Raw genomic sequence first — 115343 nt, forward strand, 5'->3', positions numbered from 1 at the left:
AACACAGACCTGTTCTGAATTTAATTAAGCTATCCTTAACTGAATAAGCATAGGATATAGGGCAGGGCGGACATGAATAAGCCGAGTCAGGTCCGGGGAGTGATATTATCAACATGCATTGATAGTTGTCTGTTAAGCACAAGGCATGATATCAACCGTATAAAGCGTGTAGGTTATTTATATTTTTGATCTTTCAATTAGCTGTACCTAATCTGAAAAGTGAGTCTTAATATATGTATTTTCCCGTTGCAGGAATTGAAGTAAATCCTTTTATTCCACCATTGGTGGCTTTTGTTGTTTCTTTTTTTACTTCCATGGGGGGCGTTTCCGGAGCATTTCTGCTGATGCCATTTCAGGTTTCATTTCTCGGTTATACTTCTCCGTCTGTTTCAGCGACAAATCAGCTTTTCAATATTGTAGCTATCCCGTCAGGAGTTTTACGGTATATTCGCGAAGGGCGCATGGTTTGGCCTTTGACTGTGGTCGTTATTGCGGGAACTTTGCCGGGCGTACTTGTCGGAGCGATCATTCGTGTTAAATGGTTACCTGATCCGGCTGCATTTAAGCTTTTTGCTTCAACAGTATTGCTGTGGATCGGAATTAAATTAGTTTTAAATATATTCAGAAAAGACAAGAGCCGTAATAAAGATGCCGAAGAAAAGTTTCAGCAACTTGTTAAAGACCACTCCAGTAAAAGTGAGGAAGGTGTAAAGCTTCCGACTGTGCGGGTGCTTAAATTTTCAACGACTCGTGTCAGTTATGAATTTTACGGTGAAGTTTACGACTGCTCGACTATCGGGCTGATGTCGCTATCGTTGATAGTCGGAGTAGTAGGCGGTATTTACGGCATCGGAGGCGGATCAATAATTGCGCCGTTTTTTGTAACTATCTTCGGGCTGCCTGTTTATACCGTAGCCGGTGCCGCTCTTATGGGAACTTTTGTTACTTCGGTGGCTGGGGTAATTTTTTATCAGGCTATTGCGCCTCTTTATCCCAATATGGTTATAGCGCCTGATTGGATGCTGGGGATTCTTTTCGGTATCGGCGGGATGGCGGGTATGTATCTTGGCGCACGATGTCAGAAGTTTTTTCCTGCCAAGAGTATCAAATGGATGCTTGCAGCCGTTATTCTGTTTACAGCCTGTAAATATATTTCTGAGTTCTTTTTGAAGTAACCCGTTGCCGCTTGCTAACCTATACGTCTCAAGGTAATTCTTTTTCATGGGACATATCATCGGAAAAGATATTTATCGGCAGTTAGGCCAAAAAGTAGATAACACCACTGTTCGCATGCCTTGGTCTGAATCCTTGCATGTGCTCCTGAAATCTCTTTACTCACCGGCCCAGGCGGATATTATTGTCCGTATGCCTTATCGCCCTTCAAGTCTTTCCCGCATTGTAAAACTTACAGGAATTGATCAGAAAAAGCTTCAGCCCATGCTTGAAGATATGTGCTGTAAAGGGCTGATTTGCGATATGTGGGAGAAAGATGAATATCTGTATATGATCAGCCCGTTTGTGATCGGATTTTTTGAATTTACCATGATGCGTACCGGCGGAAATCTTGATTCCAAAAAGTGGGCGGAGTTATTTCAAAGCTATATGTTCGGCGATAGATCTTTTATTGACGCAAATTTCGGTGACGGTCAGCAAATTTCAGTAATGCGCGCATTGCCGCATGAAGAAACTATCCGCGATGTAGATCACGTTGAAATTCTTGATTATGAAAAAGCTTCAGCTCTGATTGAACAGCAGAATCTGTTTGCAGTCGGGCTATGTTCATGCCGTCATGAAAAAATGCATCTCGGCAAGCAGGGGTGTGATGTAACTCTTGAGACTTGTACCTCAATGGGCGACGCTGCTCAGTTTTTAATCCGCAATAAGTTTGCCCGTGAGATTTCGCGCTCTGAAATGGAGGATATTCTGGCCCGTTCTAAAGATATGGGATTCACTCTTTCTACGGATAACGTCAAACATAATGCAGGATTCATCTGTCATTGCTGCGGATGTTGTTGCAACCTTATGCAGGGGATAAAATTTTCCGGCTATCCGGGAATGCTTGTTTCTTCCTCCTTTATTGCAAAATGTGATCTTGAAGGTTGCGCTGGTTGCGGGCTTTGCGCCAGCGCATGCCCAATTGATGCGATTACTATGATTGAAAAATCTGACTCTGACTCAGCCTCTTCCTCTAAGATAAAAAAATATGCTGAAATCAATCAGAAGCTTTGCCTTGGCTGCGGGGTCTGTGCTTTAAAGTGTAAGACCGGAGCGTTGCAAATGGATAAACGTGCACAGAAAGTTATCCATCCTGAAGACAGTTTTGAGCGTGTAATCCTGCAATCCCTTGAACGTGGAACCCTGCAAAATCTTATTTTTGATAATCCTAACAGTCGCAGTGAATCCTTTATGCGCGCCGTCCTTGGAGGTTTTCTTAAACTTTCTCCAGTCAAAAGAGGACTTATGAGTGAAACTTTGCGATCCCGTTTTCTCAACGCCCTCAGATGTAAAAAATAAATTTAAAAAAAGTGCGAAAGGCTTTGCTTTTCAACTTTCGATATGCAACATTATGAACTATAGTGAATCTAGTTTTTAAGGTTAGATGTTCAAAATTGAACATCATACTGTTTTTTCTCCAACTCTTTTTCTTTTTTTGAATGCAATGTCTGGCATGCTATGCTAGATTGCTAATAATGAAGTTTGACGTGTTTTAAAGATTGAAGCGCCGCACTCTTTTAAGTCGGTCTTTTTTAAGAAATTTAAAACAAGGTAGGTTTGAGAAATGGGTAAAACCAGACTCTACAAAGCGATTTATGAGATTACCAGAGCCATTAACTCCAGCTTGGAACCTAAGAAAGTTCTTTCCAGGATAGCCGAAAAGGTTGCCACGGAAATGGAACTGAAAGGATGTTTCATTCGTTTGCTTGATCGTAGTGGAGAGATCCTCTTAGCGGATGCTTCATACGGCCTAAGTGAAAGATACGAGAAAAAAGGGCCTGTTGAAGTTTCTAAAAGTCGTATTGATCAGGAAGTTTTGAAGGGCGCAATTTTAAGCATTGCCGATGTTCGTAACGATGATCGTTTCCAGTACCCCGAGGAAGCAGCAAAAGAAGGACTCGTTTCTTTGGTTGTTCTTCCACTGACTGCTCGCGGTGAAAAGGTTATCGGTGTGCTCAGAGTTTATTCAGCTGAAAAACGTGAGTTTTCAGACGATGAACTTGATTTCCTTAGATGCGTTGCAGATCTTTCAGGGCTTGCTTTGGAAAATGCGCGTATGTTCCATGCACTCAAGAGAGCAAGCGAACTCGCTAACGATTACATCTACCGGGTCGACGACTGATCCGTTCCTTTTATGAGGATATTGATATGAGTAAAGTAAAAGTAGGTATTAATGGATTCGGACGAATTGGTCGTCAGGTTCTTAAAACCATTTGGGAAAGGCATCGGGATACTATCGAAGTTGTTGCAGTAAACGACCTTTTCGATATTAAAACAAATGCACTTCTTTGTTCCAGAGATACAAATTACGGTAAATTTCCGCCTGAAATCACTGTTGATGGTAACATCATGCAGGTTGGTGACGATTTTACCATTAAGAACTTTGCAGAACGTGATCCTCGCAAAATCCCTTGGGGAGAATGCGGCGTAGATGTTGTTATTGAGTGTACCGGTATTTTCAGAACCGGAGAAAAAGCCGCTCAGCATCTGGAAGGCGGAGCAAAGAAAGTTATTATTTCCGCTCCGGCATCCGGAGAAGATATCACAGTCGTTATGGGCGTTAACCATAAAGACTATGATCCTGCCAAACATAATATTATTTCAAATGCATCTTGTACAACCAACTGCCTTGCACCGATTGTAAAAGTTATGCATGAAAAGTTCGGTATTGAAAAAGGTGTTATGACCACCGTTCATGCCTACACAAATGACCAGCGTATTCTTGACCAGCCGCATAAGGACCTTAGACGTGCCCGCGCCGCTGCATGTAATATGATTCCTACCTCCACAGGAGCAGCTAAGGCTGTTGCTTTGGTTATTCCTGCAATGAAAGGCAAGTTTGAAGGGTACTCCGTACGTGTTCCTATCCCTACAGTTTCTCTTGTAGACTTTGTTGCAGTGTTGCAGAAAGACACTACAACTGAAGAGCTTAAAGCTGTGCTTAAGAGTGCTTCTGAAGGCGAACTTAAAGGAATTCTCGGATATTCCGAAGAACCGCTTGTTTCTTCTGATTACCTTGCTGACCCACGCTCCAGTATTGTGGAAGCTGATTTCACAGTTGTTCAGGGCGGAAACCTTGCTAAAGTATACGCATGGTACGACAACGAGTGGGGTTACTCCTGCCGCGTTGCAGACCTGATTGATTACATAGCTAAGTGCGGACTGTAAAAAGTAAGTACTGCTAAGTTAAGCTTATTAAAAAATCCCGTTGAAGTTCGCTTCAACGGGATTTTTTTGTTTTATATTCCTGCTTACAATCCTAACTTAAATCCCACTAACCCCACAATACTACCCAATATAGCAGACATCACTAATATTATAGGCACTGACTTTTTATCATTCTCCATTACCAGTATTGCTATCGGCAACGCAAAAAGTACCGCAACGACAAGCCCGTTCAGCCAGCTTGTCAGTCCGAACATACTTGTATTCGGAATGACAAGACCTAGAACGACCCACTGAGCAAAAGCTGAACATATTGAAAATTTACTAAGCTTTTGTTTAATCATCGGGACAATATCAATTATTCCAGCGGCGCATCCTATCAGCAGTGCGATTAAAATTTCATTCATAAAGATCCTATGCATACTCAGTTAATATTACGTTTAACAGTATAGAATTGATTGCTTTTACTGAGTGATTAATATTTATTTTTATAAATTAAAAGAATTTTTGCCAAAACACCATCACCCGGACATGAGTCGGCTTATTCATGTCCGCCCTGCCAGTTACTTTCCTGTTTCAACAGTGGTTTTATTAATATTTAACATGTTAACAGGAGAGTAACGGATGCCTAAAATTTCAGCAGGTGGTATGGGTAAATTTTCAGCTAAGCAGGGGCGAAGTGATATTCTGGGACCGGATGGCAGATCAAGCCGTGTCAGTCCTGAGGTTGAGTTGTTGCTTAGCAGGAAGGACATAGCTCCTGAGCTTATAAGGCGTGCTCATGACCGGCAGGATGAAGAACGGGACCTGCGTGTGCTGGAAGCTTATAATTCCTTTGAGACGGGATTACAGGAGATTCTAAATTCACCGAAAACAGGTGTTATGCAGCAACAGGCAGATGCTGCGCAAAACGCAACTAATGAAGTGAATGACTATTTCTCAGAAGAAGGCGGAAAGTTGCTTGATAAACTTCCAGATGACGAAGCACGCTCAAGGCTGACAGCTCTTTTGAATTCCCGAAGGAAAACAGCGATTAACCTTGTTGCTCAGCATCAAAGCCAGGAATATCAGAACTGGAAGGATAAAACCGCGCGCGATACCATTGACTCCGTGCTTAAATCAGTAAACCTCAGTCCTGATTTTGCCACCCTTGCGCATGGCGAACATCTTTTGGAAGGTGCGGTTTTGAGACTTTATCGTGGCAGTGATCCCGAAGTTCTGAATCATCGTTTAAGCAGTGCAAAGCAGGCGATGTTTGCCGGAGCAATTGAATCTATCGGGTCCAAAGACCCCATCTCGGCTTTAATAGTAGCAAGTAGCTGGCAAGACCGTTTTTCAGAGGAAGCTTATGCACAGCTTGTGGAAAAACTTAAACCGTTAGCTTGGAATCAGAATCTTAAGCAGGAATATGCGTCGTTAAGGGGATTATCTGACGAAGAAGTCGCCGCAAATATTGAAGATATTGTTGATCCTGCAATGCAGCAGGAATTGGTGGAAATGCTCCGCGCGGATAAGTTTCAGCAAGAAGCAACGGCTAAGAAGGCAAAAGATGCAAGGCTGAGCATATTAAATCGGAATCTATTTCAGCAATACAGTGATGGAAGCTTAACTCCTGAAGTTATAACCGATTCGGGGCTGCCTGTGCAATTCAGGCAACTATGGCGGCGTGTTATTGAACGTGAAGATACATCTGGAGAAGATGGCCCGTTTATAGCCGTTGTTGACGGTATTACTTCCCATACAATAACCGCTGAATACCAAATATATTCACTGATGGCTGTAGGGCTTGGAGCAGGTGATGCCGCCATGCTCGCAACGTTGTTCGGGGTTAGGGATAATCCACAGGCAAAGCTCATTATGAATTGCCTCAAAGATCTTGCGGAGGCGAACCAACAGGCCGGCGGTGAAGTAGAAGATTACGCTACGGCTATTCGTGATCTGCTTAATCGTATTCTGTATCTTTTACAGAAGGGTGAAGTCTTTAGTATTACGGCAATTCGTAATGAGGTTAGCGACGATTATTTTGGTAAGGATCAGCAGTTGTCTAGAGAGTCTGATTCCCCGGCAACTGATTGTGTTAAAAGCGAAAAACCGCAAACTGACGAAGACGAAGGTTTGAAAAGTAGAACTGATGCCGATGAAACTGATGAGTGCGGGATAAATGACGATGTCTTTGAAAAAAGCGAAGGAAGTAAACCAGACTTGAACGGTGATGAAGCTGATAAAATTAAAACCGAAGCGTAAATAATAAAAGAGCACCTCTTTACGGGGTGCTCTTTTCAAAACTGCCTGTACGAAGTAATGTGAAGATGATTCTACATTCATTCATAGGTAAATAAGGAGCTGTCATGCACCGAAAATTTAGCGCATTTATCAGTGTGCGCGAAGACATGCTTGCGCAATAGCTTTAAAAATATTTACCAAATATGTTTAACAGGTTCGCTCTCATCAGTATAAATGCGGCTGAAGTCTTCAAATGCCGCTAAAGCAGCAGTTGCTCCCTGTCCTGTCGCTGTAATAATCTGACGGACTCCACCTGTTACATCTCCAGCAGCGTAAACTCTTTCAAGGTTAGTGCGCTGAGAACTGTCTACTTCTATGAATCCGTCATCGCGAAGTTTAACACCTAATTTCTGTGCGAGAACAGTATTCGGAGTTTGTCCTATTGCAACGAAAACGCCGTCTGCTTCTTTCTCAAATACAGAGCCGTCTTTTGTGTTTTTAATTTTTGCTCCAACAACGTGATCCTCTCCGAGTACTTCAGTGATGACGCAATTCCATAAAATTTCAATTCCTTCCTTTTTTACAGCATCCTTTAGCACTTTTTCGCCTCTGAAAGAGTCTCCGCGATGGACTATGGTTACTTCGGCATCGAGATTTTTCAGGTGGAGAGCGTCCGTCAGGGCTGTATTTCCTCCGCCGACAATGAGAATTTTTCCGCCGCGATAAAAATTGCCGTCACACATGGCACAATAGCTGACTCCATGCCCGTAGAATTTGCTTTCACCGGGTACTTCAAGCATGCGTACTTTTACCCCGGTTGCGAGCATGATACCTTTAGCGTGGTAAGTTATTTTGTCAGTTACAATTTTAATAAGTTCTCCGTATTCAATATCCAAAATTTCAACAAATTGTCTTATTTCAGCATATTCACGTGCATGGGCACTGAGTATTTCAACAAGGTCTAACCCTTGAATACGCGCAAATCCGGGATAGTTTTCGACTTTTGGAGTTAAGGCGATTTGTCCGCCTACGCCTTGTTTATCAATGATTACGCAATCTAAACCGCTTCTCTTAGCGTATATCCCTGCACTCATTCCTGCCGGACCGGAACCTATAATTACCAAATCAATGTAGACTTCATCCTTTTCCTGCTTCGATTCGTTCCCATTTTCGCGTTGTTCTTTAAGTATGTCATCCAGTGGTTTAAGGAAAAGCAGCTGAGTCATAAATTTTTCTTCGGCTTCAAGGCCTATGAAAGAAATTTTGTTATTAAAATCAGTGTGCGGCACTGATCCTACTTTGTGTTTTTCAGCTAAATCAGTGTTTTCCATGGTCGATATGCACCATGCAGATATTTTATCAGGTTTGGCTACAGCGGCTTTAAATGCGTTTATGGCTTGTCCGGGGCAGTAGGGGCAAGCAGGGCTGGTAAATACTTTAATCTGTCGGTCAGAATCCAGCTTGGCCAGAATTTCTTTTGTACTGTCTGAAGCAGCAGACGGCCCTAGCGAAGCAAGGTGCAGTGATTCAATAAGGGCCCTGCCCTCTTCACCGGCGGGGGCTCCTAAAAATCTGATATCATATAATTCTGGGGATATCAGGACTGTCGGAGTTGTATCCACGCTCCGCTTGCGAGCCATGTCAGAATCCAGTGAATATTCATGCAGTTCAATCTTATCCGTAAAAACATCGAGAGCACGGCACAGATCAAGAGTAAACTTGTTGTAGTCGTCATGAAGCCCTTTTTTAGTGTAAACTTCAATTGAAACAACTTTATCAAATTCGGAAAATAATTTTTCCAAATAATCACGGCTTTCTTTGGGAATATAATTACGGTATTTTTCTTCTGTTGTAAGCGCACTCATATTAATCTCCTGTTACTTTAAACTATATTAACCCATTGAATCGGTTTCTGAAAGAGCTAATCAATGAATTCTGGGCAAGTAGTAGCTTGGGATTATTAACAGGAATAATTGTTAATAAGAAGTATAAACATTAAAAAATTTTATACTTTTTAAGTATAAAATTTAAATATATCTTCATTACTGAAGCTACTGTTGTCTGGGGTAATTTTAAATTGTGCGTAGAGCGGCTTAAGAGAACCTTTATGCCCCCAGAATTCTCCAGAGTATTTCGATGGAATAACAATTTTTTTTAATTTTGAATTTAAAGAAGCTAAATTTTTTAAAATAAATAAATATAGTGCTTTAGATCGTATTATCTGCCCAAGCGCAGGGTGCGCTGGGCCTGCTATTATATTACTTTGAAATCCATCCTCAGAAGCAACTCCTAATCTGATGACATGAATTTTATGAGTCCAAAGTTTTAATAGTGCGGTTGACAGCTCTTCTTCTGTTTTTTCTAAACTCCAAGGGGCGTATTTGCCTGCGTTGTATAGTTTCTCTAGCGCAGTCCCTTTTACAGTGAGGCAGGGGTAAATCCTTACAGCATCCGGGGAGAGAGAAATAGTTTTATCAATATCAGTTTGAAAATCACCCTCTTTGGAACCTGGCAAACCCGGTAAAAGTTGAATGCCAAGGGAAAGTCCGGCTTTTTTGACGGTTTCACATGCTTTGACAGCTGTTTCAGGAGTGTAGTTTCTACCTGATCTCTTTAGTGTGTGAGCTGAAAAACATTGAATACCGAGTTCAACCATATCCAGTCCGCATTCAGAAAGTGCTTTGAGGCTATCAAAATCGATGCAATCCGGTCTGGTGGAGCATCTTACTTTTGTGATGAAACCTTTTTCTTTAAGTTTTTTTGCAGCGTTTAAAAATCGAACCTGCCATTCCATAGGAAGAGCAGTAAAAGTTCCGCCGAAAAAAGCTAATTCAAGAGGTTTACGGTTTGAATTTGAAAAAAAAGATGGTATTTCTTCGGTAATAGCTTGATATATTTTGTTTAATCCCTTAGCGGCAGTACCAGTTTGTCTTTCTTGTGAGCAGTATACGCAACGTGCCGGACAGCCCATAAACGGCATAAAGATAGGCCAGATACGGGTTTTCGGGCGGTTCGGTTCGGGGTGATTTAGGCGAAGACAACTCATTTTTTCGGGTGTTCCTTAAAAAAAAAGCGTTAATCATACCTTTATTTAATAAATTAGCTTGATTAAAAAAAGATGGTTAGGTAAATATTTAATAAAATTATCTGTGTGAAGCGAGGTGTACTCGTTTAAGATGATTTCTCTTAACACGCAACACATGTATTTCAACATTAATTAATATGAACAATCAAGACTGTATTTTTTGTAAAATCGTTGCTGGCGATATCCCTTGTTTTAAAATTTATGAAACTGGAAATATTTTGAGTTTTTTGGATATAGGGCCGGTTAACAAGGGGCATGCTCTGGTTATCCCTAAAAACCATTATAAGAATATTTGGGATTTTCCAGCAGAACTCGGGGCGGAAGTTTTGACGGCTGCGCAAGTGGTCGGTGATGCTATTGTTAAAGCTACAGGAGCCGATGGAATGAATATTCTCATGAACAATAACGCCGCCGCCGGGCAGCTGGTTTTTCATGCTCATTTTCATCTCATCCCTCGTTTTAAAAATGATGGATTTAAGCTTTGGAAACAAAGTGAATATGATAATATGGATGAAGCTTCGGCTCTTGCCCAAAAGATAGAAAAGATGATAAGATCAGTAAATTGATAGTTAATTTATCCTAGAGATATCGTTTTAGCTAGTATCGCTGCTGTAGGAATACAGTGGACAACTTAAAAACCGCCGCCCCTGACCACACAGGGCCGGGGATACCGGAGGAGAGGAAATGGCTAACGGAAACACTCTTACTAAAGCCAGTGTAGTTGATTACATCTATGAGAAAACCGATCGGAATAGAGCGGAAATCAAAGATCTGGTTGAAAGCATCCTTGACATTATGAAACAGGCTATCAAAAGCGACCATGCAATGCTGGTCAGCGGTTTTGGAAAGTTTGAAGCTTATGACAAGAATGCAAGAAAAGGGCGCAACCCTCAGACGAATGAATCAATAACCTTGCCGGCGCGCAAAGTTGTTGTTTTCAGACTTTCCCGCAAGTTCAGGTCAGAACTTAACTAGCAACCGTTTTTTCAGCTGCTGGTAGGCGGTCTTGCCTCTTACAATTGAATAAGGGTCCCGAACTAATAATTCGGGCCCCTTAACTTGTTGCTTTTTCTATTCAGTAACGATGAATAAGTCTGAAAATTCATTTCTAAGAGAATTCAAAGCCTCTTCTGCTGCGTTAAGTGAAGCAAAATGTCCTGCCTGAACTCTTATATACGTTGCACCGTTCACAGTGACTTCCATCATTCTTGATTCATTGTAGCCTTCCTTGCGAAGACTTTCCAGAATGGACTCAGCGCGGTCCTGTTCAGTAAACGAACCAACTTGAATGAAGTAGCTTGCATTCTGTGCAGGTGTTTCTGTCATAAAAATATCAGCAACTGCAGGTTCAGCCAGCAACGTTTCTTCCCGCACCGCGGAAGCAAGAGGAGCCGCTGTTGAGGCTACTATTTCAGACGCGTTCATCGGTTCCGCATTAACATCATTAATGGAGCGGAGTTCTACGCTGGTAATCCCTTTATTGCTGATTCCGAGTTTTGATGCGGCTGCGTAGGAAAGGTCTATAATTCTTCTGTCCGGGTCGGCAAACGGACCGCGGTCATTAACGCGTACAATAACTTTTTTGCCGGTTTGAAGGTCGGTAACTTCCACCATGCTGCCCATCGGCAGAGTTCGGTGCGCTGCGGTCATTGCATACATATTGTAAGTTTCACCGTTGGCGGTAGTGCGACCATGAAAATCATCTCCATACCATGAGGCAAGCCCGACAGCTTTATATCCCTTGGAAGTGAGGTGCGGTACGTAAGTTCGTCCGTCAATCGTGTAAGGATCAATTTTCAGCACTGGATTAACTCTGTTCGGAGTATCCCTGTGCACAATTTTAGGTTGTGACAGCGGCCGTGAAGAGTGGATTATCTTTTTAGCACAACCTGCTGTGAAAAGAAGCAGTACCGCAGAAAAGCAGACTATAAAATTTTTCATTTGATCCTCCGGAAAAGAAAAAAAGTTATTTCCAATGTACAGCTTAGCTTATCTTATTCAGGACAAAGGTTTATGTTTCATAATTGCTGTATCTACTTAAGTCCAGCCTGACAGGCTGCAAAAGTTTAAGTTTATATTATTGTGTGGCTATAAAACAGAGAAACCCGGTTTCCGTTTAACGGAAACCGGGTTTTACCAACAGAATAAAAGCTATCTTCGAATTAGAGATAACCGAGAGCTGCTTTCATTTCGCCTGGGACAACTGCGTCCTGCTTAGGCTCAAGAGCTTTCCAAGAAGCACCTGCTTCTTTGCGAGCTGCTTTAACTTCATCAAGGCTGTAACCAGTGCGGGGAACTTCAAGAGTCTGTCCTGCATAAATCAGGTCAGGGTTCTTGATCTGATCTCTGTTTGCTTTATAGATGAGCGGCCACATGAAAGGATCATTGTAAACCTGCTGGTATTCAGCGATCCACCAAAGGCATTCACCTTTTGTAACAACATGAGAAGTAGGAAGCTTACTGTATTCAGCTTCATAAATTTCCATTGGAGTCGGAGGCACTGCTTGATCCTCAGTAACTACAACTTCAGTTTCCTCAACTACAACAACATCATCCTGGGCAACCTGTTTTTTAGCACAGCCTACTGACAACATCAGGCAAACAACTGCGGCTAGCAAAATAAGTTTTTTCATTTTTAGAGGCCTCCTCTACATGATAGAAATTTAAACACGTTTTCTTTAATTTCAATTGAGTTAAACTTTAACTCTTTTTGTCCAATTATCAACTATTTCTTTTTCTTGCAATACATTGTGATTTTTTGGGTTTAATTTATATGCCTGTTTTGTTGCGTCAATCGCTTTTTCCATCCATCCGCCGAGTCTTAAGCTTCTTGCAGCAAGAACATAAAGCATTTCAGGCTCTTCTGCATAAATTGTTTCTACAAGGTAATCGTATTCGTCGCGGAAAACCTCTCTTATAAGATGATTTTGTGAGTAAATCAGTCTTCCTAACAATGCATTTTCTTTATGATCTTTAAGAAATATAGGCAAAAGTTTTCTGCATCTGGCTATAATAAATCTGATGCGGCTGATTTCACGCTCCATACTTTCTTCAGTTTGTTCAACAACTTGAACAAAATCCTGTCCGATTGAAGATTCAGGCAGAGCAATATCTTTTCCTCTCAGGTTGGAAAAAAGAGGAGCATAGTTTAAATTTTGATAAGAATCCTCTCTGAGCTTGAAGGCTTCGTGGAAAATATATCCCAGCCCCCAATCCAGAAACCTGCCGGACAGCGGATCTTCAGGCGTATTGCGGAAAAGTAGATGGGCAGTGTCTTTGAGCCGCCAAAGAAGACCTTTATTCATTGCTGTTCCGATCAAATCGTTCAGAACTTCAAAACTTACGCTGCGTTCCCTGTCGAAAGTTTCAAACTGTTCTTCTAGAGCACTGCCTGCCAGACAGAAATCCCTAAATGTGTCGCGAACAAATTCCGGCATTTTCGCCTGTATCCATGAGTTGGACATAGGAGGTTCCTATACTTTAAATTGTTTATATTGATTTACATTCCGACCTGCGTGCTATTTCGGCAAGCTCTGCAAGTCGGTCATCAGCTTTACGGTAAAGAGATCCTAAAGGAAATTTCCTGCCGTGGCTGATTTTACCAATTTTAACACCGGTTAAGATTGATAAAGCTTCTTCAATGGTTTTTACCGGATAAATATGAAATTTACCCTGCTCTACAGCTTCGACAATTTCATGTCTGAGCATGAGGTTTACTACATTATCAGCCGGAATCAAAACACCTTGTTCACCACTGAATCCTCGGCGGCGGCAGACTTCATAGAATCCTTCGATTTTCCGGTTAACTCCGCCCACAGCCATGATAGAACCTGTCTGACTGACAGCTCCGGTGAATGCGTAGTTAAATTTAATGGGCACTCCAGAAAGAGCCGAAAGCAGTGTCGCCAGTTCTGCTCCGGATGCGGAGTCGCCTTCGATTCCGGCGTAGCTTTGTTCAAAGCAAAGACTTCCAGTCAGAACAATGGGCTTATCCTGTGCAAAAAGCCCGACAAGGTAGCTTTTAATGATCATCATACCTTTTGTATGAATGGGACCGCCCATGCGTGCTTCACGCTCAAGGTCGATAATGCCGCCATGACCAACGCCGACGGTACATGAAATCTGATGCGGCAGGCCGAATTCGTAGTCGCCGAACATTGTTACAGACAACCCGTTGGCACGGCCGACACCCTTGCCGGATGTTTCAACTTTAATAACTTCACGGTCGTATTCGGTCATGAATTCATCTTCGTAAAGATTTGATCTGTAATCGCGCATTTCTATAGCTTCATTTAATGATTCGCGGTCAACGATTTTTTTACCGTCAAGCACTGCTAAAGCTGAAGCTTCAACCATTACTTCTTTCATGAACGGGATACCGAGTGAAATTCTTTTCTGATCTTCCGCAAGTCTGCTTGAGTAGTCTACTAAACCGGCAAGAGCTTCTCTGTTGAACGGGATAAGTTTAGTATCATGAATAACTTTCCCCAGTACTTCAACAAAGCGGCGGATATTGGCAGCATTTCTCTCTGCAGTAAGTTGCATGTGAGCTTTAAGCTTGAAATATTTTCCAAATCTTTCATCATTATAAAGCAGGATCTCATAAGTTTCTTCAGATCCTATTAAAATAACGGTCAACTCAAGCGGGATAGGTTCCGGTTCGAGTGATTTTGTCCGGATCTGATCACCGTCACCGGGATCTTCCAGTTTTGCTTTTCCGGTGCGCAATGCTCTAAGCAGTCCTTCCCATGAAGAAGGATTTGTCAGAACATCCTCCGCATACATAATAAGATAACCGTGGTTAGCCTTATGAATAGCTCCGGCTCTGATAAGAGTGAAATCTGTATACAGAGCACCCATTTCAGATTCGCGGTCAATACTGCCGAGAAGATTGAAAGCCGTCGGATGATCAGCCATAACGACAGGGGCTCCCTTCGTTGTGCTGTTATCAACCAAAAGATTAACATCAAAGCGTGAAAAAAGATCTTCAGTCGGCGAAGAGTCAGGAATATGCAGCCCTGTAGGCAAAGCTATAGGCTGAGCTTCTTTCGCCATGAAAAGGTCAATGTTGTCGAGTAGTTCTTCTTCAACATCTTCCAGATATGTTTTAATTTTTTCATACTGGTTAAAATTTTTATGCAGCGGAGCCATAATATCTTTTAGCAGCTCTTTTGCAGAGTCCTGATGAAGTTTACGTTCATCTTTGCGGAATCCTTCCTCGGTTTTGCTTATTTGGCGCAGAATAGTTGTTACTTCTGCAAGCAGATCATCTGCCGAGTTGCGAAGAGTTTTTTTAAACTCCTGATCAAGTCTTTCGAATTCTTCATCGCTTAAAATACGGCCTTCTATGAGCGGGATCAATGTCAGCCCGTCATGATCGTCAACCTCAAGGCTGAAACCATTTCTTTTTGCGAGCTCTTCCATGTCAGAGACCAGATCATCACGTTCATCCTGGAATGTCCGCGAAATTCGCTCGTGAGCTTTCAAATGAGGCTCGCGCTCAAACCACGCCGGAAGCTTCTCTTTGATGAGTGTAACTGCGTCAGACAAGGTTGTTTTAAATTTTTTGCCGTTGCCTGCGGGTAGAGAAACGGCAATAGGCTTATCCTCATCAGCAAAATTATATAAATAAAGCTGATCTGGAGGAACAGGCTGCTTGGCGGCTCTCAGTTCAAAATATTCGCGGGCGAAATAGCTTCTGCCTAAATTGGATTCACCTGAAAGATATACGTTATGACAGCTTCCTGATATAGCGAGAGCCATCCGGAAAGCTTGTAATGCTCTAGGCTGAAAAGGATCGTATGTCCCTGTCGTAATGGGTATTTCTGAGCTGTCGGCAAACTGGATTTTTTCCGGGTCCAGTTTTGATCTAAGCTTTGAAGGTGATAGCTGTTTTGCAGTCATATTATTGTGTTTCCCTGTATATTCAAATCTTGAGCATAAGCTCATAGGTTTATGTTTACTTTGTTACGGGAGAATTGTCACTTGGCATAAGCAAACAAGTTTGTGAAAAAATATACAAATGGCTGCACAAATATAAGTTTCTCCAGTTGAATATCAAATGAACAAAGGAAGTTTATATTAAAAATACTTTTGGTAACAGGTTGCAGCGACAGGTTGGAGCTGTTTTTTAAAAGATTAAAAAAACTTCTAAAAACAATGCTTCTTGGAAAGAATCCGTTGACGCACATCAAAAGATTGTGCTAGACGAAACTCACTTGTGAAGGTTTGCGCAAGGTCAGTTTGCGTCACAAGCCGCATCTCAAGTCGACAGGAAAAGTAGAACAATGTTCGCGTTCAAAGGAAATAAAGAAGCTCTGGATCTACTCGGCAATGCCGCGACAATCGGAATCCATCTTGTTTGTTCTACTTTTGTTGGGATGGCTATGGGGTGGTATCTTGATAAATGGTTGGGAACAAAGCCTTGGTTTCTTCTTATTTTCTTGTTATTTGGAATTGTTGCCGGCTTCAAGAATGTTTACGATGAAGTCCAGCGCATTCTAAAAAAGGATCAGGGGATAGGTCCTAAAAATGACGATGAAAATAAACCAAAAGATTGAAACATTTCTCCACAGGCGAGGCTTTACTCATCCGGACGTACGCAGTTTGGTACGCAACCAGTTGTATCTTACTGCCGGAGCATTTCTTTTTGCTGCTGTAGCCTTCGGGTTTGCCCATTGGGCATTGGCTTTAGCAGCCGGAACGGCTCTGACTACGTTCAATTTCTGGTCGCTGGCTAAATTTGGTCAGCATCTGGCGTATATGCGCAGGGGCGCGGTGGTGTCTTTGCTGGTTCGTTTCTACGGGCGGATGATTTTATCCGGACTGGTCATATATGGACTTATCGTCTGGGGGCAGTGTTCAATCACCGCTCTTTTGATCGGGCTCAGCTCCGTAGTAGTGAATGCAATATTTTGGGGCGTTGCCGGGTTTCGGCAAAAAGTGAAGGAGGCATAAGGATCATGGCTGCAGGGTTACCACATCCATTAATATTTATGACAGAGCTGAACAATGCTTTGGGAACTCACATCCCGATCCATGTATGGTATACATGGGTAGCAATGCTCATTCTGTTCACTATCGGATTTCTAGTTTCCAGAAAACTTAGTCTAGTGCCGGGAGGTCTTCAAAATCTTGTCGAAATAATTGTCGGCGGGCTTGAAGATTTTGTCGTCTCGAACATCGGTGAAAGCGGACGTACAGTCTTCCCTTTCATGTGTACTTTGTTTGTTTACATCCTTGTGATGAACCTTTTAGGCCTTGTTCCAGGTTGTGATGCTCCTACTGCGAACGTCAACACCAATGCGGCAATGGCTGTTTGTACTTTCCTTTATTACAACTACATCGGTATCAAGCGTCATGGCTTCGGCTACATTAAACATTTTCTGGGGCCTGTTCCACTTCTCGCTCCATTGATGTTTATTATTGAAATAGTTTCGCACATTTCTCGTCCGCTTTCACTTACCCTACGTCTGTTCGGTAATATCCGCGGTGAAGAAATTGTTCTCGTACTATTGTTCATGCTTGCTCCTGTAGTTTCTACCTTGCCTATGTACTTCTTGTTCATGCTGGCGAAGGTAATCCAGGCATTCATCTTCTTCATGCTTACCATGATTTACTTGAAGGGCTCTCTGGAACACGCTCATTAGAATTATTGAGCACTAATACTTGGGGAAATGGTCTAACGACTACTTTATATAAACTTACATTTTTGGAGGATTTTACAATGCGTAAAGCTCTGCTTATCGTTCTGAACACAATGGCTCTCGTTCTTGCTGCCGGTGCAGCATTCGCTTCCGGTGTTGCTCCTGAAGTTGCTTCCGCTACTGCTACTGCTACTGCTATCGGTATGGCTATTGCTGCTGCCGGTTGTGGTATCGGTCAGGGTCTCGGACTTAAAGCTGCTTGTGAAGGAACTGCACGTAATCCAGAAGCTGGTGGTAAAATCACAGTTACTTTGATTCTTGGCCTCGCATTCGTAGAATCCTTGGCTATTTACGCACTTGTTGTTAACCTCATCCTTCTTTTCGCTAACCCACTCATCGGTTAGTTTTAGGATTTGGAAATATTTGAAGGGGGTCTTCGGACCTCCTTTTTTCTGTTTATAATTGTTAATTTTTTCACATGCTGTTCAGCTTTTGCAGGAAATTTTAATTTGTAATAGTCTGTAATTTAAGAACAATTAAAAAAAATAGTTTTGGGGGTATCGGAAACAGACTGCTATAGTATATAGTCTTTTTCGATTGAAGGTGGTTACTATGGTTGATTTTGACTAATCAGTTAATAATTTAAAACCAGATGTGCTAAGGCCGTTATTGAATCAGCCTTTTGCTGTCTGAGATTCCCAACATTTTATTTTCATGGCTATGCGGGACATGAAAAATAGGTACTTATTGTGAAAACCCAGAATATCCCCAAAGCGACAATCAAGCGACTCGCAGTTTACATACAAGTTCTTACGGGGCTTAAGCGTGATGGCGTAGAAGTTGTTTCATCAGAGAAACTAGCCCGCGCCTGTTCAGTTAATCCTTCCCAGATTCGTAAAGATTTAGCTTATTTTGGCGAATTCGGCGTGCGCGGTGTCGGTTATTATGTGCACGAACTGATTGCTTCAATTAAACATTCTCTTGGTGTTGACCGAGTTTGGGGCTGCGCCCTTGTCGGAGTCGGTAACCTTGGACGTGCTTTGCTTCGTCATAAAGAGTTTGCCTTAAGAGGCTTTTCCATCAGGGCTGCATTTGATTGCGACCCTTATAAAATCGGTGAAATTGTCTCTGGACTTGAAGTTGTATGCACGCGTCAGCTGAAAAGCAGAGTAGACGAACTTGGACTTGAAATAGGAATTATTTCTACGCCTCCTGAAAGAGCCCAGAGAGCAGCCAATTACCTTGTTGAAGGCGGCCTCAAAGGGATTGTTAATTTTGCACAGGCAAGAATCCAAGTTCCTAAAGAAATCACAGTTGAATATGTAGATTTCACACATCATTTTTATTCAGTAGCATTTAATGTGAGCTCATCTGACTAGCTAGCTGCTGAATAATTTTGCAAAGATTTTTTTGTGAGAAAGCCCTCAAAGCGTATGCCTTGAGGGCTCTTTCCAGTTGGGCAAAAATCAGGTGATAACTAATTGCTGAAAAAAGTTTTCTTAATGTCGTGTTTTTTTAGCAGAGCGTATATTCTGGAATTTGAAAGCCCGGACACCTGAGCTGCTTTTTTGATATTGCCGTTGCAGTGAAGGAAAAGACTTTCCAGATAGAGCTTTTCAGCCTGATCAAGGGCTTGGTCTCTATATTCTTTCAGAGGGGGAAAATCTTCATTTAAAGGCGGCTTGTATGGTGATATTTCAGCTTCTTTGTTTAATTGCTTTTTTGTAGTCTTATGCCCTTGAATGACGGTCAAAACTGGTTTGTGGTCTGTTTTAGGTAAGACTGAGTGTTGGGCGGCCGCAATCCTTATACGGACAGGCAGGTGAATCGGCAAAAATTCTCCTGCTTCCGGATTAGTGGCGAAAACCTGCTCAAGGATATTGAAAAGCTCTCGGATATTTCCGGGCCATGAGTATGCCTCCAACGCTTTAAGAAACTCATTTGAAACAGGAGTCGGTGCTGTATTAGAATCTGCGCTGAGCTTGTTTAAAAAATATCTGCTGAGTTCAGGGATATCTTCTTTGCGCTGTCGCAGTGGCGGAAGTTCAATTGTAAAAGCCTGCATACGATACATAAGATCCTGCCGGAATCTTCCGGTTTGAACCAGTGCTTCAAGGTCGCGATTTGTAGCTGTAACCAGTCTGAAGTCGCTCTTGATTTCTTTGGGGTCGCCGACTGGACGAAATGTGTGCTCTTGAAGAACCCTTAAGAAAGATTTTTGAAGTGCCAGCGGAAGTTCGCCGACTTCATCAAGGAAGAGAGTTCCTCCGTCCGCTTTAGCAATCAAGCCCTGATTGGACTCTTCCGCACTGGTGAAAGCCCCGCGCTTGTGCCCAAAAAGTATGCTTTCAACAAGATTTTCAGGAATTGACGCGCAATCGACTGCGACAAAAGGTCCTTTTCGGTGAGTACTGTTATCGTGTACGGCCTTTGCGAAAAGTTCTTTTCCTGTTCCGGTCTCACCTGAAATTGAAACACTTACATGGCTTTCAGCGGCTTTGGCTGCCTGTTCCATACACCGCATAATAGCTTTAGAGCGTCCGACAATATTATGATGCCCAAGCTTAGGATGAGAAGCTTGTTTTTCAGTCCTGTATTGCAACACACGTTGCATATGCAGAAGGTACTGCTCCGCAGTGGCTGGCTTGCTTATGTAGTCCCATGCACCGGAGTTGATAGCCAGCTCTGCTCCTTTGGTGTCTCCTTTGCCTGTTATAATAACTACTTCTGGAGAGTTTTTTAATATTTGCAGTTCCGGCAGAGCGTCAAGCCCGTTACCGTCCGGAAGAACGACATCAAGAAATACGATATCGAAACGTTCTTCGCGCGCTAGCGCGATACCTTTCTTGAGTGTAAGAGCTTTATCTCCACCGTGACCAAGGTGCTTGGCAAGTACAAGCAAAAGGTCACCTATGTGCGGGTCATCGTCGATTATTAGAACATTGGCCATAAGTAGTTTTTTATAGATGCTAAAGTTGCAAAGAGTATCGTCTTCAATTTGGCTACAGCATAAATCAGAGCACACTCACATTCAGCTTGCAACACTTTTTATGTTTTTATGCGTTAAAAATAGAATAAGCTTTATGCTAAATATAATGCTATATAATATTATAATGCGGTAAATGTTTATATCCGGGGCTTAGAAAGGCTGAGAGTTTATTCATACTAATCGGGATTTATGTGTGCCGGAGTCAGAATATTCAATTGTATTTTCGAGAGTTGACATCCGCCTTGTGATATATTAGTTGACGTATCAACAGTTGTTTTGTCAACTGTTGATACGTCAACTCCAGTTGTCAGGAGATTAAGATGCATGAAAATATGTCATTAGGATATTTAAATACGCAGATTACGCGCCTTCACAGGGCCATTGTTGAAGATAAATTAAGCGCACTAGGTATTACTTACTGTCAGGTTGGTTTTGTCATGACGGCTCTTAACCATCCGGGATGGAATCAAGAACAGTTGTCGCATTTTCTTGTTGTCGATAAGGGATCTACCGCAAGATCCGTTGCAAAACTTATTAAGCTTAAATTTCTATACAGAGAAGAGAACCCTCAAAACAGGCGTGAAAAATTAGTTTATCCAACTGAAAAAGCGGAAGAAATAAGAGAAGATCTTCATAAGGCTTTGCAGTCGGCAAATCAATTGATGATGTCTAACCTTAGAGAACCAGAGAAAGTAGTTTTGCTGGAAATGATGAAACGGATGATTGATACAGGCCGTAATTCGTTAGGAATGTCATCAATCTGGCAAAATTTTTAGATATTACAAATTTTCAATCTGTTTAATATTCAGTGCTGAATTTTTTTAAGAGGTTTTTATTATGGATGATGCAAAAAAAAGAGCGGTAATCTTAGCCGTTTCAGTAACTCAATTTGCTATACCGTTTATGTTTTCAGCGGTAGGGGTTGCTCTGCCTGTGATAGGGCGCGAATTCGGCGCAAGCGGTCTTGATCTAAGTTTAATTGAATCAATGTATATAGGCGGGGTTGCAGCTGTACTTCTTCCTTTTGGAAGGTTTGCAGATATGCACGGGCGCGAGCCTGTTTTCAGGCTTGGAGTACTGCTTTATGCCATATTCACTCTGCTATTGGGATTTGCGCATGATATCAATGTGCTGACTTTGCTTAGAATGGGGCAGGGTCTTTCAGGGGCACTGACAATTGCTACCAATATGGCTTTGTTAACCGATTCTGTCCCGCCTAGAGAGCGCGGCAGAGCAATGGGTATTGCCGTTGCTGCCGTTTATGTAGGGCTTTCCATAGGGCCGTATCTCGGCGGGCTTATAGCTACCGAGCTTGGATGGAGATGGATTTTTTACCTTGGAACAATTCCTCTAGGAATCAGTTACATAGTCAGCCGTATCAATTTGAAAGGTAAGTTTCATTCCTCAACTGAAAAATTTGATTATGCCGGTAGCGGGTTAGTCATATTTTCTGTAGCCGCGTTTGTTTTCGGCGGGACAAGCTTAAATACCGGATGGCCGGGGATTGTTTCATTATCAGCCGGTCTGCTCGGATTCATAGTTTTTATTTTTATGCAGAGCAGGACTGAATATCCTCTTGTGGATTTAGCTGTTTTTAAGGAAAGATTAGATTTTTCTGAAGCGGCTCTTGTGCAGTTTATAAGTTATGCCGGAACATTCGGGATTGTTTTTCTTTTCAGCTTATACTTGCAGAGTATTAAAGCAATGACCCCGCACGAGGCAGGAACGGTGCTTGTTGTACAGCCGCTTATTCAAGCAGTTTTGTCGCCCCTGGTGGGGAAATGGGCTGATATTTACTATCCGCGTGTAATTGCGATGATGGGGATGGTTGTCTGCACAGTCGGGTCAATCATGGGAGCTCTTGTCGGCCCTGAAACTTCGCTTTTCTACTTATATTCCATGTTTGTTATGCTTGGAATCGGTTTTGCACTTTTTTCTGCCCCTAATATGATAATACTTATGGGAAGTGTTCCACCTTCAAAATTTGGATTCGCTTCAGCCATCACAGGCGCATTAAGGACTATCGGTATGGTTTCGAGCATGGTGATAATCGCAATTTTCCTATCTGTGTATATGGCTGATGCACCTGTTTCGCATGAAACCGGCGTGGCATATATGAAGGTTATGCACGGTGCGCTGATTACGCTTTCCGGGTTTTGCGTGTTCGGAGTTTTAATCTCACTTCGCTCTGTTTACAGACGTTTTTGCGGCAGCGGCAGAGTTGCCAAATAAGATCTTTATATGCAATCTGCGGACAACAGAAAGGAGAAATAGATGGCGACATCAACTATCAGCGGCGTGGATATATTAGGAGCTGCTATTAAGGCTAAAAGAAAGCTTGAAGACGATACCAGCCTTGACCAAGGGTTTATTTCTTCAGCAGATCAGGCGCGTGTTTTGGCCTATTATGTTAATTTGCTGGTGAAGTGGAATAAATCCATGAATCTGGTTGGGCCGAAGAGCTGGGATGAAATTTTTCATTCTCTCATAATCGACAGTTTACATCTGGCTGATTTTTTAAATGATCTGGAGCTTCCTGAAAATCCGGTGACACTTGATCTCGGCGCCGGCGCCGGACTTCCGGGGCTGCCGCTCAGAGTAGTTTGGCAGAAAGGAACTTATCATTTGGTGGAATCGCGTGAAAAGCGTTCAATCTTTATGCGTACAGCCCTGCAAATGATGAAACTTCCACGAACAGTGGTTTTTCAAGGCAGAGCTGAAACTTTTCCGCATGAAAATCTCCCTGCTGATCTCATCCTCAGTAAGGCTTTTATGCCATGGAAAGAACTTCTGCCGTTTGTAAGACCCATGCTGGCGGAAACAGGGCGGATTGTTGTCTTATCAAACGACTGCGCTCCGGATTCCGCTGAAGTCAATGAATGCGGCTATGAACTGGAATCCACAATGGAATATAAGGCTGATAAGAAAACTCATTATTTCTGGTCACTGTTGCCGTCAAGCTGACCTGGCAGGCTACCTTTGAAAATAAGTTTAGTGGCGTATTCATCAGCTATCTCAGCGACATCCATCAGTTTTTCCAAAAACTCGAGGATTTCAAATCTTTTTTCTTCTGTTCCGTTATCGAATTCAAACTGCATGTCGCCTGAGGTCATATAGAGTTCGAGTTTTTCAAGGTATTCCGGTTTGATCATTTTTGTTCCTCAGTATTTTATTTTTCAGCAGGGTTTTCCAATTGATTTCAGCTGTGCACTTGAGCTTATACGTGATGGTAAGGAGATCCCTTCAAAATAGATGCCGCGCGATAAAGCTGCTCAAGAAGCATAGTGCGGGCCAATTCATGAGGCAGAGTCATTTTACTGAGTGAAAGCTTTATTCTGGCTACTTTTGTAACTTCATCAGACAATCCGAAAGGGCCGCCTATTATAAAACACGGCGTAAGATTCGGATCTTCGGTCCATTTCTGTAAATGTTTTGAAAGCTCAACCGAGGTCATTTCTATACCTGTTTCATCAAGGCAGATGACCATATCTGAAGAGCGGATTTTCTCTACAATGGATTTACCTTCGCGAAGTACTTTGTCTTCCGGCGGAAGTTTGCCCGGTGCGTCTTTCAGAATAGTTTCATCAAGCTTGTGAAACCTGCCTAATTTTTTTGCATAATGAGCACAGGCTTCATTGAAAAATGGTTCTTTAAGTTTGCCTACCCAGATGAATCTTAACTTACCCATAAAATGTTAATTCCCTTTTAGAGCTGCTTCAAGTTTTCCGTCTTGCAGTGTTATCAGAACATACCCTCCACCGGACGCCATTCCCGGATTGAAAATACGTGATTTCCCTATGATATCTTCACCGCTTGATTCGTGGATGTGTCCGCTGACTACGATGTCAGGCTGAACTTTTTCAATAAAATTCCGAACTGAACGGCTGCCTACGTGTTGACCGTTTGAAATTACATCCAGCTTGGTATTATATGGCGAGTCATGCACAGCTAAAATCAGTTGATCGTAATCACCGATTTTTGCGTAAGTTTCTTCAAGCCATTGTCCAAGCTGTTCGTCGCTTACTTCGCTTGGAGTTCCGAACGGCGTTGGAATAGAATATCCAACTCCCATAATTTTGATACCTTTGGCAAGTTCGCGCGTTTCCAAATGAAGATTAGCTTCTTTGCTTTTAAGAAAATCTGTAACATTTGCGCGGTCCATATTTCCGATTTGAGCAAGTATGTTAGGATTTTGATCGTGAATCACTCCCCAGACCTTTTCAACTGCGCCTTGCGGGGAATGGTTTGTAATGTCTCCGGTGATAATGACCCCATCGGCTTTCTTAATTTCAGGAATTATTGATACAAAACTGAGGCTTTGGTGGATATCGCCGAGGGCTATCCATTTCAGTATATTTTCAGCCATATTATCTCCAGCTGGTTTGCGATATGATTGCAAAGGGTTATTTAATAACATTAATGATTCTAAAAACCAATCAGGGCAGAGCAGTACACCGCGATTTTAAGTTTTTCTCGAGTATGTCTAAGTTTTCTTTATCGTATGGGAATTATTGTGTAGATTCATATTCAATTCAAGTGAATAATTTTGAAATGATCTTTATGGTTCGTCTATGCCGGAAAAACAAAAGTGATGAGACAGGGTGATAGATTTGGATAAAAATGAAATAAGGTCCAGCCTGCTGACACAGAGAGGAAAGCTCTCTAAGTCGGAAGTTGAGTCTATGAGTCGTAAGATAGTTTCTTCAGTTCAGTCACATGCGGAATGGAAAAATGCGGCAGAAGTTCTGCTGTATTGGCCTATCAAAAATGAAGTGGACGTAACTCCGTTGTTTCGTGACGCGCTTGAGTCCGGTAAGAAAGTTTATATGCCCTGTTGCCGCAGAGATGAGCCGGGGATTATGGATTTCGGTGTCGTAAGGGCGGAAGAGGATCTTTTACAAGGATCATTCGGGATAAAGGAACCGTGTAGAAGTAAGTGTGAATTTCCTGATGCTATTTCTCCTGATGTGATGATAATTCCAGGTGTAGGTTTTGACCGTAAAGGGTATAGAATAGGATTCGGGGGCGGATATTATGATAGATTTCTTGCTCATCCGCAGAAAGCCGGATCTTTAGCTGTGGGAGTCTGTTATTATTTTCAGCTTGTTGATAATATTGCGGTTGAAGAATGGGACAAACCGGTGCAGTTAATATGCACAGATAAGGATGTTATATGGCCAAAATAGATTACATACCGTTTGCTTTTCCGGGGCTTGATAATATTTCGTGCGCATTCACAACAAGAATCGGCGGTGCGTGTCAGTCGCCGTTTGATGAAGGCAATCTGTCGTTTGATGTAGGAGACGATCCTTACGCCGTGAGAGCTAACCGAACCGCTTTGGCTGCTTCTCTTGGGGTAACTCATTGGCATGAGAGCATACAGGTTCACGGAGACGTTATACATTTTGAACCGGAACCACAGTCGCCTGAACAGCCTCCGCATATTGAAGGGGACGGACTCACTTCGGCAGAGAAAGGTCATGCTCTTGTTGTCAAAACCGCAGATTGTCAGCCGATTTTAATTGCTCATAATAAAGGGCATTTTGTCGCCGCATTGCATAATGGCTGGCGTGGTAATTCCATAAATTTCCCAGGCAAGAGTGTTGCGCAGATATGTGCCCATTACGGATGCGCTCCTTCTGAGCTTATGGCCGTCAGGGGACCTAGCCTCAGCCCTGCTATGGCTGAATTTGTGAATTTTAATTCTGACTTTGAGCCCGGGTATGAAAAATATTTCAATAAAGACAGTAACACTGTAGATTTATGGAAGTTGACCAATGACCAACTGACAGGCGCAGGAATTGAATCCAGAAATATTTTCGGAATTGATATGTGTACCTACAGTATGAAAGAAACTTTTTTTTCCTACAGGCGTGATAGAAAAACAGGACGGCAGGTTTCCGTAATCTGGATTAAGTAGTCTTAAAAAAAATTGGCATAAATATAAACCCCTCTTTGATGCATCAAAGAGGGGTTTATATTTGACTGTGGAAATTATTATGACAGTAAATTACTGTTCAGCGTGCTTTCTTTCAATCAGCTTGAAAACTCTTTCAGCTAACTGATTAATTTCAGCTTTTGAAATCTGGTCATCTGCGCCAACTGATTCACCCTTATGGAAGAGTGTGTCAGTGATGATGGAAGAGCAAAGCAATACTGGCAGATGTCTGAGTTCCGGATCATCCTTAATTCTTTTGGTCAGATTATGACCGTCCATGACCGGCATTTCGATATCTGTGACAACGATGTCGAGGAAATCATCAATGGTTTTTCCTTCGTCTTTTGCCTTAGCACGCCATTCGTTGATCTTATCCCACGCAGTTTTACCATTGTGCGTTCTGGTTACCTTGAATCCGGCATCTTCGAGCATTTGCCCGATCATACGGCGGATCATGGTTGAGTCATCAGCAATGATTGCTTTGAGTTGCTGTGTTTCAATTTTCTGGACCAGAGAAGCATCAGGCATTTCTGTAAGATCCATGCCCGGGTTAAGGTCAGCAACAATTTTTTCAAGGTCCAGCAGGAATACGATGCGCCCTTCAAGCTTAACAACACCGGTAATGGAGTTGGCTGTAAGGGACGAGACCTGTTTGCTTGGAGCTTCAACCTGTTCCCAGCTTATGCGGTGAATTCTTGTTACACCGGAAACAAGGAAGGCTGTAGAAATTTTATTGAATTCTGTAACGATAACTTTAGGGGCTTCGGTTTCAACTCGGTTTTTACCGACACGGCTGCTGAGATCAATTAAAGGTATTATTTCAGATCTGAGATCAAAGGCTCCAAGGACGGCTCTGTCTGTCGCATCAGGCATATCAGTCAGTTCCGGAAGGCGAATAATTTCAACAACTTTAGCGACATTTATGCCGTAATAGTTACGTCTGGTCGCTCCGCCATGGACACTGTCAGTTTCATCAATAAAAAATTCGACGATTTCAAGCTCATTAGTGCCTGATTCAAGAAGAATATTTGTTTGGGACATTTTCACCCTCCCCTAAAATTCATGTGAAGTCAGCAATCAAATAGTGTATTTGCTTTGCTCAGTTTGAGATTAGCTCGAAAACATTGTTTATGAAAGAAATTTTTCAAGATTATAATAAGGCTCGGCCTTTTCACTCAAGTATAAAGCATAATGTTGTCAATCAAATTAGATGCAAATTCTTAATCGTTAAAATAAATTAACACAATTAACTAATTTAGGTCTAGTCGTGAATATACTTTTTTATAGTCTTTAAGCATCCTTATCTGTGAAAACTTTTTTGAACCGGTTTGAAAGGCTGAGACCCCAAGTTCTTTGGAGACACGGGGTGCTAAAAGCAATGTTGAAATGTTTTCGACTAGGTCTTTTTTATTATAAGGTGTTACGAGTATACCGTTTGTTCCGCTTACAATCTGCTCAACAACTCCTCCTACGGCATAGCTGACGGACGGTAGTCCTTTTGACATGGCTTCAAGTATTATCAGCGGATGGTTATCAGCCAGAGTAGGATATGCAAGGACATTTGCCGCTGTCATAAATTCGCCTAATGTCTCTCTGTCCACATAGGGGATAGTTATGAAATCACCATCTCTGGAATTTTCACTTCCGCCGATGGCAAAGCCGATTGCGTCTGGAACTTTCTTTTTGATTCCTTCCCAGTAAGCAGCCCACTGCGAGCCTGATTTATAGGCCGCGTTAACGCCTCCGTGAGCAATGAAGAGAACTACTTTAGCTGCAATAGGTACCCTTAATTTTTCTCTGGCTATTTTCTTATCTCCAATCGAATCCGGCCATGGTATGCCGTTTGGAATAATTTTCACTAAAAGGCGCGGGTCTGCAATTTTAGCCTGGTTAGCCAGCCATTTAGATGGAGAAATTAAAACAGCCTCACGCTTTAGTAGTGTTTCGATGCTGGTTCTGCGAACTTCTTCGGAGTCGGCAAAGCCTCTAGGGCAGGGATTCAAACATTTTTTTTTAAAGTGAGTACAATCTAAAGGGTGTGAACATCCACCTGTGATCATTTGAGAATCATGAAGAGTAACAATAAGGCGTACCGTTTCCGGCAGTGCTGAAATAAATTTTGCAGGATCAGCAGAAGAATGAAGATGTACTACGGTGTTGCCTGGAATTTTCATTGCTGCTTCTTCAGCAGAGATTAGCGGGTCAAGTGGATTTTCAGATGCTTCATATGAGTGAAGTGTGGTATATCCTGATTCTTCAAGTCCATTGAGAATCAGCAGGGCCACCCTTGTAGCTCCGCCGCTTTTTTTAAGAGCTGTATGGTGGATGACTGTTCGCGCTAACATGGTTTTTCCAGAATATCATGTTTTAAAGACCATAAAATATGGAATTCAGCTTCCCGGCTGCTTAATCCCGGAGCAATGGATTTTATTTTGGCACAGAGCTCTAAAGTAGTAATGGGCTTGCGGGCAAAAAAAGATATTTTACGGATAACTTCCTGCTTAAGGTGTCTTTCAATTCCTTGATATACGAGCGGGAACTCTTTTCCATGATAGATAGCCTGCCCTGTAGAGCCTGTTACGACCTTTGTTTCGTCGTTTATAACTGATGTCGGGTAGTGAGAAAAAACTTCGCCGAATCGCACCTGAGCAGGATGTAGTATTTCCGAAAGTCCTTCTGTTTCAACAGGAGCATTATTCAGGTTTTGCCACAGCTCGACATGCTGACGGATTACTTCTTTCCATGTAAATTTTTTGTTTATTCTCGCAGCTCCGGCACGCCCCATAGAAGACCGTAATTGCGGATCTCTTATCAGCTGTTCAAGCCCTTTTGCCAGCTTCGGAGTATCTACTGCTGTTTGCTGGGCAAGGAGCAGGTGGTATTGATTGTCATAACACAGCGGGGCCATAAGGTCTTCAGCAGGTGTTGCCGCCGGTCCTATGGTTTCGATCAGTAATCCTGTTTCGTTATGCACAACCAGATCTTTATATCCGTCGTAGTCAGAAGCGATGACGGGAAGCCCCATAGCCCCGGCTTCAAGTATGGTCAGCCCGAAAGTTTCCTGCGGATTATCTGAAATGGAGACATAGATATCTGCCGCGCGGTAAAGATCAAGCTTTTGAAGATCGGTCGGCCTTGCAAAAATAGATAATTCAAGTCCCATGTTGCGACTCAATTCTTTCAATGTCTGCGGAAAATCGTCTCCGTCGTCCATCCATCCGGCTAGAATGACCCGCACATCTTTTCTGTCTATTCCGGCTGCGAAAACACGCTGCATAGCCCTCAACAGGGGCAGAATATCCATTTTGGAATAATGGGCGATGCGTCCGAAAACTAAAATATTAACCCTGTTTTCGTCTGGATTCAGTTCTAAGTTTTTTAAGGCTACCAGTTTTTGCTGAGCGGTCGGCACCGTGAATGCTGACGGATTGATTCCAAGTGGTATTTTCCTGATTTGCGGAGATGGGAATTTCTTCTCATCAAGTTCAAACCCTTCACGCAGATGCATAATATATTTTTCGACAACCTGCATGCCGGGAGTGGACGTGGCAACAATGCAATCTCGTGCAGTTGTGCCCTTCCATATATAATTAAGAAAAGATGATCCGTAATTGCTGTAGCTAAGCGAGTGAGTGGTTCCGGTGATAGGAAATATGTTCTTTGCGAAAGCGTTTCTTACACGTGCAAGGTGGGGAGGATACACTATGCAGTCGGATTGATGAAAGCAAAAGTATTCCTGCTTGCTTATATATTCAGGCAAATCTCGCCGATCCAAAATTTTGACTTTATTATTCTCTAATAATTTAGAAAAGTTAGTGCTTATAAAGCTGCTTAAACTGGCATGAATATTCCCGCCGCTCAGAAAAAAATGATATTCATCAAAAGGGTCTTCGGTCAGCAGTCCATTTAGAAAACCAATATTCGCGACTTTGCGTCCAAGAACCGGCCCTGTTTCGTAAAAGGGGTCCAAAGTTCCCCATATTCTTTGAGTTTTCATACCATATTTCAAGCCATATTTGGGCCTGCTTTGTCAAAGGATTTTATTTCCGAAATATATGCAGGTGACAAAAATCCGGCACAGTTTTCCTGTTTGTTGTTTTAAAATCAGGCCAGATCTCCAGCGTTCTGAGCTAACTTAAAATTTATAACACGATTTAAAGTCTTGTCTTTTTATTGCTAACATCTTGTAACTTGGCGTTTTTTGAAATTCTTATTTTGCTGTGATGTTTAAATCAGTTTTGCAATCCGTTGGTTAAAAAATATTATTCGAGTCTTTGGTCTTTATTTTGCAATAAGTTAGGTCAGTAAACCCTTCTGACAGTATTTGGAATGCACAAGGAGACCCCGATATGAAGAGAGGAGAAAGGCCTGAACTGCTTTGGGGGTTCGGTCTAAACAGCATAGAAGCCGGCAAAATAGAGGATTCTCTCGGGCCGGGATTTTTCTTAAGGAATTTTTCCGAAAGATCCCTTCCCGGTGATAAAGAATTACTTCAGCCTGAAAAGCCTTCTGCTACATGGATTCCGCTACGGGTTTGGAATGAACTTTCTGAAGCCCGTCGTGATTCTTATCGTAAGCTCGAATCTACTCAGCGTATTCTTATACAGGATGATTCTGAAAAGAATGTTGATCTTGAGAGTGTTCTTGAAGACGGATTTCTTGCAGTAATAAGTTCGCCGTTAACAACCTCTAAGGTTCAGGATGCTCTTTTCAGAGCAAAGGAAGTCTCCGGTCTTTATGGAGACCTCTATAGAATGACTGAAGAGATCATAATGGAGCGGGAGCTTCTTTCCCGCAAAACAGAACAGCTCATGTTCCTTAATACTGTCCTCTCCAACGCTACCGAGCGTCTTGAAGTTTCAGATATTCTGGGACAGGCTGCAGAGGATTTAAAGCTGTTGCTTCCGGTTCTTTCTGTTCAAGGCGTTTTTTGGGATGTTGTCCCCGCCGGAGCGAAAACAGAAGCTGAAATTTTTATTAATCCCGGTCTCATCCCTGCTGTTCAGGGAGAATGGATCGAGTTTATGATTGGCAGTGTTACAAAGCTCAGCGGAATAGAAGTCGGCGGATATAAAATTTCTGAAACCACGCATGCTGGTGACGTTGCAATGTGCTACGGACCGACCGGCGGAAGAGTGCTTGCCCTCCCTTTGATTACACGAGGCGAAAAGTTCGGTTGTCTGGTTATGCTTTGCGATAAGTCGGTAAGGCTTGCAAAGGATCAGGTTAACACGCTTAACGCTGCTGTGAATCATTTGTCGCTTGCCCTGAATAACGCTTTGATGTTTACCAAGATCAAGACCCGCGCGGATCGTGACGGACTTACCAGAGTTTACAATCGTCGCAGTTTTGATGAAAGGCTGGTTGAAGAACTCAGACGCCATCAGCGTCACAGCATGGATCTGTCGTTATTGATGATTGATCTCGATTATTTCAAGAGTGTAAACGATACTTACGGGCATATGGCGGGTGACCTTGTTCTTGAAACAATAGCAAGAATTTTTGAAGAAACATTCAGAACTACAGATTTTATTGCCCGTTACGGCGGAGAAGAGTTCGTTATTCTGCTCCCTCATACCAAGGTTGATCAGGCTGAGATGCTTGCTGAACGGATCAGGGAAAAGATAGAATCTCATACTATGTCTTATCGTGATGAAAATTTTAAGATCACAGCAAGTATAGGAGTTTCTTCTGTCCGCCCCGGAAGCCTCGCAAAAGGTACTGAAATAGTACGCAAGGCTGATGATGCCTTATACAAAGCTAAGGATCAGGGACGTAATAAAGTCGTTGTCTCCGATTCTCATGCAAGGCTGAAGGTAGTATAAATTTAAGGGTTTCCATAGGTGTGTTACTGTCAGTGCTTACGGAAAGACGGTGCGAATTGTTCGCACCGTCTTTTTTTTGGACGTTATCCGTCATGCTTGACCTAACTTCGTAATGGTGCAAAGCCACCAAGTCCGGTTTGAAGTTCAGATAAAAATTCGGTTCTGTGGCCGGTGACATAGTAATAATGGCTGATATTTTTCGGGCCTTGATTAATGAATGTCATTAATTAAGGTGGCATATCCGTAATTATAGAAATTGCTGGATATAGTAATCATTTCGACAGATAGCGTTTTGACTGTTTTCAATGCCGCTACTGGGGAGTTTAAACTGATGAATGAGATTCTTTGGATTGGATTTGCTCTACTTGATTTGAGCCTTGTGCTTGTTGTGTATAAATTTTTCGGAAAAACAGGCTTGTTCGGGCTGATAGTTTTTAACCTGATACTTTGTAATATTCAGGTGTTAAAAACTATTCAGCTGTTCGGAATGACCACAACGCTGGGTAATGTTCTGTATGCCAGTGTTTTTCTTTCAACGGATATTTTAAGCGAGTTTCATGGAAAGAAGGAAGCACAAAAGGCGGTCTTTCTGGGTTTTATGATTCTTGTGATGGCCGTTGTCTATATGCAACTGGCTTTGATGTTTACTCCGTCAGCTGAGGATTTCGCTCAGCCTCACCTTGAAGTTATTTTCGGTTTTCTGCCTAGGCTTGCACTTGGAAGTCTTTGTGCTTATCTTATTTCACAGCTTAATGATGTTTATATTTTTCATAAGATTAAAGACAAGTATGGCGAAAGACATCTCTGGCTTAGAAATAATGCCAGCACGCTGCTAAGCCAGCTTCTTGATTCAGCTGTTTTCTGCTTTATCGCACTGTGGGGAGTCTTTCCTGCAGATGTATGGCTTGAAATATTTTTCACCACCTATCTTTTCAAAGTAATTGTGGCGGTTATGGATACTCCTTTTATATACCTTGCGCGCAAAATACGCTGCCGTTCATGATGATCACGATTGTAAGGCTTGACGAATTCTATCGTGGGTTTAATACTATGGGCTTAATAAGTCATATTTCAAGAGAGGCCATATATGAGTCAGATGTTCGGTAAAGCCGTTCCTTTTTATAAGATGCAGGGTTGCGGAAATGATTTCGTTATAATTGATAACCGTAAACTCGGAGTTCCCGTTGAAAAAATGCCTGAATGGGCTGAAAAAATTTGTAAGCGGGCTTTCGGGGTATATGCTGACGGACTGCTTTTTATTGAAAAGGGTCCTGATGGATCAGGATTAGACTTCAAGTGGCAGTTTTATAATTCAGACGGATCAAGGGCTGAGATGTGCGGAAACGCTTCCCGCTGTGTCGGACGCCTTGCTCATGCCTTAGGCATTGCCGGAGAACAGCACGTTTTCGGATCTGATGCCGGGCCTATCAGAGTGCAGGTGTTTCCGTTGCAGGAAGAGGTTAAAGTTCAGCTGACTGATCCAGTAGATGTAAAACTTAATCAGACAATTGAAGTTGACGGCGAGAAATATACTTACCACTTTGCGAACACCGGAGTACCTCATGTTGTTGTGCAGGTCGCGGATGTTGATAAGGTAGATGTTAAGAAGCTTGGAAGCGCATTCAGGTATCATAAAGATTTCGCTCCGGCAGGAACCAATGTTAATTTTGTTCAGATTGATGATAATGACAGCCTTATCGTGCGCACTTATGAACGCGGAGTTGAAGATGAAACTTATGCTTGCGGTACAGGTGTAAGCGCAGTGCAGGTAACCTTGCAGAGACTGGGACTTACCGATGCGGCGGTGCGTGTCAGAACTTCCGGCGGTGAAATCCTTAAAGTTATAATCGAAGGCGAAAGTGTTTTCCTTCAGGGTGGCGCAGAGCTCACTTTTTCCGGGGAATTGTTTTTGGAATCATTGGATATTGATTTTTAGATCATTTATGATTAAAGGTTAAGGGGTGTTGCGTGGCAACAAATCCCCTTAATTTTTTGCGATAATTTCATACTAAAATAGAATAAAATATATATTGATTATATCTATGCTTGCAAGAGGTAAGTATTAGCTGTATAAACGTTTTACGTACTCAGTGTGATTTTTAGGATAATGTTTATTCTTGTTTCACAGTAAATTTTACTGTTTCGCAGTATAGTTTAAAGTAGGGTATTTTGGTTAGTTGGTGTAAGTATGTATGATCTTTGAATTAATTTTTACGGGTTATTTTATACTGAAATGGCATGATTTTAGCTTACCTATTATAAGTTTAAATAAATATATTATAATACAGTCGAGGAGACACACTATGGGAAATAATGAACTTACTAAGCTTTTGCAGGACGTTGTACTTAAAAATGAAAAGCCTGCCCGTGACGTTGCAACAGAAATAAACAAACCTTACCCAACACTTCTTCGTGAAATCAATCCTGAAGATAAAGGTGCTAAAGTAGGTATTGAAGAGCTTGTTCCTCTCATGAGATCAACAGGAAGCATTCGTCCGCTGACCAGACTTGCAAATATTATGGGTTACGTTCTCGTTCCTATGGATATTAATCCTGGTGATCCTGATGAAGCAAACTACATGGCTCTTGATTTGATGGATGGTTTTGGAAGATATTCCAAGGCTCTTAAAAGTGCGTTGCAGGCTGATCCTAAAGAAGATTTGGTCAGCATTGTCGAGCAGGAAGGCTTTGAAGCTATCACAGCAATTTTAACAATGGTTCATTACCTACGTAAGAGAGCTGAAGAAGAAAAGACTAAAAACGCTCCCCGTCTTGCTCAGGTAAGCTAGTTTTTTAGTTTAAGTGCTCTTAAGAAAGAGCAGGTGTTTATGCAAGCCCCCGGTTACCAATGGTAGCCGGGGGCTTTTTGCATTAGTGAAAAGTAAAGTCTTTGAATTAGCAGTTATGAACGTCTTTGTTGATATAAAAGCATAAATCAAAAAGGTTGTTGACCATCTGCTCTACCAGGTGATCTTGTTCAGGAGCGGCATTGGAACTGATTACGGTCTTGTTGATGATTTTTGCAAATAGCGAGGATACCAGCTCGTCATCCTTGCTGGTCCAGTACTTGTTGGCAGATACAGTTTTATTATCAAATCCGTGATAATACATACACTCCTCCATGAGTGGAAACATTCATCCGGCGTGGAAACGGTTTACAAGGTCTTAATTTAGGTATCGGCTGAAATGATCAATCACTTTACAGGTAAAAAAATATTTTAAAATAAATATGATTAGATCCTGCTTATCGTTGATTTAATCATATAAAATAAATAGAAAGGGTTTATGAGTGTAGCCGAGCCTTACTTGTTTTGTTATGTTTAAAAAAATATCTGTAATCTGTAATAAAAAAACTCTCAGCCATTCTTTTTCAGGCGAGATGACGGGAATTTCCTGATGCGCTTTTCCTTAAGAAAAAAGATTATAACGATTGCCTGCGGAGCTGCGATTATCCCAATTGTCGCTATGCTTATCCTTACCCATCTTTTAGAATCAAGCTTAAGCGAAAGTGTAGCTTCGGAGATTCACACTCTCATAACTTCACATGTTTCACAGGTTACCAGTGATCTTTACGATGAATGCAGAACTTCGAATGACTCGCTCATGCGTGAAACTAAACGCGCTTCAATGTCTTTGCAGTCAATGCTGGATGACAGCGGAGATATCAGGCTTCTTGAAAAAGAATCGACGTGGACCATTGTTAATCCTCTGATAAAAGATAAAATCATTTCAGTTCCTGTGCTTATGATAGGTGATTACAGCTTAACCTTTGATAAGCGGAAAAACGAATCACTTCCTTTTCTTGCAGAGTCTTCCGAAATATCAGGCGCGTATTGTACTGTCTATCAGCGTCTTAACCAGACGGGAGACATGCTCGTTGTCGATACCACCACTGAAGCCGGCAAAGAAAATATGGTGATCGGTGAAATTTATTATTCGCTAAATGATCAAGGTCAGCGTGAATCTGTTATCGATGAGATCCTTGCCGGGCAGACTGTGAGCAGGCACTGCGAAGACAGCGATGGCATCAAGTTCATTGTTTACTCCCCTTTTAAGGATAAAAGCGGAAATATTGTCGGCATGCTCAGTGTCCAGATGCATGATGATATTTCTGATAATATGCATAGATCTGTCCTTAAGACTTCTATTAACAAATCCGGTTTTGTCTGGATTCTCGGGGCTAAAGGGCAGAATAAAGGGAAATATATTTTATCACGTTTCAGCAGTGCCGAAGAACAAGTACAAGCGAAAAAAGGGACGTATGACACGGCCTTAATTGATCAGTTGATTTCAAAGGCAGTTAAGGCCGGAGAGGGGAAGCTTTTAACCGAAGAATATCTCTGGAAGCTGGCACCGGATGATACAGGACGTATGAAACTTTCTGTTTATACATATTTTGCTCCATGGGAGTGGATTATAGGTTCTGGAGTTTATCTTGATGAATATAACGGTATTCGGGATCGTCTGACCGGAACAGTCGAAAAACTTTCTCATTGGCTTGGCCTTACAGGGGTTATATTGCTGGTATTGACCATTGTAATTTCAACAACCGTAAGCGGGCTCATTGCCAATCCCATCATTCATATGGTCGATATTGCCAAATTGATTGCAAACGGTGATATCTTCGGAGCCAGACGTTCTATTGAAACTCTTGAAAAGATATGCCCTAATGCCGGCAATGCTGCCCAAAATGCCGATCGCCAAGATAGTCTTGATGAGACTGGGCAGCTTTATCTTGCGTTCAGGAATATGGTTGAAAGTTTAGGTTCTCTTGTGGGGCAGGTTCAACGTTCCGGTATTCAGGTAACAACTTCTTCTACAGAGATAACAGCCTCGGCCAGACAACTTGATATTACCTTTAATCAGCAGGCTTCAGCAACGACTCAGATAAGTGCTACCAGTCTGGAAATCTCAGCTAATTCAGGAGAACTTGCCGGAACAATGGGTGAAGTCAATGCTTCTGCCTCAAAAATGGCGATGCTGGCGCAGGAAGGGCAGGACGGGATAAAAACCATGATCCGGGTTATGGATGACCTGAGTGTTTCAACCTCAAGTATTACTGATAAATTAGCCGGAATCAATGAACGGGCAAATTCTATTGAAGGAATTGTCGGCACGATCACAAAGGTTGCGGACCGGACGAATTTACTTTCGCTGAATGCGGCGATTGAGGCTGAAAAGGCCGGAAAGTTCGGGCAGGGGTTCTCGGTTGTGGCAGGAGAAATACGCAGGCTTGCAGATCAGACCTCCGTTGCGGCTCTTGAAATTGAAACGACGATAGAAAATATGCGTGTTGCGGTGGATTCCGGTGTTGTTGAGATGGACCGTTTCGCGGAGGATGTACGCTGCGGAGCCGGAAAAGCTGCAAGAATTGGTAAGAAGCTTGAAGGTATTATGGTAGGTGTCAAGGATCTTAATCCAAGGATCGAACTGGTTAATGACGGTATGTCTGCGCAGGCCGAAGGGGCTGAACAAATCAGCGAGGCCATGGGGCAACTTTCAGATACTGCAACTCATACTGCCGAATCCCTTAAAGAGTTTAACCGGGCGGCTTCTCAGCTTAATGAGGCTGTTCAAGGTCTTAGAGATGAAGTTTCGCGCTTCAGGGTGAGTGAATAATGCTCGTTCTTACTTTTCAAATCGGGCAATACGCTTACGGTCTTGAAGCCAGACTCGTTGCGGAAGTTGTCCCTCCTACTGTGTATAAGGAACTTCCGCGTTCTCCTGAGTACATTAAAGGGATATTCAATTATCGCGGCATAATTACTCCTGTAGTCGATCTTTCAATTCTTGCAACCGATAAGCCTTGCAAGCCTTTAATGAGTACCCGTGTAATTGTTCTGGATCTTGCTGATTTAGATCCTGCCGAAGAGCGCGGCAAAAAATTTCTGGGGATGATTGCAGAAAATATTACTGAGACTGTGAAAATTTCGGATTCAGATTTTGAATCCTCGGGGCTGGATATTCCTGATGCCCCTTGGCTTGGCAGGGTTGCGAGAGTTGCAGGCGGTATGCTCCAGCTTATTAAACCTGGCAAACTGCTTTCAGATGAGTTGCGGACGGTTCTTTTTTCCAAGGAAGAAATAGAGCAGGTTAACAGGTAAAGTATGAATCTTGAGCCGTTTCAAGAAATTCTTAAAAATGCTATGGGGCTTGCGCCTGATTCGCTTGGTAAGTCAGGTATTCAATACGCCTTGCAGGTAAGAATGCGGGTTACAGGTTGCAGTGAAGATGAGTATCTGACTTTGGTTCAAAATGATAAGCTGGAACTTTCGGAGCTGATTGAAGAAATAGTTGTGCCTGAAACATGGTTTTTTCGGGATGCAAAACCATTTGAACTGCTTTCAGAAACTGCTGTAAGTTGTATGCATAAAACTTATAAAGTGCTCAGCGCGCCATGCTCTACAGGTGAGGAACCATACTCGGTTGCAATGTCTCTCATGGGAGCGGGTCTTTCGCCTGAGCGTATTAAAATTGATGCGGTGGACATCAGCAAGCGGGCATTGATGAAAGCCAAAGAAGGGGTTTATGCAGATAATTCGTTTAGGTCAAAATTACCTCTTTATGCTGAAAATTGTTTTAACAAGTGCGAGCAGGGTTTTAAGCTGATAGATCGAGTTAAGAGTGTTGTGAAATTTCATTCAGGTAATCTGCTTGAAGGCGGGCTTCCTGCAGGTCCATACGATGCGATTTTTTGCAGAAATCTGATCATTTATCTCGATGACAGTTCCAGAGATTGTTTAGTCCAGATGTTTAGTGAAAGGCTGAAACAGGATGGGTTGCTTTTTGTCGGACATGCCGAAGCTCTGCCACTGTTCAACAGGTATTTTACTCCGGTAAGAAAGGCTGGAACTTTTGCTTTTAAAAAGAAAGATAACATTAGTGACGACAAAGTAATTAAGACTTTTGGCTGTCTAAAGAGCAAACGTGATGTTCAGCCTGTTCGCAGCGTAAAAAGCCCTTTTGAAAAGCGTATAAAAAGAGTTGTAACTAAGTCTTCGGTTGATTTTAGTGATCTGCAACATGCTGAAAATAAAAAGACTTCATTGGAAGATATTAGATATTTGGCAGACAAAGGACAAATCGGAGAAGCTTTATCGTTATGTCAGGAGCTTTTGAAGGTTGACGGTCCCGAGGCGGATCTTCTGCATTTGTGCGGTTTGCTCTATGAGGCACAGGGTGAGCCTGTGAAAGCTGAAGAGTATTATGGAAAAGCATTATATTTGAATCCGCAGCACGTGGATTCTCTGGTGCATCTTGCCCTGCTGGTTGAAACCAGAGGTGATGAACGCAAGGCCAGCCTTCTCCGTAACAGGGTACTGCGGGCCGAAAAGCAAAATGAGGCAGGCTGATGCTTGATAGCTGCTGGAATGAAATAGGGTATGTCGGGGACAGGTCATGCATTGAGCTCTCAAAGTGGAGCCATTGCTATAATTGCCCGCAGTTCGCCAAGTCCGGTCTCAGCCTGTTACATAGAGAGCCGCCTGAAGGATATCTGGCTGAAAATGCCGAGGCTATTTCGATAGTTAAAGATGAAGAAACAGCAGAAACCTCCGGAGCTGTTGTGTTCAGAATCTCAAAAGAATGGCTGGCTCTGTCCTCTCTTGTATTTGTTTCAGTGCTTGAGCTTAGAAAAATACGCCCTGTTCCACATAGAAGTGGAAAATATTTTAAAGGGTTATCAAGCCTTCAGGGGCAGATAGTACCTGTTGTTTCGGTCCGGGAACTTTTGGGACTTGATAAAGAATATCTGACTGAAGAAGAAAAAGGGTTCAGAGTATATAGCAGATTTATCTGTTTAGACCGTGGTACAGGTCGATGGATCTTTGAGGCTGATGAAGTTTTAGGGGTGCATCACTATTTAACTGATTCATTGCTTGATGCTCCGGCTACAATTTCAAAAGCTCCGGCAGCCTATACTAAAGGGTTGTTTGATCTTGATCAAAAGCGGGTTTCTCTTCTTGATGAAGAATTGTTATTTGAAGCGTTTAACCGCATTATAAAATAGTGGTGGAAAATTTGGACAGCCTGACATGGAGTATTTAACGTGACGCGCGATATGGGTGATCTTTCCATGCTTGAGCTTTTTCGCATGGAAGCTGAAAACCACACCAAGGTGTTATTCTCGGGTTTGCCTAATCTTGCAAAAGATCAGTCTGCCGATTTGGTTGAGCCGCTTATTCGTGCAGCTTCTTCTATTAAAGGGGCAGCTCGCATTGTCGGTCTGGCTGACGCAATAGACGTTGCAGGAACTCTTGAATCCACACTGGAATTATGCCGGAACGGGGAAACAGCAGTTTCACCGTCTTTTATTGAAGCCATGCTCTCTGCTGCTGAATTTCTATCGAATCTTGCCGCTGTTGAAGTTGAGGAAATGGATAAGTGGCTTGAAGATAACAGTTCCGTCCATAAGGATATCCTTACCTCACTGCAAAAAAAAGAAGCAGCCGTTCCTGAACCGGCTGCGAAGGGCGAGTCAGAATCTGTCTTTGTTGCAGAATTTGTGGCTGATCCTCCCAAAGAGTGTGTTTCGCTTGCTGATGCGTCCATGCTCGACCTTTTCCGGATGGAAGCGGAAAGTAATTCGCAGTCTTTATCATCCGGCCTGCTTGACCTTGAAAAGGATCAGTCTCCTGAAAAAGTTGAACCGCTTATGCGCGCCGCCCACTCTCTGAAAGGTGCGGCCCGTATTATCGGCTTGAATGGCGTTGTCGCACTGTCCCATGCCATGGAAGATGTCCTAGAAGCCTGTCGTAAAGGTGAACGGGTATTAGTTTCCGTGGATATAGACAGGTTGCTTGCCGCAACGGATTTCTTTTCTGAAATGGCTAAGACAGACGCTGATAAACTCGAAGCATGGCTGTCTGACAATTCGTCTTCCATGCAGAGTGCTGCTCTGGAATTTGCTAAGCCTGTGTTGTCTGAAGTTATAGTCGCTGAAATTCCTGATGTGGTGTTCGCAGAGCCTTTGCTCGTAGAATCTCAGGCAGAACAGGTTGTTTCTGTTGCTCCAAAAGCAGATATTCCTCTTGCGGATTTATCCATGCTCGACCTTTTCCGTATGGAAGCGGAGAGCCACTCGCAATCGCTTACAGCAGGGCTTTTAGAACTGGAAAAAAACCAGTCTGCCGACAAGGTTGAACCTCTCATGCGCGCGGCCCATTCAATGAAAGGGGCCGCCAGAATCGTGGGTTTGACGGACGCCGTCGATCTTGCTCATGCCATGGAAGATTTATTGGTTTCCTGCCAGAAAGGGGAAATTAAGCTTACCGCCGATCAGATAGACCTGCTGCTCGCAGCAACTGATATTTACGGTGAGGCTTCACATCTTGCTACAGACGGGATTCAGGGTTTTCTGGCAGCTAAGAAGCCGGTTATGGACAGGCTCGAGAAAGGGCTTCGTGGTGATGCGTCAGAGGTTAAAAAGATTCTTTCTGAGATTAAGCCTTCTCTTGTTAATATTGCTGTGGAGATCGAAGCAGAACCAATTTCTTCTGAATTAATAGGGAAAGTTGTTTCTGACATAAAAAATGAGCCTGCAACTGACGACTCTTCGCATTCTGTAAGCAACCAGCCAAAAAATGACGCTGCCGTGGTCAGAGTTTCTGCCGGAAACCTTAACAGGCTGATGGCTCTTGCCGGAGAGAGTCTGGTTGAGGCCGGAAGGCTCGGTACATTTGCTTCCTCTCTTTTAAGGCTGAAAGCCGGACAGCGTGATCTTATGAAAGCTATTGAAGATTCCGTAGAAAGAATAGCTAAAGGAGAATCGCTGCCATATATAATCAGCGAAATAAAAGCGCTTGTGACAGAGAATCAGAAACTGCTGGCAACGTATGCAGTAGATTTTGAAACATATCGCAGGCGTTCAGATAATATTTCAGGCAGGCTTTATAATGAAGTTGTGGCCAGCCGGATGAGACCGTTTTCCGACGGCGGGCTAGGTTTTCCACGTTTAGTGCGTGATCTGGCTCGCTCCCTTGGAAAGAAAGTTGATTTTGTGGTTGAAGGTGAATCCACCGCTGTTGACAGAGACATCCTTGAAAGGCTTGAAGCTCCGCTGAATCATATAATCAGAAATTCGGTTGACCACGGTATTGAGACTGAACCGGAGAGAATTGCTGCCGGAAAACCTGCGAAAGGAACCATTAAAGTTATTGCCGGACACAGAGCCGGGATGCTTTTTATTGAAGTACGTGATGACGGCAGAGGGATAGACCCTGAACGCATCAGAGCTAAAGTGGTAGAAAAGAAACTTGCTCCCGGCAGAATGGCGGCTGAAATGAGCCGTTCCGAATTGATGGAATTTTTGTTCCTCCCCGGATTTTCTACAGCCGGTAAAGTCACTGAAATCTCTGGGCGCGGTGTAGGGCTTGATGTTGTGCACGCCATGGTTCAGGACGTAGGTGGTACTGTCAGGGCTGATTCTGTCCCCGGTGAAGGAATGTCTTTTTCCATGCAGTTGCCGCTGACACTTTCAGTAATTCGAACTCTCTTGGTCGAAATTTCGGGTGAACCTTTCGCTCTGCCGCTTAGCCGAATCAGCCGAATTGCTTCTATTTTGCCAGATCAGTTGAAGCTGGTCGAAGACAGGCAGTATGTCTTTCTTGATAACAGCAATGTCGGGCTTATTCCTGCTTCCCAAGTTCTTGGAACAGAAACCTCAAAAAATGAAGAAGAGACTGTTAAAGTCGTTGTTATCAGTGACCGTATGAATAAATACGGGCTGGTTGTTGATGATTTTATGGGCGAACAGGAGCTTGTAGTCCGTCCGCTTGACCATAGATTCGGGAAAGTTCCTGATATCAATTCTGTAGCCCTTATGCCAGACGGCTCGCCTGTGCTGATTTTAGATGCTGAAGACCTTGTCCGTTCAATTGATAATCTTCTTTCCGGCGGAAGGCTCAGCAAAGTTGGTAGAGATGTCGTAGAGAAAGGCCCTGTACAGCATATTCTGGTCGTTGATGATTCATTAACTGTGCGGGAAGTTGAGCGCAAGCTTTTAGCCAATCATGGATATGAAGTAGGTACCGCTGTTGATGGAATGGATGGTTTTAACGCACTTGTTACAGGTAACTACGATCTTGTTGTTACGGATGTTGATATGCCCAGAATGAACGGTCTGGAACTGACTAGAAAAATTAAGGCTGACTCTAATTTGAAATCGATTCCGGTCATGATGGTATCATATAAAGACCGTGAGGAAGACAGATTGCGCGGACTTGAAGCCGGAGCGGACTATTATCTTACAAAGAGCAGTTTTCACGACGAAACACTTCTGACAGCTGTAGAAGATTTGATCGGCGGGGTTACGAAGTGAGAATAGGCATAGTTAATGACATGGCCATGGCCGTGGAAGTCATAAAGCGGATTGTGGTGGGAGCCGGATTTGAGGTGGCCTGGATTGCCTTTAACGGTGAAGAAGCTGTTGCCAGATGTTGCCAGGATGTTCCTGATCTTGTGTTGCTTGATCTTATTATGCCTGTGATGGACGGAGCTGAAGCGACACGGCGCATAATGAAAAGGTGTCCCTGTTCAATCTTGATCGTTACGGCCAGTATTGAGAGTAATGCTTCAAAAGTATTTGAAGCAATGGGAGCCGGAGCTCTCGATGTTGTGACAACCCCTGAGTTTGGAATAAACGGTGAGCTTGACGGGGCGAAGAATCTTATTGCTAAAATTTCATTGATCAGAAGATTACAGGGGGTCGAAACAGTTAAAGAGGTTAAGCCTGCTGCAGTTTTTTCTGACAGTCCACCGAAACTGCTTGCAATTGGAAGTTCTACAGGCGGTCCGACTGCTCTGGCAATTATTCTCGGAGCTTTGCCCGCTGATTTTCCGGCAGCTATTGCCATCATCCAGCACGTTGACGGAAGTTTTTCTGAAAATCTTGCTAATTGGCTGAACAGTCAGACTAAGCTGGAAGTAAAGTTGGCAAAAAGGGGTGATGTTTTAAAGGCCGGCAAAGTTCTGCTGGCCCCGGGAAACAGGAACATGCTTCTTAGAAAAGGGGGAATAGTTCATCTTACGGACGGCCCCGGAGAATGTTTATATGTTCCTTCAGTGGATGTTTTTTTCAAAAGTCTTTGCTCCGCAGGATTACCTGCAGGATCCGCAGCGGTTCTTCTGACCGGAATGGGTGCTGATGGAGCGAAAGGTCTTCTTGAGTTAAGAGAAAAGGACTGGTTTACGGTTGCTCAGGATAAAGAAAGCAGCATTGTGTGGGGAATGCCGGGCGCGGCGGTTAAAATGGGCGCGGCTCGCAAAGTAAGTTCTATTGATGATATGGCTCAGCTTTTGATCAGACACTTTAAGTAACGGTTTTACGGAGACGGCTAAATGACAAATTCCAGTATTAATGAGAAGTTACTGACTGAGCACAAAATCAGCGTACTTTTGATAGATGATCAGCCTATGGTCGGCGAAGCTGTGCGCAGAATGCTGGCTGAAGAAAAAGACATAGATTTTCATTTTATCAGTGACCCCACTACTGCAATCCCCACTGCCGAAAAACTTGAGCCGACAGTGATTTTACAGGATCTGGTTATGCCGGAGATTGACGGAATGACCATGGTAAAATTCATGCGGGCCAATTCAAAGCTTAAAAATATTCCGCTGATTGTTCTTTCCACTAAAGAGGAAGCCACCACTAAAGCTGAAGCCTTCGCCCTTGGTGCTAATGACTATCTGGTTAAACTGCCGGACAAGATCGAACTTATTGCGCGCATCAGATATCACTCGAAAGGTTACATCAATCTGCTCCAGAGAAATGAAGCTTATAAACAGCTTCTTGAAAGCAGAGACGCAATGCGTAAAGAACTGGCTGTTGCCGCGGATTATGTAACTTCACTTCTGCCTAATCCTGTTGAGAAAGGTGAGATTCAGGCTGATTGGCGGTTTCTACCCTCTGCTTCCCTTGGTGGTGACTCATTCGGGTATCACTGGCTGGATGACGATCATTTTGCCATGTATCTGCTCGATGTCTGTGATCACGGGGTCGGTTCTGCTTTGCTTTCCGTTTCTGCCATGAACGTTTTACGTTCGCAGACGCTGCCGGATACAGATTTTCATAAGCCGGATGAAGTCCTTTTTGCTCTGAATGAATCTTTCCAGATGGATCAACAGAACAATTTATATTTTACTATGTGGTACGGGGTTTTCAAAAAATCCGATCGTACTTTAACTTACTCCAGCGGCGGGCATCCACCTGCTTTGCTTATGAATGGAGATGAAGTTGCACAGCTGAGAACTCCGGGAATGATTGTCGGCGGAATGCCGGATATGCAGTATACAAGCGATTCTATTAAAGTATGCCATGGTGCACGCTTCTTCCTGTACAGTGACGGAGTCTATGAACTTAAAAAAGTGTCAGACGGTAAAATGTGGGACTTTGACGGGTTTGTAAATTTTATGAAATCCACAACAGGGCCGCTCGGTAATCCTATTGATATGCTTTTAGGATACACCAAGGAACTGCAGGGGCGCGAAGATTACGACGATGATTTTTCAATGGTCGAGTTTGTTTTTGAATAGCAGCACTGTTTTTAGTTTCAAAGAGGGTGGAAGATGAATATACGTAAACAGTTTATGATAGGGTGTGTGGCTTTTTGTCTGGTGCTGACAGTTGCCATTCTTTTTCTGATTTCAAATTATACCCGTAAAACTCTTATGCAGGAATACCAGGGTAAAGCTGAAATCATGCTGCACTCTATGATGGCGGTTCGTAAATATACCGGAGCGGTGATTCGTCCCAAGGCAACAGAGCTGCTGCCGAAGGATCAATTTATGCCTGAATTGCAGTCCACTTCATTTACTTCCAACGGTGTTTTCAATCGCATTCCTGATCAGTTTAAGCATGAGATTATGTATAAAACCGCTTCAACTAAACCGCGAAATTCTTTAAATATGGCAACCGCAGATGAAGCTCTTATAATCGATGATCTTGATAGGCTTGCTAAAAAGGGTAAAACTCCTTTTTTGGAGGGCGTTAGAAAAGTTAATGGTATTAATTATTATATAATTGCAGAAGGGGAATCCAACAAACCTGAATGCATGGTTTGCCACGGTACACCGGCGCAAGCTCCGCAATCAATGAAAGACAGATATCCGGTTGAAAAGGATGACGGGTATTATCGTAAACCGGGACGTATTGAGTGTGCTCAGATTGCGTCAATTCCGCTCTCTGCAATGGATATGGTTGCTAACCAGACTTTTGGAACAATTATTTTTATAGGTTTCTTTTTTATTGCATTTGCTTTGGCTTTTTTACTCTTCGGTCTTAATTTGATTTTTAATCCTATTTCACACATCACCGATATTGCTAAGTTCATTGCAGAAGGCGATATAGAAAGTGCGAACACTTCAATTCATAATTTGAGAAGCACCGCTCGGGGTAAATTCTTTGCGTCCAAAATTATGAAGTCAGGAAACGAAATTGGAAATCTGGTTCAGTCTTTTGAGAAAATGACAGAAGGGCTTTCATCTCTGATAACTGAAGTCCGAGATTCCGGAGACAGTGTTTCTGTAGCCGGTAGAAAGATCAGTGCGACTGTCGGCGATATTGCTTCAGCTGTGACCAGACAGGCCGCTTCTACTAATGAAGTTACTGCTACAAGCAGTCTCATCCGCAAAACATCAAGAAGTCTTGTTGAAGTAATGGAAGATGTTGCCGTAAATGCTTCTGAATCCGCAGACTTAGCAGAAGTTCTTCAAGGTAATATTTCACTACGCGAAAAATCCCTCATCAATCTTGTGAATTCTACAGATGATGTCTCCTCCAGACTGGGAGCCATAAACGAAAAGGCTACTAAAATTAATCAGATTGTAACAACCATTGCCAGAATTGCCGACCAGACGAATCTTCTTTCACTTAACGCAGCTATTGAAGCGGAGAAAGCCGGACAGTTCGGGCAGGGTTTTTCTGTTGTAGCACGAGAAATCAGAAGACTTGCAGACCAGACAGTTATTGCTGCTGAAGATATTGAACTTATGGTTCGTGATATGCAAACAGCTGTAAGTTCCGGTGTAACTGAAATGGAAAAGTTTAATAATGAAGTCCGTTCAAGCGTTGATGAAGTTGAGAAAATGAGTTTTGATCTTGGTCAGATCGCTGAACAGGTGAGAGTCCTCAAGCCGAAGTTTGCTGAAGTTTCCCAGGCTATGGGGGATCAGGCGGATAGTGCGGAACAAATTAATGAAGCTATGTCTGATTTGAGTGATTCCGCTGTAGGGACTACAAGTTCAATCGAAGACTTTAAACGGACTGTCGCCAGTTTGAACTATACAGTGCAGAGTTTAACAGGAGCCGTTGACGGATTCAAAGTTGCTGAGTCGGAAGCGAAAAAGAAGTCTGCAAAAACGACTGAAACGGAGAAAAAGAATCTTGAGCAACAGAATTAACAGACTTGTAACAATTCTGACTCATTAGGAACTAATGTTACAGGTAAGGTCCGTTCCAAAAGGAGTTCATTGTGTCAACTGAGAAAATACTGGTCGTAGAAGATCATTACGATACTATTGAATTATTGAAATATAATTTAACCTCATCCGGTTTTGAGGTTGTAACTGCAATGGATGGGCATAAAGCCCTGGAACAGGCCAGAAATGAAATGCCGGATCTGATTCTACTTGATCTTATGCTTCCGGGTATCGATGGGCTGGAAGTTTGTCGCAGACTCAAGCAGGAAGCCGGAACTCAGCATATTCCTGTCGTAATGCTTACAGCCAAAGGCGAAGAAGTGGACAGGGTTGTCGGACTTGAACTCGGAGTTGACGATTACATCGTAAAACCGTTCAGTCCGCGTGAACTGGTACTCAGGGTTAAAGCAGTTTTAAGGCGCGGCTCAGAAGTTGAAACTAAGCGTCCAGGTAAATGGAGTCGCGAAGGGCTGGCTGTGGATTTTGAAGCTCATACTTTGGAATGTGACGGAGAACCTGTTACTCTTACAGCCACAGAATTCAAGCTGTTTTCAGAATTATTGCAGCATGAAGGAAAAGTCCGCACCCGTGATCATCTTCTTGATACCGTATGGGATACACATTTTGAAGGGTATTCACGAACCGTTGATACACATATCCGCCGGTTACGTCAGAAGCTCGGCCCTTACGCCGATTATATCGAAACCGTGCGCGGGGTAGGATATCGGTTTAAGTGTTGATTTAATTTACCTTTAGTTATTTTGATCTTTATACTCGGGAGAAGTGGTTTACCAAAACCTTTCTTCCGAGTTTTTTTATGTGAATTACAATAAGGCCATTGCCCCTTTCTTTGAAAAAGCCTCACACTCAGATGATATTTTATGATCAGATCTATTTCTGGTGAAAAGAGCAATTACGTTGCTAAATTGTAACGTAATTGAGTTTTATGTGCAGGATAATTGAGTAATCTACCAATTTTAATCTCATTAATATTTAGCATTAGCGCAGAAGAAAATTATGATCAATGAAGTAAGTTATTCAATTAAAAGTAAGCTTTTTATAGCAGTCTGTCTGGTTGCGATGATTTGTGTAAGCCTTCCTCTCGGTCTGTCGTATTATAATTTAAAAGCAGATCTAATGGCGGATGCTCGCCAGAGCTCGCAGCAAAATCTTGAACTGGTGCAAAGACTTTACCGCAAAACAGAGGAATTAAGCGCCAGTGATCGCATCAGCGAAGTATCGCATCTGATAGGTGAAGAGATCGCGTTTTTTTCCGCAGACGGTAAAACTATTTCAGGAGCTTCATGGGTTAATCCCAAATGGGATATTTTAAGCAGAGAAGAAATAAGAGGTGCAAAGTCGGACGGTATCGGCTTTCATATAAGTTTTGATTCAGCTAGAGAAACTTATACTCTTTATTCGGCAATACATTTTGAAGACAGTAGCAGCGGCGCGGAAGGATATTTCTTAATCAAGAATCAGCTCCTAGGAATACAAGCGAAGATTTCGACAATCTGGAATACTTTTTTCTGGATACTTCCAGTAATTATGCTTGTCTGCTATCTGGTTATCCGGTTTGTTACCCTTCAATTGTCGTCTTCGGTTGAATCCATGGTCAGAACGGCTGAAGCTGTGGGGCAGGGTAATTATAAACGCAGAATCAGGTCATTACCTGATAAAGAATTTTTGCGGCTTGCAAATTCAATTAATTGGATGGCTGAAAGAATCGGTGAACATGTGGGAACCATAACCAGCCAGAAGAATAAGTTACAGGCTGTGCTGAACGGTATGTGGGACGGCGTAATGGTCATGGATTCTGATTGTCGTATCCAAAGCGTCAACCGGGCATTAGTTGAAATTCTTTCCGGAATTGAAAATTGTATCGGTCGCAGTCCTCTCGAAATCCTTCCCTGTCCGCAGTTGCAGGATGCCTGCGAGTCAGTGGTTGCCATGGAAGGCCCTAATGCTCTTAACGTAAATCTGGAGCTGTCCGCAGGTCGTGTTTACGAAGTCAATATTGTCCGTTCACCGCACACAACCGATCCTGGACAAGGACCGGGAGCAATAGCTGTGTTTCATGATATAAGTGAAATTAAGCGCCTTGAAACTGTGCGTAAAGATTTTGTGGCCAATGTCTCGCATGAGCTTCGAACTCCGCTTACATCTATCAAGGGGTATGCTGAGACTTTGCTTTCCACCCCCGCTCCTCCGGCAAAATTGCGGAAAACATTTTTAGGAACTATAGAAAAAAATGCTGATCACATGTGCAAGATTGTGGATGACCTTTTGAATCTATCCCGCATTGAAAGTAATTCCACCCAAAACGGATTTGTTGATATGGACCCGGCAGAAGCTGTTTCGCAGGCATGGCAGGCATGTTCCGGTCTGGCTGAAAAGAAACAGGTGAGTATGGTAAATACTTTAGAATCAGGCGCGTTCACGATTTTTGCCAACCCTGATCAGTTGATGCAGCTTTTCAGGAATCTTTTGGAAAACGGCATAAAATACGGGCCTGAGAATAAATCTGTCACTGTGAGCTATTCGAAAGATGGAGATGATCTGAAATTTATTGTTCAGGACGAAGGGCCTGGAATTCCGGCCGCGGACCAGCCCCGTATTTTTGAGCGATTTTATTCTGTTGAAAAATTTCGCCGCAATGAGTTCGGCAGTACCGGTCTTGGGCTTGCTATTGCAAGGCATATCGTCCGCAACCATGGCGGGGAGATTAAGGTGCAAAGTCCGCCCGAAGGTTACAGTCACGGTACAGCGTTTATTTTCAGCCTTCCGTATAAGCCTGTAAAAAAAATGATGTAGCCGGATTCAAATCCAGAGTTGTTTATACAGAAAAATCCCGCTTAAAATAAAATTTTAAGCGGGATTTTGAATTGTTCATCAAGCATTTCTTCAGAATTTATTTAACTGCTTTTTTGCTTTTTAACATCAGTTTTTTAATGCCGTATTTTGCCAGAACATTTCGCATGCTCTGAGTGCTTTCAGCTGATCCGATATGTCTGACGACAACTCTATACCAAGTTTTGCTTCCGCTTTTACCTATTGCAAGTGATGCGTTCAGACCGTCAGTGATAAGTTTTCCGCTGAATTCTCTGGCTTTACTTTCAGATCCGAAGGATGCGACCTGATAGAGATAGTCGAATACAGGAGGCGCGGACGCTGCCGAATTATCCATTTTCACCGGAGCTGCGACAGCAACGTCTTTTTTCACCGCAGAAGGTTCTGGTGCAACTTTTGTTTCAGGTTTTACCGTAATTTCTTTTTCAGCTGGTTTTGCTTCCGGTTTAGCGGCAGTTTCAGGCTTAACAGAGGTTTCCGGTTTTATCTTAAGGTTATCCATATACAGCAATTCTTCCGGCTTCAGTATCCCGCCTTTTACTTCTCCGGAGCTGTTGGCTGACTGGGTAGGCATCATCATTGCCAGTTCCGGCACATCGTTTTCAGGCTGATACCCTCTGCCGAGCAGGATACCGAGTATAAAGAAAGCGCATAAGGCTCCAACACACCCGGCGCAAAGTCCAATGACTTCCGCCAATGTGAAGGAGAAATTATATTTTTTTTCTTGAGATGAATCTGAGCCGTTTATTATTTTTCGGATAGCCACCATGTCGCTCCGTTTTTGATGCACACTTGCAGTCAGTTACATTTTTTCAGGTGCGGAAACTCCAAGCAGGCTCAAACCATTGGCAAGTGTTTTTGCTACGGCTTGCAGCAGGAGCAGTCTCGCCGCGATAATTTCTTTCTCAGCGGAAAGAATATGATGCATTGAGTAAAATCTATGCAGCGCACCGGCAAGATCTCTCAGATAATAACTGATGGTATGCGGGCTCATATATTCACCGGCACTTTCAACGACATCATTAAACTGATCGAGAAGTTTCAGAAGACCCAGTTCTTCAGTATTATTTAAGTTGGTAAGGAGTGTCTGGCCGGATGCACCGACTTCTATTCCTTCATCAGCAGCCTTGCGGATTACTGAGCATATACGCGCATGAGCGTATTGTACATAATATACTGGATTTTCCATGGTTTTCTGTTTGACCAGATCAAGGTCAAAATCAAGATGACTGTCGCTTTTGCGGGACAGGAACATGAAACGGGCAGCGTCGCGGCCAACTTCATTAACCACGTCTTCAAGTGTTTCAAATTTACCGGCGCGGGTGGACATGGCAATCTGTTCTCCGCCGCGCAGCAGATTAACCAGCTGCACAAGGATAACTTCAAGCTGTCCCTTTTTGCCTAGAGCTTCAACAGCAGCCTGCATGCGCGGGATATAGCCGTGATGGTCTGCTCCCCAGATGTCGACGACTTTGTCGAAACCGCGTTTGTACTTATCGTCATGGTAGGCGATATCGGATGCAAAATACGTCAGGTCGCCGTTTGATTTACGGAGTACGCGGTCTTTATCGTCACCGAGGTCGGTACTCTTGAACCAGAGTGCTCCGTCTTTTTCATAGGCCATGTTTCTTGCTTTGAGGTCTGCAAACGTTTCTTCCACTTTACCGGCGGAAACAAGGCTTTCTTCTGAGAACCATACATCATGGCGGACATCAAAAGCTGCGAGGTCTTTCTTGATACCTTCGAGAATTTGATTCATTCCATACTTGCGGCAGATAGCTATTGAATCAGCTTCTTCCATTTCAAGGATGGTGGGGTTGAGTGCCAGCACTTCTTTGGCGATATCAATGATGTATTCGCCTTTATAAAAATCTTCAGGATCGGCAATGTCACGGCCTTCAGTCTGCTGCAATCTTACCCAGATAGAATTACCGAGGATAAGCATCTGGCGTCCGGCGTCATTGACGTAGTATTCTGCTTCAACCTTATGTCCGGTGAATTCCAGAATACGGACAAGGCAGTCACCTAGAGCTGCGCCGCGTCCATGACCGATGTGCAGAGGTCCTGTCGGGTTGGCAGAGACGTATTCGACCTGAACTTTGATGCCTTTACCTATTTCGGAACGTCCGAAATCAGCACCTTTTTCGAGAACTTCAGGGATGAGGTTCTGCCAGAAGGAATTGGAAAAGGTAAAGTTCAGGAAGCCTGGTCCTGCGATATCGACTTTTTCAATATATAGGTCATTGTCCAGCTCGTTCTTGATTTCTTCGGCAATGGCGCGAGGATTCATTTTTGCCTGCTTGGAAAGCATCATGGCAATATTGGCGGACATGTCACCGAAATTCTTATCTCTAGGTGGTTCGAGAACAGCTTTTTCCGGCCATTCCCAGCCTTTGCTTTCAAGAATAGAACTTAGGACGTTTTGAAGGTGAAGTTTAGCTTTCATTATGGATCAAAAATCTCCTTATCTAGATATGGTAAAACGGCTTATCATCTTTCTTTCCACCTTCCAAGTGTATAAAGCAGAACCCAAAGAATACTACGCTGACTAAGGTGCTTTCTTATTTATAAGAAAAGTGTAAATCTTAGGCTCAATTCTTTTTTTTAATAATTATTTTTCAGCGGAGATTTGTTTTGGACCCAGTTATAAATCGTTTTCAAAAGATGAGCTATTCTATTCCATGGAATGTAGCTCTTTTAACGTTAGGTTCTTTTTTAACAGCTCTTGCGATCAAGGGCGTAATTATTTCTAACGCTTTTCTACCCAGCGGTATCTCAGGCCTTGGGCTTTTGTTATATTATATTTTACCGGCAGTGTCTCCGGGAATGTGGATTTTCTTGCTGAATATACCTATATTCCTCATAGGCTGGTTTTTTATAAGCCGTTCGTTTTTTTTGTACAGTCTGTACGGGATGCTGACTCTGAGTGGATTTGTGGAACTTTTACCGTGGACGGTCAGCTTTCATGACAAGTGGCTGGCGGTTCTTGCTGGTGGTGTTGTTCTTGGGCTTGGTTCAGGTATCGCATTGCGTTCTCTGGGGTCCACTGGCGGAATTGGTATTTTACAGATTTTTTTCCGTGAAAAACTCGGGATAAAGGCTGGACAGTTTTCCATGGGCTTTAATGTTGTTGTCCTTGGAATCGGAACCATTTGGCTGAGTTTAAACGATGTGCTTTATTCTCTGGCAATGATTTATGTTTCTGCCGCCGTTATAGATGTTGTTCAGAGGTTGTTTAACCAGCGTAAGATGGTGCTGATCATAACCTCATTTCCAGAGGCTGTTTCCGGCGCAATAATGACAAAACATGGTCGGGGCACTACTTTGATCAATGCTCGCGGCGGCTATACCGGACAGGAACGCACTGTTGTGCTGACCGTTGTGGATTCTTTCAGGCTTAAAAGGCTTGAGGCAACAATATACAATATTGATCCGGCTGCGTTCGTAATAATTGAAACAACTTTCAGCGTGCTCGGAAAGGGATTTTCCGTGCCGAGGTAGTTTATGAGCAGAACCATTGCGCTTTTAACTGATTTCGGGCTGGACGATCCATATGTAGGTCAGATGAAGGGGGTTTTTGCTGATAAGGCTCCTGATTCAAAGATCATTGATGTCAGTCATGGTATTGCTCCTTTTTGTATTTCGCAGGCTTCTTTTTTCTTAGCCGCAGCTATAAAACATTTTCCGGCTGATACTGTTTTTGTCACCGTGGTTGATCCGGGAGTCGGGAGCGGGCGTAGAATAATTGCGGCAGAGCTTGGCGGTTGCGTTGTTGTTGCACCTGATAACGGCATTATAGAACTTGCCGAGGCTGGCTATAGCGGCTCTGTAATTGTTACGGATCTCAGCCTCGCCGCCAGTCAGATGCGAAGTTCTTCCACATTTCACGGGCGGGATATTTTTGCGCCGATTGGAGCGGATATAGCTTGTGGAAAATCTCTTGAAACATTCGGACCGAAACTGCCGCTTCGTGACGTGGTGAGGATAGGACTGAAGAAACCGCTATGGATGGAAAACGGAGTTGAAGCTATTGTTTTGCACAGGGACAGGTTCGGGAATCTGGTGCTTAATATTCCGGACAGTAAGGTTATGCCTGAGCGAATGTCTATACTGGGGAAGAATCCGTGTGCCGGCATCAATACAGGGTGTGTCAGGCGGGCCTCCTGTTACGCGGAGCTCGAATCAGATGTTCTCGGCTTGATTGTCGGGAGTCAGGGGTTTTATGAACTAGCTCTTTGTCAGAGAGCCGCAGCGGAAAAGCTTAATTTCGGGCCGGGAGATTCAATTGTGCTTAAGTGGGGCAGTGCATGATAGGTGTTTTTTTTCGTGATTTTTTGATGACTCTGGGCTTTATGACAAGGCTCGGGCCTATACTCGATATTGAGCCGGAAGATTTAGGACGTACCGTTAAATGGTTCCCTTTAAGCGGCCTTGTATTAGGGCTTGTGATCGCTTTTCCATTTTATTTAGGATTGTTTGCGGGAAAGTTCTGGATTCAAGCGTGGCTTACGGTTGCGGCTTCAGTTTATTTTACACGCGGATTACATTTTGATGGTATTGCAGACATTGCGGATGGCGCGGGGCCTTATCCGGATAAGCAGAGATTCTGGAGAATTATAAAAGACAGCTGCTGCGGAGTCTTTGGCGTTCTTGCTCTAATTATTGCTTTTACCGGACAACTCATTTGTTTTTATTATGTATTTGAAGCAAATAAGTTAGGGGTTGTCCTTTGGGTCTTTGTTGTTGGAAGGCTCGGGAATACTTTAATGTGCATGCTCGGTAAATCTATAGCAAGACCAGGGCAGGGCGCGCTTTTTATGCGCGGCGCAGATTTCTTTTCTATTTTCTTTGCATTTGTTACAACCGTTGTAGCAGGAATGTTTGTTGTTGATTTTAACATTCAGATTCTGACTTATTTACTTACTGCAGTATGTCTCTTGTTTTTATATAGACTGGCGAAAAAGGTTGACGGCGCAAATGGAGATTTTTTAGGCGGGGCTGTTGTTCTTTCCGAGTTGTCTGCTTTGCTTGCCTTTGTTGCTCATTATTAGTCTAGAATTTTTTTAGTTTATTTTGTATTATTTCAAAAATAGTTTATGTGTTATGTCGTATCTTAGGCTTAACTTAGACATTTAATAGATTAAGGATTGTTTATGAATGAGTTGCCAACGCTTAATAAGTTTGGAGAACAGCTTGATCTGCTAAAACAGCTTTCTGAGTGTGGCGAAATAAAAAAAGCCTCAGTTGAAGCCCAGTCTATTTTTGAGAATTATGTAACTATACGTGATATGTTTTTGCGACAGGAAGATGAGCTGTTTGCTGCAAATTTAGCCCTTGATGAGAGCGAAGAGAAAGTAGAAATACTGGAAAAAAAGTTGAAGCAGGCTCTTACTGCCTACAATTCTGATTTTGGATTATTTCGTAAGTTTTGCCGCTCGCTTGATTATGCAAACAAACTCAAAAATATTTCTGAACTGCCTGAGATGTTAAAGCTGATTACTGCAGAGCTGGGAGTCCACAGGGTTTCAATTGTTCTGGATCGTAAACTTTGTGAAGGGTTGCCTGATTCCGGGATCCCTTCATTTTTTTTGAAAGGATGTGCCCGCTTTATTGATGCAACTTTGAGAAAAGCAGATAACCGAATCTTTATAGGGCCGATTTCACGTATGATGCGCCCGGATATCTTTTTCGGTGATCCTGATATGAGCCCTGAAAGCGGCGGTTCATGCTTTGCCTTCGGCTTGATGGATAAATACAGACCTGAGGAAATGATAGGACTTCTCTCCATTTATGATCCTTCTGCCAGCAGATTCAACACAGAGATGGGAACTGATTTTCTGGAACATTTCTGTAGCTCTATAGCTTCCACGATAATAGATGTAATTAATCATCAGAAGGCAATACTTTTAAGAGAAGACGTGAACAGAATAACGCATCATGATCTCAAGACTCCGCTTAATGCGGTAATAAATTTACCTCACTTACTGCTTGTTGATGAAGATAATGTTGAAAAAAGAGAAATGATAAAGGGTATACAGGATTCCGGATATCGTATGCTTGGTCTTATCAACAGGTCTTATGATGTATATAGAATGGAAGCAGGAAGTTATCTTCTTGATCCTGAAAATGTCGATTTAATTAAGATTATACAGCGAATAGAATTTGATCTTATAGATTTGATTGAATCTAAAAAGTCTGCGTTGCAAATTATTGTGAATAAAGAAAAATGGAATGGTGAAGACGGTTTTTATCTTAAAGGTGAAGAGCTGCTCCTGTTTTCAATGCTTGCTAATCTTTTAAAAAACGGATTCGAAGCCACTCCCGATGGGCAAAATGTAACGGTTACCCTTTTCGAAGGCGAAAAAATATCCATTTCTATACATAATTACGGGACTGTTCCCGCTTCAATACGGAAAACTTTTTTTGAAAAATATTCAACAGAAGGCAAGATCGGCGGAACAGGTCTTGGAACCTATTCAGCCAGTCTTATTGCCAAAGTTCATGGAGGGAAAATCGAAATGAGCTCCTCTGATGAAGAAGGAACTCTTGTTACTGTGAAAATTTGATCTAAGCCTTTTCCTGTTTCTGCATTGCATTCATATTATGATCCAGTTCAGTTGCTAATTGGGCTAAATCAGAGACAGATTCAGCTGCTTTATTCATCGAATCTGCTGTCTTGGCTGCAATTTTATTTACTTCATCAAGTGCGTTGTTGACTTCTCCGCTTGCTATTGATTGCTGTTCGGCTGCTGCTGCAATGTTGTCAACTTGGTCTGCTGTATTTTGGGAAAATCCAAGTATCTGTTCTAACGCTTTTCCAGCCTCATCGCAAATCCTTGACGCTTCTTTTATGCTGAGCAAAGTTTCAGTTGTCGCTTCAGTGCTCTGATTAGAACTGGATTGAATAGATGCTATGTAATGTCCGACATCTTTTGTTGCTACCATAGTTTTTTCAGCAAGTTTTCGAATCTCATCAGCTACCACTGAAAAACCGAGTCCGGCAGTTCCGGCACGGGCAGCCTCAATAGCCGCATTAAGTGCCAACAGGTTTGTTTGATCGGCAATATCTGAAATGGTTTGCATAATGGAGGATATTCCGTTGCTGTGAGTTTCTAGAGTTGCCATTTCATTTTTTAAGTTCTGGGCATTTTTAGTAACATTATGCATGACGTCAATAACGTCACTGACAAGCTTGGTTCCATTTTTTGCTGTTGTTTGAGTTTGTCTGGCCATATGTGCTGTATCATTTGCATTCTTTGAAACATCTGTAATTGTTATATTCATCTGTTCCATGGCGGATGAGACTTCTTCTGTCATGAAACGCTGTTCACGCGTGCCTTCGCTGGAAATATTCACTTCCGCTTTGATTGTTTCCGAAGCCTTGGCAAGCTGCTCTGATATTTTGCTAGCATCAGACACACCTTTTGCAATTTTTTCGTTTTGCGCAGTGATAAAATCTTCTTTTACTTTTATATTGGTGAAGTCCATAATAGTGGTAAAACCACCGATAAGATTCCCGCGGGTATCAAATATAGGGGACGCCGCAATGGATATGTATTTAATATTGCCTTTACGGCTTGTTACCTGTGTTTTTGCAAATAGCTTTTTCTTCTCTTTGAGGCTTTTTTCTGAAACAGTCTCCTGCTTAGTTCCATAGAAGAAGACTGAGAAATCAGTTCCGATAAATTTGTCCGAGTTGCCATCTATTTCCAGTAGCTTCAGAATGCTTTCATTTAACCAGATAATATTTCCGTCTTTCCCTACGACTCCCATCGGGGTCATAATACTGGAAAGCATGGATTCACTCATTCCAATTTTTTTATTCAACATGTCACTGAGTTTGTTTACTTCATGTTCCAGTGTCCCAAGTTCGCATATATAATTACTGTTGCTGCCAGTTTCAAAATTTCCTTCTGAAATACTTTTAACTTGAGCATTCAGAAGTTTAATAGGATGAATGACTTTTTTTATAACAAAAAAAACTGCTGCCATAAGAAATAAGATAGCAACAGCCTGAATTGATAAAGATATCAGAATATTTTTTTGAAAAGTCATTGCAAGAATCATGAGCACGAGAACTGACGCAAGACAAAAGAGTAACCGTTTAAACATGCTTACCATCCTAGTACATCTTCAATGTTATAATTGCTTATCTACACATGCACAAACTATGCTAACAAATTTAATCATTAAATACAATGTGTTATTCAAAGATGATACCTTTTTGTAAAAAAAAGTGGGTCATATAGAAACATGGTTTAATGGCAATAACGGCCGATTGTTAAATAGATACATAATTGTAGGCAGTTAACAATGTGTCATTATAGGTCTCTTGTTTTGATGTAAGTGCCTTTTTGTTTTGTCTTTAGCATAATAATAATTTTAGCGGTTTGTTGGCAACTGAAAAATAAACTTGGTTCCTTTTCCATGGATAGAGTCGACTGTGAAGGTTCCGCCGTGGTTTTGGGTTATAATGAAATATGAAACTGATAATCCCAGGCCTGTTCCTATTCCTTTAGGTTTTGTCGTAAAAAACGGTTCAAAAGCTCTCTTGCGGGTTTGCTCGTCCATACCAGGGCCGTTATCTTCAACTTCAGTTGTTACGTAATTTTCTTCCCGTCTTACTCTGATGGTTATCTGTGATGGTGATTCAGGCTTTTCTATTGTGCTCATAGCATGCGCGGCATTGCCCAAAAGGTTTAGCAGCACTTGTTCAATTTCAGTCGGCGCGCAAACGATGAGAGGAAGGTCCGGCTCGTATTCCCGAACAATTTTTATCTGTTTAAAGTCGAATTTTTTCTTCAGATCATAATCCTGCTCTGCCAGTGCAATGGATTTCTCTACAAGATTACTCATTTGGCATGATGTGTGCCGTATATCCGTTTTGCGGCTGAAATCGAGCATATTTAACATGATTACGGCGGCTCGCTCGGCGGCTTCACGGATATTTTTGAGCATTTTTAAAATCTTGCGTTCTTCCATATAACTCATCATTGCCTCAAGAGATATACCGAGTTTTTCAGCTGTTTTAATATTATCTGGCAAACTTGGTGAGAAACGTCGCTCAATATTCTGTGCGCCCTGGAGAATTCCTCCGAGAGGATTATTTATTTCATGGGCCATGCCTGCCGCAAGCCCTCCTACAGACATCATTTTTTCTGTCTGGATCATAATCTCTTCTATCTGGACGCGTTCAGTAACGTCATCCAGTCGTATAACGGTCCCTTCTTCCATGCTGTTTTCAACTAATGGATAGATTGAGATATTTTCATAGTGCATCTTGTTGTTAATTTTACGCGGGGTGCGCACACGTTCATATGCTTTTCCGTCTCGGGATGTCTTCTTAGCTTGTTTTAATTCTTGAGCCAGTTCGGGAAAAACTTCGCTGAGCGGGCGTCCCTGAGCCTGATCGTAAGAGATACCTGTAACGTTCTCCGCACCTGAATTCCAATGAGTGACAAGGTCTGTGTTGTCGACTCCTACGAGCACTGAAGGCATGGAATCTATAATGTTTTTAAGGTGATTACGGAGTTTTAACAGTTCTTCTTTGGCCTGCGCGTGCTCGGTTATTTCTGCTTCAAGATATTCGTTTGTAAAATGTAATTGCCGGTTGCCGTTCTCTAACGCGCTCATCAGATTTTCTTTTTCATTAAGACCTAGCTTAATTGAATTAATCATTTGGTTGATGACGATTCCGAGTTCTTTGGTTTCTGTAGGGCCGTTAACTGGGATATTTGCCGCAGCCATGCCTTTTTCTCTGACGGCACGGCTGGCTGTCGTCAATTCCAAAAGAGGGCGCACAATTCTTCTTGAAAGTATGGTGGCCAAAACAAGGGCAAAAGCAAGGAATCCCAGAGAAAGAAAAATAATTTTATTTCTTAAGATTATTCCTGGTTCTTCCAGTTCTCCCACATAGATAGAGGAGCATACATACCAGTCCAGCGGTTTGAAATACCTGACGTAGGTGCGCTTTTTAAATTTATATTCGCCGATGTGATCTGGATATTTGTTCCAAAGATACTCATGCACTCCTCCTTTTTGTGATGCTTCTATTAATTCATTGATTAAAAGTCTGCCTGTTACTTGGTTTTTTAATGTTGCTCCGGTCATACCTAAAATTTTAGGATGGACAATCATCTTTTTGTTCCCAGCAAAAATAAAGATGTAACCGCTTTTGCCTAGTTTTACCTGTGTTAAGGAGTTTCGTAGTTCCATGAGCATTGCTTCAAATCGTTTACTGACTTCCACGTCAACATCATCAATATAAACTCCGGAGCCTATTACCCAGTTCCATCCTTTGAAGAGTTTAACATATGAAATTTTAGGAAGTTCTTCAGTAAGCCCGTTTGCAGTCTGTTTTGATCCGAAGTATTTTACATATCCGTCCCCGTTTTTTTCAGCGATCTCCCGAAAAGTGGACATTATGTTATTGTTCACTCCATTGGGGTCAGTGAAGCGTTCATCATCTGCAATTTTACCGTCTAATTCAGGCAGCAAAGGATGCATGATTATCCGAGGTAGAGGTCTTAATGTATTGTTAATCCAGACATAACCCACCCCGTCATTATAACGCATGTTTTTAACTTGTTCTATGCTGCGAACTTTGGCTTCTTTCTCGGTTAATAATCCCTTTTTATATTTTTTGTAGTTGAATGAGACCGCTTCATATGCAATTTCTACAATTGATTTTATCTCTTTTTTACGTCTGGAAATGGCGGCTTTTTCGGCAAAAAGTAAGCTTTGATATTCATTTGTGACGTTGAGCATTGTAGAGTTCAGAAGAGCTTGAGCGCTGCTCCATTCTGTCTGATATACCGATTTTGTAACTTCATTTTGAGCAAAAAAAGTTATTCCGGCGGTTGTGACAATAACAAGCCCGGCTGCAAAAATGAGTATGATTGCTCTCATGGATTTGAACATATACAGGGCTCTCCACTGTAAATACTAGCCTTAAGACTATATCAAACCTAACTGTTTTTGTTAAACGATAAGGATAATGCTTTTCTGATATAAATTTATCATAGTACGAGTATCAGGGGAAATTTTTTATATTTTTTTATGCTAATCTTTCGGTTGAAAAAAATTTTTCAGGGCCATCAAGCAGTTGAAAATAGTTTGTTTTTATTCTGATTATTTCACACTCAGGCCCGGAAAACAGAGGGGCGATGTGCGGATTTTTATCAGAAATAAGTTTTATAATATCAGCTCGTTCGCGATGAGATGTGACGGGAATATGTTCACCTGATATTGTCAGAGCTTTTATTTCCCCGCTTCTTTTTTCAAGCTTTACGTCCCGGTCATCAATAAGCAGGCTTACGCTTGGATTTCTTTCAATATTTATCCATTTTTTGCTGTTTTTACGGCTGACCATATAGATTTCAGAGCCGTCTTCCGAACTGGCATAAGTCATAAGCGAGGAATGCGGTTCCGGACCACCGAGCGTAGAGAGCACCAGAATATTATTGCTTCTGATCAGTTCAAGGCAGGTTGCTGTTTTTTCTTTTTCATTTGCCATGCGGCCTCCCTGAAGTTGTTTTATTCAAATAGAACTTTTTGTCCTTCAATCAGATGGTTTATCACAGAAGAATCGGAGAGTGTTGAGATATCTCCGAAGTCGTTTTCTCCGGCGGCAATTTGACGCAGGATTCTACGCATAATTTTACCGGAACGTGTTTTGGGAAGCCCTCTGGAGAATTGTATAATTTCCGGGACTGCGACGGGCCCGATTTCTTTGCGTACCCAGTCACGAAGAATGTTGCCCGTCTCTTCATCCTCATCAAGGCCGTCACGCAGGGTTACATATGCGTAAACGGCTTGGCCCTTAACCTCGTGAGGTATACCTACCACTGCCGCTTCAGTCACATCGGGGTGAGCAATCAGTGCGGATTCAATTTCCGTTGTTCCCAGTCTATGTCCTGAAACATTCATAATATCATCTAGCCTGCCCATAATCCAGATGAACCCGTCTTCATCAATTCTTGCGCCGTCACCTGTTTCATACATGCCGTTAAAACGTTCGAAGTATGTTCTGCTATATCTTTTCTGGTCGTTGTTTATAGCGTGCAGCATTCCAGGCCATGGCTTTGTGATTACCAGATGCCCGCCTTCGTTAACGTCTGCGGGCGTGCCGTCACTGCGCAGAACTGCCACGCTTATTCCTGGGAGCGGCTTGGTCGCGGACCCCGGCTTAAGCTTAGTCGCGTAGGGAAGCGGAGATATAATGATACCTCCGGTTTCTGTCTGCCACCATGTGTCGAGCAGTGGCAGTTTATTTTTACCTATATGTTTGTGGTACCACATCCACACTTCAGGGCTGATGGGTTCGCCGACTGTTCCGAGAATTCTAAGGGATGACATATCGAATTTATCTGTCCACTGTTTCCCTTCCCTCATAAGAGCACGTATGGCTGTGGGGGTGGTATAGAAAATATTTACGCCGAATTTGTTAATTATGTTCCAGTATCTGTCCGGTTTCGGATAGGTCGGGACTCCTTCATACATCAAAGTCGTAGCCCCGAGAGCGAGCGGGCCGTATACGGTATAGCTGTGTCCTGTAATCCAGCCCAGGTCCGCAGTGCACCAGTGAACATCATCTTCTTTTAGGTCGAAAACCCACTGAGATGTATGTGCCACGCAGGTAAGATATCCGCCTACAGTATGAACTATCCCTTTGGGTTTGCCCGTGCTGCCGGAGGTGTAAAGGATAAAAAGAGGATCGTTTGAGTTAAGAGGAACAGGAGCGCAGCAATCAAGGATATCTTCAGCAGCCATTTCTTCATGCCACCACGTATCCCTGCCTTCAATGAATTCTATTTCATTTCCGGTTCTCTTGACTATGATGACCTGTTCAATTGACGGGCATGAAAGCAGAGCTTCATCCACATTTTTTTTCAGAGGAATTATTTTGCTGTTTCTGAATACTCCATCGCTTGTGATCAGAACTTTAGCTTCGCAGTCAAGAATACGGCTTTGCAGGCTGATTGATGAAAACCCTGCAAAAACAATGGAGTGCACAGCTCCGATGCGTGCACAGGCGAGCATGGCTATAATCTGCTCTGGGACCATGGGCAGGTATATTGCAATCCGGTCGCCTTTGCTGACACCCATTTTTGTTAGAACATTGGCGAATCTGCACACTTTACGGTGCAGCATCTGGTATGTGAAGACAAGTACATCTTCTTCCGGTTCGCCTTGCCATATAAGCGCGGCTTTATTTCTGCGTCCTGCTGTCAGGTGGCGGTCAAGGCAGTTGTATGCTGCGTTAAGCCTTCCGCCTTCAAACCAGTTGTATTCATGTTTTTCAGGATCAGAGACTAGAGTTTCCCGAAAATCCCGATTCCAGTGGAGCAGCGTCCGCGCTCTTTCAGCCCAGAATCCTTCGGGATCTTTTGCTGCTTTTGAGTATATTTCATCATATTGCTTCATACTTCCGATAAAAGCCTGATTTTGCATATCGGCAGGCGGATCGAAAGTTCTTTGTTCCGTAACCAGATTTTCAATGGATTTTTCACTCATAGTATTTACTCTGATAATTCCTGTCTGTTCGCGATTTTCACACCTTATATATTAATATACTCTGTTTCAATTAAGATGGATAGTGTTGAGCTCCTAATTTCAATCCTGCATTATTTCTGTTACTGGTAGGATTCATGGTAGTTTGTGCTTGATAATGGTTTCAATACATAGGTATGACGACATAGAGCTGTTTTTTATCTTTTCAATATTAAAAAGAGGCTTTCATGAGTGTTGTTAATCTGGAGTTCCTTTTTCAACCTAGATCCGTAGCCGTTATCGGGGCTACCAACGAACCTGGTAATCCCGGCAATATTCTTATGCGTAATCTTATGGGCGGAGGTTTTCTCGGTCCTGTTATGCCTGTAAGCACAGATGCGGAAGCAATCTCAGGAGTTCTCACGTATAAGGATGTGGAAGGGCTGCCGAAGGTTCCTGATCTGGCGATTATCTGCCGTCCGCTTGAGGAATGTCCTGAACTGCTCATGAAGTTGCGCAAAAGAGGTGTAAGAGCGGCGGCTTTGATAGGTCCGGGCTTCAGTGAAATGAGTGAAGAGGAAAGGAATAAACTCAGTAAAGAACTTCTGAAAGCGGCAAATTCTCCGCAGATGCGAATTCTGGGTCCGAAAAGTCTCGGCTTTATTAATCCTTCATTAAATTTGAACGCCAGCATAGCTCCTCTTCCGGCAAAAGCCGGAAAAATTGCATTTGTTTCACAGTCTGACAGTTTTATTCCTACAGTTCTTGACTGGGCGCATACCAATGATATCGGATTTTCACATGTTATTTCTATGGGCAGCAGAATCGATCTTTCTTTCGGAGATGTGCTTGATTATCTCGGTTCTGATTCTTATACCCGCTCTATCCTGCTCTATATTGAGTCTATTAACGACGCCAGAGACTTTATGTCTGCCGCCAGAGCCGCTTCGCGTAATAAGCCTGTGCTGGTGATCCGGCCCGGTCTTGCCATTCAGCACGTTACGCAGGAACTTGCTCAGCTTGGTAATTCTATGAGCGCGCGGGCTGATGAGGTTTTCGATGTCGCTTTCCGTCGTGCGGGGATGTTGCGGGTCCAGACTATTGACGGACTGTTTGACGCGGCCCAGACTCTTGCCAGCCTTCGTCAGCCTGTCCGCGGCAACAGGTTGGCAATTCTTGCAAACGGAGCAAGCGCGGGACTGACCGCCGCAGACGGACTTATCAGGCGCGGCGGCGAGCTGGCTAAAATTTCAGGTGAGACAATAGAGAAACTTGATAAGCTTTTTGCAGGAAGATGGGGAAAGTCCAATCCGGTCAATGTGGGTTTTGACACATCCGGCGAGACATATCTTGAAGCTGTGAAGATTCTTATTAAGGACAAGGGCGTTGATGCCGTTTTAATTGTGAATGTACCGTTTTCAGGTTTTTCAGGTGTTGAAACAGCTGAAATACTTGCAAAAGGTCTAAAAAAAATCAGGCGTATGGTTCTGACTGCGTGGCTAGGGTCCGGTATGTCACGTAAGGCCAGAAAAGTTTTTTCTTTTGCCGGAATTCCTACCTATGAAAGCGCAGATCAAGCTGTGCGCGCGTTTATGTATATGGCTGAATATCAGCGAAATCAGGAACTTTTGACTGAAACTCCTGATTCACTTCCATCTGACTTTTTCCCTGACACTACCTCCGCCCGTGAGATTGTCCGCAAAGCTCTTGCAGAGGGGCGCGAGACTTTAAATGAGCCGGAATCGCATCGGGTTCTTGCTTCTTACGGTATTCCGGTGGTTGAAACCCGAATAGCTGTTTCTGCGCGTGAAGCCGTTATTGCCGCGGATGAACTCGGCTGTCCTGTCGCTCTTAAAATCCGCTCTCCGCAAATCAGCCAGCCTTATGATGTCGGTGGAGTTGTTCTAGATCTTGAAAGCCCTGAAAAAGTCTGGGAAGCCGCAGCTACTATGCTGACCCGTGTAAACAGGCAAAGACCTGATGCTTATATTGAAGGTTTTATTGTTCAGAAAATGGGTAGAAGATCCAGAGCACACGAATTATTTATTTCAGCATCTGTTGACCCGACTTTCGGTCCTATGATCCATTTCGGACATGGAGGAATGACCAGAGAAGTGGTTCGGGATCAGGCTATAGCATTAGTTCCGCTTAATATGAGTCTGGCCCGTGAGCTGATCAGCCGGACCCATATTTTCAGATTGCTTTCCGGAACTCCGACTCAGCCTCCGGTGGATATTGAAGACCTGTGCTTGACGCTTATTCAGGTCTCCCAGCTTTTTATTGATATTCCGCAAATCGAGCATCTAGATATTAACCCGCTTTATGCCGATGATTCAGGCGTACTTGCTTTGGGGGCAAAAATAAGGATTGCCGAATGCGGAGCGAATTGTCCGAAGCTGGCAATCAGACCTTATCCCAGAGAGCTTGAAGAATGTGTGGTGCTGCGTGACAGCAGGCAGGTAACCCTGCGCCCCATAAGGCCGGAAGATGAGCCTGCTCATTATACTTTTTTAGAGCAGGTCTCAGACGAGGACATGCGGATGCGCTTTTTCGGAGTGGTCCGCAGAGATTTTGATCATAAGGATATGTCCCGCTTTACGCAGATTAATTATGACCGTGAAATGGCATTTATCGCTACCGCCATAGGTCCTAAAGGAACTCCGGAAACTCTTGGCGTTGTGCGTACTTCAACCAAGCCGGATAACTCAGAGGCGGAATTTGCCATACTGGTCCGGTCCGATCTTAAAGGAACAGGTCTTGGAAGTATGCTTTTCCATAAAATTATTCGCTACACTCGTGAAAGAGGAACTCATTGGCTGGTAGGACAGACTTTGTTTGAAAATAAAGCCATGCAGGGATTGTCACGTAAATTCGGATTTGAAATAAGTGAAAATTACGAAGAAGATCTTGTTGAAATGAGGCTTGATTGTACTAAAGAGCCTGAAAAGAAATAGTAAAAGCTAATCTTATTTTAACGTAAGTTTTAAAATCCCGGCTCTGAGTAAATTCAGGGCCGGGATTTATTCTTTTATTGTTCGCCTTTCTGCTTAATGTAGGTCAGCGGGCCTTGTTCATATCCGACTTGCTTCAGCCACCACGCTGGATAGAAGACAGGATTGGCAACTCCGGCTGAAGTGTTGAGATAACCGTCATTGTATTTAATGTAGAGGGTTTCAGACAGCTTCCACCAATCTTTCAAAATATTTTGAGCATTGGTGTCGCAATATTTTGTGAGCATCTGCTTTGCTTCATCAATTTTTTTGTTTTTGATAAGAGCAAGTGCCGTTTTTTCAATTTCAGCCTGTTTGCCGAATGCTTCCGTTTCATATTGATCACGCACAGCCTTAATATCCTTTATCATATAAGAATATTTCAGCATTGCATAATTGGCTACATAGTTAAACGCTGTCCACATGCTGTTGTGGCTGAATTTAAGAATGTCAGCCTGTTGGAGCGGGGCGGGCAGATTGTTTACTCCTGCATAAAACGGCATCAGGCAGGCTGTAGCCGGACGGTCAGGTCCGAACCATGTGAGGCCGCCGATAGTGTCCGGTAATCCTTTGCGGGACTGGTTTACGTAAGCATAAACGCATCTGTAAATGTTAAGTGGGCGTTCAAATGCTCCTTTGAGCGGGGTGAGAGCTTCATCGTTGCCGGAGGTAGCTTCGGCCTGCCCTTCGAATCTGTTAGGATTATTGAAAGGCCCTGATGCCATACCTTTGGTCAGGTCAAACTCAGTTCCTTCATAGTTATCTCTGTGAACAGAGAAAATATCTTCCACGCTGAGTTTGTTATCCGGCTTAATGGCGAATGGATATTCTTTGGTCAGCGGTCCTTCCACCCATGCTGAAACCTTTTTGGATGGAGCAACCAGAGACTGTGCTCTCCAGACTCTGCGCAGTGAGTAATACGGATGGTGATATTCTCCGTCACCATAAACTTTAGTCCAGTCCAGTTTGCCTTCTTTAGGCGACCACCAGCCTTTTTCTTTTGCTGCTGAAAAGATGTTTTTGGAATACATCATGTCGCGCGCGCCTTTGCGTATTTCACGGATGCGGAACTGATTTGCGGCAACAAAAAAACTGTCATCAGGAACGCGTTGAGCAACCCATACTCCGTTTGTACCTTCTTTGTCGTAGCCGCACATTTCCATAACCCAGCCTTCATCGGGATCTGCCACGAGCAGTGTTTCTCCTGTTCCGTAGTATCCGTACTTATCGATAAGTTCGCCCATGAGCTTTACTGCGTCACGTGCTTTTATGCACCGCTCCAAAGCAACACGTGAGAGCTCAGACGAATAAAATAAACGTTTGCCCGCAGCCGGTTCAGGTTCCACTTTTGCTTTATCAGTACACTCGCCGATGGAAAGTTGGTGCTCATTCATAATGGCGTAGTTGGCATCAAAATATGCGTAGGTATGTTTGACCTGCGGAATAAATCCAATGGGTACGCTTTGAGGATAGCCTGGAGTGTTATAACCGGGGCCGCGTTCCTTAGAAACAATCCTGTGAGTTTCACTTGCACCCCATTCCGGCTTATATCCCAAAGAGCAACCGTCGTAGTATACAGCGCGCATGCTTCCTTTCTCATGGTCCATTGCGGGAACGTATATAAGTCGTCCGTCTCCAAGCCCGTCGTCGGAGTGTGAAACCATAACTGAGCCGTCAGCAGATGCTTTCTTACCAGTGAGAGTGGTTGTGCATGCCGATGCAGGATATGCTGCAAGCAGAAATGCTCCGACTACGAAGATCAGCAGAAGTTTTTTCATGGTGTGCCTCATGACTGTTAATGAAATTGTGTTGTTTATCTTTAAATCAGGATGGTTTTATACCATATGTAGAAGCGTGGTACAATTGCCGAGGTGGATTATTTGACGGATTGTTTATGAAGACTTTGCGGATTTTGCCATAGTTAATCTGGCACGGATCAGCACTTTGAATTATTATATTTATTCAGCTTCAAAGCGCAGAAAGAGTTTTTTATAAGCAGCTTGCAAAAACATGCTTCCGGTATGTATGGTGTCCCCATAAAGCTCAAACCAATCAAACTGGCGGAGACCCAAATTGAGAAAATTGTTTACAATTTTTAGTACATTGATCCTGATCTTATCAACAGTGGTAATCAGTTCTGCCCAAAACAGTTCCGCCGTTCCTGCCCAGCCGTTACTGGATGCCGATCAGGCTTTTGTTCTTTTAAAAGAGGGCAATTTGCGGTTTGTGAAAGGCTCCAGCGTTTATCCGAATCAAACCTCATATCAGCGAAAGGTACTGGCTCTGAAAGGGGAGCAGCCATTTGCAACCGTTGTTACAGGATCAGATTCCAGAGTTGATCCGGTTTTGATTTTTGATCGCGGTCTTGGTGATATTTACACGGTTAGAAGTGCGGGAAATGTGGCCGGAACGGATACACTGGCTTCGGTAGAATATTCTATGATTGCACTTGAAACCCCGCTCCTTGTTGTCATGGGGCATACAAGGAGCAGTATTATCAAAGCTGCAGTGGATAAAGTGAGTGTTAAAGGATACTTGCTTCAACTGGTGGGCAAACTTGATCCGGCCATAAAAATGACCAAGCTTATGTACCCTTCGTTAAAAGGAAAGGAACTGGTGGATAAGGTTGCCGAAACAAATGTAAGGCAGGTTTTACGCGATATTTTAGGTCACTGTCCGGCCGTGCTTGAAAAAGTCAGGTCAGGTAAAGCGCAGGTTATGGGCGCAGTTTATGACACTGATACAGGCGTCGTTAACTGGCTTGGGCCTTAGATCTAGTTAATCCGTTTGGATGTCGTAAGATTTAAGTTTACGATACAATGAACTTCTCTCAAGACCGATGGCGTCTGCCAATTTTGATACGCTGCCGTTGAATTCTTTCAGTTTTGCTTCAAGAAATTGGGCTTCAAAATCAGCACGTGCTTTTTTGAAATCCAGTTGTCCTTCCGGAATCTGGAGAGGCTGTTGATCCTGATCAGGTCTTTCAACTCGTGCTCCGTATACTATTTCCGGCGGCAGATTTTCCGGGCCGACTTCCTTCCCTCCGAACATGATAAGCATCCGTTCAACAAAATTTTTGAGTTCACGAACATTGCCCGGCCATGCGTACTCGGTCAGAATTTTTAATGCCGCGTCTGTAAATGTTAACGGTTTTAAACCGTGCTGCCTGTTGAGCCTTGTGATGAATTCTTCGATAAGAAGCTTAATATCTTCAGCTCGTTCTCTCAAAGGAGCAACTTCTAATGGAAAAACTTTCAGTCTGTAATATAAATCTTCGCGGAAATTACCGTTTTTGATTTCCTGAAAAAGATCTTTATTTGTCGCCGCTATAACGCGGACATTCACATTGATTGTTTTACGACCGCCGACTCTTTCAAAACATTGTTCCTGAAGAATTCGGAGTATTTTTGCCTGTGTTTTAAGGCTCATGTCGCCGATTTCGTCAAGAAACAACGTTCCGGTATCTGCCAGTTCAAATTTGCCTTCCTGGGCTCTTTCGGCTCCGGTGAAGGCACCTTTTTCATGTCCGAAAAGTTCTGATTCAATCAGTTCTTCCGGTATTGCCGCGCAGTTTACAGCCACCAGCGGCCTGTCTTTGCGGAGGCTTTGTGAATGAATTGAGCGGGCGACTATTTCTTTTCCTGTTCCGTTCTCGCCGGTTATAAGAACCCACGCTTCCGTCGGGGCTACTTGTCCGATGACTTCGCGCATGTAAACAATTGCTTCCGAACGTCCTGTTAACTTTGCAGGCTGTTCAGTTTCAATTCTGGTTCGCAGGGCTTTGTTTTCAGATTGTAATCGTGAAAATTCTACTGCTTTTTCAGCTGTAATAATGACCTTTTCCAGCGAAAGCGGCTTTTCAATGAAATCAAATGCCCCTTTTTTAATTGCAGATACGGCTGTTTCAATATTTCCGTGACCTGAAATCATAACAACAGGCAGCCAGTCCCATTCTTTTTTAATGCGTTCCAGCACTTCAAGTCCATCCATGCCGGGCAGCCAAATGTCCAGAAAAACAAGATCAGGCATATCTTCAGATAAAGATTGCAATGCCGCTTCACCGCTGTCAGCTTCGCTGACTGAAAAGCCTTCGTCTTCTAAAACGCCTCTCAGAGAATATCTGATCCCGTCTTCATCATCGACAATGAGTATGCTTTTTGTCATTTAGTGTCCGTTATGGGGCGAATGAAAATTTTTCGTATTCAATAATATTTATGCAGGCATCTACAACGTCAGCATCATAAACAATTCCGCGCCCTTTTACAATTTCAGCAATCGCTTTAGCAAATCCAAGAGCTGGACGGTAGGGCCTGTGCGAACTCATTGCTTCAACAACATCTGCAACTGCGATGATTTTTGATTCCGGGAGTGTAAATTTTTCAGTCAAACCTTTGGGATATCCTGTCCCGTCTAGCCGTTCGTGGTGTTGCAATACTATTTTTGCAACAGGCCATGGGAAAGATATTCCTTTAAGAATTTCATAACCGGCTTCTGGATGAGTTTTAACCAGACTCATTTCCAGATCAGTAAGCCTTGTAGGTTTAGATAAAATTTCAGCCGGTATAGAAATCTTTCCTATATCGTGAAGTAGGCCTGAAATTTTGACGCAGTGAATCTTTTCGAGCGGCAATCTAAGCTTCGTTGCTATTCTGGAGGCCAGTTCCGCCACTCTTTCCTGATGTCCGGATGTATAAGGGTCACGTTTTTCGGACATTATTGCAAGGGATGCCACGGTTTCATCAAATGCACGGCGTATTTGTTTAAGGCTGTTTTTCAGTGCTATTTCACTTTCTTTGAGTTGGGATATATCCCTCATGACAACAACAGTGCCCATGATGGTGTTTCTATCTTGGATTCTGGAAATATTCACCGAAACAGGAATAATTTTAACCTTTGTTTTAAGGGCAATATCATCAATTGAGATGTTTTTTTCAGGCTTCTTTTGGAAATCTATTAAAAGGTTCAGAGATTTTAATGTGCTAGAGTTAACCATATTAATTTCTGTATTGAAATCTTTTGTGCAGAGCTCATTTTCGGAACAGCCAAGCATATTGACTGCCGTTTTATTGGCGGATTTAATTATTCCATGCGGATTTGTAGTGATGACCGCGTCACCGATACTGTTGAAAGTAGTTTCAAGCCAGCGACGGCTTTCTTTAATAGAACTTTCCGCTTTGTGCTTATAAAGAGCCATTTCAATAGTCAGGCTAAGTTCTCTGTCCTCAAACGGCTTGATTATGTAACCGAAAGGTTCTGTTATTTTGGCCCGCTTCAGCGTTTCTTCGTCTGCGTAGGCAGTGATATAAATAACCGGAATTGAACCGTCACCATTGATTACTTCGGCTGTGTCTATGCCGTCCAAATCTCCTTCCAGCATTATGTCCATTAAAATCAGATCAGGCGATTGTTTGAGCGCAATTTCAATGGCGTCGATTCCATTGGAAGCAACGCCTATTACCGTGTAACCTAAGATTTGAAGTCTTGCTTTTATATCAAGGGCGACAATCGCTTCATCTTCTACGATAAGAATTCGCGATGTTTTATTGTATGGTTCTGTATTTTTTGGATAAGAAGACATATAAGGCTCGGTAGTTATATGTGTTTTATTAAAATAAATTAAGTTTTACAAATGCAAGTCGCATAAAAGCTGAGATATATCTATAACTGATATAGTTTAATCACGACTCCTTATTTCAAGCAAGTACAAGGATCAAATTATTAAGTCGGGAGTTCAATAACAAATACGGTTCCATGAGGTTCCGCAGGTTTAACTCTAATAAATCCGCGATGATCGGTGATAATTGATTTTACAATAGTAAGCCCTAAGCCTGTACCGCTTTTTTTACTGGAAAAATACGGCTCAAACATTCTTGAGCGTTCGTCGGATGATAGTCCTGGGCCGTTATCCTGAACTTCAATTCTCAGCCAGCCGAGAGTGGCATCATGCATCACACTGATTTTTACTGATGGATTTTCGCAGTCTCCAAGGGCTTCTGCGGCGTTTGTCAGTAAATTAATAAATGTTCTGCGTAAGGCTTCATGATCAAGCTCCTGATCCGGAATTTTTGATAATAATTCAAGATCCCATGAAATGTCAGTATGGCTGTTGCGGTACATGCTGACAATTTCTTCAAGTAAAGGAGTAATATTGCCCGGTGTAAGCTTTACTTCCGGAAGTTTGGCGTAAGCAGAAAATTCTTGAACCATTTGCTGCAGGTGTTCAACCTGCGTGATGATAAGATCCGTACTTTCTCTGAAAACACCGTCTTCTATCTGCGATCCGAATTTTTTTTGCAATCGTTGCGCTGAAAGTTTGATAGGGGTCAGCGGGTTTTTGATTTCATGAGCAATGCGCCGCGCCACTTCTCTCCATGCAGCAATTCGCTGCATTTTTTCCAGCTCAGTAATGTCCTCAAAAACAGCCACAATGCCATTACTTCCGCTTGTGGATTTTAGTGCCACGACATTGACCAGAAATTTACGATGCCGCCCGTCAACCATCAGTGAAAGCTGTCTCTGCCATTGCGAGTAAGGACTCGAAGCCATGTGAGATCTTGCATCTGCAATGAGTGAGGATAAATCCCCTTCCGGCAGAAGGGATAACGGGTCTTTGCCGTGGACGAATCTGGCTGTAATGCCGAGCATTTCTTCAATGGCGTTGTTAACCGTGCTGATTTTTCCCTGCTCATCAAGAGAAATAACCCCTGCGGTGATGTTATTGAGAACAGCCTCCATGTAACGGCCTCTGCGTTCCAATTCCTGATTCTGCTGGGCAAGGCGGTCATTGGCTGTTTTTAGACTTTTCTGACTTTCTTCAAGATCTTCAGCCATGCGGTTGAAGGATTGAACCATGAACCCCAGTTCATCATCGGAATTGTCTTCAAGCCGGACGGTAAGATCTCCTCTCGCAATTCGCTGGGAACCTGCCGCGAGGGCCTGTATCGGAGCGGATAATTCTTTAGAAAGCCTGAACCCGAACCAGATAGATCCGAGAATAATGAGCAGAGTTGTTACGCCTAAGGTGAGATACAGACTCATCTTCAATGGGTATTTTAAAGTCTTGAGCTGTTTGTATTCATCAAGACCTCTGACAACCTTGTCCAATTTAAAAAGTAATCCCTGGCCTATGTTTTCGCCTAGAATAAGAAAGCCTGTGCGGGCTTCATCAACGGGAAGAATCCCGATAACCATGTCATTACCGGGCATAGGGTGGATGGTTGACCAGAAATGGGGGTGTTCCCGCATATTTTTCCAGTCAACTTTGTCATATATTTCGGACCACGCCTTTTCCCATGATCCTTCGGAATGCCAGTTAAGTTTTTCTCCGTCAGGCTGGATTACTCCCAATAAACCGAGATCATACTCACCGAGTTTTGTGGTGAGGAACTGGTTCATAGTTTTGCCGCCCCATGCATAGCGACTTTCTTTGATGGCTTTTAGAACATTGTTTCCTCTGCGTTCCAGTCCTTGCTGTGCAGACGCATAGAAGGCACGACCAAGCTCAAGCGATTGAACCATTGAGTCTTCAACCTGATTCTTAAACCAGTAGTCCACCGAAACCTGTACAAACTGCATTGCCATAAAAAACATGAGCAGAGTAGGAATAAGTGATAGCGACATGAACGAAAGGACCATTCTCGTTCTAAGTTTTGACCCGAGAACTTTTCTGCGCCTTTCCAGAAGCAGTTTGACTCCGTTGCGTACAACAATGAAAAGCACAACCAGCAGCAAAATAAAGTTAAGATTAAAAAGACCGACAAAGAGATAAGAGTTAACACCGATGTATTTGAGCTGAACAAAGCTTAAGGCCACAAATATAAGCAGGCAGAGAAAAGCTAAAAAGTATTCGCGCTGTCTTTTTTTGCGTTGTTTTGTGTCCGGCACACTTACTTTAATGGAATCTTCGTTCATAATATGTTTTAAATTATTTTTAGTAAGTAAATTCGAGTTGGTATGTTGCGGAAGGAACTATGTCCCATGACCAGAAGAACAGAGTCTTTTTGAGCCATTGCGGAACGTCTGTCTGGTCAAGGTGCACATCAAGTTTAAGTATGTAACGTTCCCCTCGTTTAAGAGAGCTCCACGGTCCTAAATCCATTACGATTGAATCCCATCCGTTCTGGAGGAGCATAGTGATTTTTTTATCTCTCAAAGCAATGCTGTTTCCAGATTTTTCGAGGATAAATTCTTTTGAAAGGGAGTCGTAGGAAAGTTTATCCGTATAAGTTTTACTCGCAATTTTCGAGTCAGGCCACATGGATCTGTGAAGATATAAGGACGCTTTGCATTCGAGTTTCAGTTTGATACCGTTTTCAAGCGCGGTTTCTGTTTCTGTGTCACCTTTAAGATCCAGCCCAAACCTTGCCATTATCGACCCGGCCTGATTGTCTAGGACCAGATTTTTTAGATTAAGCGAAGCTGCATCGGCGTAAGATGAAAAAAGTGAAATTATAAAAACGGTGCAGAGAATTGCCAATATATTAATTGGTAAAGTGAGTGCAGGAAAGGTGTTACGTGCGGTCAAATTTTCAGCCGTCATTTGGTGTCCTTTAAAAAGATCTTTCTTTTAGGTAGACTAACAGTCGCTTTTCAATAGTTCAACACTATGATTGGCTATGCAGTATATTTTGTATTGAACTGTCTTTTCGCTAAATTATAATGTAAAAGATTATTGTGATGGTTAATCAAACAGGGACGGAGATTCGTATGCTGAAAGATATATATATGAAATGGAAAAATTTGGATCGTAAAATTCGCTGGGGTTCGATTTTTTCTTCAGTTTTTATTGTGTACACTTTAATCGGATTTTTGCTTGTTCCGCTTATATTAAAGAGTGTCATCCGAAATAAGTTGCCGGAGTTGCTTAGTCGCCCGGTAGAGATTAAGGATGCCGGATTTAATCCGCTAAATCTGGACCTGCATCTCGAAGGGTTTAGAATCGGCAAAAAAAACGGTGAAGGGAATCTTTTTTCCTTTAAATCTTTTGATGTTAATTTTGATTCATTCTCACTTTTCAGACTTTCCGCTATATTTGATGATCTTATAATAAATGACCCTCAAATTGATATAACTCTTTTCCCGGATGGCAGCAGTGTTTCAGATCTTTTTTCCGGGGATGACGGTAAAGCTGAGAAAAAAAGTACGAGCTTCTTCCCGTTTATCGTACGCAATCTTTTGGTAAGTAACGGAACCTGTAAAATCTATGATGATTACAGGCATTTTCAGCATGTTGTTTCCGACTTGAATCTGGCTGTCCCTTTCACTTCATCTCTTGCCGGTGACAGTAATGAATTTGTTCAGCCTTCGCTTTCAATGGTTATAAACGGAACTCCGTTTGTTCTAAAGGGTAATACGTTACCGTTTAAAAATACACTTCATACCGACTTCAATTTTACTTTAGAGAAGGCTGAGCTCGGTGAGTACTGGGTCTATCTTCCTATTTATAACACTACTGTTCTGAAAAGCGGAACCCTCAGTGCTGATTTAAATCTGAGCTTTGAGCGCAGTGAAAACTCGATGCCTACAATGATGCTGGGTGGAAAGTTCTTTATTAGAGATTTTGATTTGGAACGTAAAAGCAAGAGTCCACTCTTAAAATTCAAACAGCTTGATATTGATATCGCCGAGTTCGGTCTTTTGCGAAGAGTTTTTAAAATTAAATCTGTTAATTTAACGGAACCGTTTTTCAAAATAGCACTAAATCCGGACGGATCTCCTGATATACTGGATATTCTGCCTAAGCCCGTTTCTGCCGGTCAGAATGCAACTGCTGATCACTCCCCTCAAAAAGAGGAAGAAAAAGGTCCGGATTTATTGGCTGAAATCGGAAGTATGAGCGTCACCGGCGGGACTGTTGATTTCACCGATAACGCTTTCGGCAATGGGTTTACGAAAGTAATAGGGCCGGTTTCGGTTACGGCTGAAAATCTAAGTACCGAAAAAGGCAAGGCTGGAACCTACAGCGTTAATGTAGGGAATGAAGGCGGCGAAGTTGTAAAAGTTGGCGGCTCACTGGGGCTGATTCCACTTGCAGTTAAAGGTTTTGCCTCTGTCACAAATCTAAACGTTCCTGATTATGAAAAATACATGGAAGATTCTGTCCCGCTTGCTGTTACATCCGGTAAAATCGCTCTAGGAACCAATTTCAACATAGCTCCTGACGATAACGGGCTTATACGGCTGGAAGGCATAAAGCTGGATGTGAAAGATTTTACTCTCAGTCCGAAGGGTGGAGGAGACCCGTTGATCTCGCTCGGAGGGTTTGCCGCTTCCAACGGAACTGTAGATGTAGGAGAAAAGTCGGTAGTTATCGATTCTGTTGATTTGCATAAGGCTCTGATTAAATTGATGCGTGATAGCAAAGGGATTGATCTTATAAAGCTGATGGAAAAGCATCAGCAAACCATTGATGCGAAGAAAGGAATTGTTCTTGTAGGGAATGCTACAGAGCCTTCTTTAAAGGAGATTCATCCCGCAGCGGAAGCAAGTTCTGATAAATCCGATGCGGGAGCCTGGAAGGTTGCGATAAACAGTGTAAATCTTACCGATTCATCTTTTGGTCTGGTAGATAATGCTGCAGCGAAAAAGACGACAACCGATATCAGTGAATTGCATGGCTCCGTCAAAGGAATAAGTTTTCCTGAGAACAAGCCTTTAATCCTTACTTTAGAAGGTGTTATTAATAAAAGAGGAAACTTAAAAGTCAGCGGACGGGGAGTCTTATCCCCTGTTTCAGTTTCCGGAGACTTGTTTGTCCGTAAGCTTAGACTGCGTGATTTTAACGGCTATCTGCCCCCTGAAATGCAGATGAATATTGCGCGCGGGCATATTGATGTCTCCGGACAATGGACTTTTGATGCAGAAGATAAAGCAATAGCAACGTATAAAGGTAAGGCTCAGGTTAAAGATCTGCTTTTGCGGGACAGCAAAGGGGATAAACAGTTCTTTCATCTATACGAGCTTGCCGTAAGAGATATTGATTTCACTTCCGATCCTTTTAAAGTGAACGTGCGACTTATAGACGTGCTTTCTCCTGAGGTGCTGGTGGACAAAGAGGCCGACGGTACATTTAATATTTCAAGAATTCTTACCGGTAAGCTTGCGGTTCCAGTTGATGAAAACGTTGTGCAGGAACAGGCACAGGCCGCTGCGTCAAAAGTTGAGGTCGGCGGAGCTGGGAATTCTTTAGCTGCCGATTCTGCAAATGCCGGTTCGGTGGCAAATTCCACTGCGGCGGAAACCGGTTCTTCGGCAAGTGCTGATAATTTTATTTTCTTAAATAAAATAGCGATGACTAACGGAACTGTTTTATTCCAAGATCATACTGTTTCTCCTGTTTTTGAGCTGGATATCACCAAAATGATATCTGCCGTGCGCGGGCTTGAACTTCCACACGGTAAACGGACAGACTTGTCTTTTAACGCAACATTTGATCAGCAGGCTCCGCTTGTTGCAGAAGGATATCTACAGCCAACGGATGACGGTGCTGATACAGATTTGAAAGTTACACTTATTAATCTGGATATGACTCAGCTTTCCCCCTATACCAGAAAATTTATAGCCTATCCCGTAAGCAAAGGAATGCTCAGTGCGGATGTGGCAGTAAGTCTTAAGGGTAAAATTTTGTCTACAAATAATGTTTTTGATATTTATCAGTTTGATGTTGGGAATAAAGTAAGTAGTCCAGATGCACAGAATATTCCTATCGGACTTGGCCTTGCATTGCTGAAAGACAGCAGCGGAAATATCCGTCTTGATATTCCGGTTGAAGGTAACGTGGATGATCCTCAGTTCCGGCTGGGCAGGGTTATCGGGCGGGCGATTCTCAATATTCTGATTAAAGCGGTAACTTCACCGTTTTCACTGATCGGCGCAATGATCGGCGGCGGTGAAGACATGGATGTTCTGGTGTTTGAGCCGGGAATAGCCGTGCCGCAGGATTCTTCTAAATCCAAAATTGAATCAGTTGCAAAGGCAATGAAATCCCGTCCGGGGCTTAAACTTGAGATTACCGGATTTACTGCGCCGGAGGATATTCCTGCACTTAAGGTTGCAATGTTCAAAAGAATGGTTGCAAAACCGAAATTTCTTGAACTTGAAGAAGACGGCAAGGCCCCTGCGTCAATTGATGACGTTGTTATAAGTAAAGAAGAATACCCTGAATATCTCGAAGAAGCATACGCAACTGCTCCTTTTGAAAAGCCTAAAAACTTTTTAGGAATGGTTGAAAGTAGACCTGTGCCGGAAATGGAGCAGGCTCTTCGGGATTACATAAAGGTGACAGATACAGATTTGGAAGAATTGGCAAGAAGTAGAGCTGAGAAGATCCGCGTTATTCTGACGTCTGACAAGGGTGTAGAAGCCGAGCGGGTTTTTCTTAAGCGAGCAGCAACAGGCAAGGGAGCCGGACCGAGGGTAGAACTAGGGTTGCAAAATTAAAATTTTAATCTAGCAGGAGTGGTGAGTCATGAAATTAATGAAAAAGTTAATATTTGTTCTATGTCTGGTAGCCTTTATGTCAGTAGCTTACGGCTGCGAAAAAGAAGGATCTGCTGAAAAAGCAGGTAAGAAGATGGATCAGGCAATTGATAAGGCCGGGGATACTTTGAAAGAACTTGGCGAGAAGATTAAAGAGTAATGTGTAAAGCCTGATCGGAGGTCTTTTGGGGCAGACTTTATTTGGTGAATAAGCGAAATTAATAAAATGCATTACCTTGGATCGTTCGCTTTGATGTCTTAGAAAATAATCCGCCACTTATTAACAGTCGATTTTGCGATTATATTACTATATGCATTAGTATATTTTTATGATAATTTTATAATAACACCTTAGAGAAATGGATGCTTGTACATAGCAACTAATAGATAACAAGTATCGGTAGAAGCAACATCTCCATTTCATAAAATAAAAAGGATGTTGGATATGTTGCAATATGAATATATCCCGTCAGCTAAAATATAATGAGACTTTGTCTAACTGTTAAAAATAGGAGATCACTGCATGCGATCATTATCAGCAAAATTCCTTGTTCCTACTTTGGTATTAATACTGGTGTGCATGACTGCAATGGCCTCACTTATCTATAACAAAGCCTATACATTCTCACTTGAATCAGCGGACAGTATCAATGAATCAAAGCTCTCCAGTACTGTATCACTGATAGATATGTGGATAGGGGGACTGGAAAATGAAATTGCATTGGCAGGCAGACTTGAAACTGTGGTCGACGCTGCGGCCAACGGTAAAGATAATAAAATTGCGAGTGATGCCGCTAGCGCAGTTCTAAAAAAGATTAACAATGATAGACCAATTCTTCCTCGAATCAATGTGCTTAATATCACTGGTGAGACCGTGGCCTCAACCAGTGCAGAATCTATAGGAGCACAATACGGCGACAGAAACTATTTTCAGAAAGCTGTATCAGGTGAGTTATTCCTTTCAAAACCGCTGATTAGTCGTGCCTCTGGAACTCCTGTAGTAATCATTTCCAGCCCCATCAGGGATAAAGACAAGATTGTAGGTGTCATCGTAGGAATAATTGAAATAAGTGAGTTTGCTAATAAATTTATTAACAATATCAAGGTTGCTAAAACAGGATATATATACATTCTGGACAGCAACGGACTCATCATTTCACACGTAAACCCGAAACTTATTGCTAAAGTTAATGTTCAAAAAGAATACGACTGGGGTAAGTATATTGTCGAAAATAAAAACGGGAATATGCATTATGAATTCGATGGCCAAGCACGACTGACATATTTCACCCAGTCTCCGAAAACAGGATGGATTGCCTGCTCCACCGCTCCGGCGGAACAATTTTTAAGCAAAGCAAAAGAAATCGGAATGTTTATCACGCTGTCCACCGTGGTCATAGTTTTGATCATCGGAATCGGGGTCTTTTTAATTTTAAAACGAAACGTGACTAAGCCGGTAAAAACCATTGTTGATGCGGCTTCCGAGATAGCAGAAGGTAAACTTGATACTGAGCTTGAAGTAAACAGAAATGACGAAATAGGTATTTTGCAATCCAGCCTGCTCAAGATGGTTGAAAGACTCCGCCAGAAGATAGCCGAGGCGGACGAAAAAACCAAACACGCGGAAGAAGAATCCCGTAGAGCCCAGATTGCCACAGATAAAGCGGAAGAAGCACAGAAGCAGGCGGAAAGCGCAAAGCAGGAAGGGATGAATCAGGCCGCGCAGGAACTTGATGTAATTGTTAATCAGGTCATTGCCTCCACAACCGACCTTAATGAAAAGATACATCGGGCACTAGAAGGTGCTGACACCCAGAAAGACCGCGCCACCGAATCAGCCACAGCAATGGAAGAAATGAACGCAACTGTTATGGAAGTAGCCACCAATGCCGCGCAAACAGCAACGATGGCTGATGCAGCGCAGCAGGAAGGGGTAAAAGGCGGCAAGGTTATCAATGAGGTCGTCCAGAGTATTAAACAGCTCAATAATGAAACGGATCTGCTTGAGGAAGAACTGAACAAACTCGGTTTAGAAGCGGATTCTATCAACAAAGTCATGGGCGTTATCAATGATATAGCTGATCAGACTAATCTTCTGGCACTGAACGCCGCGATTGAAGCTGCACGCGCAGGTGAGGCAGGACGAGGATTTGCCGTAGTCGCGGACGAGGTTCGCAAACTTGCTGAAAAGACCATGGCTGCGACTCAAGAAGTGGGTGGAGCAATTAAGACAATTCAGACAGGGACTGCAAGGTCTATCGGAAGAATGAAAGATACCTCCAAGGTTGTTGACGGCAGCACGGAGCTTGTTGATCAGGCCGGACAGAATATTAAAACAATTCTCCAGATGATAGCTGAAACCTCAGACAGGGTAAGAGCTATTGCGGCTGCGTCAGAGCAGCAGTCTGCCGCTTCCGAAGAAATTACCAGCGGTATGAGTGAAGTTAACGCTATTGCGAACGAAACCGCAAAGCTGATGGAAGAGTCTTCACAGTCCATGAAAGATCTTTCCGAAATGACCGGCAGATTGGAAAAACTGATGGAAGATCTTAAAAGCAGCTAAAAAGCCGTGCCCTGTGTACGTCATACGCGGGGTTCTATTGAAAACACAAAAAACCGGAACAGAAGCACAAGAATCTGTTCCGGTTTTATTTTTCGACACAATAAAATGTATTATTTTTGACTACTGCCTTTGAGAAGCTCTAAAATCTGGCTGGAAATTTGTTGCACTTCGCCCTGAGCCGCTACAACTTTCTGCTGAGCTGCCTCAACTTCAACTAATGCCGTTGATTTTTCATCATCAGTTGCTGCTTTGCTGGATTTATTTTGCGCAGAGGTGAGTTCTTCGCGGGCTTGTTCAACCTTTTCCTGCGCCTCAGTCAGCTTCTTTTTAAGTTCTTTAAGAGATTGTGAATCTGCGCTTTCAGATGGCTCGGCTCCTGCTCCTTTTCCAGTCTTTGCCGCACCTGCTTCCTTTTTTTCATCCGCATCGGTTGAGTCTGAATCGGTTTCGCTCTTGTCACCGCTTGCAGCTTTATCGGTTTTTTCGGACTGTGAGGCATTGTAAAGAGTGCGCGCTTCGTCGGATATTTCTACTTTTGTATCAGATTTATCAGATGTTCCGGCTGCGGATTTCTGTTCCGCCGCTTTTGTTTCATCAACATGAACATTGAATACACTGTCTGTTTTCTGACCAAAGAAACCTGCGCCTGCATACATATCGATTTTCATTTTTCTTCCTTATCTAAGCGAGGTGGATTAATTGGGCTTATGGGGAATAAGTTTAGTTTATTATTCTGTTTATCGGTATGCGGCTTTGAAACTTTAGGATTTTTGTTAGGAAATATTAATTTTTATTAAGATATGAGGGGGGTAGTCGATTTTTGGGGAGTTGTTGGGCTGGTAGGTAATGGAAATGACCGCTGGAACTTAATTGCCGACGGACTTTTATCCTTATTAAAATAAGTAAAAGTTGTGCTTTCTTAGTTAAATATATGTGTTGCCAATTACTTCGCTTAATTTTTGAAATATAGTAAAAATTGATTGAGTTAAGTATGGCCCTTATATGATCAAATTTCGTTAATTTCACTCTTGATATCCAGGATTTGCTTGGAAATATCCTGTATTTTATCTTGCGCAGAAGAAACCTCTTGTTGAGCTGCTTCAACTTCAGTTGCTGTCGCTTCCTCTTCTTTTTCAGTCTTTGCACGAGCTGCTTCAGCTTGAGAGCGGATTAATTTTTCTTGAGCCTTTTCAAGCTTTACTTGGGCCGCATCAAGTTTTTCGTTAGCCGCAGTCAGCATTTTTTGAAGTTCTTTAATCTGTTGCTGTGTGTTTTCAGAATCCTCGGTCCCATCTTTTTCTTCAGTCTTTACTGATTCGTTTTTTTCCGTTTCGCCTGCATCGGTTTGAGCGGATGATTCAGTTTTGCTCTGGTCACTGTTTTCAGCTTTTCCGGTCTGTGAGGCATTGTAAAGAGCACGTCCTTTTTCGGAGATTTCTACCTGTGTATCAGATTTATCAAATAACACCGCCGTTGAGTGCTGCAGTGTAGTTTTTGTTTCATCAACATGAACATTGAATATGTTATTAGTTTTTGAGTCTGAAGATCCCGAACCAGAATCTATAAATAATTCAATTTTCATTATTCCTCCTCTTGAAACGATTAATTACATTAGGTTTATTCTTATTTATGATTATGGATTATTTTATTTATTTGTGTACAGTTTTTAAACTTTAGTTTTGTGTAGAGATTCATTAATTCATAAAAAGTATTATTTGGGGAGTACTCGTTTTTTGAAAAGAAAAGATTTTTAAACACAAAAAAGCCGCCGGAACTAACGTCCCAGCGGCTTTTCAAATGCTATTTATAAATCAGTATTAGAACTGCGCTTTCATAATTTTAGCGAGATTGTCAGCGGTGAAGCCGTACTTTTCAGCGAGCTGTCCGGCAGGTGCGGATGCTCCGAAGTGGCTGATTCCGAGCACTGCTCCGTCGAGGCCCACGTATTTGTACCATGTTTCCGGGCGACCGGCTTCTGCGGCAACACGGGTTCTGACAGTTGGATCGAGAACGGAATCTTTGTACGCCTGATCCTGTTCTTCGAACAGTTCCATGGAAGGCATACTTACTACGCGGATTTTCTTATCTTTAATCATAGCCGCGGCTTCAATTGCTAAGGATACTTCAGATCCTGCTGCAATAGCGATCATGTCCGGTTTGCCTTCGCAATCTTTTACGATGTAACCGCCGCGTTTAACGCCTTCTTCAACCTGCGGGAATTCCTCTTTACTCATTACAGGCAGTCCCTGACGGGTCAGCATGAGGCTGGATGGACGATCGGTCTGATTCAGTGCCATTTCTACGCATGCGGCTGTTTCTCTTGCGTCGGCTGGTCTCAGTACCAAATGGTTCGGAATGAGTCTCAGAGAGGCTACATGTTCGATTGGCTGATGGGTCGGGCCGTCTTCACCTACATAGAATGAATCATGTGTGTAGATGTAGATAACAGGCAGTTTCTGGAGAGCGGACATTCTCATACCGTTTCTGCAATAGTCAGAGAAGGTAAGGAAGGTTGCACCGAAAGGAATTACGCCGCCGTGCAGAGCTATACCGTTAAGAATAACGGACATCGGGAATTCACGGACACCGAAAGCAAGGTTTCTTGAAGTGTAACCGTCGGTAGCGAAATCGCCTACTTTCTTGCGGAAGTTAGCAGTCTGGTTGGACGGATCAAGGTCGGCGGAACCGCCGAGCAATGTCGGGAGCTGGTCGGTGATAGCATCAAGGCATGCGCCCCATGCTTTTCTTGTCGCTACGGACTGACCTGCTTCAAATACAGGAAGATTCAGTTTGAGATCACTGCGTGATTTGTTGGATTCAGCCCAGAAATCAGCGATTTCTTTGTTTCCGGCTAGGACGGAATCAAGCTTGACCTGCCAGTCAGCAGCAAGTTTTTTAAGATCAGGGAAGCGGGAGCGGAAGTGCGTCACAACATCTTCAGGAACATAGAAAAGTTCGTCTTCAGGAAGACCGAAACCTTTTTTGGTAGCGGCAATTTCTTCATTGGAAAGCGGGCTGCCGTGTGTGCTGTGGCATCCTTCAAGAGTTGCAGCTCCGGCTGCCATCTTGGTTTTACCTATGATGAGTGTCGGCTTGCCTGTTTCAGCCTGTCCGGCTTTTATTGCATTGCGGATAGCTTCGTGGTCGTGTCCGTCAATTTCCAGAACCTGCCAGCACATGCCTTCGAAAACTTTTCTGAAATCTGTGCAGTTACAGCGACAGGTAGGTCCTGCTAGCTGAATATCGTTGCTGTCATAGAAAACTATGAGCTTGCCGAGCTTCCAGAGTCCTGCAAGGGATGCTGCGCCAAGTGATACAGGTTCCTGAAAATCACCGTCGGAAGAAAGAACATATGAATAATGATCAACAACATCGTCGTTGGTCTTGGCGTTCAGAAATGCTTCTGCTGTTGCCATACCTACGCCGACGCAGAATCCCTGTCCCAGAGGTCCGCTTGTTGCTTCAACACCGGGGGTGACATCATGTTCAGGATGACCGGGGGTGATGGAACCGAGCTGACGGAACTGCTTGAGGTCTTCAATTGTGATCAGACCTGCAAGATGCAGAATGCTGTAAAGCAGTGGGGATTCATGACCTGCGGCCAGTACGAAGCGGTCTCTGTTGAGCCAGTTTGTATTGGTTGGGTCATAGCGTAAAAAATCTTTATAGAGGACATAAGCAAAGTCCGCAGAAGACATGGATCCGCCGGGATGGCCTGAATTAGCCTTGCGGATGGAATCCATGATCAATCCCTTGATGACGTTTGCTGCTTTCTGGTCCATCTGACTGTTGTTACTCATTTTGAGTTTTCCTCATTAAATCTTGGGTATTTTATATAATAAAAAAATCCCGTCGGCCTTGAGCTTTCGGGATTATATCCTATAATTGGTCGAACATATTGATTCTGCGCATGTGACGTTCACCTTCAAATTCGGTGGTCATGTATGCACGGATAATCTCTTCAGCAAGGCCTTGTCCGATGACTCTTTCACCCAGACACAAAATGTTTGCATTGTTGTGTGCACGGGCCATCTTCGCCATGTATTCATTTGTACACATCGCGGCGCGGATGCCTTTGTGTTTGTTTGCAGCCATGGACATGCCGAGGCCGGTTCCGCAGATTAGAATTCCGCGGATTTCATCGGTTACCTTTGAAGCTACTTTTTCAGCATAGACAGGATAGTCGCAGCTGACGGCGGATTCTGGGCCGGCGTCTTCAACCTCGTACCCCATTTCTGTAAGTACTTTCTTGGCGAATTCCTTGAGAGCGAACCCCCCGTGGTCTGATCCGATTACTACTTTAGCGGCCATCTCCATCTCCTGATTTCTGTTGATTAACAGTCATTCTAAAAAATACACCTTTTAAAACGCAATAAAAATCTCACGCGCCAGTAAGCAGTTAACTATCTGTCGATCTAGAGATTCTAAAGTGTTCGGAATCAGGGTTTATGAACAACCTGTGTGTTTTTTAATTACAAACCCATCTTACGTTCGTTGTCGCGACGTTTGACATCGCGCTTAGCAGCCTGCTCTTTTTTAAGCTTGCCGATTTCTTCTTTGAAAAAATCAATCTGCTTGCTGCAAAGTTCAATATCACCTTCTGCGTCATCACAAGTAAGCTTTCCGAGAAGGGCGTATTCTCTTTCGAGACGTTTTTCAAGCTGGCGAACTTCAAAATTTCCGAGTAATCTGGTAAAGATTCCCCTCAATTCCTGTGCCCAAACGGTCAGCCCTTTCTTAAAATTATCAATAACTCCTGTACTTTTGTCGGTGCAGGTGCTGTTTTGTCCGCTCATTTTATTCTCTCCATAACAAAACTAAATTTTTTTAAGAAATATTACTATTCTCGTTTCGATCGAGTTTTATGATCTCAGTTCCGTCAGGAATAGCCATTTCAAGAGATTTCTCATCCCATTTACGGCTGGTAAAAAATCTTGATTTTATCCGCAGTACGGCTTTTGCTCCGGTCGCTGTATAAACGGTAATTTTTTCAGGTAAATTTTTACCTGAATTATCAAGCTCGTATGAGTCCATTTTCATTTCCCAAGAAAGTTCACCGCGTCCCGTTATTTCAAGCGGAATTCCCTGCTGAGTGAGCGTGATTGAGCTGACTGGGCCGTGATCGAAAGTATACAGCAGTCCTTTGTTGTTTTTATCAACGGCAACGGCGTCGAATGAGCTTGGAATGAAGCTTGGATAACAACCTGCAATAAGTCCTGCAAGGTCTTTTAAAGCGAAAGGAAACGGCAGACCCAGCAGTCTTACCGCGCGCTCCGGTGATGAATGTGTATAGGCCGTTTTATCTTCCGGATAAAAAGCGGTCAGCCCGTTTTCATCTTCGCGGATGTGCGCGAGGTATGTTCCGATTCCGGCCCGCACATCAAGGCGCAACGGGGATTCCAGATCTCCCCATAAGCTCATTATCGTTCTGTGCCCCTGTCCTTTGTCTGTATAGTAAAGGCTGGCTGTAAATTTCACTCCAGTGGCATTGCACATGCCGTATTCATTTCTGAATTTTGAGTAAATTTTATCCGAATTATGAATTTGAATATTTCTGGCACTGCACCCTGCAACCAGTGTTGCCAGGGTCAGAACAAGGAGTGCAGTCCGCCATAATCTGGAGATCATAACGAATCCAGTTTCCTGCGCAGTTCTTTGTCTCCAGGATTAAGCTTAAGAGCTTTTGTATAGGCTTTTTTCGCTTCTATCTTGTTTTTCTTGGCGACAGCTATATCACCGTAGTGTTCCCACAGTTCGGGCTGCTTCGGTTCAAGGGAAAGAGCGCGTCCTATGTTTTCCCATGCTTCATCAAGCTTGCCTTGGCGGTAAAGAACCCACGCCATGGAATCAAGAATAAATCCGTTATCCGGTTTAAGTTTATTAGCTCTCGATATTAAAACCATCGCGCGGTCAAGCTGCTTGTTTTTGTCGGCAAGAATGTATCCTACAAAGTTAAGAGCGTCTGCATGGTCCGGTTCCATGGAGATAATTTTTTCCATGTACTTCAGCGTCTGATCAGTATTGCCTTTTTTTTCTTCCATCATGCCCAGCTGAAAAAGAATCTGGGTTGAATCAGGAATATTTTTATATCCCCGTAGCAGAGTTTCTTCTGCTTCTTCTGGCTGTTTCTGTTCCACATGCAGAGCCGCTTCCATCAAAAAGAAGTTCGGGTCATCGGGGAATTCTTTTTGCCCTTCACGAAGAACCGCTAAGGCGTCCTGAGTGTTATTAAGCTCAATAAGCAGGTGCGCTTTAAATTGAAGGCTGCGGTCATAATGGTCGCTGCCTTTTTTTATTTTATCAAGGAAATCAAGAGCCTTTGCTGGGTCTTCTTCCCCTTCGTATGCAATTGAAGCTTTGAAAAAGTAATAAGCGTCCGGAACATCTTTTTCTTTAACAAAAATATCTAAGACAGTTGAAGCCTGCCCGTAAAATTTGTTGTTCAAAAAAATCTGAGCCGCTTCAAGCAGGAAAGAAGTGTTCCGCGGTCCGTCAAGAACAAGCGAGAGTCCGCGATCCGGATTGTTCAGCTTGAGGCACAGTTCAATCAGGCGCAACCTGATATGATTTGAGACCTCGGGGAATTCGAGCATCTTTGTGTAAATTTTTTCAGCTGAGTCATAGTCTTTTTCAAGCTCATATAAATAGGCCAGCTCGCCCCATGCTTCTATGTAGTCAGGTTTTATTTTAACAGTTTTCTGAAGAGCTCTTATAGCCTGTTTGGTCAGCCCTAGTCCTGCACTAGCTTTTGCGTAATAGTACAGAATTTCAGATGTTCTTTGTCCAGCCGGAATGACTTTCAGAATATCTAAAGCCTGTGCAAACTTTTTCTGCTCCAGCATAATGCGTGCAAGCTGGGTTTTGACAATAAGATCCTTGGGATGCCTGCGGATATAATCCTGAAGAACCCCCTCGGCATCTGCAGTCCTGTTATCAACAAGATAGGTGCTGGACAGACTCATGGTCAGATCAGGATTTTCAGGGAATTTTTGAAGACCTTCTTTTAAAGCTTCCCGTGCGTCGTCAACTTGCTGGGCGGCCCAGAAAAGAGAGGCTTTTTCAGCATAAAGCTGAGCACTCGGCTCAACTTTCAGGATACGGTCTAAGACAACAAGAGCTTTTTGCTGCAGGTCTGTAGCCTTCTCCGACTCTTCTTTGGTTTTAACACCGCTGCGCATTATCTGCCCGAATCTGGATAGATAATCCTGATAAACAAGGTAGTCGTATGTAAGTTGGCTTTCCGGGCTTAGTTGGGGATTTGCAACTGAAGCGTTAATTCCGTTTTTGGCAGCACATCCGCTTAAAGCAAAAACAAAAAGGATTGCTAAGGCTGCGGCAGAATATGTTTTTTTGCGAAGAGTTGGTGCTGAATTAATCATACAATAGGTGTTGGTTTTTTGTCGGTAGAGTATTCTGGTGTTTTGGAAAATTCAATCAGGCGGTCATAAATGGCGGATCCTATTGTGATGCCTTGGTGAATCATTTCAGGGCCGTATTTTTTACCGGTATCTGTTCTGAAAGTAGATTCAATGGATTTTATCATTTCCAGTCCTTTTGGGAATTTTTGAATGATTTCCTGTAGTGTCCAGTCTTCGTAATCACATATTTCCCAAAGAGTTGTTGAGAAATTATCGGGGCCCCACCGGAATTTATCGGCATCATAGAGTGCTCCGCTAAGTAGTTCCAGTTCAGGATCATCAACGATAGGAGTCGCCGGTTTAAATGCCTCGTGCCGTGCAATAGCCTCGGAAATGAGATCTTTGCTGCGCTCAGAAAGCGGGTACTTATTTAATATGACCCGTGAAGTTTCTGATCCGCGCAGGGCGTGGTTGTCTTCCAGTCTGCAACTGTCGTGAAGAAGACCGCAGAACTGGGCAAGCAGAACGAGTTCTCTTACAGTGTCCGGAGGCAGATGATCACCGTCTTTAAGAACGATTGCCCCGGCTTCTATAGCAACCTTTTTAGAGTGATAAATACCGTGAGCATATTCATCGTAAAGAAATGGAAGAACATCTTCTTGTAATCTGATTACAAGAGGATGATCAAAAAACATTGCATGTGAAAATTCAAGCTGGGAGTCCGCATCGCGATAAAACTGCGGTGTCTGCTGAGCGGCCGCTATGATCTTGGCCTCTTTCTTCAGTTCTTTGAGTAGTTTAATCATTGTCTGGTATCCAATCTTCAGAAAAATCTGTTACTGTTTCGGCCAGATGCTCTCTCAGTTTGCTTAACAACCGGGCTTCAATCTGGCGGACTCTTTCTCTGGTCACTCCGAATTCTTCGCCTATTTCTCTAAGTGTGCGCGGAGAATCAGATAGCAATCTGTCATCTAATATAACTTGTTCTTTGTCGTTTAATTTATGTGCTACTGTCCTAAGCTGTTCAAGCAATAAAGCCGAAATCTCTTTATTGGCAAGAGTTTCTTCTATGCCCATGCCTAAGTCCGGCAGAAAATCCATACGTGTGGCATCAGAATCATCTCCGAATTTTAGATTCAGGGATAGGTCATTCTTTGCCAGTCTTTGATCCATTTCCGTAATCTCTTCTTCTGTCACATTGAGATTTTCGGACAATACCGATGTTGTCGGGTCAAACCCCAAAGTCTGGAGTCTTTGACGCTCTTTGTTCAGATTGTAAAACAGTTTACGCTGGGTCTGGGTGGTTCCTATTTTAACCATGCGCCAGTTGTCCATGATATATTTCAGGATGTAAGCCTTAACCCAGAACGCTGCGTAGTACGAAAATTTAATTCCTTTATCGGGGTCAAATTTATTGACCGCTTTCATGAGACCGACATTTCCTTCCTGAATAAGGTCCAGTACATTCTGCATCCAGCGACGCTGGAAGTCCATGGCGATTTTAACCACCAGTCTAAGGTGTGAAGATACAAGGCGGAATGCTGCTTCCTGATCTCCGTTTTCCTGTACTCTTTTTGCCAGTTGAAACTCTTCGTCAGGCTCAAGAAGAGGGAAGCGGCTTATCTCGTTAAGATAGAGATGCAGCGGATCTTTAGTTGCTATTTCTCCCTTTGCTCTAGGAATCGGCAGAAAATCGGGTTCGATATCTATATCGTCAAAGATCTCTTCATCGTCTTCAATAAGCTCTGGGATTATCGGTTCTTTCTTTTGTTCTGATTTCATTGACCGGGTAATTTTCCTGTATGGCTGACATTTTTTGGACTTTGGTTTACATTGAGAGTCATATTTAGAACTTATAAGGATATAGTTTTTATTTGTCCTTTTCAATGTTTTTAAGTAGAAGCGATTCGAAGCAATTGTAACTAAAGATTTCGGGTTTTATTCATAACCTTTGGAGTATCTTATGCCGGATTTTCGTAAAGCTCTGCGCGATGATCGCGTTTATTTCTTTGATGGTGGATATGGAACACTTCTACAGGGAAGAGGTCTTCCGGCGGGAATGTCTCCTGAGCTTTTCGGTCTGGAGAGTCCGGAAGTTATTAAATCCGTGCATCAGGATTACGTTTCTGCCGGAGCGGATGTTCTCACTACTAACACTTTCGGCGGCAGCAGATTAAAGCTCGGTCCGGATGCTGATGTCATCAGCCTTAACAGAAAAATGGCTCTTCTGGCCAGATCCGTAGCCGGGGATAATATTTTTGTTGCGGGTAGTGTCGGCCCGACCGGACACTTTGTCCAGCCTCTTGGGGAAATGACCTTTAAAGAGATGGTCGAGGTTTACAAAGAACAGATTCAAGGGCTGGTTGAAGGCGGAGTTGACCTGATTCTCGGTGAAACTCACTTTGACCTTGCTGAGGCGAAAGCTGTTGTTGTTGCAACCCGCGAAGTTTGTGATCTGCCTGTTGCTCTTTCCATGACTTTTGAATCCCCTTCCGCCTGTCTTACAGGTTCTTCCCCGCTTACATTTATTGATACCATGCAGAACATGGGTGTTGAGCTGATGGGAACCAACTGCAGTGCCGGACCTGAACAGATATATGAAGTTTTAAAATCCATGCAGCCGAGGCTTTCCAGCCCGTTGCTGGTTGAAGCCAACGCAGGACTTCCGGAACTTGATGAAAATCGTAAGACTGTTTTCAGACTTCAGCCTGAACCGTTTGCTAAGCAATCCGTCCGCTTTCTTGAAGTGGGTGCAAAATTTATCGGAGGCTGTTGCGGTACAACTCCTGATCATATCAGAGCCCTCAGGAATATAGTAGGCGATGCAAAATGGAAGCGTCCTGTTCCGGAAGATAACTGCCAGATGGTTCTTACTTCCAGAGCGCAGTCCGTCAAAATCGGATTTGATCAGCGCGGCGTAATTATCGGAGAACGCATCAACCCTACAGGGAAAAAAGTTCTCAGTGCTGAACTTCAAAAGGGGCAGTTCACTGAGGCGATGAAGTTTGCCGCTGAACAGATTTCAGCCGGAGCACCTGTGCTGGATATCAATGTAGGAGCCCCTCTGGTTGATGAAGTTAAAATTTTACCTGCCCTCGTTAAAGAGGTCATGACGCAGTTTCCAGCTCCATTAAGTATCGATTCTACAAATCCGGACGCAGTTGAAGCCGCATTATGGAACTACGCAGGTTCTCCGCTTGTCAACTCCATCAGCGGTGAAGCCGGACGTATGGAACGTCTCGGACCGCTTTGTAAGAAATTCGGAGCTCCTTTTATTCTGCTGCCTATTATCGGCAGTAAACTTCCCTTCACCTGTGCGGAAAGAATTGAAGTCGTTTCCAAACTACTCGAAGAAGCTGACTCCTACGGCATTCCACGCAGGCTCATAATGGTTGATGCTCTTGCTTTGACTGTTTCATCCAAGCCGGAAGCCGCAAGACACTGTCTGGATTTTATAAAACATTGCAAAGAAGAATGGAATCTGCCGACTGTTCTGGGTCTTTCAAACGTCTCGTTCGGATTACCGGCCCGCGAACTTCTCAACTCAAGCTTTTTGACTCTATGCCAAGGACAGGGACTTTGCGCATTCATTGCCAATCCCAATTCTTCAAGGCTCAGGGAAAGTCTTTATTCCGCAGAAGTTCTGCTTGCCAGAGATCCGCAGGCGGAGCAGTTTATAGCGCAGTATGCCGGATGGACTCCTTCCGGTGACGGCGGCCAGGCTACCGGCGGAGGGCAGAGTCAGGGAAAGCCGAAAGCCGGGGCTGATAATCTTTTTGACGCAGTTGTTTCAGGAGACAGGGGCGGAATACTCGCGCTTGTTGAAAGAGATCTTGCCGGAGGGCGTGATCCGTTTGCTCTTGTTAATGACGACCTTATTCCTGCCATTATGGAAGTGGGTGAGAAGTACGAGCGCAAAGAATATTTCCTTCCACAGCTTTTGCAGTCTGCCGAGACTCTCCAAAAAGCTTTTGAAAAACTCAAACCTCTTCTTGAAGCGGCTGGCGGAAAACAGAAACAGGACGTAATTGTCATGGCTACGGTTGAAGGTGATATTCACGATATAGGTAAAAATATTGTCTGTCTCATGCTTCGCAATCACGGTTTCGATGTGGTTGACCTTGGCAAGGATGTTCCGGCAAAAACGATTGTTGATGTTGCACAGGAAAAAGGTGCTAAAATTATAGGTCTTTCCGCTCTTATGACAACGACCATGGTCAGAATGGAAGACACTATCGCCCTCTTAAAAGAGCGCAACCTCGATATTAAAGTTATGATCGGCGGCGCAGTTATCACCGGAGGGTTCAGCGAATCTATCGGTGCTGACGGCTGGTCTACTGACGCGGTTGCAGCTGTGAAGGTGGCTAAAAATCTGTTGCAGTAATTAAGTTATCCTAATAAGGCCGCCGTCAGAAAGAGCTTCTGGGGCGGTCTTATTTTTTTTAAAAAGTACTTGCTAAGCCGTTTTGCTCCGTGTCAGCTGTTTTTGAGTTCTTTTTAAGAATCTGTTAGTGCTGACCGTAGTTGATTCTACTAAACGATTTTATACTGGGAGTAGTATGAGATTTATAAATAAAATTTGTGTAATGTTTGTGCTGTTTTTGATCTTGGCCGCAGGTTGCAGCAAAGCTGAAACAGCAGGTGAAGTTAAAACTCTTAATGCTCAGGCTGTTCAGGATGTTATCGCGCAGGCAAAAGGGAAAGTCGTGGTTGTTAATTTCTGGGCAACATGGTGTCCGCCCTGCCGTGCGGAGATTCCTGACCTGATTGAACTTCGCAAGAAATTCTCCGATGACGATCTGATGATGATCGGAGTTTCTGTTGATTCCGGCGTTGATGCGGTGAAGGAATTCATGGGTAAAGAAGCAGAGTTTAATTACCCTGTGTACTTCGCGGATAGTGACGTAGCAGGATTTTACGGAATTGAAAGTATTCCGAGAACTTTTGTTTTTAACACCGCAGGGAAAAAGGTTTTTGATAAGTCCGGCAGTTTTCCCGGTTCCATGTTTGAGGTTTATATCACCAAACTCCTTAAGGACCGGTAAAGTCTGTGGCGATTATCAGAAAAGCTCGAATGGAAGATGCTGAAGGTATCCATTCAATTATAAAAGACAGTACAAAAAATGCGATGGTTCTTCCTCGCTCCAGATCCTCAATTTATAATCATCTTCGTGATTTTTTTGTTGCAGAGGCGCAAGACGGGCAGATTGTCGGGTGCTGCGCGCTCAGCATCACCTGGGACTGCCTGGCAGAAGTTCGCTCGCTTGTCGTTACCCCTGAATCTCGCGGGGCTAACCTCGGCGGAAGAATGGTTGAAGCATGTGTTCAGGAAGCCAGAGATCTAGGTGTGCGCGAAGTTTTTGTTCTCACGAATATTGAGGACTTTTTTAACAAGCAGGGTTTTGTCGCGACGGATAAGAATATACTCCCTCAGAAAGTATGGGCAGATTGTATTAATTGTCCGCTGTTTCCTGATTGTGACGAAATTCCAATGATAATGAAACTTTAAATATATTAAATTAATAAGGAATCCAGATATGGGCCATTGCCTAAAAGAAGTGTTTTCTTCTGAAGTTATTGCGGCTAGAATTAAAGAGCTTGGTAAAGAAATTTCTGAAACATACGGAGATCAGCCTTTAGTGTGCGTATGTGTACTAAAAGGAGCTTATCTCTTTTTTGCAGATCTGACCCGCAGTCTTAAGGCTGAGCCGGAAATAGATTTTGTCCGTCTTTCAAGTTATGGAAACGGAAAAAGCAGAACAGGAAGTATGAATTTCTCAAAAGATCTTGAAGGTTCTATTGCCGATAAGCATGTTCTTATCGTAGAAGATATCGTAGATACTGGACATTCTGTTGAATTTTTGAAACATGTTTTTTCTAGGCGTAATCCGCTCAGCATTAGAACCTGTTCTTTGATTGATAAAAATGAGCGTAGAGAAATTGATCTTAAGGTTGATTTTGCAGGTTTCGTTGTTGAGAATGGCTTTCTTGTCGGATACGGAATGGACTACGCAGAGAAATACAGGTATCTAAATGCAGTATATGAATTAGAGAATGACTAATTATATAATTTTATGTATTAATTTTTCAATGATTTGCATTGATTTAAACCTCTTGAAGAGCAGGTAGAGCGGTCCATGATTATTACGTGTCCAAACTGTGAGACCAAGTTCAACTTACCGGATAGTAAAATTCCAGCAGGCGGAGCTAAAGTTAAGTGCTCTAAATGTGCGAATGTTTTTAAGGTAACCCCTCCTGCTTTAGAGCCGGAAGACGAAGTTGCGTCTATGCTCGAAGAAGATGTTGCACCGACTCCTGCTCCTAAGCCGAAACCTGAGCCCAAGCCAACGCCGAAACCGAAACCTAAACCGGAACCGGAAGCCCCTGCTGAAGATGAGTTGGATGATGATTTCTTCGGTGAAGATTCAAGCGAAGAAACTGAGGATAGTCTTGATGAAGATCTTTTCGGTGAGCTTGGAGCAGATGATGAAAAATCAGCTGCTGCCGGAACTGATGATCTGGAAGATGATCTTTTCGGTGCAGGTAATACCGGTGACGACGCTGATTTAGGCGCGGACCTTTTTGATGATGACGAGCCTGCCGCAGCAACTGCTGACGGCGAAGATGCTTTTGATATAGATGAAGAGCTTTTCGGCAGCGATGACGACGAGGAAATCGGGGGAGAGACTGAAGAGTCTTCTGCTGATAGTGATGATATCGCTGATGAAGATGTTACTGATGAAGAAACCTTCGATGACGATGATCTTTTTGGTGAAGACGGCGAAACGGAATCTTTTTCTGAAGACGAGCTTTTCGGAGATGATGAAGAAGTAGAAGAAGAGACTTACGAGGACGATAATTCTCTTGAGGAAGAAGAAAACTTTGTTGAAGAAGATGAAGAAGACCATAGTTTCCCTCTTGACGATGGAGAGATAAACGGATTCGATCTTGATGACGGGATAACTCATTCTTCCGGTAAAAAGGGCGGTAAGAAAAAAGGCAAAGGAATGATCATTACTTTGATCATTGTTCTGCTTTTTGCCGGAGGAGCCGGAGCTGCATGGTACCTGAAACTCTGGGAAAAACTTCCGGCTGGCATTCCTTTTATTTCTTCTTCTGACAACGGAGAGATGGATGCGTCTGAACCTCCGTCTAAAAGATTCAGTAAATTTTCATTTAAAGATTTACGCCAATTCTATGTGAACAATGATAAAGCTGGGCAGCTTTTTATAATCGAAGGTAAAGTCGTAAATAATTTCAGTAGCCCTAAAGAGCTTATTGAAGTTGAGGCTCAGCTTTTTGATGATAAAGGGCAAGTGCTCGATTCTCAAAGACTTCTTTGCGGAAACACTCTTTCATTGTTCCAGCTTGAAGTTCAGTCCAGAGAGGAAATTGAAGCAGCCTTGGCTTCTAAAGTGGGTGTTTTATCTAATAATACTCTGCTTAAGCCGGGAATGGATACACCTTTCATGGTTGTGTTCTTTAAACCATCTCCGGCAGTCAAAGAATATGTGATCAACGTGGTGGAAGCAAAGAATCCGCCTAAGAAATAAATATTGTTTTGAAGCGTAATTCTTTAAATATAAAGGGTGCGCAGCTGAATTGAATTATAAGATTTAAATATGAAAAGCCGGACTGATTGTCCGGCTTTTTGTTTATGGTTTTACCACTGCGGAGATGCTGATGAAGACTAAAGATATTTATGTTTGTTCCAGTTGCGGAGCTCAGGCTATTAAGTGGCAGGGGCAATGCCCCCGTTGCGGTGAGTGGAACACACTTCAGGAAAAAGTTGTTGTCCGCAAAGGCGGCTCAGTAAGTCATGTACATGCCGGTGTGAAAATAACCGCTTTAGCAGATATTTCGACTGAGAATACACAGGCCCGTTCAACTGGATTTGCTCCGCTTGATACTGTGCTTGGTAAAGGGTTTGTTCCTGGAGGAGCCGTGCTTGTCGGCGGTGAACCCGGTATCGGTAAATCCACCTTGCTTCTGCAGCTTGCCGCAGCTCAGTCTCAGATGGGGAATCTGGCAGTATATTTTTCAGGTGAGGAATCTTTGGCCCAAATCAGGGGACGTGCTGAAAGACTTGGATTACTTGATTCAGGACTGCTCGCCATTGCCAGCACTTCTTCGGATGAAGCTCTGGCAATTCTTGAGGCACCTGAAAAGCCGGATCTTCTTATTATTGATTCCGTGCAGACGCTTAACTCGGCACGCGCGGAAGGTATTCCGGGGTCCGTCAGTCAGGTACGCGCCGTTTCCTCAGAGCTTGTGGACGCAGCCAAAAAGACCAAAACAACTTTGGTACTGGTCGGCCATGTGACCAAAGACGGACAGATAGCCGGACCGAAATTACTTGAGCACATGGTTGATACAGTTCTGTATCTCGAAGGTGACCGTAAGCATATGATGCGTATTATGCGCGTGCTTAAAAACAGGTTCGGGCCCAGTGACGAGCTGGTTGTTTTTTCCATGCGCGAATCTGGTATGGAAATAGTAGAAGATCCTTCAACTCTTTTTCTTGGCGATAGGGACGATTCTTTTTCCGGCGCCGCAGTTGTTATGGCAATGGACGGGCACAAACCATTTGCCGTTGAAGTTCAGGCTTTAGCGAGCCGTTCTGTGCTTTCCATACCGCGCCGGACAGCACTCGGGTTTGACACCAACAGGCTTAATCTTATCCTCGCTGTGCTTGAAAAAAGGCTTAACTTAAATCTTGGACAGCTTGATATATACGCCAAAATAGGAGGAGGACTTGCCATGCGCGATCCCGGTCTCGATCTTGGAGTCGCTGCCGCAGTTCTTTCTTCATTTTATGACCGTCCGGTTCCATCCGGAGCAGTCTTCTGGGGCGAGGTTGACCTGAACGGGCGAATCCGTCCGGCATCAGGCGGGGAAACCAGATTAAAGCAGGCCGGAAGACTTGGGTACGGTCCTATTTTTCAGTCCGAAACATGCCGGACTTTGGATGAATTGCAGAATAAACTTTTTGGTCCTAATGGTTAGTATATCAAGAGCAGGTGATTTCGCCTTCGGCTGGACCAAAGGGGATAATCCCCTTTGGAAACCTTGTTAGGGAGATTCTATTTGGGCTTGTCTTGTAGAGGCTATGTGTTTTAAGCAAAAGGTCTTAAGCCGCCGGAGGCCTTCTTCCTTCGACTAATTTCAATCGAGAGTATATAAATGAAAAAAGTTTTTCTGGTAGCCGGAGCGCGTCCTAATCTGATGAAAGTAGCCCCTATTTTCAGGGCATCGCGTAATCTAGAATCTATTGAATGCGACATCGTTTATACCGGTCAGCATTATGACCGTCAGATGTCTCAGGTATTCTTTGAGGATCTGGATATTGATGAACCTAAATATAACATGGGTAAATCTACAGGTTCCCATGCCGAACAGACTGCTGCGATAATGGTCTCCTTTGAAAAAATGTGTGTTGAACATAAGCCTGACCTTGTCGTTGTTGTGGGGGATATTAACTCTACATTGGCTTGTTCTATTGCCGCCCGTAAACTGCATATTCCTGTCGCACATGTTGAAGCAGGTTTAAGAAGCGGTGATCTGGATATGCCGGAAGAACTTAATCGTATGGTTACCGATTCGATCAGTAATTTATTTTTTACAACTGAAGAACACGGGTTTGATAATTTACGGCGCGAAGGAAAAGATGCTGCGTCAATTTTTCAGGTCGGCAATGTCATGATCGACAACTTGTTCTATAATGTAAAACGGCTGGGAGATGATGTTACGTCCGGCTATGAGTCGCGTCCGTTAAAAGAAAAGATCGGCAAGTATGCATTCTTGACCATGCACCGCCCTTCAAATGTAGATTGCAAGGACGTGCTGAAAGGTATTGTTTCCGCTCTTAATAAAATTTCAGAGAAATTACCTATTCTGTTTCCTATCCATCCGCGCACAGCAAAGATGATGGAAGAATTTTCGATTTCTTTTTCGAACAATGTATATACCTTTCCGCCTCTTTCGTTTCGTGAATCACTTTACCTGTGGAAAGATGCACAGGTTGTGATTACTGACAGCGGAGGATTACAGGAAGAGACCACCGCTCTCGGTGTTCCTTGCGTTACTGTGCGTAAAAATACAGAACGTCCGGTCACGGTTGATCTCGGAACTAATGTTCTAGCCGGAGTTCTGGAAGATGATATTCTCCGTGAAGTAGATGCTGCTTTGGTGAAAACAGGGGCTCCTGCTCCTATTATACCCGGCTGGGATGGTCACGCCGCAGAACGGATCTGGAAAATTCTGATTGATTATTTAAAATGATATTAAACAATTAATCATATTTTGTGTTTTTTAATTGCAGGGGTTACCATAACAGGTAATCCCTTTTTTTGTTTTTAATGGTATTACGAAATTCAGTCAGTTAATATTTGATTTGAAAAGGAGAATGCTATGCCGGATTCTAATTCAGATTCACTACACATTGTATGTTCTAAATGTCAGGCAATAAACAGGGTTATTTCGGGTAAACTTATCGATAATCCTACTTGCGGTAAATGCGGAGAATTAGTGCTTAGTTCAAAGCCTGTTAATCTGAGTGATTTGACTTTTGAAAGATTCATTTCAAAAACTGAATTACCTGTGCTGGTGGATTTCTGGGCTTCATGGTGCGGTCATTGCCGGACAATGGCTCCATCATTTCAAGCTGCTGCGCAAGAATTGTTTCCCAAAATTCTGACCGTTAAAGTGGATACAGAAAGCTCGAAAGCAATATCTGCTAAATTCGGTATAAGGTCACTGCCCACTATGGCTGTTTTTAAAAAAGGGCGTGAAGTAAATCGTATCTCAGGAGCTATGTCCACTCAGCAGATTGTGGCATGGGCGAAGCAGTCAGCGGAGTAATATGTTTTGAATCATAATGGATGATGGAGATCTGATGCGTTATTCAGTAAAGTCTTTATTGGTGGCAGTTCTTTTTTTGCTGGCTGTTCCTTCAGTTGGCTTAAGTTCGATAATGTTTCCTCTTGAACCGCCGGACACTTCAAGCCCGCGGGCAACTTTGGACAGTTTTATATATTATACAGATAAGTTGTACGAGGCTGCCTCCATTTCTGACGATGATTTTACGTTGGAAGCGGAGTATTTGCAGAGAGCTGAAGGTTGTTTTGATTTTAGTGAAATTCCGCCTACTTTGGTTGCAGATCTCAGCATTGAGGCTGTGCTCAGACTGCGCGAGATATTGGATAGAATCGATTTACCGGACTTAAACGATGTCCCTGATAAAAATGATATAAAAAGCATAGATGTTGTTGCATGGCGCATGCCGCACACAGAGATAACCATTGGAAGGGTAGCAAAAGGTCCGCGAGTCGGATCGTATCTTTTTACCCCTGAAACTGTGACCAAATTGGCTGAATATTATGATGAAGTTAGAGAGTTACCGTACAAGCAAAACAAAGTTGATCCAGATTATTGTGGGCTATACGAGCAATTCATTTATTCTTCTGGGTGGATGATTCCGGATGGTCTTTTAAGCGAATTACCGCCGTGGATGAAATCAGGTTATATGGGACAGGCTGTTTGGCAGTGGGTTGGACTTTTCATACTTCTTGTACTCGGCGGGCTGTGTCTTTGGATCGTATGGCTTATAAATAAACGTATGAAATGCAGATTTGAAAGCTACTCCTGGGCACCATGGCGGTTGGCTTTTCCATTGTTCGGGATGGCTCTATGTGCATTTCTTGAGTATCTTATCGATAAACAGATTAATATCACGGGGCATGTTCTTTCAATTGTCATTATGGGGCTTGAAGGCGTCTTTTTTATTTTCTTTGGGTTTGCAATAATCGTTGCCGGAAATGTTATTATGCACGGGATTATTGCATCTTCAAAAATCAAAGAAGAAGCTCTTGATGCGGATGTTATTAAGCTTGTTGTCAGGCTTGCTACATTCGGTTTAGTTTTTGTTTTATTTTACAATGCCGGGAGTTATTTCGGTGTTCCTGTAACGGCTGTTTTCGCTTCTGCCGGTATTGTAGGTATCGCGGTCGCTCTCGCCGCTCGGGAAACATTGGCCAACTTTTTCGGAGGTGTTTCAATCTTTCTGGACAGGCCGTTCAGAGCCGGTGATTATATAGTCCTTGATTCAGGAGAGAGGGGAGAAGTTAAGGCCGTCGGTATGCGCAGTACCCGCTTGCTCACGCGTGATAATATTCTGATCACTATTCCTAATTCCGTTATCACTAATGTTAAAATTACAAATCAGAGTATGCCGGAACCGCATTTCAGGGTGCGTATCAAGTTAGGGGTAGCTTACGGTTCTGATGTTGATAGAGTTGAAGCTTTGTTAATGGATCAGGCCCTTAATAATGAGCTTGTTGTCGCTTCGCCAGCGCCACGCGTTCGTTTTCGTGCTTTCGGTGACTCTGCATTAGAGTATGAATTACTCTGCTGGGCGGCTTGCCCTGAGGATAAAGGTAGAGTTATTCATACACTTAGCCGTGATATTTATAAGAAATTTAACGAAGAAGGGATCGTCATGCCATTTCCGCAACGGGATGTGCATTTGCATAAGGCTGAGTGAGTTTGTGGGAAAAATGAAGAATAGATAATTAAAAATTCATCCCGCCCCTTGTATAAATGTATGCAAAGAGCGGGATGAAAATTATAGATTACTTTTCTTTTTTAACAGTTAAGATAACCGGAGCGGCCGTGACCAGTCCCGTAGCAACTACTTCTTCCCCGCGCATTGCTTTTATTTCGACAATGACGTTTGTTCCGGCATTTAAATCATAAAGAGGAATTGTTACCAGTCCGTCTCTTGGAACTGTCCGCCAGCCGGGGTATTTTTTGTCTAGTACAAAACCATTCTGTTTTAAGACAGAATCTCCAACAGCACCGTTTTGTACTTTCATTAAGCAGGTTGCGCCGCCTGTTTTCACTCCGCTGAAGACAACCTGAAGGTTGCCATGCCCCTTTTCTGTGACGATATTATTCATCGTAGAGTGTATTTCAAAAGAGCATTTTGCCGAAGACTCTTTACCTGTCATCTGATATAGCACTATATTTTTTTGATTTCTGCCTGCGAAACTGAGCTCCATTTTAGCAGAGCTGAAACCCTTTATATCTTTAAATGATTGAAATGATATATTGCACCCCGTTCCATCCGTAGTTCCTGCAATTGCCAATGGGGGGAATGTTAACTTCTTTTTGTTAACGAACGCTATTAACAGCGGTTTAATGTTTTTTTTGCTTATATTATTCCCCCCAGCTACAAAGACGTTTGTTCTCGTTCCGTCATCGATAGCAGGAAATACAAATTGTGAACTGGGAAGAGTCGCTTCAACCTCTTTATGTTCAATATTAGATTTAACTTGAAACGATGTGTATGAATATTGTCCGCCAATCCAAAGGTTTGCAATATCGGTCCAAATTTGCTCTTTGATCAGCTTGGCCGCTTTGCATCGAATGGTTGCATTGTCTTTTTTTTCAGTCGCAGACCCCAGAGACTCACAAAATGTGTCATAATCAGTATCGAAGCAATCCCAGCGGTTGGTTTGAACGTCTGCAGCAAGCTTTATAAAATTAGTAGCAACTTTTTTGTCAGTATGACTGTCATGATTAATATATTCCGGGAAGGGAATTTCGTATTTCTCTAGGATTAAAGCTGCCTCACTGATCATAGTGGATTTCTCTGTCCACATAAGATCTTTTCCTGTGTTTATATTTACAAGATTTGTTCGTGCTACAGCCATTAACTTGTTATTTTGTCCATTTGGGACCATGAGTAAGAGAGTCACATAGTGAGTTCTTGGAATCATTACGTATTCTTTTGCCGTACCTTTTTCGTTTGCAGTAAGCATTGCTCCAAAACGTACGCGTATAGAATTGTCGCTAATCCGTCCTACGGTCATTAAGCTGTTGTAATTTTTACCTGTTGTTTTTAAAAAGTTTTTAGCTGTAGATGAAAAACCTGCCTCTGCACCGATTCCATTAATTGTTGCCATTAAGGCCATTCCAAGCTGAAGAATTTTTTCATTTGTACGATTATATGATGAGCTTTCTAAATCTTCAGTTGCAAGAAGTGGGATAACGTAAGGGGTTCGCATTTCGGTGTTATTCTGTCCGAATTTCTCACAAGTAGAATGGGAAAACCTATCCGGAAAAAATGAAATTGTAGAGTATGCATCATATGGCGCGTTATGGGTTTTTGGATTAAGCGAAACCTGCATTCTTACGAGGTAAGGAGTGTACCCATCTCTTTTTGCCGCGTATTTAACATACTTATTTAAAAGCTTAACTTCTTGATATAATGCTGTTGCTGCAGAGTAGCGTAACCTGGGATTTATAATGGTACTCTCTAATTCTTTATTTTCTGGAGTACTCATAAGGCCTGCTTCATTGTGATTTATATTGAGGCCGCTTATGTCAGGTTGCGTAAAGGATTTAGTTTTTGACTCACTAAATGAATCAGCGACTTCGCTTCCTTTAAGGCTGGTTGCGGTTGTTGAACTAAGAGCACCCGTCAGTCCGGCTTTTAAATATGCACTGATCGCTTTGAGTATTAATTTATCTTCAGCAAAAGTGGTGGGTATCGCCAGATCGAAAGCTTTTGCAGAATCCATTTTAAAGTCAGGTTGTAATTCGTCTTTTATTTCGTCCCATGGAATTACCGTCAGGACACTTGCGTGAGTGGAAGCAATTTTGTGTTGGTAGTGTTTGTCGTAGGCTGTTTTTTGATATCTAGACGGGAGCGTTTTATAGCATCCGAGCATTATTGCGACGATCATAAAAACGCATAATAAGGTAATTTTTCTAAACATTTTATTCTCCTTGATTATATTTATAGCATATTATACCATTATAATAATTATAAACAAGAAGAAAAGTAAACGTTATGCACTTGTAATTTATTTGAAAATAAAAAAGTCCGGCAAAAGCCGGACTTTTCAATTCAAAGCTATGACAACTCACTAGAATTAATATTCGATAATAGCTCCGGACCAACTTAGCCCGATTCCGAAGCCGAAGAGTAATATTTTATCGCCGCGTTTAAGTATCCCACGGTCTTCTGCTCTTTTCATAGCGATGGGGATAGAAGATGAAGTTGTATTTCCTACCTCTTCAAGGTCGATAATCAATTTCTCTTCCGGTATGGAAAGTTTTTTACCTATTTCTTCAAGCACTTTTCGACTGGCTTGGTGGAAGATAAAAAGGTCAATGTCATCAAGCGAAATCTTTGCAGACTTTGCAAGCTTTATAATTTCGGGAGGAATTGTTTTGATTGTAAACTGGAGGACTTTGTAGCCATCCATCTGAAAGTCAGGTGGTAAAATCGGAGCTTCAGGGTCTTTGCCTGTTGTAACGCTTATTCCGGTATTTTCGCATATAATGGATTTACAGCGACTGCCGTCAGTTCCAAATTGGAAGACAGGTAAAATTTCAGGTTTGTCGATGATAGTAGCGCATGCACCGTCGGAAAAGAGCAGGAAGGCTTTATTGGTATCCGGATTGATGATTTTTGAATAATTATCAACAGTAACAAAAAGCACTCTTTGAGAAATTTCGGCAGCCAGATAAGCGTAAGCGGTTGAAAGTCCGTAACAGAACCCGCTGCAACCTAAACTGATATCAAAACATTTGGTGGAAGAAGGAAGTCCAAGCTCATGTTGCAAACATGCAGAGACATGCGGAAGAAGGTTATCCGGAGTTTGAGTGCAGACTATAAGAGTATCCGGTAGCGCTGAGTTTGATATATTTTTAAGAGCCTTCTCAGCGGCTTTGCGAGCCATTTGAAGAGTTGTTTCATCTTTATCTGAATGATGTAGAAAACGAACGCCTGTTTTTGGCAGAGAATTGCGGACATGCCATTCCGGTTTGCGTTCATCTAATTCGAAACAATCAACTGTTTCATCGGGGATATAATAGTCTATTGTATTAATAAGAGGCTTCATTAATTTTTCCGTAGTTAATCTATTGTATATGTCACTAACTATGTGGGAGCACGATTGTTTGTAACATGTGCTACGTGTTTTTATAAAAGAGAGGAATCGAACGATACATTCAGGTGTGTATTTAATCCCCGACACTGCAAACACGGCTCTAATAACGATTATTCAGGCTTGGCGCAAGGTAATAAAAGTGAACATTTTACATTGTCATATAAAATAAAAGCCCAACGTTATAAAATAACGTTGGGCTTTAGCAATCTTTTTAATGGAGCAAAATTTAATATTTAGTTGTTCTCATTAATAATTTTAATCGCTTGCGGAATAAATAAACCGAATGAATCATGAAGTCCTGCCATCAGTTTTCCTGCATTGTCACCGGTATTAGCAAATTCTTTTTCCTGTTTTGAAATATAATTTTTTGAAAAAAGCAATTTATTATCTTTTGTCACCATGCCATCAAGCTCAACTTTATATTTCATTTCCAATTGTCCGGGGCGGTCTATATAAACCTTGTTAGCCACTCCGGTAAGGATGAAACTGTCTCCGGCCTCGTCCATTGTTTCAAAATATTCGACATTGTAACCTTGGGATTTCAGCTGAGTGTATAGCGATTTTGCCATCCAGGTTCCTACATCAATTGAAGGAATATATTTGAATAGATTGCTTTGACCGATTTCTTTGATCGGTGAGCTTTCAGTAAATTTTACAACTGCAATTTTAGTTGAACATGACGGAGAGTCTATTTGGATGGGCGTGTATTCAAGATTAAGAATGGTCTCTTTCATCTTTTTTTCAGCTGAAAAACCTGAGGATGGAAGCATAAGCACTGCTGCAGCAAGAAGTAAGACAGCTATAAATAGAGGCTGTTTTTTCATAATCTCTCCTTTTGTTGTACGAGGTGATGGGGATAAACTTGATATTCTCTATAAATGTACTGGAATTGTGAGGTTGCTGTCAAAGTTCTTTTAGAATGCGAGGTTTTTAGTTTGAAGAATATGTTGCCTTTTAAAGCGGGTTGACCATGAGTGTACACTTGGATTACTTGCAATGTTTATTGCTGGCGAGCGAACAGATTAAAACAACACAGGGCTCATAATATATGACTGACAATCGTACTTGTTATAATTTTTCAGATTTATCCATAAATATATTTTATGTGCTGGGTATAGTCGCTTTGTCTACAGCTGTACGGGCTCTCTCACTTGAGTATGTAGAAATAGGCGGGGACTCGCTTTCTGTTTGGGAAAATGTTGTTAACCTTGTTAATAACGGCAGTTACATCGAGTGGACTCATCATACTATCAGATGGGCTATCAACCTGCCGCTGTATTTGATGCTTAAAGCATTCGGAACGGCTTCCACTAATTATTATATTTTACCGATTCTTTATTCTGCGATCAGTGCTGTGCTTGTTTTTTATGCCGGCTCTGTTCTGAAAGATAGACACTTCGGCTTTCTCTCAGCTCTGCTCCTTATTCTATACCCCAAAATGACTACAATGGGCAGTCAGCTCTGGCCTGGGCTATACGAAATGACCTATTTACTGGGAGGTGTTCTTGCCCTGCTTTACTGGCGCAAGTATGGTGGATGGCATCTGCTCGCCATTGCAGGAATACTTGCCGGATGTGCATGGGGTTCGAGAGTTACCAGTATTTATTATGGTCCCGGAATTTTGGCCTTACTTTACCTGGGCAAAAAAAGATTGAGACCAATACTTATTTTTTCTGTTTTTTTCTTAGCTGTTGTCGTGCTTGAATGGTTTTGTTTTTATAGCATAACAGGAAGGGCTCTAGGGAAATTTAGCATTATTCTTCGCAATCATGTTTCGCAAGGTCAATTGCTAATAACATCCGGTGAATATCTGCTTAATTTTCTAAATCTCATAAAATTAAGAGGACTTTTAATCGTATTTTTGGCTGGATTTGCGGTCTCCGTCTGGTTTCTGAAACGAGGCGATGATAATGAAAAATGTATATCTATTTTGTTTCTGGGCGGCCTGTTTTTTAACGTATTTATGATATCCAGTTTGCACCCCCTTAAACTTGCAGCACCAATCGGCAGTAGGTACCTTACCGCTGGTACGCCATACTTGGTAATGATTCTTTTGTTAGGACTCAGGAAGTGGTATGAATCCTCCCCGCGCGCTGCAAAATTTTTTAAGTATGGTTTGATTATTGCTTTTGCCGCATTTACATTGAAAGAGGTTCCCTCGCAGAATACGTTCAGTCGATTGCAGGAAGATTTACAAAACGGACGCATCATTACTGAAGAAAAAATTCCGGTTCTTATGCGATACACTGCATGGTCTCCGAATATTATTGAGCAAAGCGTGATGAGCTTATTCGGGTATGAGAAGCAGGGAAGGCTCAAGATAAACGAAGATATAAAAATGGCGAAGAATGCCCGCCGGATGCGCATCATGCTTTTCGGAAAGCAGCCGGATGAAAATTACAAGCCTGAAAATATTAATGGATATTACTATTTCTATTCTGGTAATGAAGACGACTTGGCTAAGTCCTCACGTGTCGGTATTTCCGATTTCGACCGCAAGGGGCATAAATTGATGATAATTCCTAAAACATCACTACCGCAAGATCTTTTGAAAGGGGCTCCGATAAAATGAAAACAGCCGTTTTAATTCCATGTTTGAATGAAGAAGAAGCCATTACAAGTGTTGTTCGTGATTTTACTGAGCAATTACCGGGGTGTGTAATTTACGTTTATGATAACGGTTCAACTGATAGAACTGTTGAGGTCGCACGGGCTGCCGGAGCCTTTGTTGCTACGGAGAAAAGACGCGGTAAAGGTAATGTCGTAAGCCGCATGTTCGCAGATATTGATGCGGATATTTATGTGCTGGTAGATGGTGATGATACGTATGATGCTGCCGCCGCTCCGGCCATGGTTGAAAGACTCTTGAGCAATAATTTAGATATGGTTGTAGGCGTCCGCGATCATAAAGATGAAGATGAAGCATACAGATCAGGGCATCAGGCCGGAAATGCTGTCTTTAATAAGTTTCTGGGCGTGATATTTGAGAAGACTTTTACAGATATTTTTTCCGGGTATCGTGTCTTTTCAAAACGATTTGTAAAATCGTTCCCCTGCTTAAGCCGCGGATTTGAAATTGAAATGGAAATGAGCATTCATTCAATTACTGCCAGACTTCCTGTTGAAGAAATGGTTACAACTTACGGTAAGCGTCCGGAAGGAAGCCATAGTAAGCTGAATACATACAAAGACGGAATGCGTATTTTTTGGACGATGTTGCAACTGTTCAAACATATTTTTCCGCTCAAATTCTATGCTGGAATCGGGGGTGTTTTGGCTCTGATTTCTCTGGCTCTGGGGCTTCCTATTGTCGGAGAATGGGTGATTACCGGGCTTGTTCTAAAGTTACCTACCGCTGTGCTTGCTGCGTCAATCGGCATTATTGCCTGTTTATCTATTGCGATCGGAATTATTCTGGATTGTGTAAGCAAAGGGCATATGGAAATGAGGAGGCTGGAATATTTAAACTTCACTTCGCCTGCGGTAATTTGTCCGGACTGCTGTCCAAAAGATAATTCTGATGGTGGCGCTATTGTTAAGTAGCAGGTTTTTGCGTTTTTGCTGTATCGGAGGACTGGGGTTTATTATTTACTCTGCGGCGACATATGCTGGTGTGGGGTTAGGTCTCCCCTCATTATACGCAGTTATCCCCGGGATAATAATTGCGTTGGCGGTTTGTTACAAGGCTCATCATGCCTTCACATTTCGTAAAGAAGGCAAAATTTCTTTACGAGGCTGGTATAAATTCTTGATCGCTAACGGGGTCGGAAGCGTAATTAATTATGGCTGTTATGCGATAGTTTTACTAATGTGGCCTACTATTCCTTTGATTATTCCTCTGGCTGTCGGTTCAGGGATGGCTCTTATTGCAAATTATATTTTATCAGCACGTTATGTCTTTCGCTGATTTTGCACAAAGAGATAAGCTTGTTTTTGAAGTTAAAGGGCGTCTGGACTTTATTTAACCGGTGTGCTTATTGCGTCCCTTCAAAAAAATAAATTGATTTTTTGAATTATAATATCTTGAAAGTGAGTTTTCCAAATAGTGAATGATATAACAGCAATTAATCCGAAACGAATTCTGGTCTGCCAATTGCGGCAAATCGGCGATGTCGTTTTAGCCACAGCATCCGTATATTTGTTGCATAAAAAATATCCGCAGGCTGAGATTCATGTATACACTGAAGAGAAGTGCGCTCCGGTTTTTGATAATAATCCTGCAGTTAAGTATGTCTGGTCCATAAATAAGGAGGAGCTGCGGAATCCATTTAAAGCATTAGCTTTTTATCGTAAAGTCGGAAAAGCCGGTTATGATCTGGTTGTGGATTTTCAGCAGCTTCCCAGATGTCGGTGGATGCTTTTCTTTTGTGGTGCTCCTGTGCGGCTTTCATTTAATCCTCCATGGTATAATCGTTTCTTATATACGAACTGGCCTGAATCTATTCCCGGGGGTTACGCGGCAAAATATAAGGCTGGGGTTCTGAGTCCTTTAGGAATAGAATGGGGAGATGCTAAGCCTCAGATTTTTGTCAGCGAAAAGGAACGGGAGGAAGCTAGATCATGTCTTGCTTCACTTGGTGTAAAAGATGATGAGCTTCTAATTACTTTAGATCCGTCTCACAGAAGATATACCCGACGATGGCCGGCAGAACATTATGGAAAATTAATTTCATTGCTGGCTGAAAAACGAAAAGATATTAAATTTTTTATAATTTATGGACCAGGCGAGAAAGACGTTGCGTTAAAAGTTAAATCAGTATCAACCCTTGAAAGCAGATGTGTAATGCTTGAGAAAGCCGGGTCATTGCGGCTTATGGCTGCGCTTATTGAAAGAGCTGTTTTACATATAGGAAACTGTTCCGCGCCGAGGCATTTTGCCGTTGGGGTCGGGACTCCGAGTATAACTATCCCGGGTTCATCGAGCAGTGCGTGGACTTTTCCTTCTCCTGATCACATAGAAGTGGTGCCTGAGCTTGAATGTCAGCCATGCAGCAGTGAAAGTTGTTCCAGAGGTGATCTGGCATGTCTTAAAGATCTATCTCCTGAAGATGTGCTTGCGAAGGTTTTAGAAAAAATTTGAGTTTTTTGTTCAGCAAAAATAATGTTAGAGATTAAAAATAGGGCATCTATGGTTTATGAATTTTTTGTAAACAGAATCCTTAAAGGAATTTGGAACCAGTTGAAATGGGGAGCATGTAGTTTTACTGATCCTATTTTTTATCTGTTTTTATCTTTTGGATTTGTCGGATTGTATGTACCCAGTCCTGATTTAAAGCTTTCGCTTGCATTGTTGTTTGCTAAGGCTTTTATAGAAGAGCTTTTTTTCCGATTTCTTCTTCAAGAGGGACTTGATCGTTTTTTCCGTTATGGGTACAGAGTCGGCCCTCTCAGCCTTGCTAATGTTCTTGCTTCACTTGTTTTTTCCAGTATGCACTTGGTCAGTCAGCCTTTGAGCTGGGCTGCACTTACTTTTATTCCTTCACTTGCTTTTGGATTTATATGGCAACGCTACCGTAGCGTTGTTCCGGGAACAATCATTCATTTTGCTTATAATGCCTTTTTGTTCTATCAGTTCATGTAAATTAAAATGTAAAGATGGCTGCGCTTGACGGATTTTTGCAAGTATAGGATGATTCTTTCTATATATATCGAAGACGTAGCTGTTTGAAGAAATTATTTTGAAGTTTTGAATTTATATCAAAAACTTATTTTTTGAAAAATTATTCTTTCCGAATTGTACTTCGGTGGAGATTGTGAAACTGAATATGCTTAAATTATTATATAAAGTAGTTATTGCACTGGCTATAGCCATTACCCTCCTGTCCTCAGGAGCTTTTGCTCAGCCTGAGGGCGGTGATTCTGTTCACGCAAATTTGGAAAGTATTTCTCTAGAAGAATTTATAAAATTTGTCGGGCGATATACCGGGCGGAATATTGTTTTTAATAAAGGAGCCTTACCGGGGACTCATGTAAGTATTTACGCTGGTCAGGCTTTGACTGAACCTGAACTTATGGCTGTTTTTCAGCAAGTTCTTTCAGGCGCAGGTTTTTATGCTGTTACACGTGACAATGTAACTTATATACTGCCTTCCCGAGATGCCAAGTTGATTTCACCTGACATTAAAGCAAATTCCTCAGGAGGTTCTGGAGAAGAGATTGTAACTTCTGTTTTTCAGCTCGCAGGGAAGATGGACCCGGATAAAGTTACAGCTCTTTTACAGCCGTTTTCGTCACAGATCGGATCTGTTGTATCGGTCCCCATGGCCGATGCTGTGCTTGTCCGCGATCTGCAGACAAATGTTGATAAAATGCGGAAACTGCTTGGAATTGTTCGTAAAGTCGGAGCCGGGCAGGATACGGCGATTATTGACTTGCAAAAAACAAGTGCAAAGTCCGTAGCCGCTAAGCTGGAGTCTTTTTATAAGAAACTTTCAACTGCCGGTAAAGTTGGTAACGTTCCTGTCATTGAACCTGTTGAATGGGCAAACAGCCTTCTTGTGTCAGGAAGCGCAGATCAGTTAACTACTATACGCGCTCTTGTTTCTAAGCTTGATAAGGCAACTGAATCATATTCAAAACTTAAAGTTTATCGTTTGCATAATATCGAAGCTGTTGTTGCCGGAGATGTTTTAAAGAGTCTGATTACCGGCGGCGGTATCCCTACGGCAAAAGGATCTGGTGAGAGTGGCGCAGCAACTAATACCGCCAAAAAAAATGATTCGCTAGGATCTGATAACAATGACGGAGTACAGGTTTCCGCGGATGAAACGACTAATACGCTGATTGTTATGGCCGATGCCTCTCAGCTCCCGCAAATAGATAAGTTTGTTGAACAGCTGGATCAGGCTCAGGATCAGGTTTATATAGAGGCACTTGTTCTTGAAACATCACTTTCTAATGCGAAAGAGTTCGGAGTGGAATGGGAGGGTGCTGTTAAAATGGGAAACAGCGTTTCTACCATCGGCTCCACTAAGACTTCTGAGAGTAATCTTGCTGGATATGCGGCAAATCCAAGTGCTATGCCCGGTGGCTTCTCCATGGGTGTTTTAGGTGATATGATTTCCTATGGGGGGAAGAGTTATCCGTCGATAGCGGCTTTAGTTAATTTCACCAAATCTTCTTCAGATTTTAATCTTATTTCAGCTCCGCAGATTATGACAATCGACAATTCAGAAGCAGAAATCTTTGTCGGTGAAAACAGGCCATATAAAACAGGTGAGAGTACTACTACAGGATCGGGTGTAGTTTCAACGTATTCTTATAAAGATGTAGGTATTAAGCTTACCATCAAGCCGCACATTAATCGTAAGGATGGTTTGATAAAACTTGAAGTTGCTCAGGAATATAACACTATGTCTACTGCAGGAACTCTTGATTTGCCTGTAACAAATGATCGCACCACTAAGACAACTATTATTTTAGCTGACGGATCAACAATGGTCATCGGCGGTATGATCCAGTCTGAGCAGACTAGAGGGCAAAGCGGTGTCCCGTATCTTTCAGATTTACCTTTGCTTGGCTGGTTATTTAAAACGCAGTCCAACAGTGGATCGAAAAAAACTTTGATGGTTTTTCTGTCAGCCAGAATAATCAGGACAACCGAGCAGCTTGAAGCTCTCAGTAAGGCCAAAATGGACAAGTACCGCAATCAACGGGCCCGGTTTAACCAGTATATTGAGAAAGAATTTAATACTTACAAAAATAATGATGTTCCGACAGATGAACCTGAAATATCTTCAACCCAGTCTGATGGTTAATAGGTCTTTAAATTGAGAATCTCCTATGACCTTAGCAAGGTCCCTCGTGAAGTTGTGGATCTTTTTTTAACTTTCCCACAACGAAGTGAGTTTATTCCTGTGGAAGTCAGTGACCGCGAAATCAAGGTGCTGCTTCAGAATGAAAGTTCTTTACCTATGGCGGACTTTCTTGCGTGGAAGCTCGGGAAAAAGGTTACCACAGAAATTGTGGAAGAAGACCAGTTTTTTCCTCTGCTTGAGCAGGCACTGACTGTCTGGGAAGAAGAAAGTTCAATAGAATCTGAATCCGAGGAAGGCGGAGCAGGAGAAAACGGTGAAGACCTGCTGGGCTGGTCTCATGATGATGCTCCGATTGTTCGTCTTGTTAATAAGACAATGCATCAGGCCATAACCTCCGGAGCAAGTGATATCCATTTTGAGGGTCAGGGAAACAATTTTGTTGTTCGCTATCGACAGGATGGAGTGCTTAAAGCAGTAAAGCGTTTGGACAGAGGGTTACAGGCAACAATTATCGCCCGTATTAAAGTTATGGGTGAGATGGATGTTGCTGAAAGTCGTAAGCCGCAAGACGGCAGAATTTTTATTAAACTCGGGCAGAAAGAAGTTGATGTCCGTGTCTCTACAATTCCTACAATGAGCGGGGAAAAAGCTGTTCTGCGTATCCTTGACCGCTCTAAAAATATACTTAACCTCGAAGATTTAGGTCTTAAAGGTAAGGATCTTGAACTTTTCAGAAAAGTTCTGGCTCAGCCGCATGGGATTATTCTTGTGACAGGTCCTACCGGGTCCGGCAAAACTACCAGTCTTTACGCAGGACTCAGTGAATTACCGCGTGAAGATAAAAATATTGTTACAGTCGAAGACCCTGTTGAATATCAGTTGTCCGGCATAAATCAGGTGCAGGTCAATAAGGCCGCGGGTATGACTTTTGCTACCACAATCCGTTCATTTCTAAGGCAGGACCCTGACATTATTCTGGTTGGTGAAATTCGTGATCAGGAAACGGCCAGTACGGCAGTTCAGGCTGCTCTTACAGGTCATCTTGTACTTTCCACCTTGCACACTAATGACGCAGCAACGGCTGTCACCAGAATGCTTGATATGGGTATTGAACCGTTTCTGCTTGCATCTTCTCTTTCATTGGTTCTTGGGCAAAGGCTCGTCAGAGTTAACTGTCCACACTGTTCCAAAACAGTTCTGATTTCTGAACATACGATTAAGCTTTTTGAAGATATGGAAAACCTCCCTACGACTCAAACAGCCGGAGACGGTTGCGAGCATTGTAATTTTACCGGGTTCAAAGGTCGAAAAGGCGTTTACGAGTTAATCCCGGTAACCGAAGAAATGCGCGGGCTGATTATGGACGTTGTTTCTGCCGACCGCATTAAAGCATATGCCAAAGAGCAGGGGCGCGAAACTATGGTCGATCATGGAATCCGTCTTGTTCGTCAGGGAGTTACTACTCTTGAAGAAGTTGTCAGGGTTACAAAACTGTAATTGCACCATATTAACACATCTGATTTTTATCAAAATATTAGCATTTTAGAGTGGAGCTCAACATGAGGCAGGAATTTCAAAAACCGGCTTGGATGAATGATTGGAAAGTCTTTTTAATTTTTTCATTGATTTCTTTTGCTTTCGCATTTGGACTTAGGTGTCTTGATTTGCCTAAATGGAGTGACCCATCATTCATGGTTCATGGTGAATACATCATGGGAACACATGATGCATATTATTGGCTTGCTGGAGCAAAAGGGGTTGGAAGTGCCGTAGGCAATCCTATGTCGGAGCTGATACGTTTTCTCGGGAGTTTAACTGGTATTCAATACGGAAATATTGCGTTTTGGCTTCCGGCTGTATTTGCAGGTTTTTGTGCAATCGCCGCATTTTCGTGGGGTATGCTGGTTCGCGGTCCTTGGGTTGGGCTGGTAAGTGCAATATATGCGACATCAATTCCTGCGTATTACTTTCGAACTAGACTTTCATACTATGATACCGATGTCGTTACTCTCTTTTTCCCTCTTTTAATTTCTGTCCTGCTTGCAAGGTGGGTTAGCCAAGGAATTAGAACCTCGTGGCTTCCTCAAAAAGGAAAAGAAATAGAATTTAATCCTACACTCACTGATTATTGTCTTCCTATTTTAGCTGGAGCCATAGCTGCGTATGGGAAATTATGGCATAGTGATGTTTTGACATTTGGGATCATGGTTGCTCTTATTGCAATTGGTCTTTCTGTTGTGTGCGGAACTAAGAATAACCGTTCTGAGTTACTGCGTGGCCTAGTTTTATTTTTTTTGGTTGCCTTTGTCGGTTGGTTTGGTCTTGTACTCGCTGTTTTATTCCTGATTGTATTGTCTTTTCCAGCTGTCAGAAAGCATAAATTTTATAATAATACTTA

General features: G+C 42.8%; 95 protein-coding genes (1 of these 95 running past the window's edge). 57 read left to right on the plus strand and 38 right to left on the minus strand.

The features are described 5' to 3' along the window. The first annotated feature begins 233 nt into the window (after positions 1 to 233). The 4 genes from B9N78_RS13990 to gap all read left to right on the plus strand — a co-directional run bounded on the left by B9N78_RS13990 (position 234) and on the right by gap (position 4383). Positions 234 to 1175: a sulfite exporter TauE/SafE family protein gene (locus B9N78_RS13990; protein ID WP_085103370.1), complete on the plus strand. Its 942-nt coding sequence runs from the start codon at positions 234 to 236 to the stop codon at positions 1173 to 1175. A gap of 46 nt (positions 1176 to 1221) precedes the next feature. Then, on the plus strand, positions 1222 to 2514 hold the full coding sequence (locus B9N78_RS13995) for an ATP-binding protein (RefSeq protein ID WP_085103372.1): 1293 nt from the start codon (positions 1222 to 1224) through the stop codon (positions 2512 to 2514). Positions 2515 to 2779: 265 nt separating this feature from the next. Beyond that, complete coding sequence (locus B9N78_RS14000) at positions 2780 to 3337, plus strand: GAF domain-containing protein (RefSeq protein WP_085103374.1); 558 nt, start codon at positions 2780 to 2782, stop codon at positions 3335 to 3337. A 26-nt stretch (positions 3338 to 3363) separates the two neighbouring features. Continuing rightward, on the plus strand, positions 3364 to 4383 hold the full coding sequence (gene gap, locus B9N78_RS14005) for a type I glyceraldehyde-3-phosphate dehydrogenase (protein ID WP_085103375.1): 1020 nt from the start codon (positions 3364 to 3366) through the stop codon (positions 4381 to 4383). 83 nt (positions 4384 to 4466) lie between these two features. Here the strand turns inward: gap and B9N78_RS14010 are convergent, their stop codons facing one another. Next, a complete protein-coding gene (locus B9N78_RS14010) occupies positions 4467 to 4787 on the minus strand; it encodes a hypothetical protein (protein WP_085103377.1) in 321 nt (106 codons plus the stop codon). 217 nt (positions 4788 to 5004) lie between these two features. Here B9N78_RS14010 and B9N78_RS14015 point away from each other — a divergent pair, with 217 nt between their 5' ends. Next, the gene (locus B9N78_RS14015; RefSeq protein WP_085103379.1) at positions 5005 to 6624 is read left to right on the plus strand and encodes a hypothetical protein; all 1620 of its coding nucleotides are present in this window, start codon (positions 5005 to 5007) and stop codon (positions 6622 to 6624) included. A gap of 173 nt (positions 6625 to 6797) precedes the next feature. On the opposite strand, the gene B9N78_RS14020 is transcribed toward B9N78_RS14015, so the two are convergent. After that, entirely contained in the window at positions 6798 to 8468 is a 1671-nt protein-coding gene (locus B9N78_RS14020) for an FAD-dependent oxidoreductase (protein WP_085103381.1), read from the minus strand. A gap of 149 nt (positions 8469 to 8617) precedes the next feature. Continuing rightward, positions 8618 to 9649 (minus strand): radical SAM protein, encoded by a 1032-nt coding sequence (locus tag B9N78_RS14025; protein WP_085103383.1) that lies wholly within the window; start codon positions 9647 to 9649, stop codon positions 8618 to 8620. A gap of 176 nt (positions 9650 to 9825) precedes the next feature. On the opposite strand from B9N78_RS14025, the gene B9N78_RS14030 reads away from it, so the two are divergent. Together B9N78_RS14030 and B9N78_RS14035 are read left to right on the plus strand one after the other, a co-directional pair. Then, positions 9826 to 10254, plus strand: coding sequence for an HIT family protein (locus B9N78_RS14030; RefSeq protein ID WP_085103385.1), 429 nt, complete (start codon positions 9826 to 9828; stop codon positions 10252 to 10254). 118 nt (positions 10255 to 10372) lie between these two features. Further along, complete coding sequence (locus tag B9N78_RS14035; RefSeq protein WP_085103387.1) at positions 10373 to 10663, plus strand: integration host factor subunit alpha; 291 nt, start codon at positions 10373 to 10375, stop codon at positions 10661 to 10663. 96 nt (positions 10664 to 10759) lie between these two features. Here B9N78_RS14035 and B9N78_RS14040 read toward each other — a convergent pair whose 3' ends face one another. The 4 genes from B9N78_RS14040 to B9N78_RS14055 form a co-directional block, all read right to left on the minus strand. Next, complete coding sequence (locus B9N78_RS14040; protein WP_085103389.1) at positions 10760 to 11629, minus strand: septal ring lytic transglycosylase RlpA family protein; 870 nt, start codon at positions 11627 to 11629, stop codon at positions 10760 to 10762. Positions 11630 to 11850: 221 nt separating this feature from the next. Beyond that, a complete protein-coding gene (locus tag B9N78_RS14045) occupies positions 11851 to 12321 on the minus strand; it encodes a LysM peptidoglycan-binding domain-containing protein (protein ID WP_085103391.1) in 471 nt (156 codons plus the stop codon). A gap of 60 nt (positions 12322 to 12381) precedes the next feature. After that, a complete protein-coding gene (locus tag B9N78_RS14050; RefSeq protein WP_085103393.1) occupies positions 12382 to 13152 on the minus strand; it encodes a hypothetical protein in 771 nt (256 codons plus the stop codon). Positions 13153 to 13177: 25 nt separating this feature from the next. Then, positions 13178 to 15592, minus strand: coding sequence for an ATP-binding protein (locus B9N78_RS14055; protein WP_085103395.1), 2415 nt, complete (start codon positions 15590 to 15592; stop codon positions 13178 to 13180). Between the two features lie 383 nt (positions 15593 to 15975). On the opposite strand from B9N78_RS14055, the gene B9N78_RS14060 reads away from it, so the two are divergent. From B9N78_RS14060 to B9N78_RS14080, 5 genes are all read left to right on the plus strand, one after another. Then, a complete protein-coding gene (locus B9N78_RS14060) occupies positions 15976 to 16248 on the plus strand; it encodes an AtpZ/AtpI family protein (RefSeq protein ID WP_085103397.1) in 273 nt (90 codons plus the stop codon). Then, positions 16220 to 16645: an ATP synthase subunit I gene (locus B9N78_RS14065; protein WP_245805561.1), complete on the plus strand. Its 426-nt coding sequence runs from the start codon at positions 16220 to 16222 to the stop codon at positions 16643 to 16645. Before B9N78_RS14060 ends, B9N78_RS14065 begins: the two co-directional genes overlap by 29 nt. A 5-nt stretch (positions 16646 to 16650) precedes the next feature. Next, positions 16651 to 17337 carry a F0F1 ATP synthase subunit A gene (gene atpB / locus B9N78_RS14070; protein WP_085103401.1) on the plus strand — a complete coding sequence of 229 codons (687 nt, stop codon included), beginning with the start codon at positions 16651 to 16653 and terminating at the stop codon, positions 17335 to 17337. 77 nt (positions 17338 to 17414) lie between these two features. Next, a complete protein-coding gene (atpE, locus tag B9N78_RS14075; RefSeq protein WP_027720687.1) occupies positions 17415 to 17738 on the plus strand; it encodes an ATP synthase F0 subunit C in 324 nt (107 codons plus the stop codon). A 345-nt stretch (positions 17739 to 18083) separates the two neighbouring features. Further along, positions 18084 to 18713, plus strand: a complete 630-nt coding sequence (locus tag B9N78_RS14080; RefSeq protein ID WP_085103403.1) for a redox-sensing transcriptional repressor Rex — start codon at positions 18084 to 18086, stop codon at positions 18711 to 18713. A 98-nt stretch (positions 18714 to 18811) separates the two neighbouring features. Here B9N78_RS14080 and B9N78_RS14085 read toward each other — a convergent pair whose 3' ends face one another. Further along, entirely contained in the window at positions 18812 to 20284 is a 1473-nt protein-coding gene (locus B9N78_RS14085) for a sigma-54-dependent transcriptional regulator (protein ID WP_085103405.1), read from the minus strand. A gap of 359 nt (positions 20285 to 20643) precedes the next feature. Here B9N78_RS14085 and B9N78_RS14090 point away from each other — a divergent pair, with 359 nt between their 5' ends. From B9N78_RS14090 to rsmG, 3 genes are all read left to right on the plus strand, one after another. Next, the gene (locus tag B9N78_RS14090; protein ID WP_085103407.1) at positions 20644 to 21099 is read left to right on the plus strand and encodes a MarR family winged helix-turn-helix transcriptional regulator; all 456 of its coding nucleotides are present in this window, start codon (positions 20644 to 20646) and stop codon (positions 21097 to 21099) included. Between the two features lie 61 nt (positions 21100 to 21160). Next, complete coding sequence (locus B9N78_RS14095) at positions 21161 to 22555, plus strand: MFS transporter (protein ID WP_085103409.1); 1395 nt, start codon at positions 21161 to 21163, stop codon at positions 22553 to 22555. Between the two features lie 42 nt (positions 22556 to 22597). After that, entirely contained in the window at positions 22598 to 23287 is a 690-nt protein-coding gene (gene rsmG / locus B9N78_RS14100) for a 16S rRNA (guanine(527)-N(7))-methyltransferase RsmG (RefSeq protein ID WP_085103411.1), read from the plus strand. Here rsmG and B9N78_RS14105 read toward each other — a convergent pair. From B9N78_RS14105 to B9N78_RS14115, 3 genes are all read right to left on the minus strand, one after another. Continuing rightward, positions 23257 to 23475, minus strand: coding sequence for a hypothetical protein (locus B9N78_RS14105; RefSeq protein ID WP_085103413.1), 219 nt, complete (start codon positions 23473 to 23475; stop codon positions 23257 to 23259). The two genes, rsmG and B9N78_RS14105, sit on opposite strands and share 31 nt — an antisense overlap. Positions 23476 to 23540: 65 nt before the next feature. Next, positions 23541 to 24011, minus strand: a complete 471-nt coding sequence (locus B9N78_RS14110; protein WP_085103415.1) for a 23S rRNA (pseudouridine(1915)-N(3))-methyltransferase RlmH — start codon at positions 24009 to 24011, stop codon at positions 23541 to 23543. A gap of 6 nt (positions 24012 to 24017) precedes the next feature. Continuing rightward, positions 24018 to 24689, minus strand: a complete 672-nt coding sequence (locus tag B9N78_RS14115; protein ID WP_085103417.1) for a metallophosphoesterase family protein — start codon at positions 24687 to 24689, stop codon at positions 24018 to 24020. 235 nt (positions 24690 to 24924) lie between these two features. On the opposite strand from B9N78_RS14115, the gene B9N78_RS14120 reads away from it, so the two are divergent. Together B9N78_RS14120 and B9N78_RS14125 are read left to right on the plus strand one after the other, a co-directional pair. Next, positions 24925 to 25509: a 5-formyltetrahydrofolate cyclo-ligase gene (locus B9N78_RS14120; RefSeq protein WP_245805562.1), complete on the plus strand. Its 585-nt coding sequence runs from the start codon at positions 24925 to 24927 to the stop codon at positions 25507 to 25509. Beyond that, on the plus strand, positions 25497 to 26243 hold the full coding sequence (locus tag B9N78_RS14125) for a purine nucleoside phosphorylase YfiH/LACC1 family protein (RefSeq protein WP_085103419.1): 747 nt from the start codon (positions 25497 to 25499) through the stop codon (positions 26241 to 26243). Before B9N78_RS14120 ends, B9N78_RS14125 begins: the two co-directional genes overlap by 13 nt. Before the next feature lie 90 nt (positions 26244 to 26333). Here the strand turns inward: B9N78_RS14125 and B9N78_RS14130 are convergent, their stop codons facing one another. The 3 genes from B9N78_RS14130 to B9N78_RS14140 form a co-directional block, all read right to left on the minus strand. Next, positions 26334 to 27302 (minus strand): chemotaxis protein, encoded by a 969-nt coding sequence (locus tag B9N78_RS14130; RefSeq protein ID WP_085103421.1) that lies wholly within the window; start codon positions 27300 to 27302, stop codon positions 26334 to 26336. Between the two features lie 209 nt (positions 27303 to 27511). Further along, positions 27512 to 28606: a glycosyltransferase gene (locus tag B9N78_RS14135; RefSeq protein WP_085103423.1), complete on the minus strand. Its 1095-nt coding sequence runs from the start codon at positions 28604 to 28606 to the stop codon at positions 27512 to 27514. After that, a complete protein-coding gene (locus tag B9N78_RS14140) occupies positions 28600 to 30258 on the minus strand; it encodes a glycosyltransferase family 4 protein (RefSeq protein ID WP_085103425.1) in 1659 nt (552 codons plus the stop codon). The genes B9N78_RS14135 and B9N78_RS14140 overlap by 7 nt, the downstream gene beginning before the upstream one ends. A 352-nt stretch (positions 30259 to 30610) precedes the next feature. Between B9N78_RS14140 and B9N78_RS14145 the strand changes: the two genes are divergently transcribed. The 4 genes from B9N78_RS14145 (at position 30611) to B9N78_RS14160 (ending at position 34875) form a co-directional block, all read left to right on the plus strand. Continuing rightward, positions 30611 to 32086, plus strand: a complete 1476-nt coding sequence (locus B9N78_RS14145) for a GGDEF domain-containing protein (protein ID WP_085103427.1) — start codon at positions 30611 to 30613, stop codon at positions 32084 to 32086. Positions 32087 to 32417: 331 nt separating this feature from the next. Then, complete coding sequence (locus tag B9N78_RS14150) at positions 32418 to 33089, plus strand: queuosine precursor transporter (protein WP_085103429.1); 672 nt, start codon at positions 32418 to 32420, stop codon at positions 33087 to 33089. Between the two features lie 84 nt (positions 33090 to 33173). After that, positions 33174 to 34022: a diaminopimelate epimerase gene (gene dapF, locus B9N78_RS14155; RefSeq protein WP_085103431.1), complete on the plus strand. Its 849-nt coding sequence runs from the start codon at positions 33174 to 33176 to the stop codon at positions 34020 to 34022. Positions 34023 to 34389: 367 nt separating this feature from the next. After that, the gene (locus B9N78_RS14160; protein WP_085103433.1) at positions 34390 to 34875 is read left to right on the plus strand and encodes a phage regulatory CII family protein; all 486 of its coding nucleotides are present in this window, start codon (positions 34390 to 34392) and stop codon (positions 34873 to 34875) included. Positions 34876 to 34981: 106 nt separating this feature from the next. Here the strand turns inward: B9N78_RS14160 and B9N78_RS14165 are convergent, their stop codons facing one another. Continuing rightward, the gene (locus B9N78_RS14165; RefSeq protein WP_085103435.1) at positions 34982 to 35197 is read right to left on the minus strand and encodes a hypothetical protein; all 216 of its coding nucleotides are present in this window, start codon (positions 35195 to 35197) and stop codon (positions 34982 to 34984) included. Positions 35198 to 35482: 285 nt separating this feature from the next. Between B9N78_RS14165 and B9N78_RS14170 the strand changes: the two genes are divergently transcribed. The 10 genes from B9N78_RS14170 to B9N78_RS14215 all read left to right on the plus strand — a co-directional run bounded on the left by B9N78_RS14170 (position 35483) and on the right by B9N78_RS14215 (position 50314). Further along, on the plus strand, positions 35483 to 37705 hold the full coding sequence (locus B9N78_RS14170) for a methyl-accepting chemotaxis protein (RefSeq protein WP_085103437.1): 2223 nt from the start codon (positions 35483 to 35485) through the stop codon (positions 37703 to 37705). After that, positions 37705 to 38190: a chemotaxis protein CheW gene (locus B9N78_RS14175; RefSeq protein ID WP_085103439.1), complete on the plus strand. Its 486-nt coding sequence runs from the start codon at positions 37705 to 37707 to the stop codon at positions 38188 to 38190. Before B9N78_RS14170 ends, B9N78_RS14175 begins: the two co-directional genes overlap by 1 nt. Before the next feature lie 3 nt (positions 38191 to 38193). Further along, on the plus strand, positions 38194 to 39438 hold the full coding sequence (locus tag B9N78_RS14180; RefSeq protein WP_085103441.1) for a CheR family methyltransferase: 1245 nt from the start codon (positions 38194 to 38196) through the stop codon (positions 39436 to 39438). Next, positions 39438 to 40094 carry a chemotaxis protein CheW gene (locus B9N78_RS14185; protein WP_085103443.1) on the plus strand — a complete coding sequence of 219 codons (657 nt, stop codon included), beginning with the start codon at positions 39438 to 39440 and terminating at the stop codon, positions 40092 to 40094. Before B9N78_RS14180 ends, B9N78_RS14185 begins: the two co-directional genes overlap by 1 nt. A gap of 39 nt (positions 40095 to 40133) precedes the next feature. Continuing rightward, complete coding sequence (locus tag B9N78_RS14190) at positions 40134 to 43403, plus strand: Hpt domain-containing protein (RefSeq protein ID WP_085103444.1); 3270 nt, start codon at positions 40134 to 40136, stop codon at positions 43401 to 43403. Next, on the plus strand, positions 43400 to 44401 hold the full coding sequence (gene cheB, locus B9N78_RS14195; protein WP_085103446.1) for a chemotaxis response regulator protein-glutamate methylesterase: 1002 nt from the start codon (positions 43400 to 43402) through the stop codon (positions 44399 to 44401). Before B9N78_RS14190 ends, cheB begins: the two co-directional genes overlap by 4 nt. A 21-nt stretch (positions 44402 to 44422) precedes the next feature. Next, complete coding sequence (locus B9N78_RS14200) at positions 44423 to 45616, plus strand: SpoIIE family protein phosphatase (RefSeq protein ID WP_085103448.1); 1194 nt, start codon at positions 44423 to 44425, stop codon at positions 45614 to 45616. A gap of 33 nt (positions 45617 to 45649) precedes the next feature. After that, positions 45650 to 47482, plus strand: coding sequence for a methyl-accepting chemotaxis protein (locus B9N78_RS14205; RefSeq protein WP_085103450.1), 1833 nt, complete (start codon positions 45650 to 45652; stop codon positions 47480 to 47482). Positions 47483 to 47553: 71 nt separating this feature from the next. Then, the gene (locus B9N78_RS14210; protein WP_085103452.1) at positions 47554 to 48240 is read left to right on the plus strand and encodes a response regulator; all 687 of its coding nucleotides are present in this window, start codon (positions 47554 to 47556) and stop codon (positions 48238 to 48240) included. A gap of 277 nt (positions 48241 to 48517) precedes the next feature. Beyond that, positions 48518 to 50314 carry a HAMP domain-containing sensor histidine kinase gene (locus B9N78_RS14215; RefSeq protein ID WP_085103454.1) on the plus strand — a complete coding sequence of 599 codons (1797 nt, stop codon included), beginning with the start codon at positions 48518 to 48520 and terminating at the stop codon, positions 50312 to 50314. A 97-nt stretch (positions 50315 to 50411) separates the two neighbouring features. Here B9N78_RS14215 and B9N78_RS14220 read toward each other — a convergent pair whose 3' ends face one another. Then, entirely contained in the window at positions 50412 to 51116 is a 705-nt protein-coding gene (locus B9N78_RS14220) for an SPOR domain-containing protein (RefSeq protein WP_245805563.1), read from the minus strand. Between the two features lie 36 nt (positions 51117 to 51152). Next, positions 51153 to 52796: an arginine--tRNA ligase gene (argS, locus tag B9N78_RS14225; protein WP_085103458.1), complete on the minus strand. Its 1644-nt coding sequence runs from the start codon at positions 52794 to 52796 to the stop codon at positions 51153 to 51155. A 188-nt stretch (positions 52797 to 52984) separates the two neighbouring features. On the opposite strand from argS, the gene B9N78_RS14230 reads away from it, so the two are divergent. The 4 genes from B9N78_RS14230 (at position 52985) to B9N78_RS14245 (ending at position 56916) form a co-directional block, all read left to right on the plus strand. Then, on the plus strand, positions 52985 to 53851 hold the full coding sequence (locus B9N78_RS14230; protein ID WP_245805564.1) for a YitT family protein: 867 nt from the start codon (positions 52985 to 52987) through the stop codon (positions 53849 to 53851). A 3-nt stretch (positions 53852 to 53854) separates the two neighbouring features. After that, positions 53855 to 54661 (plus strand): SAM hydrolase/SAM-dependent halogenase family protein, encoded by an 807-nt coding sequence (locus B9N78_RS14235; RefSeq protein WP_085103460.1) that lies wholly within the window; start codon positions 53855 to 53857, stop codon positions 54659 to 54661. Further along, positions 54658 to 55401: an adenosylcobinamide-GDP ribazoletransferase gene (locus B9N78_RS14240; protein WP_085103462.1), complete on the plus strand. Its 744-nt coding sequence runs from the start codon at positions 54658 to 54660 to the stop codon at positions 55399 to 55401. The genes B9N78_RS14235 and B9N78_RS14240 overlap by 4 nt, the downstream gene beginning before the upstream one ends. A 102-nt stretch (positions 55402 to 55503) precedes the next feature. Beyond that, on the plus strand, positions 55504 to 56916 hold the full coding sequence (locus B9N78_RS14245; protein WP_085103464.1) for a sensor histidine kinase: 1413 nt from the start codon (positions 55504 to 55506) through the stop codon (positions 56914 to 56916). Between the two features lies 1 nt (position 56917). Here B9N78_RS14245 and B9N78_RS14250 read toward each other — a convergent pair whose 3' ends face one another. From B9N78_RS14250 to acs, 4 genes are all read right to left on the minus strand, one after another. Continuing rightward, a complete protein-coding gene (locus B9N78_RS14250) occupies positions 56918 to 58462 on the minus strand; it encodes a methyl-accepting chemotaxis protein (RefSeq protein WP_085103466.1) in 1545 nt (514 codons plus the stop codon). Positions 58463 to 58732: 270 nt separating this feature from the next. Then, positions 58733 to 61270, minus strand: a complete 2538-nt coding sequence (locus B9N78_RS14255) for a cache domain-containing protein (protein WP_085103468.1) — start codon at positions 61268 to 61270, stop codon at positions 58733 to 58735. 136 nt (positions 61271 to 61406) lie between these two features. Beyond that, positions 61407 to 61865 carry a pyridoxamine 5'-phosphate oxidase family protein gene (locus tag B9N78_RS14260; protein WP_085103470.1) on the minus strand — a complete coding sequence of 153 codons (459 nt, stop codon included), beginning with the start codon at positions 61863 to 61865 and terminating at the stop codon, positions 61407 to 61409. Positions 61866 to 61885: 20 nt separating this feature from the next. Further along, on the minus strand, positions 61886 to 63865 hold the full coding sequence (gene acs / locus B9N78_RS14265; RefSeq protein ID WP_085103472.1) for an acetate--CoA ligase: 1980 nt from the start codon (positions 63863 to 63865) through the stop codon (positions 61886 to 61888). Positions 63866 to 64089: 224 nt separating this feature from the next. Between acs and B9N78_RS14270 the strand changes: the two genes are divergently transcribed. Beyond that, positions 64090 to 66795 (plus strand): bifunctional acetate--CoA ligase family protein/GNAT family N-acetyltransferase, encoded by a 2706-nt coding sequence (locus B9N78_RS14270; protein ID WP_085103474.1) that lies wholly within the window; start codon positions 64090 to 64092, stop codon positions 66793 to 66795. A gap of 74 nt (positions 66796 to 66869) precedes the next feature. Here the strand turns inward: B9N78_RS14270 and B9N78_RS14275 are convergent, their stop codons facing one another. Continuing rightward, a complete protein-coding gene (locus B9N78_RS14275) occupies positions 66870 to 68609 on the minus strand; it encodes a dipeptidase (protein ID WP_085103476.1) in 1740 nt (579 codons plus the stop codon). Positions 68610 to 68904: 295 nt separating this feature from the next. Here B9N78_RS14275 and B9N78_RS14280 point away from each other — a divergent pair, with 295 nt between their 5' ends. Then, a complete protein-coding gene (locus tag B9N78_RS14280) occupies positions 68905 to 69603 on the plus strand; it encodes a carbonic anhydrase (RefSeq protein WP_085103478.1) in 699 nt (232 codons plus the stop codon). A gap of 6 nt (positions 69604 to 69609) precedes the next feature. On the opposite strand, the gene B9N78_RS14285 is transcribed toward B9N78_RS14280, so the two are convergent. From B9N78_RS14285 to B9N78_RS14300, 4 genes are all read right to left on the minus strand, one after another. Further along, entirely contained in the window at positions 69610 to 70995 is a 1386-nt protein-coding gene (locus B9N78_RS14285) for a sigma-54-dependent transcriptional regulator (RefSeq protein ID WP_085103480.1), read from the minus strand. A 10-nt stretch (positions 70996 to 71005) separates the two neighbouring features. Beyond that, a complete protein-coding gene (locus B9N78_RS14290) occupies positions 71006 to 72409 on the minus strand; it encodes an HD domain-containing phosphohydrolase (protein ID WP_085103482.1) in 1404 nt (467 codons plus the stop codon). Between the two features lie 140 nt (positions 72410 to 72549). Continuing rightward, positions 72550 to 74742, minus strand: coding sequence for a sensor histidine kinase (locus B9N78_RS14295; RefSeq protein ID WP_085103484.1), 2193 nt, complete (start codon positions 74740 to 74742; stop codon positions 72550 to 72552). Positions 74743 to 74761: 19 nt separating this feature from the next. After that, on the minus strand, positions 74762 to 75370 hold the full coding sequence (locus B9N78_RS14300; protein WP_085103486.1) for a DUF4390 domain-containing protein: 609 nt from the start codon (positions 75368 to 75370) through the stop codon (positions 74762 to 74764). A gap of 167 nt (positions 75371 to 75537) precedes the next feature. Here B9N78_RS14300 and B9N78_RS14305 point away from each other — a divergent pair, with 167 nt between their 5' ends. The 3 genes from B9N78_RS14305 to B9N78_RS14310 all read left to right on the plus strand — a co-directional run bounded on the left by B9N78_RS14305 (position 75538) and on the right by B9N78_RS14310 (position 81871). Next, positions 75538 to 79269, plus strand: coding sequence for a DUF748 domain-containing protein (locus B9N78_RS14305; protein ID WP_085103488.1), 3732 nt, complete (start codon positions 75538 to 75540; stop codon positions 79267 to 79269). Positions 79270 to 79297: 28 nt separating this feature from the next. Next, entirely contained in the window at positions 79298 to 79468 is a 171-nt protein-coding gene (locus tag B9N78_RS18200) for a hypothetical protein (RefSeq protein ID WP_170921438.1), read from the plus strand. A gap of 363 nt (positions 79469 to 79831) precedes the next feature. Continuing rightward, positions 79832 to 81871: a methyl-accepting chemotaxis protein gene (locus B9N78_RS14310; protein ID WP_085103490.1), complete on the plus strand. Its 2040-nt coding sequence runs from the start codon at positions 79832 to 79834 to the stop codon at positions 81869 to 81871. Positions 81872 to 81981: 110 nt separating this feature from the next. On the opposite strand, the gene B9N78_RS14315 is transcribed toward B9N78_RS14310, so the two are convergent. The 9 genes from B9N78_RS14315 to B9N78_RS14355 all read right to left on the minus strand — a co-directional run bounded on the left by B9N78_RS14315 (position 81982) and on the right by B9N78_RS14355 (position 91011). Next, positions 81982 to 82539, minus strand: coding sequence for a hypothetical protein (locus tag B9N78_RS14315; protein ID WP_085103492.1), 558 nt, complete (start codon positions 82537 to 82539; stop codon positions 81982 to 81984). A gap of 338 nt (positions 82540 to 82877) precedes the next feature. Next, positions 82878 to 83453 (minus strand): hypothetical protein, encoded by a 576-nt coding sequence (locus B9N78_RS14320; RefSeq protein ID WP_085103494.1) that lies wholly within the window; start codon positions 83451 to 83453, stop codon positions 82878 to 82880. 235 nt (positions 83454 to 83688) lie between these two features. Next, entirely contained in the window at positions 83689 to 85671 is a 1983-nt protein-coding gene (tkt, locus tag B9N78_RS14325) for a transketolase (RefSeq protein ID WP_085103496.1), read from the minus strand. A gap of 79 nt (positions 85672 to 85750) precedes the next feature. Then, positions 85751 to 86182 carry a ribose 5-phosphate isomerase B gene (gene rpiB, locus B9N78_RS14330; RefSeq protein ID WP_085103498.1) on the minus strand — a complete coding sequence of 144 codons (432 nt, stop codon included), beginning with the start codon at positions 86180 to 86182 and terminating at the stop codon, positions 85751 to 85753. 161 nt (positions 86183 to 86343) lie between these two features. After that, a complete protein-coding gene (locus B9N78_RS14335; RefSeq protein WP_085103500.1) occupies positions 86344 to 86667 on the minus strand; it encodes a hypothetical protein in 324 nt (107 codons plus the stop codon). 31 nt (positions 86668 to 86698) lie between these two features. Further along, the gene (locus tag B9N78_RS14340; protein ID WP_085103502.1) at positions 86699 to 87499 is read right to left on the minus strand and encodes a hypothetical protein; all 801 of its coding nucleotides are present in this window, start codon (positions 87497 to 87499) and stop codon (positions 86699 to 86701) included. Further along, a complete protein-coding gene (locus B9N78_RS14345; protein ID WP_085103504.1) occupies positions 87496 to 89250 on the minus strand; it encodes a tetratricopeptide repeat protein in 1755 nt (584 codons plus the stop codon). Before B9N78_RS14345 ends, B9N78_RS14340 begins: the two co-directional genes overlap by 4 nt. Then, complete coding sequence (locus tag B9N78_RS14350; protein WP_085103506.1) at positions 89247 to 90035, minus strand: HD domain-containing protein; 789 nt, start codon at positions 90033 to 90035, stop codon at positions 89247 to 89249. Before B9N78_RS14350 ends, B9N78_RS14345 begins: the two co-directional genes overlap by 4 nt. Further along, entirely contained in the window at positions 90028 to 91011 is a 984-nt protein-coding gene (locus tag B9N78_RS14355) for a sigma-70 family RNA polymerase sigma factor (protein WP_085103508.1), read from the minus strand. The genes B9N78_RS14350 and B9N78_RS14355 overlap by 8 nt, the downstream gene beginning before the upstream one ends. 181 nt (positions 91012 to 91192) lie before the next feature. On the opposite strand from B9N78_RS14355, the gene B9N78_RS14360 reads away from it, so the two are divergent. From B9N78_RS14360 to B9N78_RS14400, 9 genes are all read left to right on the plus strand, one after another. After that, positions 91193 to 93613, plus strand: coding sequence for a homocysteine S-methyltransferase family protein (locus B9N78_RS14360; RefSeq protein WP_085103510.1), 2421 nt, complete (start codon positions 91193 to 91195; stop codon positions 93611 to 93613). A 175-nt stretch (positions 93614 to 93788) separates the two neighbouring features. Beyond that, a complete protein-coding gene (locus B9N78_RS14365) occupies positions 93789 to 94274 on the plus strand; it encodes a TlpA family protein disulfide reductase (RefSeq protein WP_085103512.1) in 486 nt (161 codons plus the stop codon). A 5-nt stretch (positions 94275 to 94279) separates the two neighbouring features. Further along, positions 94280 to 94738: an N-acetyltransferase gene (locus B9N78_RS14370; protein WP_085103514.1), complete on the plus strand. Its 459-nt coding sequence runs from the start codon at positions 94280 to 94282 to the stop codon at positions 94736 to 94738. A gap of 28 nt (positions 94739 to 94766) precedes the next feature. Further along, on the plus strand, positions 94767 to 95291 hold the full coding sequence (hpt, locus tag B9N78_RS14375) for a hypoxanthine phosphoribosyltransferase (protein ID WP_085103516.1): 525 nt from the start codon (positions 94767 to 94769) through the stop codon (positions 95289 to 95291). A gap of 75 nt (positions 95292 to 95366) precedes the next feature. Next, positions 95367 to 96782, plus strand: a complete 1416-nt coding sequence (locus B9N78_RS14380; protein ID WP_085103518.1) for a DUF3426 domain-containing protein — start codon at positions 95367 to 95369, stop codon at positions 96780 to 96782. Positions 96783 to 96912: 130 nt separating this feature from the next. Continuing rightward, positions 96913 to 98235, plus strand: coding sequence for a DNA repair protein RadA (gene radA, locus B9N78_RS14385; RefSeq protein ID WP_085103520.1), 1323 nt, complete (start codon positions 96913 to 96915; stop codon positions 98233 to 98235). A 177-nt stretch (positions 98236 to 98412) separates the two neighbouring features. After that, positions 98413 to 99510, plus strand: a complete 1098-nt coding sequence (gene wecB, locus B9N78_RS14390) for a non-hydrolyzing UDP-N-acetylglucosamine 2-epimerase (RefSeq protein WP_085103522.1) — start codon at positions 98413 to 98415, stop codon at positions 99508 to 99510. Between the two features lie 129 nt (positions 99511 to 99639). Continuing rightward, entirely contained in the window at positions 99640 to 100089 is a 450-nt protein-coding gene (gene trxC, locus B9N78_RS14395) for a thioredoxin TrxC (protein WP_085103524.1), read from the plus strand. A gap of 34 nt (positions 100090 to 100123) precedes the next feature. Then, the gene (locus B9N78_RS14400) at positions 100124 to 101770 is read left to right on the plus strand and encodes a mechanosensitive ion channel family protein (RefSeq protein WP_245805565.1); all 1647 of its coding nucleotides are present in this window, start codon (positions 100124 to 100126) and stop codon (positions 101768 to 101770) included. An 88-nt stretch (positions 101771 to 101858) separates the two neighbouring features. On the opposite strand, the gene B9N78_RS14405 is transcribed toward B9N78_RS14400, so the two are convergent. The 3 genes from B9N78_RS14405 to B9N78_RS14415 form a co-directional block, all read right to left on the minus strand. Further along, the gene (locus B9N78_RS14405) at positions 101859 to 104009 is read right to left on the minus strand and encodes a hypothetical protein (protein WP_085103528.1); all 2151 of its coding nucleotides are present in this window, start codon (positions 104007 to 104009) and stop codon (positions 101859 to 101861) included. A 156-nt stretch (positions 104010 to 104165) separates the two neighbouring features. Next, entirely contained in the window at positions 104166 to 105140 is a 975-nt protein-coding gene (locus B9N78_RS14410; RefSeq protein ID WP_085103530.1) for a 3-oxoacyl-ACP synthase III family protein, read from the minus strand. Positions 105141 to 105421: 281 nt separating this feature from the next. Next, on the minus strand, positions 105422 to 106012 hold the full coding sequence (locus tag B9N78_RS14415; RefSeq protein ID WP_085103532.1) for a hypothetical protein: 591 nt from the start codon (positions 106010 to 106012) through the stop codon (positions 105422 to 105424). Positions 106013 to 106236: 224 nt separating this feature from the next. On the opposite strand from B9N78_RS14415, the gene B9N78_RS14420 reads away from it, so the two are divergent. The 8 genes from B9N78_RS14420 to B9N78_RS14455 all read left to right on the plus strand — a co-directional run. After that, positions 106237 to 107760, plus strand: coding sequence for an ArnT family glycosyltransferase (locus B9N78_RS14420; RefSeq protein ID WP_085103534.1), 1524 nt, complete (start codon positions 106237 to 106239; stop codon positions 107758 to 107760). Continuing rightward, positions 107757 to 108731 carry a glycosyltransferase family 2 protein gene (locus B9N78_RS14425; RefSeq protein ID WP_085103536.1) on the plus strand — a complete coding sequence of 325 codons (975 nt, stop codon included), beginning with the start codon at positions 107757 to 107759 and terminating at the stop codon, positions 108729 to 108731. Before B9N78_RS14420 ends, B9N78_RS14425 begins: the two co-directional genes overlap by 4 nt. Further along, positions 108721 to 109095: a GtrA family protein gene (locus B9N78_RS14430; RefSeq protein WP_170921439.1), complete on the plus strand. Its 375-nt coding sequence runs from the start codon at positions 108721 to 108723 to the stop codon at positions 109093 to 109095. The genes B9N78_RS14425 and B9N78_RS14430 overlap by 11 nt, the downstream gene beginning before the upstream one ends. A gap of 138 nt (positions 109096 to 109233) precedes the next feature. After that, the gene (locus B9N78_RS14435; RefSeq protein WP_085103540.1) at positions 109234 to 110268 is read left to right on the plus strand and encodes a glycosyltransferase family 9 protein; all 1035 of its coding nucleotides are present in this window, start codon (positions 109234 to 109236) and stop codon (positions 110266 to 110268) included. A gap of 21 nt (positions 110269 to 110289) precedes the next feature. Further along, the gene (gene mrtJ, locus B9N78_RS14440; protein WP_085103542.1) at positions 110290 to 110769 is read left to right on the plus strand and encodes a JDVT-CTERM system glutamic-type intramembrane protease MrtJ; all 480 of its coding nucleotides are present in this window, start codon (positions 110290 to 110292) and stop codon (positions 110767 to 110769) included. A gap of 172 nt (positions 110770 to 110941) precedes the next feature. After that, complete coding sequence (gene gspD, locus B9N78_RS14445; RefSeq protein WP_245805566.1) at positions 110942 to 112945, plus strand: type II secretion system secretin GspD; 2004 nt, start codon at positions 110942 to 110944, stop codon at positions 112943 to 112945. A gap of 12 nt (positions 112946 to 112957) precedes the next feature. Further along, entirely contained in the window at positions 112958 to 114442 is a 1485-nt protein-coding gene (locus B9N78_RS14450; protein WP_170921440.1) for a GspE/PulE family protein, read from the plus strand. A gap of 62 nt (positions 114443 to 114504) precedes the next feature. Then, positions 114505 to 115343, plus strand: partial view of an STT3 domain-containing protein gene (locus B9N78_RS14455; protein WP_085103544.1) — the 5' portion only. The gene runs 1273 nt beyond the window's last position; the window shows 839 of its 2112 coding nt (coding positions 1–839); the start codon lies at positions 114505 to 114507; its stop codon lies beyond the right edge, outside the window.

The sequence above is a fragment of the Desulfovibrio gilichinskyi genome (assembly GCF_900177375.1).
Classification (GTDB): domain Bacteria; phylum Desulfobacterota; class Desulfovibrionia; order Desulfovibrionales; family Desulfovibrionaceae; genus Maridesulfovibrio; species Maridesulfovibrio gilichinskyi.

Coding starts and splice junctions, on each gene's coding strand:
- B9N78_RS14380 (WP_085103518.1), top strand. CDS start 95,367: ATGATTATTACGTGTCCAAACTGTGAGACCAAGTTCAACTTACCGGAT.
- argS (WP_085103458.1), bottom strand. CDS start 52,796: ATGAAAGCTAAACTTCACCTTCAAAACGTCCTAAGTTCTATTCTTGAA.
- B9N78_RS14340 (WP_085103502.1), bottom strand. CDS start 87,499: ATGATCTCCAGATTATGGCGGACTGCACTCCTTGTTCTGACCCTGGCA.
- B9N78_RS14305 (WP_085103488.1), top strand. CDS start 75,538: ATGCTGAAAGATATATATATGAAATGGAAAAATTTGGATCGTAAAATT.
- B9N78_RS14215 (WP_085103454.1), top strand. CDS start 48,518: ATGATCAATGAAGTAAGTTATTCAATTAAAAGTAAGCTTTTTATAGCA.
- B9N78_RS14115 (WP_085103417.1), bottom strand. CDS start 24,689: ATGGCTGAAAATATACTGAAATGGATAGCCCTCGGCGATATCCACCAA.
- B9N78_RS14310 (WP_085103490.1), top strand. CDS start 79,832: ATGCGATCATTATCAGCAAAATTCCTTGTTCCTACTTTGGTATTAATA.
- B9N78_RS14365 (WP_085103512.1), top strand. CDS start 93,789: ATGAGATTTATAAATAAAATTTGTGTAATGTTTGTGCTGTTTTTGATC.
- B9N78_RS14025 (WP_085103383.1), bottom strand. CDS start 9,649: ATGAGTTGTCTTCGCCTAAATCACCCCGAACCGAACCGCCCGAAAACC.
- B9N78_RS14085 (WP_085103405.1), bottom strand. CDS start 20,284: ATGGCCAATGTTCTAATAATCGACGATGACCCGCACATAGGTGACCTT.
- B9N78_RS14245 (WP_085103464.1), top strand. CDS start 55,504: ATGAATGAGTTGCCAACGCTTAATAAGTTTGGAGAACAGCTTGATCTG.
- B9N78_RS14410 (WP_085103530.1), bottom strand. CDS start 105,140: ATGAAGCCTCTTATTAATACAATAGACTATTATATCCCCGATGAAACA.
- B9N78_RS14300 (WP_085103486.1), bottom strand. CDS start 75,370: ATGACGGCTGAAAATTTGACCGCACGTAACACCTTTCCTGCACTCACT.
- B9N78_RS14105 (WP_085103413.1), bottom strand. CDS start 23,475: ATGATCAAACCGGAATACCTTGAAAAACTCGAACTCTATATGACCTCA.
- acs (WP_085103472.1), bottom strand. CDS start 63,865: ATGAGTGAAAAATCCATTGAAAATCTGGTTACGGAACAAAGAACTTTC.
- B9N78_RS14355 (WP_085103508.1), bottom strand. CDS start 91,011: ATGAAATCAGAACAAAAGAAAGAACCGATAATCCCAGAGCTTATTGAA.
- B9N78_RS14425 (WP_085103536.1), top strand. CDS start 107,757: ATGAAAACAGCCGTTTTAATTCCATGTTTGAATGAAGAAGAAGCCATT.
- B9N78_RS14175 (WP_085103439.1), top strand. CDS start 37,705: ATGCTCGTTCTTACTTTTCAAATCGGGCAATACGCTTACGGTCTTGAA.
- B9N78_RS14035 (WP_085103387.1), top strand. CDS start 10,373: ATGGCTAACGGAAACACTCTTACTAAAGCCAGTGTAGTTGATTACATC.
- B9N78_RS14060 (WP_085103397.1), top strand. CDS start 15,976: ATGTTCGCGTTCAAAGGAAATAAAGAAGCTCTGGATCTACTCGGCAAT.
- rsmG (WP_085103411.1), top strand. CDS start 22,598: ATGGCGACATCAACTATCAGCGGCGTGGATATATTAGGAGCTGCTATT.
- B9N78_RS14150 (WP_085103429.1), top strand. CDS start 32,418: ATGAATGAGATTCTTTGGATTGGATTTGCTCTACTTGATTTGAGCCTT.
- B9N78_RS14345 (WP_085103504.1), bottom strand. CDS start 89,250: ATGATTAATTCAGCACCAACTCTTCGCAAAAAAACATATTCTGCCGCA.
- B9N78_RS14015 (WP_085103379.1), top strand. CDS start 5,005: ATGCCTAAAATTTCAGCAGGTGGTATGGGTAAATTTTCAGCTAAGCAG.
- B9N78_RS14145 (WP_085103427.1), top strand. CDS start 30,611: ATGAAGAGAGGAGAAAGGCCTGAACTGCTTTGGGGGTTCGGTCTAAAC.
- B9N78_RS14200 (WP_085103448.1), top strand. CDS start 44,423: ATGACAAATTCCAGTATTAATGAGAAGTTACTGACTGAGCACAAAATC.
- B9N78_RS14360 (WP_085103510.1), top strand. CDS start 91,193: ATGCCGGATTTTCGTAAAGCTCTGCGCGATGATCGCGTTTATTTCTTT.
- hpt (WP_085103516.1), top strand. CDS start 94,767: ATGGGCCATTGCCTAAAAGAAGTGTTTTCTTCTGAAGTTATTGCGGCT.
- B9N78_RS14110 (WP_085103415.1), bottom strand. CDS start 24,011: ATGGGTAAGTTAAGATTCATCTGGGTAGGCAAACTTAAAGAACCATTT.
- B9N78_RS14030 (WP_085103385.1), top strand. CDS start 9,826: ATGAACAATCAAGACTGTATTTTTTGTAAAATCGTTGCTGGCGATATC.
- B9N78_RS14140 (WP_085103425.1), bottom strand. CDS start 30,258: ATGAAAACTCAAAGAATATGGGGAACTTTGGACCCCTTTTACGAAACA.
- B9N78_RS14350 (WP_085103506.1), bottom strand. CDS start 90,035: ATGATTAAACTACTCAAAGAACTGAAGAAAGAGGCCAAGATCATAGCG.
- B9N78_RS14045 (WP_085103391.1), bottom strand. CDS start 12,321: ATGAAAAAACTTATTTTGCTAGCCGCAGTTGTTTGCCTGATGTTGTCA.
- B9N78_RS14205 (WP_085103450.1), top strand. CDS start 45,650: ATGAATATACGTAAACAGTTTATGATAGGGTGTGTGGCTTTTTGTCTG.
- tkt (WP_085103496.1), bottom strand. CDS start 85,671: ATGAGTAACAACAGTCAGATGGACCAGAAAGCAGCAAACGTCATCAAG.
- B9N78_RS13995 (WP_085103372.1), top strand. CDS start 1,222: ATGGGACATATCATCGGAAAAGATATTTATCGGCAGTTAGGCCAAAAA.
- B9N78_RS14335 (WP_085103500.1), bottom strand. CDS start 86,667: ATGAGCGGACAAAACAGCACCTGCACCGACAAAAGTACAGGAGTTATT.
- B9N78_RS14040 (WP_085103389.1), bottom strand. CDS start 11,629: ATGAAAAATTTTATAGTCTGCTTTTCTGCGGTACTGCTTCTTTTCACA.
- B9N78_RS14135 (WP_085103423.1), bottom strand. CDS start 28,606: ATGTTAGCGCGAACAGTCATCCACCATACAGCTCTTAAAAAAAGCGGC.
- atpE (WP_027720687.1), top strand. CDS start 17,415: ATGCGTAAAGCTCTGCTTATCGTTCTGAACACAATGGCTCTCGTTCTT.
- B9N78_RS14290 (WP_085103482.1), bottom strand. CDS start 72,409: ATGTCTTCTTATCCAAAAAATACAGAACCATACAATAAAACATCGCGA.
- B9N78_RS14240 (WP_085103462.1), top strand. CDS start 54,658: ATGATAGGTGTTTTTTTTCGTGATTTTTTGATGACTCTGGGCTTTATG.
- B9N78_RS14165 (WP_085103435.1), bottom strand. CDS start 35,197: ATGTATTATCACGGATTTGATAATAAAACTGTATCTGCCAACAAGTAC.
- B9N78_RS14130 (WP_085103421.1), bottom strand. CDS start 27,302: ATGTCCCAAACAAATATTCTTCTTGAATCAGGCACTAATGAGCTTGAA.
- radA (WP_085103520.1), top strand. CDS start 96,913: ATGAAGACTAAAGATATTTATGTTTGTTCCAGTTGCGGAGCTCAGGCT.
- dapF (WP_085103431.1), top strand. CDS start 33,174: ATGAGTCAGATGTTCGGTAAAGCCGTTCCTTTTTATAAGATGCAGGGT.
- B9N78_RS14170 (WP_085103437.1), top strand. CDS start 35,483: ATGCGCTTTTCCTTAAGAAAAAAGATTATAACGATTGCCTGCGGAGCT.
- B9N78_RS14010 (WP_085103377.1), bottom strand. CDS start 4,787: ATGAATGAAATTTTAATCGCACTGCTGATAGGATGCGCCGCTGGAATA.
- B9N78_RS14090 (WP_085103407.1), top strand. CDS start 20,644: ATGCATGAAAATATGTCATTAGGATATTTAAATACGCAGATTACGCGC.
- mrtJ (WP_085103542.1), top strand. CDS start 110,290: ATGTTAGAGATTAAAAATAGGGCATCTATGGTTTATGAATTTTTTGTA.
- B9N78_RS14000 (WP_085103374.1), top strand. CDS start 2,780: ATGGGTAAAACCAGACTCTACAAAGCGATTTATGAGATTACCAGAGCC.
- B9N78_RS14285 (WP_085103480.1), bottom strand. CDS start 70,995: ATGACAAAAAGCATACTCATTGTCGATGATGAAGACGGGATCAGATAT.
- B9N78_RS14185 (WP_085103443.1), top strand. CDS start 39,438: ATGCTTGATAGCTGCTGGAATGAAATAGGGTATGTCGGGGACAGGTCA.
- B9N78_RS14405 (WP_085103528.1), bottom strand. CDS start 104,009: ATGTTTAGAAAAATTACCTTATTATGCGTTTTTATGATCGTCGCAATA.
- B9N78_RS14260 (WP_085103470.1), bottom strand. CDS start 61,865: ATGGCAAATGAAAAAGAAAAAACAGCAACCTGCCTTGAACTGATCAGA.
- atpB (WP_085103401.1), top strand. CDS start 16,651: ATGGCTGCAGGGTTACCACATCCATTAATATTTATGACAGAGCTGAAC.
- B9N78_RS13990 (WP_085103370.1), top strand. CDS start 234: ATGTATTTTCCCGTTGCAGGAATTGAAGTAAATCCTTTTATTCCACCA.
- B9N78_RS14295 (WP_085103484.1), bottom strand. CDS start 74,742: ATGAACGAAGATTCCATTAAAGTAAGTGTGCCGGACACAAAACAACGC.
- B9N78_RS14400 (WP_245805565.1), top strand. CDS start 100,124: ATGCGTTATTCAGTAAAGTCTTTATTGGTGGCAGTTCTTTTTTTGCTG.
- B9N78_RS14160 (WP_085103433.1), top strand. CDS start 34,390: ATGGGAAATAATGAACTTACTAAGCTTTTGCAGGACGTTGTACTTAAA.
- B9N78_RS14095 (WP_085103409.1), top strand. CDS start 21,161: ATGGATGATGCAAAAAAAAGAGCGGTAATCTTAGCCGTTTCAGTAACT.
- B9N78_RS14065 (WP_245805561.1), top strand. CDS start 16,220: ATGACGATGAAAATAAACCAAAAGATTGAAACATTTCTCCACAGGCGA.
- trxC (WP_085103524.1), top strand. CDS start 99,640: ATGCCGGATTCTAATTCAGATTCACTACACATTGTATGTTCTAAATGT.
- B9N78_RS14235 (WP_085103460.1), top strand. CDS start 53,855: ATGAGCAGAACCATTGCGCTTTTAACTGATTTCGGGCTGGACGATCCA.
- B9N78_RS14255 (WP_085103468.1), bottom strand. CDS start 61,270: ATGTTCAAATCCATGAGAGCAATCATACTCATTTTTGCAGCCGGGCTT.
- B9N78_RS18200 (WP_170921438.1), top strand. CDS start 79,298: ATGAAATTAATGAAAAAGTTAATATTTGTTCTATGTCTGGTAGCCTTT.
- B9N78_RS14420 (WP_085103534.1), top strand. CDS start 106,237: ATGACTGACAATCGTACTTGTTATAATTTTTCAGATTTATCCATAAAT.
- B9N78_RS14270 (WP_085103474.1), top strand. CDS start 64,090: ATGAGTGTTGTTAATCTGGAGTTCCTTTTTCAACCTAGATCCGTAGCC.
- B9N78_RS14275 (WP_085103476.1), bottom strand. CDS start 68,609: ATGAAAAAACTTCTGCTGATCTTCGTAGTCGGAGCATTTCTGCTTGCA.
- B9N78_RS14320 (WP_085103494.1), bottom strand. CDS start 83,453: ATGAAAATTGAATTATTTATAGATTCTGGTTCGGGATCTTCAGACTCA.
- gap (WP_085103375.1), top strand. CDS start 3,364: ATGAGTAAAGTAAAAGTAGGTATTAATGGATTCGGACGAATTGGTCGT.
- wecB (WP_085103522.1), top strand. CDS start 98,413: ATGAAAAAAGTTTTTCTGGTAGCCGGAGCGCGTCCTAATCTGATGAAA.
- B9N78_RS14055 (WP_085103395.1), bottom strand. CDS start 15,592: ATGACTGCAAAACAGCTATCACCTTCAAAGCTTAGATCAAAACTGGAC.
- rpiB (WP_085103498.1), bottom strand. CDS start 86,182: ATGGCCGCTAAAGTAGTAATCGGATCAGACCACGGGGGGTTCGCTCTC.
- B9N78_RS14125 (WP_085103419.1), top strand. CDS start 25,497: ATGGCCAAAATAGATTACATACCGTTTGCTTTTCCGGGGCTTGATAAT.
- B9N78_RS14180 (WP_085103441.1), top strand. CDS start 38,194: ATGAATCTTGAGCCGTTTCAAGAAATTCTTAAAAATGCTATGGGGCTT.
- B9N78_RS14315 (WP_085103492.1), bottom strand. CDS start 82,539: ATGAAAATCGATATGTATGCAGGCGCAGGTTTCTTTGGTCAGAAAACA.
- B9N78_RS14050 (WP_085103393.1), bottom strand. CDS start 13,152: ATGTCCAACTCATGGATACAGGCGAAAATGCCGGAATTTGTTCGCGAC.
- B9N78_RS14250 (WP_085103466.1), bottom strand. CDS start 58,462: ATGTTTAAACGGTTACTCTTTTGTCTTGCGTCAGTTCTCGTGCTCATG.
- B9N78_RS14020 (WP_085103381.1), bottom strand. CDS start 8,468: ATGAGTGCGCTTACAACAGAAGAAAAATACCGTAATTATATTCCCAAA.
- B9N78_RS14415 (WP_085103532.1), bottom strand. CDS start 106,012: ATGAAAAAACAGCCTCTATTTATAGCTGTCTTACTTCTTGCTGCAGCA.